The 111,025-nt window shown below is 68.8% G+C and carries 108 protein-coding genes and 1 pseudogene (1 of these 109 only partly in view); 59 read left to right on the plus strand and 50 right to left on the minus strand.

Annotated features, from left to right (window positions below):
• On the plus strand, nt 1-1,396 hold the 3' portion of the coding sequence (locus QSJ59_RS12890; protein ID WP_285759744.1) for an aldehyde dehydrogenase (NADP(+)). 137 nt of this gene lie to the left of the window's left edge; the window shows 1,396 of its 1,533 coding nt (coding positions 138-1,533); its start codon lies beyond the left edge, outside the window; the stop codon is at nt 1,394-1,396.
• Between the two features lie 305 nt (nt 1,397-1,701).
• Here the strand turns inward: QSJ59_RS12890 and QSJ59_RS12895 are convergent, their stop codons facing one another.
• The gene (locus QSJ59_RS12895; protein ID WP_285759746.1) at nt 1,702-2,703 is read right to left on the minus strand and encodes an SIP domain-containing protein; all 1,002 of its coding nucleotides are present in this window, start codon (nt 2,701-2,703) and stop codon (nt 1,702-1,704) included.
• 69 nt (nt 2,704-2,772) lie between these two features.
• Here QSJ59_RS12895 and QSJ59_RS12900 point away from each other — a divergent pair, with 69 nt between their 5' ends.
• The 6 genes from QSJ59_RS12900 to QSJ59_RS12925 all read left to right on the plus strand — a co-directional run bounded on the left by QSJ59_RS12900 (nt 2,773) and on the right by QSJ59_RS12925 (nt 7,437).
• Nucleotides 2,773-3,423: a TetR/AcrR family transcriptional regulator gene (locus QSJ59_RS12900; RefSeq protein ID WP_285759748.1), complete on the plus strand. Its 651-nt coding sequence runs from the start codon at nt 2,773-2,775 to the stop codon at nt 3,421-3,423.
• Nucleotides 3,424-3,832: 409 nt separating this feature from the next.
• Entirely contained in the window at nt 3,833-4,315 is a 483-nt protein-coding gene (locus QSJ59_RS12905; RefSeq protein ID WP_285759751.1) for an RNA polymerase sigma factor, read from the plus strand.
• Nucleotides 4,312-4,914 (plus strand): methylated-DNA--[protein]-cysteine S-methyltransferase, encoded by a 603-nt coding sequence (locus QSJ59_RS12910; RefSeq protein WP_285759752.1) that lies wholly within the window; start codon nt 4,312-4,314, stop codon nt 4,912-4,914. Before QSJ59_RS12905 ends, QSJ59_RS12910 begins: the two co-directional genes overlap by 4 nt.
• Nucleotides 4,915-4,953: 39 nt before the next feature.
• Complete coding sequence (locus QSJ59_RS12915; RefSeq protein WP_285759754.1) at nt 4,954-5,610, plus strand: alpha-ketoglutarate-dependent dioxygenase AlkB family protein; 657 nt, start codon at nt 4,954-4,956, stop codon at nt 5,608-5,610.
• Between the two features lie 47 nt (nt 5,611-5,657).
• Nucleotides 5,658-6,314, plus strand: a complete 657-nt coding sequence (locus QSJ59_RS12920; protein WP_285759755.1) for a DNA-3-methyladenine glycosylase I — start codon at nt 5,658-5,660, stop codon at nt 6,312-6,314.
• A gap of 805 nt (nt 6,315-7,119) precedes the next feature.
• Nucleotides 7,120-7,437, plus strand: a complete 318-nt coding sequence (locus QSJ59_RS12925; RefSeq protein WP_285759757.1) for a hypothetical protein — start codon at nt 7,120-7,122, stop codon at nt 7,435-7,437.
• A 192-nt stretch (nt 7,438-7,629) separates the two neighbouring features.
• Here QSJ59_RS12925 and QSJ59_RS12930 read toward each other — a convergent pair whose 3' ends face one another.
• A complete protein-coding gene (locus QSJ59_RS12930; RefSeq protein WP_285759758.1) occupies nt 7,630-8,973 on the minus strand; it encodes a Gfo/Idh/MocA family oxidoreductase in 1,344 nt (447 codons plus the stop codon).
• A 506-nt stretch (nt 8,974-9,479) separates the two neighbouring features.
• On the opposite strand from QSJ59_RS12930, the gene QSJ59_RS12935 reads away from it, so the two are divergent.
• The 6 genes from QSJ59_RS12935 (at nt 9,480) to crcB (ending at nt 14,409) form a co-directional block, all read left to right on the plus strand.
• Nucleotides 9,480-10,448 (plus strand): carbohydrate ABC transporter permease, encoded by a 969-nt coding sequence (locus QSJ59_RS12935; protein WP_285759760.1) that lies wholly within the window; start codon nt 9,480-9,482, stop codon nt 10,446-10,448.
• On the plus strand, nt 10,438-11,328 hold the full coding sequence (locus tag QSJ59_RS12940; protein WP_285759762.1) for a carbohydrate ABC transporter permease: 891 nt from the start codon (nt 10,438-10,440) through the stop codon (nt 11,326-11,328). The genes QSJ59_RS12935 and QSJ59_RS12940 overlap by 11 nt, the downstream gene beginning before the upstream one ends.
• Before the next feature lie 24 nt (nt 11,329-11,352).
• Nucleotides 11,353-12,660, plus strand: coding sequence for an ABC transporter substrate-binding protein (locus QSJ59_RS12945; RefSeq protein ID WP_285759764.1), 1,308 nt, complete (start codon nt 11,353-11,355; stop codon nt 12,658-12,660).
• A 119-nt stretch (nt 12,661-12,779) separates the two neighbouring features.
• Nucleotides 12,780-13,259, plus strand: coding sequence for a ribonuclease HI (gene rnhA / locus QSJ59_RS12950; protein WP_285759765.1), 480 nt, complete (start codon nt 12,780-12,782; stop codon nt 13,257-13,259).
• A gap of 246 nt (nt 13,260-13,505) precedes the next feature.
• The gene (locus tag QSJ59_RS12955; RefSeq protein WP_285759768.1) at nt 13,506-13,991 is read left to right on the plus strand and encodes a fluoride efflux transporter FluC; all 486 of its coding nucleotides are present in this window, start codon (nt 13,506-13,508) and stop codon (nt 13,989-13,991) included.
• A 55-nt stretch (nt 13,992-14,046) separates the two neighbouring features.
• Nucleotides 14,047-14,409 carry a fluoride efflux transporter CrcB gene (crcB, locus tag QSJ59_RS12960; RefSeq protein WP_285760151.1) on the plus strand — a complete coding sequence of 121 codons (363 nt, stop codon included), beginning with the start codon at nt 14,047-14,049 and terminating at the stop codon, nt 14,407-14,409.
• A gap of 51 nt (nt 14,410-14,460) precedes the next feature.
• On the opposite strand, the gene QSJ59_RS12965 is transcribed toward crcB, so the two are convergent.
• Nucleotides 14,461-14,886 (minus strand): DNA-binding protein, encoded by a 426-nt coding sequence (locus QSJ59_RS12965; RefSeq protein WP_285759770.1) that lies wholly within the window; start codon nt 14,884-14,886, stop codon nt 14,461-14,463.
• 483 nt (nt 14,887-15,369) lie between these two features.
• On the opposite strand from QSJ59_RS12965, the gene QSJ59_RS12970 reads away from it, so the two are divergent.
• From QSJ59_RS12970 to QSJ59_RS13005, 8 genes are all read left to right on the plus strand, one after another.
• Nucleotides 15,370-15,807 carry a helix-turn-helix domain-containing protein gene (locus QSJ59_RS12970; protein WP_285759772.1) on the plus strand — a complete coding sequence of 146 codons (438 nt, stop codon included), beginning with the start codon at nt 15,370-15,372 and terminating at the stop codon, nt 15,805-15,807.
• A gap of 187 nt (nt 15,808-15,994) precedes the next feature.
• On the plus strand, nt 15,995-16,366 hold the full coding sequence (locus QSJ59_RS12975; protein ID WP_285759773.1) for a DUF4180 domain-containing protein: 372 nt from the start codon (nt 15,995-15,997) through the stop codon (nt 16,364-16,366).
• A gap of 79 nt (nt 16,367-16,445) precedes the next feature.
• Nucleotides 16,446-17,252, plus strand: a complete 807-nt coding sequence (aac(3), locus tag QSJ59_RS12980; protein ID WP_285759775.1) for an aminoglycoside 3-N-acetyltransferase — start codon at nt 16,446-16,448, stop codon at nt 17,250-17,252.
• A 363-nt stretch (nt 17,253-17,615) separates the two neighbouring features.
• Entirely contained in the window at nt 17,616-19,286 is a 1,671-nt protein-coding gene (locus QSJ59_RS12985) for an ABC-F family ATP-binding cassette domain-containing protein (protein ID WP_285759776.1), read from the plus strand.
• A 368-nt stretch (nt 19,287-19,654) separates the two neighbouring features.
• Complete coding sequence (locus QSJ59_RS12990) at nt 19,655-20,248, plus strand: helix-turn-helix domain-containing protein (RefSeq protein ID WP_285759777.1); 594 nt, start codon at nt 19,655-19,657, stop codon at nt 20,246-20,248.
• 59 nt (nt 20,249-20,307) lie between these two features.
• A complete protein-coding gene (locus QSJ59_RS12995) occupies nt 20,308-20,826 on the plus strand; it encodes a GNAT family N-acetyltransferase (protein WP_285759779.1) in 519 nt (172 codons plus the stop codon).
• Nucleotides 20,827-20,952: 126 nt separating this feature from the next.
• Nucleotides 20,953-21,879 carry an SDR family oxidoreductase gene (locus QSJ59_RS13000; RefSeq protein WP_285759781.1) on the plus strand — a complete coding sequence of 309 codons (927 nt, stop codon included), beginning with the start codon at nt 20,953-20,955 and terminating at the stop codon, nt 21,877-21,879.
• Between the two features lie 194 nt (nt 21,880-22,073).
• The gene (locus tag QSJ59_RS13005) at nt 22,074-22,922 is read left to right on the plus strand and encodes a pentapeptide repeat-containing protein (protein WP_285759783.1); all 849 of its coding nucleotides are present in this window, start codon (nt 22,074-22,076) and stop codon (nt 22,920-22,922) included.
• A gap of 15 nt (nt 22,923-22,937) precedes the next feature.
• Here QSJ59_RS13005 and QSJ59_RS13010 read toward each other — a convergent pair whose 3' ends face one another.
• Together QSJ59_RS13010 and QSJ59_RS13015 are read right to left on the minus strand one after the other, a co-directional pair.
• Nucleotides 22,938-25,187: an APC family permease gene (locus QSJ59_RS13010; RefSeq protein ID WP_285759785.1), complete on the minus strand. Its 2,250-nt coding sequence runs from the start codon at nt 25,185-25,187 to the stop codon at nt 22,938-22,940.
• Between the two features lie 128 nt (nt 25,188-25,315).
• A complete protein-coding gene (locus QSJ59_RS13015; RefSeq protein WP_285759786.1) occupies nt 25,316-25,891 on the minus strand; it encodes a TetR/AcrR family transcriptional regulator in 576 nt (191 codons plus the stop codon).
• 91 nt (nt 25,892-25,982) lie between these two features.
• Here QSJ59_RS13015 and QSJ59_RS13020 point away from each other — a divergent pair, with 91 nt between their 5' ends.
• Nucleotides 25,983-26,816: an alpha/beta fold hydrolase gene (locus tag QSJ59_RS13020; protein ID WP_285759787.1), complete on the plus strand. Its 834-nt coding sequence runs from the start codon at nt 25,983-25,985 to the stop codon at nt 26,814-26,816.
• A gap of 164 nt (nt 26,817-26,980) precedes the next feature.
• Here the strand turns inward: QSJ59_RS13020 and QSJ59_RS13025 are convergent, their stop codons facing one another.
• Entirely contained in the window at nt 26,981-27,781 is an 801-nt protein-coding gene (locus QSJ59_RS13025) for an SDR family oxidoreductase (RefSeq protein WP_285759788.1), read from the minus strand.
• 138 nt (nt 27,782-27,919) lie between these two features.
• Nucleotides 27,920-28,534: a TetR/AcrR family transcriptional regulator gene (locus tag QSJ59_RS13030; RefSeq protein ID WP_285759789.1), complete on the minus strand. Its 615-nt coding sequence runs from the start codon at nt 28,532-28,534 to the stop codon at nt 27,920-27,922.
• A 132-nt stretch (nt 28,535-28,666) separates the two neighbouring features.
• Here QSJ59_RS13030 and QSJ59_RS13035 point away from each other — a divergent pair, with 132 nt between their 5' ends.
• On the plus strand, nt 28,667-29,299 hold the full coding sequence (locus tag QSJ59_RS13035) for an FMN-dependent NADH-azoreductase (RefSeq protein ID WP_285759790.1): 633 nt from the start codon (nt 28,667-28,669) through the stop codon (nt 29,297-29,299).
• A gap of 95 nt (nt 29,300-29,394) precedes the next feature.
• Here QSJ59_RS13035 and QSJ59_RS13040 read toward each other — a convergent pair whose 3' ends face one another.
• From QSJ59_RS13040 to QSJ59_RS13050, 3 genes are all read right to left on the minus strand, one after another.
• A complete protein-coding gene (locus tag QSJ59_RS13040; protein ID WP_285759791.1) occupies nt 29,395-29,967 on the minus strand; it encodes a DUF4240 domain-containing protein in 573 nt (190 codons plus the stop codon).
• Nucleotides 29,968-30,051: 84 nt separating this feature from the next.
• Nucleotides 30,052-31,020 carry a phosphotransferase gene (locus QSJ59_RS13045; RefSeq protein ID WP_285759792.1) on the minus strand — a complete coding sequence of 323 codons (969 nt, stop codon included), beginning with the start codon at nt 31,018-31,020 and terminating at the stop codon, nt 30,052-30,054.
• A gap of 251 nt (nt 31,021-31,271) precedes the next feature.
• Nucleotides 31,272-32,720 (minus strand): glycosyltransferase family protein, encoded by a 1,449-nt coding sequence (locus QSJ59_RS13050; protein WP_285759793.1) that lies wholly within the window; start codon nt 32,718-32,720, stop codon nt 31,272-31,274.
• Between the two features lie 526 nt (nt 32,721-33,246).
• On the opposite strand from QSJ59_RS13050, the gene QSJ59_RS13055 reads away from it, so the two are divergent.
• Together QSJ59_RS13055 and QSJ59_RS13060 are read left to right on the plus strand one after the other, a co-directional pair.
• Nucleotides 33,247-33,654 carry a YciI family protein gene (locus tag QSJ59_RS13055; protein WP_285760152.1) on the plus strand — a complete coding sequence of 136 codons (408 nt, stop codon included), beginning with the start codon at nt 33,247-33,249 and terminating at the stop codon, nt 33,652-33,654.
• Nucleotides 33,651-33,902 carry a hypothetical protein gene (locus QSJ59_RS13060; RefSeq protein WP_285759794.1) on the plus strand — a complete coding sequence of 84 codons (252 nt, stop codon included), beginning with the start codon at nt 33,651-33,653 and terminating at the stop codon, nt 33,900-33,902. The genes QSJ59_RS13055 and QSJ59_RS13060 overlap by 4 nt, the downstream gene beginning before the upstream one ends.
• A 232-nt stretch (nt 33,903-34,134) precedes the next feature.
• Here the strand turns inward: QSJ59_RS13060 and QSJ59_RS13065 are convergent, their stop codons facing one another.
• Nucleotides 34,135-34,812, minus strand: a complete 678-nt coding sequence (locus QSJ59_RS13065) for a flavin reductase family protein (protein ID WP_285759795.1) — start codon at nt 34,810-34,812, stop codon at nt 34,135-34,137.
• 64 nt (nt 34,813-34,876) lie between these two features.
• Here QSJ59_RS13065 and QSJ59_RS13070 point away from each other — a divergent pair, with 64 nt between their 5' ends.
• Nucleotides 34,877-35,587 carry an ArsR/SmtB family transcription factor gene (locus QSJ59_RS13070; protein ID WP_285759796.1) on the plus strand — a complete coding sequence of 237 codons (711 nt, stop codon included), beginning with the start codon at nt 34,877-34,879 and terminating at the stop codon, nt 35,585-35,587.
• Between the two features lie 155 nt (nt 35,588-35,742).
• On the opposite strand, the gene QSJ59_RS13075 is transcribed toward QSJ59_RS13070, so the two are convergent.
• Together QSJ59_RS13075 and QSJ59_RS13080 are read right to left on the minus strand one after the other, a co-directional pair.
• Nucleotides 35,743-38,121, minus strand: coding sequence for an ATP-binding cassette domain-containing protein (locus QSJ59_RS13075; RefSeq protein ID WP_285759797.1), 2,379 nt, complete (start codon nt 38,119-38,121; stop codon nt 35,743-35,745).
• Nucleotides 38,122-39,297: 1,176 nt separating this feature from the next.
• Nucleotides 39,298-40,056, minus strand: a complete 759-nt coding sequence (locus QSJ59_RS13080; protein ID WP_285759798.1) for an SDR family NAD(P)-dependent oxidoreductase — start codon at nt 40,054-40,056, stop codon at nt 39,298-39,300.
• Between the two features lie 148 nt (nt 40,057-40,204).
• Here QSJ59_RS13080 and QSJ59_RS13085 point away from each other — a divergent pair, with 148 nt between their 5' ends.
• Nucleotides 40,205-40,840: a TetR/AcrR family transcriptional regulator gene (locus QSJ59_RS13085; protein ID WP_285759799.1), complete on the plus strand. Its 636-nt coding sequence runs from the start codon at nt 40,205-40,207 to the stop codon at nt 40,838-40,840.
• 103 nt (nt 40,841-40,943) lie between these two features.
• On the opposite strand, the gene rox is transcribed toward QSJ59_RS13085, so the two are convergent.
• The gene (gene rox / locus QSJ59_RS13090; RefSeq protein ID WP_285759800.1) at nt 40,944-42,380 is read right to left on the minus strand and encodes a rifampin monooxygenase; all 1,437 of its coding nucleotides are present in this window, start codon (nt 42,378-42,380) and stop codon (nt 40,944-40,946) included.
• A 547-nt stretch (nt 42,381-42,927) separates the two neighbouring features.
• On the opposite strand from rox, the pseudogene QSJ59_RS13095 reads away from it, so the two are divergent.
• Both QSJ59_RS13095 and QSJ59_RS13100 read left to right on the plus strand, forming a co-directional pair.
• A pseudogene (locus tag QSJ59_RS13095) lies at nt 42,928-43,561 on the plus strand (CatB-related O-acetyltransferase).
• Between the two features lie 215 nt (nt 43,562-43,776).
• A complete protein-coding gene (locus QSJ59_RS13100) occupies nt 43,777-45,042 on the plus strand; it encodes an APC family permease (RefSeq protein WP_285759802.1) in 1,266 nt (421 codons plus the stop codon).
• Nucleotides 45,043-45,049: 7 nt separating this feature from the next.
• Here QSJ59_RS13100 and QSJ59_RS13105 read toward each other — a convergent pair whose 3' ends face one another.
• Nucleotides 45,050-45,343, minus strand: coding sequence for a DUF4287 domain-containing protein (locus QSJ59_RS13105; protein ID WP_285759803.1), 294 nt, complete (start codon nt 45,341-45,343; stop codon nt 45,050-45,052).
• A gap of 268 nt (nt 45,344-45,611) precedes the next feature.
• Here QSJ59_RS13105 and QSJ59_RS13110 point away from each other — a divergent pair, with 268 nt between their 5' ends.
• From QSJ59_RS13110 to pip, 4 genes are all read left to right on the plus strand, one after another.
• A complete protein-coding gene (locus tag QSJ59_RS13110; protein ID WP_285759804.1) occupies nt 45,612-46,265 on the plus strand; it encodes a helix-turn-helix domain-containing protein in 654 nt (217 codons plus the stop codon).
• 125 nt (nt 46,266-46,390) lie between these two features.
• Nucleotides 46,391-47,599: a PLP-dependent cysteine synthase family protein gene (locus QSJ59_RS13115; RefSeq protein ID WP_285759805.1), complete on the plus strand. Its 1,209-nt coding sequence runs from the start codon at nt 46,391-46,393 to the stop codon at nt 47,597-47,599.
• A gap of 422 nt (nt 47,600-48,021) precedes the next feature.
• Complete coding sequence (locus tag QSJ59_RS13120; RefSeq protein ID WP_285759806.1) at nt 48,022-48,633, plus strand: TetR/AcrR family transcriptional regulator; 612 nt, start codon at nt 48,022-48,024, stop codon at nt 48,631-48,633.
• Nucleotides 48,634-48,958: 325 nt separating this feature from the next.
• On the plus strand, nt 48,959-49,930 hold the full coding sequence (pip, locus tag QSJ59_RS13125; protein WP_285759807.1) for a prolyl aminopeptidase: 972 nt from the start codon (nt 48,959-48,961) through the stop codon (nt 49,928-49,930).
• 116 nt (nt 49,931-50,046) lie between these two features.
• On the opposite strand, the gene QSJ59_RS13130 is transcribed toward pip, so the two are convergent.
• On the minus strand, nt 50,047-50,652 hold the full coding sequence (locus QSJ59_RS13130; RefSeq protein ID WP_285759808.1) for a TetR/AcrR family transcriptional regulator: 606 nt from the start codon (nt 50,650-50,652) through the stop codon (nt 50,047-50,049).
• A gap of 125 nt (nt 50,653-50,777) precedes the next feature.
• Between QSJ59_RS13130 and QSJ59_RS13135 the strand changes: the two genes are divergently transcribed.
• Both QSJ59_RS13135 and QSJ59_RS13140 read left to right on the plus strand, forming a co-directional pair.
• Entirely contained in the window at nt 50,778-51,659 is an 882-nt protein-coding gene (locus tag QSJ59_RS13135) for an SDR family oxidoreductase (RefSeq protein ID WP_285759809.1), read from the plus strand.
• An 81-nt stretch (nt 51,660-51,740) separates the two neighbouring features.
• Nucleotides 51,741-52,691 carry a helix-turn-helix transcriptional regulator gene (locus QSJ59_RS13140; RefSeq protein ID WP_285759810.1) on the plus strand — a complete coding sequence of 317 codons (951 nt, stop codon included), beginning with the start codon at nt 51,741-51,743 and terminating at the stop codon, nt 52,689-52,691.
• Nucleotides 52,692-53,006: 315 nt separating this feature from the next.
• Here QSJ59_RS13140 and QSJ59_RS13145 read toward each other — a convergent pair whose 3' ends face one another.
• From QSJ59_RS13145 to QSJ59_RS13155, 3 genes are all read right to left on the minus strand, one after another.
• Nucleotides 53,007-53,774 (minus strand): S1 family peptidase, encoded by a 768-nt coding sequence (locus QSJ59_RS13145; RefSeq protein WP_285759811.1) that lies wholly within the window; start codon nt 53,772-53,774, stop codon nt 53,007-53,009.
• 424 nt (nt 53,775-54,198) lie between these two features.
• Entirely contained in the window at nt 54,199-54,687 is a 489-nt protein-coding gene (locus tag QSJ59_RS13150) for a GNAT family N-acetyltransferase (RefSeq protein ID WP_285759812.1), read from the minus strand.
• Between the two features lie 550 nt (nt 54,688-55,237).
• Nucleotides 55,238-55,747: a winged helix-turn-helix transcriptional regulator gene (locus tag QSJ59_RS13155; RefSeq protein ID WP_285759813.1), complete on the minus strand. Its 510-nt coding sequence runs from the start codon at nt 55,745-55,747 to the stop codon at nt 55,238-55,240.
• Between the two features lie 183 nt (nt 55,748-55,930).
• On the opposite strand from QSJ59_RS13155, the gene QSJ59_RS13160 reads away from it, so the two are divergent.
• Nucleotides 55,931-56,938, plus strand: coding sequence for an NADP-dependent oxidoreductase (locus QSJ59_RS13160; RefSeq protein WP_285759814.1), 1,008 nt, complete (start codon nt 55,931-55,933; stop codon nt 56,936-56,938).
• 371 nt (nt 56,939-57,309) lie between these two features.
• Here QSJ59_RS13160 and QSJ59_RS13165 read toward each other — a convergent pair whose 3' ends face one another.
• The gene (locus QSJ59_RS13165) at nt 57,310-57,927 is read right to left on the minus strand and encodes a TetR/AcrR family transcriptional regulator (protein ID WP_285760153.1); all 618 of its coding nucleotides are present in this window, start codon (nt 57,925-57,927) and stop codon (nt 57,310-57,312) included.
• 83 nt (nt 57,928-58,010) lie between these two features.
• On the opposite strand from QSJ59_RS13165, the gene QSJ59_RS13170 reads away from it, so the two are divergent.
• Entirely contained in the window at nt 58,011-58,760 is a 750-nt protein-coding gene (locus QSJ59_RS13170) for an SDR family NAD(P)-dependent oxidoreductase (RefSeq protein WP_285759815.1), read from the plus strand.
• Nucleotides 58,761-59,025: 265 nt separating this feature from the next.
• Here QSJ59_RS13170 and QSJ59_RS13175 read toward each other — a convergent pair whose 3' ends face one another.
• The 3 genes from QSJ59_RS13175 to dhaK form a co-directional block, all read right to left on the minus strand.
• The gene (locus tag QSJ59_RS13175) at nt 59,026-60,138 is read right to left on the minus strand and encodes a N5-glutamine methyltransferase family protein (RefSeq protein WP_285759816.1); all 1,113 of its coding nucleotides are present in this window, start codon (nt 60,136-60,138) and stop codon (nt 59,026-59,028) included.
• 240 nt (nt 60,139-60,378) lie between these two features.
• The gene (gene dhaL, locus QSJ59_RS13180) at nt 60,379-61,029 is read right to left on the minus strand and encodes a dihydroxyacetone kinase subunit DhaL (protein WP_285759817.1); all 651 of its coding nucleotides are present in this window, start codon (nt 61,027-61,029) and stop codon (nt 60,379-60,381) included.
• Nucleotides 61,030-61,038: 9 nt separating this feature from the next.
• On the minus strand, nt 61,039-62,040 hold the full coding sequence (dhaK, locus tag QSJ59_RS13185) for a dihydroxyacetone kinase subunit DhaK (RefSeq protein WP_285759818.1): 1,002 nt from the start codon (nt 62,038-62,040) through the stop codon (nt 61,039-61,041).
• Between the two features lie 130 nt (nt 62,041-62,170).
• Between dhaK and dhaM the strand changes: the two genes are divergently transcribed.
• Nucleotides 62,171-62,563 (plus strand): dihydroxyacetone kinase phosphoryl donor subunit DhaM, encoded by a 393-nt coding sequence (gene dhaM / locus QSJ59_RS13190; protein ID WP_285759819.1) that lies wholly within the window; start codon nt 62,171-62,173, stop codon nt 62,561-62,563.
• A 391-nt stretch (nt 62,564-62,954) separates the two neighbouring features.
• On the opposite strand, the gene QSJ59_RS13195 is transcribed toward dhaM, so the two are convergent.
• Complete coding sequence (locus QSJ59_RS13195; protein ID WP_285759820.1) at nt 62,955-63,419, minus strand: PACE efflux transporter; 465 nt, start codon at nt 63,417-63,419, stop codon at nt 62,955-62,957.
• Between the two features lie 97 nt (nt 63,420-63,516).
• Between QSJ59_RS13195 and QSJ59_RS13200 the strand changes: the two genes are divergently transcribed.
• Nucleotides 63,517-64,404, plus strand: a complete 888-nt coding sequence (locus QSJ59_RS13200) for a LysR family transcriptional regulator (RefSeq protein WP_285759821.1) — start codon at nt 63,517-63,519, stop codon at nt 64,402-64,404.
• Between the two features lie 140 nt (nt 64,405-64,544).
• Here QSJ59_RS13200 and QSJ59_RS13205 read toward each other — a convergent pair whose 3' ends face one another.
• The 4 genes from QSJ59_RS13205 to QSJ59_RS13220 all read right to left on the minus strand — a co-directional run bounded on the left by QSJ59_RS13205 (nt 64,545) and on the right by QSJ59_RS13220 (nt 67,232).
• A complete protein-coding gene (locus tag QSJ59_RS13205; RefSeq protein ID WP_285759822.1) occupies nt 64,545-64,727 on the minus strand; it encodes a hypothetical protein in 183 nt (60 codons plus the stop codon).
• A gap of 255 nt (nt 64,728-64,982) precedes the next feature.
• Complete coding sequence (locus QSJ59_RS13210; RefSeq protein ID WP_285759823.1) at nt 64,983-66,026, minus strand: alpha/beta fold hydrolase; 1,044 nt, start codon at nt 66,024-66,026, stop codon at nt 64,983-64,985.
• Between the two features lie 25 nt (nt 66,027-66,051).
• Complete coding sequence (locus tag QSJ59_RS13215) at nt 66,052-66,552, minus strand: DinB family protein (protein ID WP_285759824.1); 501 nt, start codon at nt 66,550-66,552, stop codon at nt 66,052-66,054.
• A 38-nt stretch (nt 66,553-66,590) separates the two neighbouring features.
• The gene (locus tag QSJ59_RS13220; protein ID WP_432707477.1) at nt 66,591-67,232 is read right to left on the minus strand and encodes a class I SAM-dependent methyltransferase; all 642 of its coding nucleotides are present in this window, start codon (nt 67,230-67,232) and stop codon (nt 66,591-66,593) included.
• Between the two features lie 87 nt (nt 67,233-67,319).
• On the opposite strand from QSJ59_RS13220, the gene QSJ59_RS13225 reads away from it, so the two are divergent.
• From QSJ59_RS13225 to QSJ59_RS13235, 3 genes are all read left to right on the plus strand, one after another.
• Complete coding sequence (locus tag QSJ59_RS13225) at nt 67,320-67,928, plus strand: helix-turn-helix domain-containing protein (protein WP_285759825.1); 609 nt, start codon at nt 67,320-67,322, stop codon at nt 67,926-67,928.
• 338 nt (nt 67,929-68,266) lie between these two features.
• A complete protein-coding gene (locus QSJ59_RS13230; protein WP_285759826.1) occupies nt 68,267-68,590 on the plus strand; it encodes a hypothetical protein in 324 nt (107 codons plus the stop codon).
• Complete coding sequence (locus QSJ59_RS13235) at nt 68,583-68,840, plus strand: hypothetical protein (protein ID WP_285759827.1); 258 nt, start codon at nt 68,583-68,585, stop codon at nt 68,838-68,840. The genes QSJ59_RS13230 and QSJ59_RS13235 overlap by 8 nt, the downstream gene beginning before the upstream one ends.
• 66 nt (nt 68,841-68,906) lie before the next feature.
• Here the strand turns inward: QSJ59_RS13235 and QSJ59_RS13240 are convergent, their stop codons facing one another.
• From QSJ59_RS13240 to QSJ59_RS13250, 3 genes are read right to left on the minus strand one after another with little or no spacing between them, the layout of a single operon-like run.
• On the minus strand, nt 68,907-69,368 hold the full coding sequence (locus tag QSJ59_RS13240; RefSeq protein ID WP_285759828.1) for a nuclear transport factor 2 family protein: 462 nt from the start codon (nt 69,366-69,368) through the stop codon (nt 68,907-68,909).
• Complete coding sequence (locus QSJ59_RS13245) at nt 69,365-70,294, minus strand: SDR family NAD(P)-dependent oxidoreductase (protein WP_285759829.1); 930 nt, start codon at nt 70,292-70,294, stop codon at nt 69,365-69,367. Before QSJ59_RS13245 ends, QSJ59_RS13240 begins: the two co-directional genes overlap by 4 nt.
• 14 nt (nt 70,295-70,308) lie before the next feature.
• Nucleotides 70,309-71,214 (minus strand): oxidoreductase, encoded by a 906-nt coding sequence (locus QSJ59_RS13250; protein WP_285759830.1) that lies wholly within the window; start codon nt 71,212-71,214, stop codon nt 70,309-70,311.
• Between the two features lie 65 nt (nt 71,215-71,279).
• Between QSJ59_RS13250 and QSJ59_RS13255 the strand changes: the two genes are divergently transcribed.
• Nucleotides 71,280-71,897: a TetR/AcrR family transcriptional regulator gene (locus QSJ59_RS13255; RefSeq protein ID WP_285759831.1), complete on the plus strand. Its 618-nt coding sequence runs from the start codon at nt 71,280-71,282 to the stop codon at nt 71,895-71,897.
• Between the two features lie 264 nt (nt 71,898-72,161).
• On the plus strand, nt 72,162-72,443 hold the full coding sequence (locus QSJ59_RS13260; protein ID WP_285759832.1) for a hypothetical protein: 282 nt from the start codon (nt 72,162-72,164) through the stop codon (nt 72,441-72,443).
• A 133-nt stretch (nt 72,444-72,576) separates the two neighbouring features.
• On the opposite strand, the gene QSJ59_RS13265 is transcribed toward QSJ59_RS13260, so the two are convergent.
• Entirely contained in the window at nt 72,577-73,554 is a 978-nt protein-coding gene (locus QSJ59_RS13265) for an aldo/keto reductase (RefSeq protein WP_285759833.1), read from the minus strand.
• Nucleotides 73,555-73,893: 339 nt separating this feature from the next.
• On the opposite strand from QSJ59_RS13265, the gene QSJ59_RS13270 reads away from it, so the two are divergent.
• The gene (locus QSJ59_RS13270) at nt 73,894-74,133 is read left to right on the plus strand and encodes a YiaA/YiaB family inner membrane protein (protein WP_432707482.1); all 240 of its coding nucleotides are present in this window, start codon (nt 73,894-73,896) and stop codon (nt 74,131-74,133) included.
• A 280-nt stretch (nt 74,134-74,413) separates the two neighbouring features.
• On the plus strand, nt 74,414-74,893 hold the full coding sequence (locus tag QSJ59_RS13275; protein ID WP_285759834.1) for a DUF3592 domain-containing protein: 480 nt from the start codon (nt 74,414-74,416) through the stop codon (nt 74,891-74,893).
• Nucleotides 74,894-75,029: 136 nt separating this feature from the next.
• On the opposite strand, the gene QSJ59_RS13280 is transcribed toward QSJ59_RS13275, so the two are convergent.
• Nucleotides 75,030-75,572, minus strand: coding sequence for a dihydrofolate reductase family protein (locus tag QSJ59_RS13280; protein ID WP_285759835.1), 543 nt, complete (start codon nt 75,570-75,572; stop codon nt 75,030-75,032).
• A gap of 141 nt (nt 75,573-75,713) precedes the next feature.
• Nucleotides 75,714-76,925 (minus strand): pyridoxal phosphate-dependent aminotransferase, encoded by a 1,212-nt coding sequence (locus tag QSJ59_RS13285; RefSeq protein ID WP_285759836.1) that lies wholly within the window; start codon nt 76,923-76,925, stop codon nt 75,714-75,716.
• A 118-nt stretch (nt 76,926-77,043) separates the two neighbouring features.
• On the opposite strand from QSJ59_RS13285, the gene QSJ59_RS13290 reads away from it, so the two are divergent.
• The gene (locus tag QSJ59_RS13290; protein WP_285759837.1) at nt 77,044-77,739 is read left to right on the plus strand and encodes a winged helix-turn-helix transcriptional regulator; all 696 of its coding nucleotides are present in this window, start codon (nt 77,044-77,046) and stop codon (nt 77,737-77,739) included.
• Between the two features lie 472 nt (nt 77,740-78,211).
• Here QSJ59_RS13290 and QSJ59_RS13295 read toward each other — a convergent pair whose 3' ends face one another.
• Nucleotides 78,212-79,084, minus strand: a complete 873-nt coding sequence (locus tag QSJ59_RS13295; protein WP_285759838.1) for a ketopantoate reductase family protein — start codon at nt 79,082-79,084, stop codon at nt 78,212-78,214.
• Between the two features lie 71 nt (nt 79,085-79,155).
• On the opposite strand from QSJ59_RS13295, the gene QSJ59_RS13300 reads away from it, so the two are divergent.
• The 5 genes from QSJ59_RS13300 to QSJ59_RS13320 all read left to right on the plus strand — a co-directional run bounded on the left by QSJ59_RS13300 (nt 79,156) and on the right by QSJ59_RS13320 (nt 89,488).
• Nucleotides 79,156-79,785, plus strand: coding sequence for a TetR/AcrR family transcriptional regulator (locus QSJ59_RS13300; RefSeq protein ID WP_285759839.1), 630 nt, complete (start codon nt 79,156-79,158; stop codon nt 79,783-79,785).
• Nucleotides 79,786-80,147: 362 nt separating this feature from the next.
• Entirely contained in the window at nt 80,148-81,152 is a 1,005-nt protein-coding gene (locus tag QSJ59_RS13305) for a MerR family transcriptional regulator (RefSeq protein ID WP_285759840.1), read from the plus strand.
• A 396-nt stretch (nt 81,153-81,548) separates the two neighbouring features.
• Nucleotides 81,549-87,026, plus strand: a complete 5,478-nt coding sequence (locus tag QSJ59_RS13310) for an ATP-binding protein (protein ID WP_285759841.1) — start codon at nt 81,549-81,551, stop codon at nt 87,024-87,026.
• Nucleotides 87,027-87,651: 625 nt separating this feature from the next.
• The gene (locus tag QSJ59_RS13315) at nt 87,652-87,786 is read left to right on the plus strand and encodes a hypothetical protein (protein ID WP_285759842.1); all 135 of its coding nucleotides are present in this window, start codon (nt 87,652-87,654) and stop codon (nt 87,784-87,786) included.
• A gap of 220 nt (nt 87,787-88,006) precedes the next feature.
• A complete protein-coding gene (locus QSJ59_RS13320; protein ID WP_285759843.1) occupies nt 88,007-89,488 on the plus strand; it encodes a DEAD/DEAH box helicase in 1,482 nt (493 codons plus the stop codon).
• A gap of 213 nt (nt 89,489-89,701) precedes the next feature.
• Here QSJ59_RS13320 and QSJ59_RS13325 read toward each other — a convergent pair whose 3' ends face one another.
• Entirely contained in the window at nt 89,702-90,112 is a 411-nt protein-coding gene (locus QSJ59_RS13325) for a VOC family protein (RefSeq protein WP_285759844.1), read from the minus strand.
• Between the two features lie 14 nt (nt 90,113-90,126).
• Nucleotides 90,127-90,567 (minus strand): helix-turn-helix transcriptional regulator, encoded by a 441-nt coding sequence (locus QSJ59_RS13330; RefSeq protein WP_285760155.1) that lies wholly within the window; start codon nt 90,565-90,567, stop codon nt 90,127-90,129.
• A gap of 177 nt (nt 90,568-90,744) precedes the next feature.
• On the opposite strand from QSJ59_RS13330, the gene QSJ59_RS13335 reads away from it, so the two are divergent.
• Nucleotides 90,745-91,200 (plus strand): DUF1801 domain-containing protein, encoded by a 456-nt coding sequence (locus QSJ59_RS13335; protein WP_285759845.1) that lies wholly within the window; start codon nt 90,745-90,747, stop codon nt 91,198-91,200.
• 68 nt (nt 91,201-91,268) lie between these two features.
• Here the strand turns inward: QSJ59_RS13335 and QSJ59_RS13340 are convergent, their stop codons facing one another.
• Complete coding sequence (locus QSJ59_RS13340) at nt 91,269-91,655, minus strand: hypothetical protein (protein ID WP_285759846.1); 387 nt, start codon at nt 91,653-91,655, stop codon at nt 91,269-91,271.
• Nucleotides 91,656-91,690: 35 nt separating this feature from the next.
• A complete protein-coding gene (locus QSJ59_RS13345) occupies nt 91,691-92,665 on the minus strand; it encodes a GntR family transcriptional regulator (RefSeq protein WP_285759847.1) in 975 nt (324 codons plus the stop codon).
• A 270-nt stretch (nt 92,666-92,935) separates the two neighbouring features.
• Between QSJ59_RS13345 and QSJ59_RS13350 the strand changes: the two genes are divergently transcribed.
• On the plus strand, nt 92,936-94,120 hold the full coding sequence (locus QSJ59_RS13350; protein ID WP_285759848.1) for a DUF418 domain-containing protein: 1,185 nt from the start codon (nt 92,936-92,938) through the stop codon (nt 94,118-94,120).
• 203 nt (nt 94,121-94,323) lie between these two features.
• On the opposite strand, the gene QSJ59_RS13355 is transcribed toward QSJ59_RS13350, so the two are convergent.
• Nucleotides 94,324-95,781 carry an alpha/beta fold hydrolase gene (locus tag QSJ59_RS13355; RefSeq protein WP_285759849.1) on the minus strand — a complete coding sequence of 486 codons (1,458 nt, stop codon included), beginning with the start codon at nt 95,779-95,781 and terminating at the stop codon, nt 94,324-94,326.
• A 362-nt stretch (nt 95,782-96,143) separates the two neighbouring features.
• On the minus strand, nt 96,144-96,713 hold the full coding sequence (locus QSJ59_RS13360) for a TetR/AcrR family transcriptional regulator (protein WP_285759850.1): 570 nt from the start codon (nt 96,711-96,713) through the stop codon (nt 96,144-96,146).
• Between the two features lie 100 nt (nt 96,714-96,813).
• Between QSJ59_RS13360 and QSJ59_RS13365 the strand changes: the two genes are divergently transcribed.
• The gene (locus QSJ59_RS13365) at nt 96,814-97,719 is read left to right on the plus strand and encodes an alpha/beta hydrolase family protein (RefSeq protein ID WP_285759851.1); all 906 of its coding nucleotides are present in this window, start codon (nt 96,814-96,816) and stop codon (nt 97,717-97,719) included.
• Between the two features lie 343 nt (nt 97,720-98,062).
• On the opposite strand, the gene QSJ59_RS13370 is transcribed toward QSJ59_RS13365, so the two are convergent.
• The 5 genes from QSJ59_RS13370 to QSJ59_RS13390 form a co-directional block, all read right to left on the minus strand.
• Entirely contained in the window at nt 98,063-98,821 is a 759-nt protein-coding gene (locus tag QSJ59_RS13370; protein ID WP_285759852.1) for a MerR family transcriptional regulator, read from the minus strand.
• Between the two features lie 65 nt (nt 98,822-98,886).
• The gene (locus tag QSJ59_RS13375) at nt 98,887-99,774 is read right to left on the minus strand and encodes a DUF2268 domain-containing putative Zn-dependent protease (RefSeq protein WP_285759853.1); all 888 of its coding nucleotides are present in this window, start codon (nt 99,772-99,774) and stop codon (nt 98,887-98,889) included.
• A 103-nt stretch (nt 99,775-99,877) separates the two neighbouring features.
• Entirely contained in the window at nt 99,878-102,463 is a 2,586-nt protein-coding gene (locus tag QSJ59_RS13380; protein ID WP_285759854.1) for an ABC transporter permease, read from the minus strand.
• A 3-nt stretch (nt 102,464-102,466) separates the two neighbouring features.
• Nucleotides 102,467-103,246 (minus strand): ABC transporter ATP-binding protein, encoded by a 780-nt coding sequence (locus QSJ59_RS13385; protein ID WP_285759855.1) that lies wholly within the window; start codon nt 103,244-103,246, stop codon nt 102,467-102,469.
• Between the two features lie 348 nt (nt 103,247-103,594).
• Entirely contained in the window at nt 103,595-104,161 is a 567-nt protein-coding gene (locus QSJ59_RS13390; protein WP_285759856.1) for a TetR/AcrR family transcriptional regulator, read from the minus strand.
• Nucleotides 104,162-104,263: 102 nt separating this feature from the next.
• On the opposite strand from QSJ59_RS13390, the gene QSJ59_RS13395 reads away from it, so the two are divergent.
• Nucleotides 104,264-105,187, plus strand: a complete 924-nt coding sequence (locus tag QSJ59_RS13395; RefSeq protein WP_285759857.1) for an NmrA family NAD(P)-binding protein — start codon at nt 104,264-104,266, stop codon at nt 105,185-105,187.
• Between the two features lie 221 nt (nt 105,188-105,408).
• On the opposite strand, the gene QSJ59_RS13400 is transcribed toward QSJ59_RS13395, so the two are convergent.
• Entirely contained in the window at nt 105,409-105,897 is a 489-nt protein-coding gene (locus QSJ59_RS13400; RefSeq protein WP_285759858.1) for a hypothetical protein, read from the minus strand.
• 163 nt (nt 105,898-106,060) lie between these two features.
• Complete coding sequence (locus QSJ59_RS13405; protein WP_285759859.1) at nt 106,061-106,489, minus strand: DoxX family protein; 429 nt, start codon at nt 106,487-106,489, stop codon at nt 106,061-106,063.
• A gap of 151 nt (nt 106,490-106,640) precedes the next feature.
• Here QSJ59_RS13405 and QSJ59_RS13410 point away from each other — a divergent pair, with 151 nt between their 5' ends.
• Nucleotides 106,641-107,222 (plus strand): TetR/AcrR family transcriptional regulator, encoded by a 582-nt coding sequence (locus QSJ59_RS13410; protein ID WP_285759860.1) that lies wholly within the window; start codon nt 106,641-106,643, stop codon nt 107,220-107,222.
• Between the two features lie 318 nt (nt 107,223-107,540).
• Here QSJ59_RS13410 and QSJ59_RS13415 read toward each other — a convergent pair whose 3' ends face one another.
• Entirely contained in the window at nt 107,541-108,065 is a 525-nt protein-coding gene (locus QSJ59_RS13415) for a DinB family protein (RefSeq protein ID WP_285759861.1), read from the minus strand.
• Nucleotides 108,046-108,510, minus strand: coding sequence for a hypothetical protein (locus QSJ59_RS13420; protein ID WP_285759862.1), 465 nt, complete (start codon nt 108,508-108,510; stop codon nt 108,046-108,048). The genes QSJ59_RS13415 and QSJ59_RS13420 overlap by 20 nt, the downstream gene beginning before the upstream one ends.
• 91 nt (nt 108,511-108,601) lie before the next feature.
• Between QSJ59_RS13420 and QSJ59_RS13425 the strand changes: the two genes are divergently transcribed.
• Complete coding sequence (locus tag QSJ59_RS13425) at nt 108,602-109,711, plus strand: NAD(P)/FAD-dependent oxidoreductase (RefSeq protein ID WP_285759863.1); 1,110 nt, start codon at nt 108,602-108,604, stop codon at nt 109,709-109,711.
• Nucleotides 109,712-110,419: 708 nt separating this feature from the next.
• A complete protein-coding gene (locus QSJ59_RS13430) occupies nt 110,420-110,845 on the plus strand; it encodes an Hsp20/alpha crystallin family protein (RefSeq protein WP_285759864.1) in 426 nt (141 codons plus the stop codon).
• Nucleotides 110,846-111,025: the final 180 nt, after the last annotated feature.

The following is a 111,025-nucleotide window of genomic DNA, read 5'->3' on the forward strand; positions in this document are numbered from 1 at the left end:
GGACGCCGCCGGCCGCGCGGGGCGTGCCGCATGGCTGCGCGCGATCGCCGAGGGCCTGGAGGCCCAGCGCGCCGCCATCGTCGCAGTGGCCGACCGCGAGACCGCCCTGGGCGAGCCGCGCCTCAACGGTGAGCTCACCCGGACCTGCTACCAGTTCCAGCAGTTCGCCGACATGCTCGACGAGGGCTCCTATCTGGAAGCCGTCATCGACCACGCCGGCGACACCCCCATGGGTCCGCGCCCGGACCTGCGCCGCGTCCTCACTCCCATCGGCCCCGTCGCGGTCTTCGGCGCCAGCAACTTCCCGCTCGCCTTCTCCGTCCCCGGCGGCGACACCGCCTCCGCGCTGGCCGCGGGATGCCCCGTTGTGGTCAAGGCGCATTCCTCCCACCCGGCCACCTCCAGACTGTGCCACGACGTGATGGTCGCGGCCTTGGCCGCAACAGGGGCGCCCGAGGGAACGCTCGGCATCGTCTACGGCCAGACAGCCGGCTCGGCGCTGGTCCGCCACCCGGCCGTCCAGGCCGTCGGCTTCACCGGCTCCACCGGTGGCGGACGCATCCTCTTCGACATCGCCTCCTCCCGCCCCGACCCCATCCCCTTCTACGGGGAACTCGGCAGTGTCAACCCGCTGGTGGTGACCCCGGGGGCGGCCAAGGCCCGCACCGAGGAGGTCGCCGAAGGCGTCACCGGGTCCTTCACCCTGGGGGCCGGGCAGTTCTGCACCAAGCCCGGCCTGGTCTTCCTGCCCGCCGACGAGGCGGGGGAACGGCTGGCCGACGCCATCGAGGGGGCCGTGGCCCAGCGTGGCCCCGCCGTTCTGCTCAACCGGGCCATCAAGCGCGACTATCAGGAGCGCTGGGAGCGCAGCGCCGACACCGTCGGCATCGAACAGCGCGCCGAGGGCACCGCCCCCGAAGGCGAGGGCTGGGGTGTTCCGGTGCGACTGCTGTCCACCACCGCAGCCGAGTTCACCACCGAGGCCGCCGAGGAGTGCTTCGGGCCGGTCACCGTCCTGGTCGCCTACCGCGACACCGCGGAGCTGACCGCCGCCCTGGGGCGGGTGCCCAGCTCGTTGACCGCCACGCTGATCGCCGAGGACGACGAGACCGAACTGGCCGCCGAGATCGGCCCGGTGTTGCGCGACAAGGCCGGGCGCGTGGTCTACAACGGCTACCCCACCGGGGTGGCCGTCGCCTGGGCGATGCAGCACGGCGGCGCCTGGCCGGCCTCCACCAACGCCCTGCACACCTCGGTGGGCATGACGTCGGCCCGCCGATTCCTTCGTCCGGTGACCTGGCAGAACACCCCCCAGGCCCTGCTCCCCGACGAGCTGCGCGACACACCGGCCAACCCGGTTCCGCGCCGGGTGGACGGCCGTCTGGAAACCCTCTGACCGGTTCCCGACACTTCTTCCTCCCGGTCGTGGGGCGGTGCCATCCGGTCACCGTCCCACGACCCCCATCCGCCAGCCCCGGTGTGTCGGCAAGAGCGCCGTCACCAGCCGCGAACGGTGGCGTTCTCGCGGGGGCCGGGACCCCCGTACGGGTGTGCCCCGAGCAATACCGTCGAGTATCACCGTGTGCGGCTCCGGGGTGTCCCGGCTTCCTTGGGCGGTCCTCGTGGAGTTTCGCGCATCTCGGGCGTGGGGTGTTCATCGACGCAACGGGGAGTAAGGCTCAGAACCCGCGCCGTTGCGCACTAGAGTCCCTGCCTGCCGGTGGCCCAGTAGGGCTTCGTGGTGATGGCGCGGCGCGGCAGGTTCTGGGCGTCGACGAGCGCGTGCCGTTGGCGTTGGATGGACTGGGCGTGACCGAGCAGTACGGCGCCGTCGAGGTCCGTGAACTCGTCGTCGGCAATGGCGCGTTCGAGCCAGGACTGCAGCGTGTCGCCCGGCGCTTCCACCGCGGGCAGGAAGTGGTAGCGGGGCCAGCGGGCGGCCAGGGCAGTAACGGCGTCCGCCGGCACCTCGACGGCCACGACCGCGCCGTTGCCGCTCCGGGCGTGGACGTCGAGGGTGCCGAGTGCGCAGCCGTCACCGAGGTAGAGGCACCGCGGCCCGTGTTCACGCAGCGGGCGGTGCCGACCGGCCAGCACCGTCGTTTCGGCGCCGGCCTTCAGGCCGCGGAGCCAGGCGGTGCCGGGGCCCTCGGCACCGGTGGCGGCGATGATGCCGATGTGCTCGGATTCCGGGCCGCCCACTGTCCGCACGGTGTAGCGACGGCCCAGGGTCGGAGCGACGCGGAACTGGACTTCGTGGCCGGGGTGCCAGCCGCCGGAAGGCGCCGTGGCGTGTAGTTCGAGTTCGAGGAAGCCGGGGGCGGGCTCGTGGAGGTGGAGCACACGGGCGCGACGTCCGAGAGCGGAAGCGGCGAGGTCGCCGATGAGGGCGGGTGCTTGCGGCACGATCGGTTCCTTTTTCAGGAGGGGTTGGGCACCGGCGGCGGGCTTACTCGCCAGGACGAGGAAGGCGGCCCCGGCGAACGTCCAGGCGTTGTGCGCGTCGAACCGTTCGGGGAGCCACCCACCCACCGGGATCACCGACACGACGGCCGGCAGGGACCGGTGAGTGTGGGTGCGGTTGCGCGACCGGGGTGTCGGATACCGCCCGCGGTCGATCGCGGGTAGATGGTGGCGATCGTCGCGCCCGGGCGGCTGATGAGGTTCGGTCGTCGGCGTCGCGGCCTGCACTGCCGGGATCATAAGAATTACACTACACCGTGCAGTGCAATCTCGTGTACTGCACGGTGTAGGGTGGCACCGGAGGTGCAGATGAGCACTGTTGGCACGGAGAAGACGGTGCGCGAGGGGTCCGCGGAGAAACGGACGGCGATCCTCGTCGCCGCACGCGAGCTGTTCGTCCACCAAGGGGTGGACCGCGTCAGCATGGACGCCGTAGCGGCAAGGGCGCAGGTGTCGAAACGCACCGTGTACGACTACTTCGGCGACAAACGGAAGCTCTTCCTCGCCATTCTCGCGGCCTCGTCGGAGTCACTGACGGTCACCACGCGCCGAGCGCTCGACGAGCACCTTCCCAAGGACGCGCGGATCACCACGGTGCCGCAACTGGAGCAAGCGCTCACGGCGGTGGCGATCGAGCTCGGCACGTCCGTCGTCCGCTCCGCGGACTACGCCGCCGCGTTCGCCCTCGTCGCCCAAGAACGCTTGCGGACACCGACGACCGAGGACGACCTCGCCACGGAAGCGGTGTCGGAGGACTTGGCGAAACGTATCGCCCACTTCGCCGACATCGGCCTCCTGGACACGGACGATCCCCGCCTAGCCGCCGATCACCTCAGTGCCCTGACCCTCCTGCTGGCCTACGAACGTCAACCGGTCCCGGCCAACGCCGACCCGGAGAAGGTCCGCCAGATCATGATCGACGGAGTCCACGCCTTCATCCGCGCGTACGCCACACGCTAGAACACACCCGCGCCGAAGGAGCCGAGCACGTCAGTCCTGCCCATGGCTCGACACCTTCCCGACCACACCGTGCAAGCGCCAACAGCTCGCGGACGGGCCCCACCCCCTGCGGAGAGGTGTTCACGAGGAGCATGTCACCGGGGCGTATACAGGCCAGGGCGGCCCTCGGCGCGGGCCGGTCGTTGACCTTGAGCGGGCCGCTGGTCTTCTCCTCGAACACCTTCACGCAGATCGGGCCAGGTCCTCGTGCCGGCCTCGGGGCTAGCGCTTGCTCGCGCCGACCCGAACGGGTCTCGATCCTTGAGCCCCCTCCGCCAGGGCGGCCCCATGCGTGTGGCCGCACGGCATCCGTCCCAAATTCTTCGCCCGTCCGGACTCACGTTCGCCGGATCGGGCACGTTTACCCGACGTGAGCCTGAAACCGTTCGAAGAGATCGTGGCCGAGCACGGACCGACCGTGCTGCGGGTCTGTCGGGCCGTCCTCGGTCCGGTCGAGGCCGAGGACGCGTGGTCGGAGACCTTCCTGGCCGCGCTGCGCGCCTATCCCGACCTGCGCCCCAACAGCAACGTCGAGGCATGGCTCGTCACGATCGCCCACCGCAAGGCCATCGACCAGCACCGCATCCGCGTCCGCGTGCCCGTTCCCACCGGTACTCTCCCCGAGCAGCCCACCGACTGCGCCGAGCCCCGGATGCGCGACACCGACCTCTGGAACGCGCTGCGCGCGCTCCCGCTGAAACAGCGCCAGGCCGTGGCCTACCACCACATCGCCGGTATGCCCTACGCCGAGGTCGCACGCATCGTGGGCAACAGTGAGGACGCCTCCCGGAGGGCCGCGGCCGACGGCATCAAGACCCTGCGCAGGATCTATGGGGAAGGAGCATCCCGATGAGCACGGACAACCTGTTCACCGCACTGTCCGAGGACGACCAGGAAGCCAACGACCGTCTGCACGCCCGCCTGGTCGCGACCGCCGTGGCCGAAGGGCTGCTGGACGTCGCCTACCGCACCCTGGACACACCGGTCGGCTCGCTGCTCCTGGCAGCCACCGACCGCGGACTGGTGCGGGTGGCCTTCGCGCGCCAGGACCACGAGGAGGTGCTGGCCCGATTGTCCGCCGAGGTCAGTCCGCGCGTCCTCGCTGCCCCCGACCGCCTGGACACCGTCGCCCGGCAGATCGAGGAGTACTTCGACGGCAGTCGCACCATTTTCGACCTGCCGCTGGACTTCCGGCTCTCCCGAGGGTTCCGGCGCGAGGTCCTGGCCAGACTGCCCGACATCGGCTACGGCCGCACCGCCAGCTACGCCGCCGTCGCCAAGGCCGCAGGAAGCCCCAAGGCGGTGCGCGCAGTGGGGACCGCCTGCGCCACCAACCCGCTGCCCCTCGTCGTCCCCTGTCACCGTGTGGTGCGCAGCGACGGCAGCCTCGGCGCCTACGTCGGGGGAGCCGAAGCGAAAGAGGTCCTCCTGGGCCTGGAGACCGCGGCCTGAGCAATCCGGCCCCGACCAGCAGGGGAGGAACGAGCAGACATGGAGCCATTGATCCCCCGTGACCGTGCGCAGATCGCCCCAGGGGCGGTGCACGTGCCCGACTGGCTGAGCCCCGCCGAGCAGCACGCGATCGTCATCGCCTGCCGTGACTGGGCCACCGGACCGGTGCCGATGCGCGCCGCCCGGTTGCCCGGCGGGCAGCGGATGTCGGTGCGGACCGTATGTGTGGGCTGGCACTGGCAGCCCTACCGCTACACTCGCACCGCCGACGACGCAGGAGGCGCACGAGTCGTGCCCTTCCCCGACTGGCTGGTACGGCTGGGCCGCCGGGCCCTGACCGCCGCCTACGACGACCCGGTCGCCGCATCCCGCTACACACCCGACACCGCGCTGATCAACCACTACGACGACCAGGCGCGCATGGGGATGCACCAGGACAAGGACGAGAAGGTGCGCGAACCGGTGGTGTCCTTGAGCATCGGTGACGCTTGCGTGTTCCGGTTCGGCAACACCGAGACCCGCACCAAGCCCTACACCGACGTCGAACTGCACTCGGGCGACCTGTTCGTCTTCGGTGGGCCGTCCCGGCTCGCCTACCACGGTGTCCCCAAGACCTTTCCGGGGACCGCCGACCCCGCCACCGGCCTGAAATCGGGGCGCCTCAACATCACCATGCGCGTCACCGGCCTCGACTGAGTAGCGTCGTTCCCGAGCGCACCCGACCACCCGAGGAGACCAGCACCATGCCCGAGGTCAGCAGCGACACCACCGCCGAGGCACCCGGACCAGTGGGCAGGGAGGCGGTGACGGGCGAGGACGGACTGGCACGCTGCCCCTGGGCGACCACCCATCCCTTGAACCGGGACTACCACGACACCGAATGGGGGATGCCGGTCCGCGGCGAGCAGGCACTGTTCGAGCGCATCAGTCTGGAGGCGTTCCAAGCAGGGCTGAGCTGGCTGACGATCCTCGCCAAACGCCCGGCCTTCCGCTCAGCCTTCGACAACTTCGACCCCGACACCGTCGCGACCTATACCGACACCGACCTCGAACGCCTGATGGGTGACGCGGCGATCGTCCGCAACCGGGCCAAGATCGTGGCGGCGCGCACCAATGCCCAGGCCGTCCAACGGTTGCGCGTCCACGGCGGTCTCGACGCCTTGATCTGGTCGCACGCCCCCGAGGAGACGCCCGCCCCGCGCACGGACTCCGAAGTACCCACCAGCACGCCCGGCTCACTGGCCCTGGCCAAGGACCTGCGGTCCAGGGGCTTTCGCTTCGTCGGCCCCACCACCGCCTACGCGCTGATGGAGGCGATCGGGATGGTGGACACCCATCTGCTGGACTGCCACCGCCGCGGCCTCTCCGGTGTGCACTCCGCAGCGGCCGCTCCGCGCTGACGAAGGAGACCGGAGCCGCGTCCCCTCCTGCGGCGGCTCGGGTTCGTCTCCTCGGCCACCATCCCCGTCCGCCCCTCGTGCCAACACGCCCGACCGGCAATCCGGATGGGCCAGGACTCCAACGACGGGGAGTCGGGGGGCACCGGCGAGCGTGGCTGCTGTTCGTGCCCTGTCCGCTTTTCAGCTGAATTCACCGTGTCGCGCCACGCCGTACCGTCCGCGGTCGAGCTTTTGCCGGGCGGGTCCGGCAACCCTCCGAAACCCCAGGAAGCACACCACTCCCTGTTTGCCAGGGCACCTTGCCGTTTTCCTCGCGTACGGTGGGAGTGGCCCGTAGCATCACCAATGAAGAAGCCCAACCGTGACGAGGCCACGCAAAATCACCGGGGATCACCAGTTCTCGTGGATGCGCCTAGGTCACTGGCCAGGCCATCGCAGAGATCGGGAATCCCGGCCAGGGCGACCCACGACGGGCCACTGCCGCGTTGATCTTTCGGGAACGAGCGTCTCAGGAGATCGGCGACTATCGGGTGGCGTCGGCCGTCAGGGCACCGCTGTCCCACTGGGGAGGGAAACCCGAATCACCCTCCTTGCCGACCACCGCACGTTGCCCTCGCTCGACGTGCGGTCTTCCGGTCGACCATCCGAAGTCGACGGATGACTACCGGCTGCGGCCAGCGACCCACCACGTCTCACTAACCGAATGAGAGGCAAGCCCCGTGACCCTGTTCCTCCCCGCCCGCCAACCCGCCGAGCGGCGATGCGCCATTCCCGCCCGCCACATCGGGCAGGCGAGGTGAGCGCGATGCACCGTCCGGCTCCCAGTCGCACCACGCAGCATGTCAAGTCACTGAACGCCGCCTGCTTCCGCAAGGGGTTGCGCCTCAGGGCGTCGCAGGGAACCCTCATCGTGACCCGGTTCGGCCATTCGGTGACGGTGTCCCTGGAAACCGATGAGGAGGGCGAGCTGTACTGGGGCGTCATCGGCGCTGAGGGAGCGGGAGGCACCGCCGAAGTCGAGCTGATCGCGCCGGTCGGTGCGGAGATCGCCGCAGCGGCCCGTATCGCCGAGCACCTGGACAGCGCCGCCGACTTCGCCCGCCGGCCACCGGCCCAGTCCTGACCTGAGAGCCCGGTCCTGGCCCGTGCCCCGGCCACGACCGGCGACCATGTGCCGGACGCGGGCCGGCGATCTGTGCGCCTGCCTTGCTGTAGCGCGCGAAGCGCTGGCCGCGAATGCTTCGCGGCCAGCGCTGTTTGTCCCGGGCGGGGCGTCAACAGGACGCGTGGAACGCACCAGTGTGCACGACCCCGATCAGCCGTCCTTGAGCAGTTCGGCCACGACCACCGGAGTCCCCGAAGCGATCGAGGCGTTGGCTGCCAGGCCGGTCAGCAGAGCGTGCGCGCCGTCGGCGTGGTCGGGACGGATTCCGTCGTCACCGCCGCCGAACAACGAGTCCAGCATCCGTACGTCGCCCCCGCCGTGCGTGCCCTCGCCCACCGCGACCGGGATCTCCTCGGGCGGTGCCCAGTGCCGACGCAGGCGCAGCACGGCGGTGGTGTCCTCCTTGGGGGCTGGCATCCCGCGCACGGGCGTCTTCTCGTCGCGGGCGGGGGACGTGTGGTCGAACTCGGTGACGTCGAGTTCCAGACGTCCCTTGCTCCCGGTGATGGACACCCGGTAGCCCTCCCAAGGGGAGTAGGCGGCCAGGTGGTAGCTGAGCTTGGCGCCGGAGGCGTAGCGCACCAGCACCGACATGTCGTCCTCGATGGTGATTCCGGGACCGAACACGTTGAGGTCGCGGCGGTAGCCGTCCTCGTGCTCGGCGTCCAGGTAGAGCGCGCTCAGGTCCGCGCTGTCGCTCAGGTGCAGGGCGAAGGGGTCGTCCTGGGCAGCGGCTTCGCCGTGTCCGCGCTCGTAGTCGGCCGCCACCTCGTGGCGCCGACCGTTGGCGTCGCCGTAGAAGAACAGATCGCCCCAGGCGAAGACCTCTTCGGGATGCGACCCGATCCACCAGTTGACGAGGTCGAAGTGGTGACTGGCCTTGTGCACCAGCAGACCGCCGGAGTTGGCCTTGTCGCGGTGCCAGCGCCGGAAGTAGTCCGCGCCGTGGCGCAGATCCAGCAGCCACTCGAAGTGGACCGAGCCGACCTCGCCGATCACGCCGGAACGGACGAGCTCGCGCAACTGGTGGTGGACAGGGTTGTAACGGTAGTTGAAGCCCACCGTCACCCGGCCTCCGGTCCGCTCCTGGGCGGCGTTGATGCGCCGGCAGCCGTCGAGGTCGGCGGTCATGGGTTTCTCGGTGATCACGTCGCGACCGGCTTCCAGCGCGGCCACGATGTAGTCGGCGTGCGTGCGGTCCACGGTGCACACGATCACCTCGTCCACCGACTCCGCGTCGAGCATCCGGGAGAAGTCGTCGGGGGAGTAGGTGGGGACCGGTGCGTGTCCGGCATCGGCGACGATGCCGTTGTGGACGCGCATCCGGGTCGCGTTGGAATCGCACAAGGCGACAAGCTCACCCCGATCGGCGTGCGTGGTGACCAGTGCCGTCGTGTACATCCGGGCCCGGGAGCCGGTGCCCACGACGGCGAACCGGCGCCGGGGCCGGTCCGCGGCGCTTGACTGTCCTGGGAGTGGAGTGGTCTCGTTCACACCGATTATGGTAAACGCTTTCCAATGATCTGTGCAGGGGTGGGGCGCAGGAGAGTTTTTTGCCGCCCCCGGCTTCCGGGCCGCTCGGGCGACCGGATTGTGCTGGTAGGCGGCTTCGTTCGCCAGTAGAAAGCCGCAACAATCCGGAAACATCGATCGAGGCGGATCGGCGGACGAATCTGTGTCCGTACAGATGCCTTCGACTGAACCGGTTTCATCTGCGCTGATCAAGGGCGATGCCGAGCGCGAGATGGGAGCGAAGGGGTGAGTCCCAGGTCACAGGAGTCGTTGACACCCCTGTAACACGGTGCTAGAAACTGAACATCATATTTCTTGGATAGCGCTTACCAAGCCTTTTGGGCCTTGTTCGGAGCGTGGTCTGCCGCACTTTTTCGGGGGCGGGCGCTCCCGATCCAACGAGATTGGCGGTCACAAGTCATGAATGCAGGCTCGGTCGTGAGACCCGTCGCCGTTTCGGTGCGGGCCTCACACGGTGGTGGTGCACCGTGAGCACAGTGCTCCAGCACCGCCAGCCCGCTGGCTCCGCCGCTACCGCGGCGGCCCCCGCCAAGAAACCCTCCACCAAACAGGGCGATTCCAGGCAGCGGCGCGAGTCCCTCGTCGCCTATGGCTTCCTGGCCCCCTGGTTCATCGGCCTGGGCTTCATCACCATCGGTCCGATTCTCGCCTCCCTGTACTTCTCCTTCACCGACTACAGCCTGATCGGTGACCCCGAATGGGTGGGTCTGGAGAACTACCAGCGGATGCTCACCGACGAGCGTCTGCACAACTCGCTCGCGGTGACCTTCCAGTACGTCTTCGTCTCGGTGCCGCTCCAACTGGCCCTGGCCCTGGCGTTGGCCATGGTCCTGGACCGGGGAGTACGCGGGCTGGCCCTCTACCGCTCGATCTACTACCTCCCCTCCCTGCTGGGCGGCAGCGTCGCGATCGCGATCCTGTGGCGCCAGGTGTTCGGAGCAAACGGCCTGATCAACCAGGTGCTCGCCTTCTTCGGGATCCAGGGGGAGGGCTGGGTCTCCAACCCCGACTACGCCCTGGGCACCCTGATCATCCTCAACGTGTGGACGTTCGGCGCTCCGATGGTGATCTTCCTCGCCGGGCTGCGCCAGATCCCGCGCATGTACTACGAGGCCGCCTCGGTGGACGGGGCGAGCCCGGCGCGCAGGTTCTTCTCGATCACGGTCCCCCTGCTGACCCCGATCATCTTCTTCAACCTCGTGTTGCAGATGATCAACGCCTTCCAGACGTTCACCCAGGCGTTCATCGTCAGCGGCGGAACCGGCGGCCCCACGGACTCGACCCTGTTCTACACGCTGTACCTCTACCAGCGCGGGTTCGGTTCCTTCGACATGGGCTACGCATCAGCGATGGCGTGGCTGCTCCTGATGATCATCGGCGGGTTCACCGTGGTGAACTTCCTCGCTTCCAAGTACTGGGTCTTCTATGGTGACTAAGACGTCCGCTGCGCCGGACCCCACGACCACGAACGCTCCCGAGCGTCGCCTGCCCGAGCACCTCAGGCGGTCACTCACCCACATCGGGTTGATCCTCTTCGGCCTGATCATGCTCTACCCACTGCTGTGGATGCTCGCCAGTTCCTTCAAGCCGACGGCCGAGATCTTTCGTGATCCCAGCCTCTTCACGGGGAACTTCACCCCGGGCAACTACGCCGAGGGCTGGACCGCACTACAGCACCCCTTCCAGCACTACATGCTGAACTCCGCGATCGTGGTGGCCGGCTCGATCATCGGCAACCTGATCGGCTGCTCGATGGCGGCCTACGCCTTCGCCCGACTGGAGTTTCGCGGCCGCAAGCTGTTCTTCGCCATCATGTTGATGACGATCATGCTGCCGATCCACGTCGTGATCGTGCCGCAGTACATCCTGTTCGCCAACATCGGCTGGATCAACACCTTCTATCCGTTGATCGTGCCCAAGCTGCTGGCCACCGACGGGTTCTTCATCTTCCTGATGGTCCAGTTCATCCGGGGACTCCCCAAGGACCTGGACGAGGCGGCCCGGATCGACGGATGCGGCCATGTGCGGATCTTCCTGCGCATCATCCTGCCGCTGTCGGCCCCGGCCCTGGCCACCACGGCCATCTTCACCTTCATCTGGACCTGGAACGACTTCTTCACCCAGCTGATCTTCCTCACCTCACCGGACATGTACACGGTGCCCGTCGCCCTGCGCACGTTCGTGGACTCCTCCAGCCAGACCTCCTGGGGACCGCTGTTCGCGATGTCGGTCGTCGCGCTCGGACCGGTCTTCGGATTCTTCCTCGCCGGACAGCGGTACCTGGTCAAGGGCATCGCCACCACCGGCATCAAATAGTCCAACAGTCGAAGGGAACCGGACATGAGAGCAGAACCCGGCAGCGGGCGCCCCCTGCGCAACTCCAGCGTGCTCAAGCTGTCGGCCGCGATCGCCGCGGTGACCATGGCCGCCACCGCGTGCGGTAGCGGTGGCGGAGACGACGGCAACGTCGAACTGCGGTTCTCCTGGTGGGGCGCCGACGATCGCCACTCCACGACTCAACAGGTCATCGACCGCTTCGAGGCCCAGAACCCGGGCATCACCATCACCCCGGACTACACCGACTGGGGCTCCTACTGGGACAAGCTGGCCACCGGCACGGCGGCCAACGACGCCCCCGACATCATCACCCAGGAAGAGCGCTACCTGCGCGAGTACGCCGACCGGGGTGCACTGCTCGACCTCAACGAGCTCGACATCGACATGTCCTCCATCGACGAACTGGTCGTCGACTCCGGCGATCTGGACGGCAACCGCTACGGCATCGCCACCGGCGTCAACGCCTACGCGATCCTGGCCGACCCCCAGGCGTTCGAGGAAGCCGGCGTGGAGATGCCCGACGACTCCACCTGGACCTGGGACGACTACATCCAGATCGCCAACGAGATCTCTGAGAAGAGCGACAACGAGATCTTCGGTACGCAGAGCATGGGCTACAACGAGTCCGGGTTCGCGATCTTCGCCCGCCAGAACGGCGAGTCCCTCTACAACGAGGACGGCAGCCTCGGCTTCAGCGAGGCCACGCTGGAGAAATGGTTCGACTACTCGGTGCAGCTCCAGGACGGCGGGGGGCAGCCCAGCGCCGCGGAGAACGTCGAGATCGAGGCCGGCGGCCCCGACCAGTCGGTGATCTCCACCAACAAGGGCGCCATGGCGCACTTCTGGTCCAACCAGCTGGGCGTCATCAGTGCCACCTCCGGTCGCGACGTGCAGCTGCTGCGCTACCCGGGCGAGACCGAGTTCGAGCGCACCGGAATGTACTTCAAGCCCGCCATGTACTACTCGGTCTCCGCAGGGACCGACCACCCGGAGGAAGCCGCGAAGTTCGTGGACTTCCTGCTCAACGACAACGAGGCGGCCGAGCTGATCCTGGCCGACCGCGGACTGCCCGCCAACGTCAACGTCCGTGCCGCTGTCCTGGACGCGCTTCCCGAGGCCGACGCGCGCACCGCGGTCTTCCTCGCCGACATCGAGGGCGGCATCGTGGACGGCAACCCGCCGCCGCCCATCGGCGCCGGTGAGGTCGTGGAGATCATCAAGCGGATCACCGACGACGTGCACTTCGGCAACATCACCCCCGCCGAGGCGGCCAAGCGTTTCATGAGCGAGGTCGAGCAGGCCACCGGCTGATCACCTTCGTCTCACCCGGCCCGGTCGGTCCCCTCCCAGAAGGGGGCCGACCGGGCTTTCGCGTGGGGGACGTCCCGATCGCGGCATCGACGGCTTCGTCTTTCCGCTAGATTCCCCCCATGCAAGCCAACGAGCCGGAGGCCGGCGAAACCGTGCACATCCACACTGACGGCGCCTGCCGCGGCAACCCGGGGCCCGGAGGGTGGGGCGTGCTGCTGCGGTTCGGCGCCCACGAGAAAGAGCTCTACGGTGGCGAGCCCCAGACGACCAACAACCGGATGGAGCTCATGGCCGCGATCATGGCGTTGGAGAGTCTCACCCGTCAGGTACCGGTGGTTCTGCACACCGACAGCACCTACGTGCGCGACGGGATCACCAAGTGGGTGCACGGTTGGAAGCGCAAGGGCTGGAAGACCGCCGACAAGAAGCCGGTGAAGAACGAGGAGCTGTGGAAGCGTCTCGACACCGCGGCAGCCCGCTTCGAGGTGGAATGGAAGTGGGTCAAGGGCCACAGCGGTGACCCGGGCAACGACCGCGCGGACGCGCTGGCCTGCCGGGGCCGCGACGAGGCCGGCGCCGGGGCGCCCACGCCGGCGTGAACCGGGAACTCCAGCGCCCGACCGTGCCCTCCAGGAACGGATCGGGGTCCCCGATGATCGGGGGAACGGCCCTCAGCGGTCGTGCCCCGGTTTCCCCCGACCATGGGGGAGAGCATCTAGGATGAGGATGGCCTCCGGGCCGTGGCGGTGGGGCCCGCCACCTCCGCCGAGGCGGGGCAACCGCCGTCATCGACGCGCCAACGGTCCCTATCAGCCCCGCTTTTCGTGCCGCTGGTAGGAGAACCCGTGCCCGATCCGTTCCGCCGTTTTGTGGACCCCGATGTCGACCTCCACGTCCCCCGACAACGCAGGGAGATGCGCGAGGCGCCCTGGCGCATCCTGGGAGTGATTGCTGGGGGAGGTGCACTGGGTGCGCTGGCCCGCCACGGCCTTGCAGAGGCATGGTCACCCGAGCCTGGCGCAGTGGCATGGGTGATCGTGCTGGTCAATGTCAGCGGATGTGCGTTGATCGGTGTACTGATGGAACTACTGCCCCGGTTGTGGCCGTCCAGCAGGTTGATCCGCCCGTTCTGGGGAGTGGGCGTCCTGGGCGGTTACACCACTTTTTCCACCTCTGTGCTGGACGTGGTCACCACTGTCCGGGCCGGGGTACCGCATCTCGCCTTGGGCTACCTGGGAGCCACTCTCGTCGGAGCACTGGTCGCGGTGTGGGTGTCCGCGACGTTGACCGGTCGGGCCCTTGATTCTGCAAGGAAGCGGTGCCGCGGGTGAGCGCCTCGGTCCCCCACCCGACGCTGCTGGTCCTGGCCACCGGGGAGCCGCCGTGCTGACCACCCTGATGGTCGTCCTGGGGGCCGCGGTGGGTGCACCGGCCCGTTACCTCATCGACCGTGCGGTCCAATCCCGGCACGAATCACTGTTTCCCTGGGGCACGTTCTGCGCCAACACCGTTGGTTGCCTCCTCCTGGGGGTACTCACGGTCCTGCCGTTGTCCGGTGAGGTCATGGCGTTGGCGGCCACCGGGTTCTGCGGGGCGCTGACCACCTATTCCACCTTCGCCTACGAAACGGTTCGGCTGGTCCGCGAAGGTGCGCGGACACTTGCCGTACTCAATGCGGTCGCAAGTATCACGGTGGGGCTGGCAGCGGCATCGGTGGCTGTGTTCCTCGCCGGAGCTCTCTTCGGCTGAGCTCGATGGCGTCCCGGCCCGTGCTCGGATTCCGGGGGAAGTGTTTCCGCCCTACTTCTCCTGGTTGGTGCGCCGGCTCAGCCGGTCATGACGTTGTTTGGCGGCCTGGGCGGTCCCCAGGCCGAGGCCGAACCCGATCTCCTGCCAGGTCATCCCACGTCCCCGGGACATCTCCAGCAACCCCACCTCCAGCTGGTCGAACTCGGCACGGGCCCAGGGAACAAGTGTCAGCGCCGCGGTGAGGTCGGCTGCGTCCACTGCGGGCTCGTCCTCGCCGGGCAGTGCGCTGCCGGCCGCGAGGTCGGAGACGCGGCGTACTGCGTCGAAGGGCTGCATGGGCATCCGGCGCTCGCTCCACCGGGCGCGGTCCTCGCCTGCGGCGTGCCGCTCGGTGAGGCGCATGAGTGCCGCGTACACCCGGTTGCGCCGGGCCTCTTCCGGGTCGGGTCGGGTGAATTCCGCGTCGTCCTGAGTCATGCGTAAACAATGTGTTGAAAACATTCTGTTGTCAACTTAATAAACACAATGGTGATGCTCCGGTCGGTCGCACACCATTCGGTGCGGCCGAGTATCGGCAGGACTCAGCGCCCGTCCCGCACCTCTTCCCCGGCTGGCACTTCGTACGGCACGGGCCGCCGTCACGTGCCAGGTCGATCACGTCGATGCCGGAAGCGGTTCGAGCAGGGGGCGATCCCGTCCCGCACGATCGCCTGTGATCGCCGGCGACTATCGCGGCGATGGCCACGGGCCGCAACCTAACGACGGCGTGACCTGGGGGAACGGGAACGAGAAGGGGAGGCTCGGCAAAGGCGCGGACGAGGTCCGGTCGCGGGGCGTGTGCTCATGGTGATCCTGGAGCTGAACCGTAAATCTTTACTCCCTATTGTTACGCATAAAGCTTTTTGAAAAGTAGTTTGAGGAAGATAAGATGCTGATGCGGAACTGGTCGGAACAGAACGGATGCACGTGGCGCAGCAGCTCTACTACTCACCGGACCAGGTAGCGGACCTGTTGGGGCTGCATGTCAGGACTGTGCGGGCCTACGTACGGGACGGACGGTTGAAGGCGACCAGGGTCGGCAAGCAGTACCGGATCAGCCACGAGGACCTGGAGGTGTTCGTCGGGGGCCGTGCACCGACATCCGCGCGGAAAGCGCGCCATGTCGAGGTGTCCAGCATCGTGCAGGTCGAGGCGATCGGCCCCGAGGAGACGATGCGCCTGACCAATACGGTCATGGCCGTCGTCGGTGGCCGGCAGGGCACTACCGGTGATCATCTTCGGGTCGAGACCGTCTACGACGAGGAACGCGCCTCTCTCAAGATCATCGTTCTGGGCAGCCCGGAGACCACAGCGGACCTGTTGAAGGTCATCAGCACCCTGACGGAGCAACCGGAGTGAAGGGACGTCCGTCCAACCGCCGCAGGGGCGGGCCATAACGGTGAACCATCCCGCCGTGTCCCGGTGCCCCCACGATGCCTCCCGCCGCACCTGCCGTCCGCTCCGTCGCGGTACACCCGCCCGAAAGACCGGTTCCAGCCGGGTTCCGGCTTCTTCTCCTTCTCCGCGTCGAAAGGAACAGCACCCCATGTCCGACGACACACTCCAGTACTTCGGCGACGAGCCCGTCCTCGTATGCAGCTCGGAGGGGCCTCCCCTGCGGGACGAACGCGCCGCAACCGATGTGCTCGGCGACGGTTTCGGGCGCGGCGCAACCTGGGTCGCCGTCCCGGTCGCCCGACTCACCGATGCCTTCTTCCAGTTGCGCACCCGCGTCGCGGGGGAGATCGTCCAGAAGTTCGCCAACTACCGGATGGGGCTCGCCATCGTCGGGGACATCTCCCGGTACGTCGACTCCAGCACCGCGCTGCGGGACTTCGTCGGCGAGAGCAATCGGGGCGGCCAGCTCTGTTTCGTGCCCGATATCGATGCCCTGCGGACCCGGCTGGCACGGGACTGAGCGGGCGACGGCTCCTTCTCCACGGAGCTCCGGGGGCGGATCCGGGCTCGTCGGCGGTTCTGTGGTCTAGCGTGGATCCATGACTGTCGGACCACCGCATACGCGAAAGAGTCTGGCCCGTGATCTGGCGGAACTCGGCCTCGCCCCTGGAGACACCGTCATGGTGCACACCGCGTTCAGGAAGGTCGGTCCGGTCCTGGGCGGCCCCGACGCACTGATCGACGGGTTGCTCGACGTCGTCGGTGCCACCGGTTCGGTGGTGTCCTATCAGGATTGGGAACTCGGCGCCGACGTGTGGGACGACAAGGGGCGCGTTCTCGACTCGTTGCGACCACACGTGCCGCCGTTTCACCCGCAGACGGCTCGGCCCGCGCGCGATCACGGGATCGTCGCCCTGATGATCGGCACACGCCGGGGTGTCAGGCGCAGTGCGAATCCCGGGGCGTCGATCGCCGTTCTGGGCGCGCGAGCCGACGAACTGACGCGCGCCCATTCGCTCGAAGACGGGTACGGTCCGGGTTCGCCGTTGTCGCGTCTGGTCGATGCCGGCGGCCGGGTGCTCATGGTCGGCGCACCGCTGGACACCATGACGCTGCTGCATCACGCCGAAGCCCTCGCGGACCTGCCCGGCAAACGGCGCGTGCGGATCGAGTATCCGCTGCTGGCCGACGGCGGCGGGACGGACTGGCGGTGGGCCGAGGAGTTCGATACCTCGCGTCCGGTCGTCGATGGCCTCGACGATCTTTATTTCGCCACCGTCGTGCGCGATTACCTTGCGACCGGTTCCGGCGCCCAAGGCCGTGTGGGCTCGGCCGACAGTGTGCTTGTCGACGCCGCGGACATCATCGCCCACGCCGTTGAATGGCTCGAGAAACGGCCCCGCTGACGAGCACCGACACGGTGGCAGCGTCTTCGGGCGAGGGCGACCGGACATCCTGCGGTATTCCTTTCCGCGCCCATGGGCCGGATGACGCCGCCTTCCCGTTCCCAAGGACCATCGAATCATCTTGCTCCGAGGCACCGATCCGACCAAAATCCGATCTCGTGTGTTTCCCCTGATCAATCTGTTACCGTGACTCCGTGCACCTTCCTCTCTACCTCTGATCCGAGCCTGAGCGCCCGCCCCGCCAACTAGGTGGCCGCGGGTGCCTGACGTATGCATTGGCCCGCTCCGGGTCTTTCGTCGGCTCGATGAGCTCTTGCACGCCCCGCTGCGATCGCGCCGGGCGGAGCTCTGTTCGGAGGAACATTGGTCACCCCCAATCCCAAACTTGTGCTGCCCGCTGGGGGGCGGGCGCAATTGACCGCGAATGGCATCCACATCGACCGTGGAGGTCGCACGGTTCTTTCCGGCGTCGATATGACCGTCACGCCGCGATCCCGATGGGGAGTCGTGGGCGAGAACGGCCGCGGAAAGTCCACGCTGCTCCACATCCTCGCCGGTGTACTGGAACCTGATGCCGGAACCGTGCAGCGGATCGGCACCCTCGGCGTCGCTGAGCAGGAGATGCCGGCAACCGACGGTCGCACCGTCGCAGACCTGGTCGACATCGAGCTCGCCGACGTCCGCGCGGCCCTGGCCGCGCTCGACGCCGGCGCCGAGGACCTCGCGGACGGGAGTTCCCGGGCCGCCGAGAGATACGCGGCCGCCCTGAGCACCGCCGAGGTTCTGAACGCATGGGACGCGGACCGACGCGTCGACCTTGCGCTTGAGAACCTGGGTGCTGTCACCGACCGGTCGCGTCCGTTGGCGGAGCTGTCCGTCGGGCAGCGCTACCGTGTCCGACTGGCCTGTCTGCTGGGTGCCTCGCACGACTTCCTGCTACTGGACGAGCCGACGAACCACCTCGACTCGGCCGGACTCGACTTTCTGACCGATCAGCTGCGCGGGCACGAGAACGGCGTGGTGCTCGTCAGCCACGACCGCGCCCTGCTGTCGGATGTGGCCACGACAATGCTCGACCTCGACCCGAGCCGCGACGGCCGGCCCCGTGTCTACGGCGGAGGGTTCGCCGGCTACCAGGAGGGCCGACGCACCGAGCGCGAACGATGGGCGGCCGAGTACGAACAGCAGCAGGCCGAACACGTGCGCCTCGCCCAGGATCTCTCCGCGGCACAGAACCGTCTGGTCGGCGGATGGCGGCCGGACAAGGGCACCGGCAAACACCAACGGGCGACCCGCGCCCCCGGCCTCGTCCGTTCGGTCCACCGTCGGCGTGACGATCTGGAGGCGCACGCGGTCACCATGCCGCCGCCCCCACTACGGTTCCGGATGCCGGAACTGGCCGCGCGGCCCGGAGCGGTCCTGTTGAGGGCCGACGAGGTCACCGTCGAGGGGCGTCTGGAGCAGCCGGTCACGGTTGCCCTCGGCTCAGGGGCACGGCTGGTGGTCACCGGAGCTAACGGAGCGGGCAAATCGACGCTCCTGTCGGTCCTCGCCGGCCGAATCGAGCCGACCGGCGGAGGTGTGCGCAGCGCACGTAGCGCCAGGGTGCGGTTGCTGACGCAGGAGTCGCCGCAGGCGGGTTCGCGCCGCGCCCGCGACGTGTTCTCGGTCCACATGAACCGGCTCGTCGACAAGGGCGTCCTCGGGGAGGGCGAAGCGGTCTCCCTGAGCTCTCTGGGGCTGCTCTCGTCCGGGGACGTCGACAAACCGTTGCGTGAGCTGTCAATGGGGCAGCAGCGCAGGTTCGACCTTGCTTTGGCGCTGGCGTCTCGTCCGCATGTCCTGTTGCTCGACGAGCCGACGAACCACCTCTCGATCGCCCTCGTCGACGAGCTCACCGAGGGGCTCGGCTCCACCGGGGCGGCGGTGGTGCTCGCCACCCACGACCGGCAACTGCAACGCGACGTCGGTTCCTGGGATCGGCTCACACTGAGGCCGCCCCCCGACAAGGCGACCGGCCGGTCGGGTGCGTGACGGAGGGGAGCAGGCATCGCGGTGTTCACAGCGGTCGGGGCTTATTCGTCCAAGGCGAGAACGCACCCCCTTGGACGAGTAAGCCCGAGCAAGCAAGAAGAGGAGGCTGCTGCTCGCCCCGTGGCCGCCGGGGGAGAGAGAACACGGCGGCCGATCCCGTCGGTCCTCGGTGCGAAGTCCTGCACCGATGTTCTTCGGTCCCCGTGACGACGCAACCGCCGAGGACTGCCCGGGGTCGGTGGACCCACAGGTGGCGGCAGGTCTGCTCACCACCTGTGGGGCCGGCGCGCCGATCCTGCGCGAGAGTGATGTGTGGTTGTCGAGATCACAAGAGCCGCTTCTCTCATATTTGAGATAAATTCTCGAATATGAGAGAGATCGATGCGGCCCTCCCGGCCTCCGCCCCCGACAAGGTGGAGGCCGGACTCGCGTCCAGGCTCGCCGACCTCAGGGAACAGCACGCCTGGTCGCTGGAGGAGTTGGCTCGACGTACCGGGGTGAGCCGATCGACCCTGTCCCGAATGGAACGCGCGCAGATCAGCCCCACCGCAACAATGCTGGGCAAATTGTGTGCGGTCTACGGGCGGACGATGTCGCAGCTCCTGGCCGAGGTGGAATCGGAGCAGCCCCAGTTGGTGCGTGCCGACGTCCAGCAGATATGGCGCGACGAGGCGTCCGGCTTCACCCGCCGGTCGGTGTCGCCTCCACAGTCGGGGTTTCGCGGCGAGGTCGTCGAGGGCATCCTGCGCCCGGGCTCGGACATCGCCTACGACCAACCGCCGATACCAGGGCTGGAACAGCACATCTGGGTGTTGGAAGGCACGGTGCGGATCACCACGGGTGACCACGTGTACGACCTCGCGACGGGAGACTGCCTGCGGTTCCGGCTCCGGGGCCGCTCGCGCTTCTACTGCCCGGGGCCCGCAGCCGTCCGGTACGTCCTGCTGATCGTCCTGCCGTGAACCGCGTGGGTCCTCCCGCCCTCCCTTCACCGCCTGCCACCGAGTAGAAGGACCGTGCGATGCCCACCATCACCCGCCTGACGGCCGACGACTTCCCCGATCACGTCGAGGACCTTGCCTCCCTCCTCACCGATGCCGTGACCAGCGGCGCTTCCGTCGGTTTCCTCACGCCCTGCCACCGGTCCGCCGTGGACTGGTGGCGCGCGCGGGCACGAGCGGTGGCCGAGGGGAAACTGATCGTCTGGGTCTGCCGTACCGCCGAGGGAATCGACGGCACGGTCAGCCTCGCGCCTGCCGACCTCCCCAACGGGCGCCACCGTGCCGAGGTCAGCAAGCTTCTGGTCCACCGCCGGGCTCGCGGAGGAGGGCTGGGGCGCGCGCTTCTCACCGCGGCCGAACAGGCCGCCGTCCGCGCCGGGACCACTCTCCTCCTGCTGGACACCCAGACCGACAGCCCCGCCGAGTACCTCTACCGGAGCGCAGGCTGGACCAGGTACGGCCTTGTCCCCGACTACGCGCGCGACCCGGCCGGCGTCCTCCGGGACTGCAGCTTCTACTACAAGCGATTCGCCCCCTGAGCTGCTCGCCGTGGCACGCGCGTGCCCGAGACCGCTTCCGGGTGACCGACAGGAGATGTCAGGTACCGGGTGCCACCATTTCTCCGGCCGGTAGCCGGTACCGGTTCGCGGAGAGGACGGACAGCCATGAAGGAAACGGTTTCAGCGAGGCTTGAGGGCAGGGTCGCCCTTGTCGCGGGGGCCACGCGGGGCGCAGGACGGGGGATCGCGGTCGAACTCGGAGCGGCCGGGGCCACCGTCTACGTGACCGGCCGCAGTACCCGCGGCCTGCGCTCGGAGTACGACCGCCCCGAGACGATCGAGGACACCGCCGAGCTCGTAACCGCCGCGGGAGGCACAGGAATCGCCGTTCCCACCGACCACCTGGTGGCCGACCAGGTCCGCGCCCTGGTGGAGCGTATCGATACCGAACAGGGGCGCCTCGACGTACTGGTCAACGACATCTGGGGAGGTGAATCACTCTTCGAATGGGACAGTGCCGTGTGGGAGCACGACCTCGACAACGGCTTACGACTGTTGCGCCTCGCGGTGGAGACGCACGCCATCACCAACCACCACGCACTGCCCTTGCTGTTGCGTACCCCCGGTGGCCTCGTGGTGGAGATGACCGACGGCACAGCGGAGTACAACGCCTCCACGTACCGGGTCTCGTTCTTCTACGACATCGCCAAGGCGGCGGTGCTGCGCATGGCCTTCGCCCTTGGGCACGAGGTGGGACCGCGCGGTGCCACGGCGGTCGCGCTGACCCCGGGATGGATGCGGTCGGAGATGATGCTGGAGCACTTCACGGTCACCGAGGACACCTGGCGCGACGCCCTCGAACGCGAACCGCACTTCTGCATCTCCGAGACACCGCGCTATGTCGGGCGCGCGGTGGCAGCGCTCGCGGCCGATCCGCAGCGCTCGCGCTGGAACGGGGAATCGCTGTCCAGCGGCCGGCTCGCGCAGGTGTACGGCTTCACCGACCTCGACGGAAGCCGCCCCGACGCCTGGCGCTACATCGTGGAGGTGCAGGACGCCGGACGGACCGCCGACGCGACCGGATACCGTTAAACGGTTTGCGCCCCGAGACGCTCATCCTCGACACTTGCCAGGTCAGCGCCTCCCGTCACCATCGAACCGCTCGGTTCGGTGGTGGCTTCCGGCATGTTCGCAGGACATGCGACCATGCGCGGAGCGTCCCAGGGTGCATTGGGAAAACGGCTGTGCACAGCCCCGGCCATCGGTTGCGAGGAGCCCCGCACACAGTGTCCGAGAACCGTGAACACGCAGAACCCGTTCCCGTGGAAGACCGGCACGCGTTGCAGGCCGACTGCGCGAACTGCTTCGCGTTGTGCTGCGTGGCCCCGGCCTTCTCCGCTTCGGTCGACTTTGCGATCAGCAAGGACGCCGGTCAGGCGTGCCCCAACCTGCAGCCCGATTTCCGCTGCGGCGTTCACACCCGCCTTCGCCCGAAGGGTTTTCGGGGGTGCACCGTTTACGACTGCTTCGGGGCGGGACAACAGGTCTCCCAGGGCACCTTCGGCGGACAGGACTGGCGACGGGTTCCACAGGCCGCGAAACAGATGTTCACGGTCTTTCCGGTCATGCGCGACCTGCACGAATTGCTGTGGTACCTGACCGAGGCGAGGTCGCTGTGCCCCACCCTCCCACTCCGTGAGGAGCTCACCGCACAGATCGAGGTGACCCGGAACCTGACCCGCAGCGGCCCCGATGAACTGCTGGAACTCGATGTGACGGCCCATCGGAGGAACGTCAACCCCCTGCTCCTGCGCACGAGCGAACGCGTCCGCGCCGGCTTCCTGAGCGAGAAGAAGGACCACCGGGGTGCCGACCTCATCGGGGCGAAGCTCAAAGGGCGCGATCTCACGGGCGCCAATCTGCGTGGTGCCTGTCTTATCGGCTCCGATCTCCGAGGAGCCGACTTGGCGATGGCCGACCTGACCGGCGCCGACCTCAGGGATGCCGACATCAGAGGTGCCCACCTCGCCGAGAGCATCTTCTTGATCCAGTCCCAGGTGGATGCGGCCAAAGGCGACACCTCCACGATGCTTCCGCCGTCACTCGCCCGCCCGGGACACTGGTTCACAGGCTGACCGTGCTCGGAGCGTTCAGACGTGGAAGGGCACGGTGGTCACGACGATCTTCGGCAGTGGGCGAAGCGCACGCCGAAGCCGAGCGGCGAGCCTGCTGTGCAGGAGGCGGTGCCACCAGTGGACGGCCACGATCTCGGGAAGGATCACGGTCACGGTGAGACCCGGACGCTGTTCGTGGAGCGCCTCGATGTAGTTGACCAGTGGGGCGACCACCGCCCGATACGGGGAGACCACGACCTCCAGCGGGAGATGGTCGCCCCACAGCACCCAGTAGTCCCGAAAACGTGCGGCCTCGTCTTCGCTGGTGCTCACGTGGAGTGCGAGGACGGGTTGCTGTAGCGATGCCGCATACGCCAGTGCGCGCATACTGGCCAGATCCATTGTGCCGATCGGGACGACCGACAGGTGGTGGATCTCTTCCGGGGTCTCCTCGTTCTCGCGGGCCGCCCACTGCGCGGGCGACTCGGGTGCGCCACGCCGGACGGAGGACGCGGGCTCGCAGCTTCCGTAGTGTGCGGGAATCGTGTGCATGGGCAGTTCGATTGCGTGGGAGTGCAGCCGAAGGGCCCGGCCAACGGTGTCGTAGTGGCGGCGAATTCGCAGCGTCACCAGGACGAACACCCCGACGATGAGGATGGCCACCCATGCGCCGGAGGTGAACTTGGTGATCCCCGCGGTGACGAAGACGATCCCCGACAACAGGGCGCCGGTGGCGTTGAAGGCCAGGCGCTTGCGCCAGTCACGGTTGCGCAGGCGCCACCAGTGGACCACCATGCCGGTCTGGGAAAGCGTGAAGGCGAGGAAGACCCCGACCGCGTACAAGGGGATCAGGGAATCGGTCTTTCCGTCGAACGCCACGTAGACCAGGGCCGCGGACACGGACAGCAGGATGATCCCATTGCTGAAGGCGAGCCGGTCGCCCAGCCGGAGGAAGCTGCGCGGGGCGTGGTCGTCCCGCGCGAGCAGGGAGAGGACCCGGGGGAAGTCGTTGTAGGCGGTGTTGGCAGCCAGGAGCAGCACGGCCGCCGTGGCCGCCTGCACGAAGACGTACATCCACCCCGAACCGAAACTGCGGTGGGCCAGTTGCGACAGGAGGGTCTCCTGAGTGCTGGGGACCACTCCGCTGAGGTGGATGACGGCGACCATTCCTGCGAACAACGCGACGAGGATGGCGATCATCCAGGTCAGGGTCGTTCGGGCGTTGCGCCACTCCACGGGTCTGAACGCCGGCACCGCGTTGGAGATCGCCTCGATCCCGGTCATGGCTGTCGCCCCGGACGAGAAGGCGCGCATCAGCAGCAGCACCGTGACACCCTCGACGAGGGTCACTGGAGGGGCGGGGACCGGTTGGAAGCCGCGTCCCGCCGCATCGACGAGACCGGCCGCGATCAGCGCGAACATCGCGATGACGAAGAAGTAGGTCGGGGCCGCGAACAGCACGCCGGCCTGCCGGATACCGCGGAGGTTCCCGGCGAGCAGGACCGCGATCACCCCGACCCCGATCGGCACGGTGGCCCCGGTCAGGGCGGGGACCGCCGAGGTGATCGCCGCGACCCCGGCGGAAATGGACACGGCAACCGTCAAGATGTAGTCGGTCATCAGGCCGGCTGCGGCGATCAGACCCGGGACGCGCCCCAGGTTGGCGCTGGCGACGATGTAGGAGCCTCCGCCGTGCGGATAGGCGCGGATCGTCTGGCGGTAGGACAGTCCCACGACCAGCATCAGGAACACGATCGCCACGGCGATCGGCAGCGAATAACCCAGTCCGACGACACCGGCCAGGACGAGGACGGTGAGCATGGCTTCTGGCCCATAGGCGACGGAGGAGAGCGCGTCGGCGGACAGTACCGGCAGCGCCACCAGTTTGCGCATCCGCTCGTAGGCGATCGCGGTGCTCTTCAACGCCGCACCGAGGATCACTCGGCGCACACGGTATCCGACGCGTCCCAGCCGGGTCGGTGGCACTTCCGTGCCCTCGGTGATCTCCATCGGAGGCTGACCGCTCAGGGCGGAGACACGCACCAGCCGCTCGAACCGGCTGGGCAGGATTTCGGCGGGGGCGGGGAACCTGCCCAGGTCCGGGTTGACGGGCAGTGCCCGGCGCCATACCGCCGGGTCGCCCGCCACCCGCCCCCATTCCCGTCCGACGAGGCGCAGTACCTGGAGCTGTTCCTGGTCGAGTCCGGGCAGCAACGGGGGAGTGCTCGGGGGTTCGGGAGCCCGGGTGTGGCCGCTTCCACGGGAGTGTCGGTGCGCGTCCGCCATGGGGCTCAGTGTTGCCCGCGATCGAGCGGCGGGAGGGTACCCACGCGGTAGCCGGCAGGTATTTTCCCTGGTGGTTACCTGCGGCTCCCTTGAGTCGGCGCCGGGCCGGTCGAATACGGCGGGCTTCGTCAGACCGTCACGGTGGTGCGGTCGCCGAGTTCCGCGGAGATGAGTGTCTGCGCGGCTCTGCGTGCCTGGCGGGCCGGGTCGGGGCTGCCCGCGATCGCAGCGGTCGTCTGGGCTCCTTCGGCCAGGAGAGCCAGGTACCCGGCGAGCTCTGCCGATCCGCCCGCCTGTGCGACCAGGCCGACCATGAAACGCTGGAACGATTCCTTGTGCTCCCTGACAGCGGCGGCGATGCTCGGCGCGGTGCCGATCTCCCCGAAGGCGTTGATGAACCCGCACCCGCGGAACGTGTCGTCGGTGAACCAGCCGGCCAGGTAGTCGTAGACGGCGAGCACCCTGTCCTGGGGAGCCCCGACCTGGGAGACCTGCGCCTCGAGCCCTTGTGTCCACAGCTGGTGCCGGTGGCTCAGGACCCCGAGCACGATCTCCTCCTTGGAGGAGAACAGTGAGTACAGGCGCTTGAGCGAGACTCCGGACTCGGTGCGGAGCCGGTCCATGCCGACGGCCTGGATGCCGTTGCCGTAGTACAGCCGGTCGGCCGCCTCGATCACCCGACGCCGGGCTTCCACATCGTCCATACCGCGAGTCTAACTTGCGCGGAGAACGATCGCTCTCTAGGGTGAGAAGCGTAAGAGAACGATCGTTCTCCACAAAAGGGAGGCCACCACCATGGGGTACATCACCGCCGGCAGTGAGAACAGCACGCCCATCGAGCTGTACTACGAGGACCACGGCACCGGCCAGCCGGTCGTACTCATCCACGGCTACCCGCTCAGCGGTACTTCATGGGAGAAGCAGACCGCCGCGCTGCTGCGTGCCGGCTACCGGGTCATCACCTACGACCGGCGCGGCTTCGGGCAGTCGAGCAAGCCGACCGTCGGCTACGACTACGACACCTTCGCAGCCGACCTGAACGAGGTGCTGACGGCCCTTGACCTCGGGGACGTCGTCCTCGTCGGTTTCTCCATGGGGACGGGCGAGGTCGCGCGTTACCTCGGCACCTACGGATCGGCCCGGGTCGCCAAGGCCGTCTTCCTCGGGTCGCTGGAGCCGTACCTGCTCAGGACCGACGACAACCCCACCGGTGTTCCCCAGGACGTCTTCGACGGACTGCTGGCAGCGGTGACAAAAGATCGCTACGCGTTCTTCACCCAGTTCTTCGCGGACTTCTTCAACACCGACACCTTCCTGGGCAATCGGCTCAGCGAGGAGGCGCTGCGCGCCAACGTCGCAGTCGCCGCAGGAGCCTCGCCGTACGCCTCGGTCGCCGCGCAGCCGACGTGGCTCACCGACTTCCGCTCCGACATCCCCACGATCGACGTTCCCGCGCTGATCGTGCACGGCACCGCCGACAACATCCTGCCGATCGACTCCACGGGCCGCCAGTTCACCAAGGCGCTGCCCGCTGCCACCTATGTCGAGATCGAGGGGGCACCGCACGGACTGCTGTGGACGCACGCGGAGGAGGTCAACTCCGCGCTGCTGCGGTTCCTGAGGGAGTAGCCGGCCCCACCGCTGCGATCGGGCCCGGCCGTTCGCCGGACCTGATCGCAGCGGACGTCCGATGCCCGGCCTCCGACGTCCGCCCTGCGGGGGCGGTGACGGCGAATCCTCCGGCGGTTCCCGGGAGAAGCCGCGCACGCGAACCGCCGTTTCCCGCGGGAGAGTCAGCCGAAACCACCGTTGCTCATCAGCAACTGGCCATTGATCCACTGCCCCTGCGGCGAGCAGAGGAAATCCACCAGGTGGGCGGTGTCCTGAGGTGTGCCGAGGCGGGCGAGCGGGGTGTGGTCGACGCAGTCCGTCCTCGTCCGATCGGACATCCAGCCGGTGTCCACGGGGCCGGGGTTGACGACGTTGGCACTGACGCCGAGATGGGCGAGTTCGTGCGCGGCGGCCAGGGTGATGCGGTCCATGGCCCCCTTGCTCGCCCCGTAGGGCAGGTTCTGCACGGTGTGGTCGCTGGTGAGGCCGATGATCCGTCCGCTGCCGGGAGCGCCGCGAAAACGCCTTCCATACTCGCGGATCAACAGCCAGGTGGCGCGCGCGTTGACGGCGAAGTGCCGGTCGAAGCTCTCCACTGTGGTGTCGAGCAGGCCGGAGTCGACCGACTCGCAGTGGCACATCACCAGGGCGGTGACATCGGTCGACCGGCTTTCGGCATCGTCGAAGATCCGGGCGGGGGAGTCGACGTCGGTGAGATCGGCCTCGATCGCGACGACGGCGGCACCGTGTGCGGCGATGGCCGCCCCGATCGTGTCGGCGGCACCCTCTTGCGCTCCCCATGCCATGCGCGCGTCGTAGGGGGTCCAGTAGGTGAAGGCGATGTCCCATCCCGACGCCGCCAGCTGCGTGGCGATGGCAGCGCCGATACCGGCGCTGCGGCCCACACCGGTGACCAGCGCCAGCGGTCGGGAGTCCCTGGTGGAGTCCTGGAGGAAAACGGGCCGGCACTGATCAGGGGTCATGACACAGGATCGTCGGGCACCCGGATCGGGACGGCAACTGTTTTTCGGGGGCGTGCCCTCAGGGGCCTCGCGAGAAGACTCCGATCGGCGAGACCACGCTTGCCGTGCACCGGGGAAAGAGACAGGGGCGGGGGCCGGTCAGCCGCGCATGACGCGTTCGACGAGGACCTGCCAGCTTTCGGACAGGAGGTGGGCCGATCCCGACGGGCCGGGGGCTTCGTCCATCGACAGGTACAGCAGCAGAGGAGCTTCCAGGGCCGCGGTGAGCTGGACGGCGAGACTGTCCAACAGGGGCAGGGGGACGAGCAGTCCGGCCTGGCCGAGCAGCATACGGATGTGGGGCTGGGTCATGCCGACCCCGTCCTCCGAGGCCGGCTGGGTGTGGTCCATGGCCGCTCTGGCAATCGCGTGGTGGTCCAGGAGGAAAGGGATCCGGGCGCGACCGTAGGCGATCAGGCGTTGCTCGGCGTCGGCACCCGGGCCCAAGGGCGGCGGCCCGGACAGCACCTGTTCCTGGAACCGACGCTCGTCGTCGTCGAGCAGGGCCCGGAAGATTCCTGCGCGGCTGCCGAAACGGCGGAAGACGGTCCCTTTTCCCAGCTCGGCGCGCTCGGCAAGGCCGTCCATGGTGACCTTCCCCGGTCCGTGCTCCGTGATCATCGCGCGGGCCGTCTCCAGCAGGCGCTCACGATTGCGCACCGCGTCCGCACGCTCACCACGCGGCTTCCCGAAGGGCACTACAGGCGTATTCACAGGGACAACCTACCCCCGGAGATGCTAAGCGGGGTAAAGTCCGTTTATGCTGGGGTGTGGCACCGGTCAATCGTCCGGCCCGTAGTCATGCCGCATGCCGCAGAGCTGCACATCCTTGGAGAAGTGAGACCTATGAACCTGTTCCGACTGGACACCAGCATTTTCCCGACCGCCTCCGCCAGCGCCGAGATCGCCGACCGCGCCGAGGCCGAATGGACGTCCGCGCACCCCGAGGGCAGCGTGATCCGTCGCAACCTGGGGGCCGACCCGCTGCCCTCCGACGCCTGGGCACTCGCCACCACGGCCGGTTCCACCCCCGAGGACGACCGCACCCAGGTCCAGCGCGATGCACTCGCCCTGGTGGCCGACCTGGCCGCCGAACTGCAGGACGCCGACGCCGCGATCCTGGCTGTGCCGCTGTACAACTACGGCGTCTCCCAGCACTTCAAGGCATGGGTCGACCTGGTGATCGCGGGCGGAGGACCCACCAACCCGCTGCTGAAGGGCACGCCCACCGTGCTGGTCACCACTCTCGGCGGCGGTTACGGCCCCGGAACCCCGCGCGAGGGCTGGGACCACTCCACCCCCTACCTCGAGCGCGTCGTCGGCGACATCTGGCAGGCCGACCTCACGGTCATCAAGCGCGAACTCACCCTGGCCGCGACCACACCGGGCATGGAGGGCCTGAAGGACCTCGCCGAGCAGCAGCACTCCCACGCCCTGGCCGCCGCACGCGACGCCGGCCGGGTCCTCGCCGGAAACTGAACCCCTGGTGGGGGCGGCACACCCGCCCGCGGCGTCGCCCCCACCGGTCGCTCTCCAGACCGCCCGTGCCGGCCACTTCCCCCAGCCTGCCGATCTCAGTCCAGGAAAAGGGCTGCGAGCCGGGGAAGACGACGCGACGTCTCCGCGTCGTCCTCGGGGTCCCAGTTCACCCCGGTCGGCCGTTGCGGCCGCGTCATTTCCCGCACCGCTCTCTCGGTCACCGTGGTGAGGGACTCGGTCACCCCTTTCCCCTTCGCATACGTCTTCCCGACGAGACTGCTCAGGGACTCGTATCCGATCCACGCGCTTTCGCCACGGCTCATCCGGATGACCACGGGAAGGTCGGCCAGAGTGTCGGGGTCGGCGACAGCCTTGGTGAAGGTGTCGCGTCCGAGAAGGATCAACCCGTCGCGGAAATCCATGAAACCGTCGTCCCCGCAGCCGCCCTCAATCAGATAAGCAGCGTTTTGCAGCGGATACCGAAGCGCGGAGTCGCTCACCTCGATCCTCGTGAGGGAGAAGTCGATGATCTCCGCCGGCGTCAGCGCGGCCAGCACGTCGGCCAGCGCCGCCGGCAGCGGGTCGTCCGGCAGATTACGGTCGTCCGCCCGGTCGCCGACGCCGGCACGCGCGGTCTCGATGAGATCCCACCACATGTCGATGTGCATGCCGGCAATCCTAGGGAGGGCCGGTCCGCCTGCCGTCCACAGGTTGCCCGTCCTCACCAACGGGTCGATGAGCCGATCGTTGGTCTACCCGTCGAATGTCTCGTCGATGCGCAGGCCGCCTGCGAAGGGCATCGTCTGCCACTGGTCGACGGCTGGCCTGAGGTACTCCATCAGCTCGGGCAGCTGCGGGACAAGCGTGAGGGTGGCGACGACCCGCAGCATACCCAGGGCGTTGACGAAACCCAGGGCCTCCTCGTCGAGCGGTCTCGTGCCGTTGCGCCGCGCGCCGCGGTTGTAGGCGGATTCGTGCTCGGATCCGAGAGCGGCGAGGTCCCATTCGACGGGCCCCAGCGTGACCAGTTCGAAGTCGGCGTAGAGGTCCCCGTCCACCCCGGAGAAGATGTTGGCGGGCGGGGAGTCGCCGTGGACGGGCTGGAGCCCCACACCCGGGAACCGGGCCTCGAAGGCCGCGCGCGAGCGCACGAGTGGTTCCAGGATCTGCCACTCGCGGCGGGCGCGGTCCAGCTCGGCCGTTCCGATCAGGGCACGGTGTCGGTCGAGCCGGGCAAGGCTTTCCGCGATGAACTGTGGATCGGCCGCAGACAGAAACTCCAGGGGGCCGGGGTAGGCGCGCATTGCCGCGTGCAGATCGGCGACGCTCTCGGCGTTCGCCACGTAATCGGGTTTCCTGTCCCGGTCCTCCTGGACGAACGGCCAGAACGTCATCGAGAAACCGTCGCGTTGCACGGGTTTTTGCGGCACGAGCGGACTGGGCGCGATCACGGGAACCCCCTGACCGGCGAGCCAACGTGTCACGTCCAGCTCGTCCTGTTGGCGGCGTGCGAGGGCGACCAGGTCCTCCGGGTGCGGCAAGACGGTGGGAATCCGGGCCACGACCGGAGAGGGCGCCAGGTGGACGACGACGGAGAAGACGTCGTGCAGCACCGTGGGATCGGTAACGGTCAGGCCGAGCTCGCGCCCTGCCGCGACGGCCGCGCCGACCGCGGCGGAGGTCCGGTCGGCGAGCTGTTGTGGTGTCAGGAACGTGGTCATGGCTCCATCATTTCAGCGGGATCGGGCTGCCAGGAGTCGTTCGGCCCCCAATCCTGTTCCGATGTTCCTCACCCCGCCTTCCTCCTCGACGACGACGCCGGACCCGCGTATCCACTGGGGAGGCGGGGAACCCCGCACCCGGTGTGGCCGGGCCACACGGATCTGCTGGACGTGGCGGAGGAAACCGCCCGAACAGGGGGTAATGACCCGTTGCCGTTGTACGGCCCCGCCCGGTTCGGGCGGGGCCGTACTCATTTCCGGGGCTGGTCCTTTGATGCCGGGTCCATCGTGTCCGTCCCGACCGTCACGGCGGTCAGCTCATCCCAGAGCCTTCGCCACGGTTCGACGGGGAAATGGGAATCGAGCCGGCCGAGGTTCTTCCGCATGGCCTCGGCGAACCACCGTTCGTCGTCGGCCCGGGCACGCATGAGTTCGAGCATCTTCTCGGCCGTCCCCCTCAGGTCGCCCTCCCCGTGGAGACGGGCGCACAGGAACGCGTCACCGTAGATATCGCAGAAGGCGTTGAAGTCACCGACCGCACTGGGGATACCCGCGACGGTCGCGAGCGCGGGCCCCAGCCCGACACTCTCCACGTCCGGGCGGTTCGGTGTGAAGAGCACCCCGCCACCGGTGGCGGCACCCACCCGCAGAAGGTCGACCTCGTCGAGGTGCCAGAGGCGGTCCGCTCCCCGGTAGCTCTGGAGCGGCACCCCGTCCAAGAACCTCACGTGGTCCAGAACGTCCTCGTGCAGGGCCTCGTCGAGCACCTCCTTCGTGTAGTCCGGGTCCTCACCGAGATCACCGAAGACCAGCAGGAGAGGCTCCGATCGCCCTTGCTCCCTGCTCACCTCCCGTATGCGGGAGAAGAGCCGTATCGAGATCTCCACCCCTTTGACCCTGAAGACACGGACGGGGACCAGGAGCAGCGGCTGTCCCGGTACGGCGCCGATCTGCTCCAGGAACTCCTCGTGCCGGTCCTCCAACACCTCGGAGGGAGCTGCGGGCAGCACGTTGGGGACCGTGACGGGTTCCAGCGGGGTGGGATATCCGGAAGCCTCGACCCGCAGTGCCTCCGACACCACCGCCCAACGGTGTGCGTCGTGTCGGCCGGGCAACGGGGTGAATTCGTTGGGGGCCGGGGGATAGACCCGTTCGTCGCCCTCGTGCACGGCGTAGCTGCCGAACAGGTCGTGGTCCCAGAAGAGGACTCCACCGGGCCGTCCGCCGCCCCAGCGCCGCGCCGCGGCCCGGTGAAGGGCAAGGGTCACCGGAACCGCGTCGGTCAGGGTCATGTTGACGGCCACCACCCAGTCCGTGTCGTGTTCGTCGAGCCACTCGGAGAAGTACGTCTCGTAGGGAGCAGCCAGAGCCTCGATGCGCTGACGGAGCCGTGCTTTCTCGCCGGGGTCCAGATCGTCCGCCCGGGCGACCAGGCGTCGTACGTCGAGGAGTTCATCGGCCAGTTCCGGTCCCGCGCAGGGAAGGGTCGTGCTGACGTCGAGCCAAGGAGGGTAGCAGTCCGGTTCGGTGCCGTTGGGAAAGAACGCGGGCTTGTCGGGACGCCACGAGTAGCCGAGGTCGGCCGGGATGGGTTCTGCCGGGGACGGTTTCCCGTGAAAACGGGCCACGACATTGCGAAAGACGGTGAGCAGACCACTGACGGGGAGCCCGTCCCCGCACACCAGCGCGAGCTTGACCAACGTTTCACCTTTCTCACCGGGCCCACCACGATTGCGGCCCTTCGAACGGTCACGAACACCACGGGTCGGGTCGATGGGCCGAGCGCCGTGACCGCGGTCGCCGGGGTCAGGCGACGGCCAGCAGCGCACATGTCCGCCGACGACGCGCAGCGCCGGCCGAAGGGGGCGTGGGCGGACATGGTCCGATCCTTTCGGAGGCGGTCGGCGCAGGAGCTGGTTTTGCCTAAAAGGCGTTTACGAAACCAGGAAAGCTCTCAACGTCCCCCGTGCCGCTGGTCCGTGGACTCGTTGCGCGTCGACTCCGAGTTCAGGTCGGCGCGGAGAGCCACCACGCCCGTGCGCCGGAGCAGGCGGAGGCCCTGCCGCGCGGGGTCGCCCTGCCGGGCGGTGTGGTCCGGCAACAGTTGAGTGCGGTCTTTGAAGTCCGTCAAAAAATTTCGCGATGGGATGTCGAGAACCCGCGCGCGGCTCCGTCCCCAGGAGAGAACACGGCCACAATGGGCCGTATCTCACCGAGGAGGACATGATGGCCAAGTACCTGCTGCTCAAGCACTACCGGGGCGCGCCGGCACCGGTCAACGACGTGCCGATGGACCAGTGGGAGCCGGAGGAGGTCTCGGCCCACATCCAGTACATGCGCGACTTCGCCGCTCGACTGGAGGGCACCGGCGAGTTCGTCGACAGCCAGGCGCTCTCGCCGGAGGGCACGTTTGTCCGCTACGACGGTGAGGGCCGGCCGCCGGTCACCGACGGCCCGTTCGCGGAGACCAAGGACCTGATCGCCGGCTGGATGGTGATCGACGTCGACACCTACGAGCGCGCACTCGAACTGGCCGGCGAGCTGTCCGCGGCCCCGGGCGCGGGTGGGAAGCCGATCCACGAGTGGCTCGAGGTGCGACCGTTCTACTCCGAGCGGCCCACGGCCACCGAGTGAACGAGTCGCTGCTCCGGGAGCTGGTGCCCACGGTGATCGGTGTTCTCGTCCGTCGCGGGGCCGAGGTCTCCGAGATCACGACGAGACCTGGCGACGAGGTGGGGCGGGAACTGCTCGGTACCCTTTCGAGGGCCGCCAAGCCCGAGGACGAAGATGCGTTCCTGGAACAGATGGTTGCCGAGCGCCGTGTGGTCATCCGGTTGACGGTGGACCGGCTGTACGGAACAGCGTTCGATATCGAGGGCTAGAACATTTCGGACCCGTGCTGGTCGAAGCCGCTCGGTGAGGGCTGCGACCAGCACCGCAGCACACAGCGATCCTGGCGTACCTCGTGGCCACGGCGCCCTGGCGCCGAGAATGTCGTAAGAGAACGTGCCAAGGGGCTCGAAACCTTCAGGATCGACAGGAAAAGGCCGGTCACGAAGCCGACTTCGTCGGCAGAGGGTTCACCCAGCTGCCCAGCACGCGGGAGCGCTCGGGTTACCTGGCCGGGTTCGTGTTCGAGCTGGTGGGCCTCCGCGGGGTCTGCGTCCGATAGGACCGCCCCAGTTCCGCGCCGAGCCCGAAGTAATGACGGAAGTTGTAGATGAGCGGACTCCACTCGGCTGGATCGACATGCTGGGTCCCGGGGACGACGATGCGTGAATCGGCGTGTACTTTTCGGGTGACCGACTCGACGATGACGAACGCCCCGGAGATGTCCGGACGTATTCGCTGGGCGCGGGCCTCCAGTTGGAGGGGGCATTCGGCGACACGGGGCGGCCCGACCACATGCGAGGGCTCGGCGCGGAGACCGGCCGCGGTGAATTTGTCCTGTTCGAAACGGCAGCCGTGCGGTTTGGTCGGGGGCACCGGATGGCGGCCGGTCAGCGATGCCAGTCGCTCCACCTGCGGCCACAGCTCGGGGGACGGCAGATTGATGACCAGTTCGGGACGGTCACGGAGGTTGTCCGCAGTCTGCCCGTCGCCTCCCAGCCCCAGCACGATCACCTTCCCCAGGGCCCAGGCCGAGGAGATCGGGGCGAGGTTGAACGACCCGTCCGGGTTCTCCGTCGAGAGGAGCACGACCGGCGTTCCGAAGTACAGGATGCTCGGCTCGATGGCACGGTGGGTGTCGACCTGTTCCGCGGACGGCACACAGCCGGGTTCGTTGTCCATGCTCGCAGCCTAGAAACGGGATGCTTCGGCAGCGGCCGAAGCATCCCTGGTGATAATCGAGTCCATGAACGTCCAAGCGACTGGTCCCGATCTGGCGGCCGTTGCCAGGCTGCTGGCCGACGGTACGCGTGCCGGCTTCTGCCTGGCCTTGCTCGACGGCCGGGCATGGACCGCCGTCGAATTGGCCCGTCACGCAGGGGTGGCCGCTTCGACGGCAACCGGGCACCTCAACATGCTCGTCCGTGGGGGACTGCTCACCGAGGAGCGGCAGGGACGCCACCGTTATGTTCGCCTTGCCGATCCCCACGTCGCCGAGTTGATCGAGAATCTCACCGTGATGGCTCCGCACAGCGCTCCCGCACCCCGTTCCCTGTCGGCGGTGCGTCGCAGCCGAGCCCTCGCCTACGCCCGGACCTGCTACGACCACCTGGCCGGAACCGTCGGGGTCGCGATCACCGAGGCAATGACCGAGCGGGAACTACTGGACTGGCGACACGGGCTGAGCCTGACCCGTGACGGAGTGATCTGGCTCGTGGAACTCGGCATCACCGTCCCGACCGCCACGCGTCGCCCCTCCGTACGATCGTGTCTGGACTGGACGGAGCGTCGGCCGCATCTGGCGGGTGCGGTCGGTGCAGCAATATGCCGCCACGCCTTGGACTCCGGTTGGATCGCCCGAATCGGCACGACCCGCGCCGTGTGCGTCACGGCCGACGGCCGAAATGCTCTGCGCGTCCATCTCGGCCTGTCCGACGATTCCCTTTCGGGCCGGTGACCCGTTCCCACGGCAGGATCACGGGTGGCAGGAACCTTCTCGCCCCGATTCTCCGGACCATCCCTGACCCGTCGTCGTGCCCGAACGACATCCGGCCCCGCGGAAGTCGTGTCACCATTTCGTACCGGGCCCGGTGGGGACTTCCCGGGTGTCGGTCAAGGGCCGACGTAAGTCGCGAGGTGCTCGCCGGTGAGAGTGGAGCGGGCGGCGACGAGGTCGGCCGGTGCGCCTTCGAACACGATTCGGCCGCCGTCGTGCCCGGCACCTGGGCCGAGGTCGACGATCCAGTCGGCGTGTGCCATGACCGCCTGGTGGTGCTCGATGACGATCACCGACTTGCCCGAGTCGACGAGCCGGTCGAGCAGGCCGAGTAGCTGTTCGACATCGGCGAGGTGGAGGCCGGTGGTCGGCTCGTCCAAGACGTAGACGTCGCCCTTCTCAGCCATTCGAGTGGCCAGCTTGAGCCGCTGCCGCTCGCCGCCGGACAGCGTGGTGAGCGGCTGACCGAGCGTGAGGTAACCGAGCCCGACGTCGACGAGCCGGTCGAGGATGGTGGACGCGGCCCGAATGGGTGCCTTGCCGGCACCGAAGAACTCCTTGGCCCCGTCCACCGACATCGCGAGCACTTCGCTGATGTCGCAACCGCCGAGGTGGTAGTCCAGCACCGATGCCTGGAATCGTTTCCCCTCGCACTCCTCGCAAGTGGTGGCGACGCCGGCCATCATCGCGAGGTCGGTGTAGATGACGCCGGCACCGTTGCAGCCGGGGCAGGCGCCCTCGGAGTTGGCGCTGAACAGGGCCGGTTTCACCCCATTGGCCTTGGCGAACGCCTTGCGGATCGGGTCGAGGAGTCCGGTGTAGGTCGCCGGATTGCTCCGCCGCGAGCCACGGATTGCGCCCTGGTCGATCGAGACCACGTCCGTGCCGGTGGGGATCGACCCGTGTATCAGTGAACTCTTGCCCGAACCGGCGACACCGGTGACGACGACCAGTACCCCGAGCGGGATATCGACATCGACGTCACACAGGTTGTTCGTCGCCGCGCCGCGGATCTCCAGGGTGCCCTTCGGTGTTCGCACCGTGCTCTTGAGGGCGGAGCGGTCGTCGAAATGACGACCGGTGACGGTGCTGCCGGACCGCAGCCCCTCTACGGTTCCTTCGTAGCAGACGGTGCCCCCTGCCGTGCCGGCGCCTGGGCCGAGGTCGACGACGTGGTCGGCGATCGCGATCGCCTCCGGTTTGTGCTCCACGACGAGTACGGTGTTGCCCTTGTCGCGCAACCGCAGCAGCAGTCCGTTCAACCGCTGGATGTCGTAAGGGTGCAGGCCGGTGGTGGGCTCGTCGAAAATGTAGGTGACATCGGTGAGCGACGAGCCGAGGTGGCGGATCATCCTGGTGCGTTGCGCCTCGCCGCCCGACAGCGTGCCGGCCGGCCGGTCGAGCGAGAGGTAGCCCAGCCCGATCTCCATGAACGAGTCGAGGGTCTGCAGCAGCGCGGCCAGCAACGGCGCCACCGACGGTTCGTCGAGGCCTCGGACCCATTCGGCGAGGTCGCTGATCTGCATCGAGCAAGCGTCGGCGATGTTGATCCCGTCGATCAGTGAGGAGCGGGCAGCCTTGCTGATCCGGGTGCCATCGCATTCGGGACAGGCCGTGAAGGTGACCGCCCGGTCTACGAACGCCCGGATGTGCGGTTGCAGCGAATCGGGATCCTTGGAGAGGAACGACTTCCGTACTTTGGGGACCAATCCCTCGTAGGTGAGGTTGACTCCGTCGATCTTCACCTTGACTGCCTCCTTGTGGAGGAAGTCGTCGCGCTCCTGCTCGGTGTACGCGCGGATCGGCTTGTTCGGGTCGACGAAGCCCGACTCGGTGAAGATCCGTACCGTCCAGAAGCTGTCCGCCTTGTAACCGGGAACGGTGATGGCGCCTTCAGCAATCGACTTGGACGCGTCGTAGAGCTGGGTGAGGTCGATGTCGGAGACCGTTCCTCGGCCTTCGCAGCGAGTACACATGCCACCGGTACGGGTGAACGTCTGTTTCACGCTTTTGCGGGCGCCGCGTTCGATCGTGATCGCGCCGCTTGCCCGAACCGAGGGGACGTTGAAGGAGAACGCGTTTGGCGAGCCGATGTGCGGCTGGCCGAGCCGGCTGAAGAGGATGCGCAGCATTGCGTTGGCATCGGTGGCGGTGCCGACCGTCGAACGGGCATCGGCACCCATGCGCTGCTGGTCGACGATGATCGCGCTCGTCAGTCCTTCGAGTACGTCGACCTCGGGCCGCGCCAATGCGGGCAGAAAGCCTTGCGCGAAAGCACTGTAGGTCTCGTTGATCATCCGCTGCGACTCGGCGGCGATCGTTCCGAAAACCAGCGAGCTCTTGCCCGAGCCGGAGACACCGGTGAACACCGTCAGACGACGCTTCGGGATCTCGACGCTGACGTCCTTGAGGTTGTTCACGCGTGCCCCGTGCACGCGGATCAGGTCATGGCTGTCGGCAACATGCGGCTCGGATGGCTGTGTTGTCGTCCCCATCGTGTCTCCATCTGTCGGGCGGGACCACTTCGGCGTCTTCGCCGGTGTCATCTGACTCAAGCCGACCATCTTCGAGTATGTCGCGTGTCCCCGTCAGGCGCGATTATCGCCCGCGTTGCGACACTTTTCCGACCGTCGGCTCAACCGGCCTGCACCGGACCACCACTGTTTCGCAAGCTGCCTCGTGAAGCCTCCCGGGGGCCAGTCCGCGTTATCAATCCGTGTTGAGTTGGTTTCGTTTGCTAAAACGTTAATAAGCAAACGAAAAACGTTTCAAGCAAACTTAATTAGACCCCAAGGGGCGGGATTTCTGACCCCTGATAAGTGAACCTTATCGAGGGTCAGGCTGTCAGGGAGTGAAAAGTGGGCCCCGGCGGCCCCGGGAAGCGTTGCAACGTTATTCAGAGAGTCTCCGAGAGGGTCAAAACGCGATCGAAGCTCTGAGGTGGCCGTAGGCGCATTCGACGCATGGGGGCACCGAATGCCACGGGGATGATCATGAAAGCCCGGCAGCGTCGATTCTGTGGCGTCGTTTTTTGGGCAAGAGCTTGAAAAAACTTCACAAAACGGGCAGGAGGTCGTTGGGAGGCGACACAGCGATGAGCACGGACCATCCTGAACTGGGGCTTAGCCAGGGCCACGTCCCGCGCGCAGCGGGACGGGAGCAGCGTGAGCATCCGAGGCCGGGAGCCAGGATGACGTCACCACCCGGCTTTCCCGTGGCGATCGCAGCCAACGGCATGGCATGGAGGACGTGCACGATCCCACTGGGAAGAACCAGATGGTCGGACGCGACGCGCGAGCGCCAACCGGCAAAGGGGACAAGAACACACGGGGCGATTGGACGGTTGTGATCGAAGAAGGGCGGCGCAGAGAACCACCCGGTTTGTGACCGTGGCTCCGCTCGCCGAAACGCGCGTGCTCATGTAGTCGGAGATCCGGAACGCTGTCCTGTTCCATGGATACGACCCGGGAGAAAGCCGTTGGCGCAAAGGAACGATCCTCGCCCTCATCCACTACCGTCCACGGCACTTTGAGTGCTTTTCGGCCCATGAAGCGCCGGCATGGTGGGCAGCAGTACCGCGGCAAACGTGAAGCTGATCGAGGCCCGAACCCAGGTGCCCATCGTGCGGTTCTGGGGCAACGGACTACTCGCCGCAGGAGGCGCCCGATCGCTCAGAGGAAGGCGCCTCCGGAGACCTCGATGCGCTGGGCGGTGACCCAGCGCAGACCCTCGGATGCCAGCGTGGCGATGGCGTCGGCGATCTCCTCAGGTTCGCCGACGCGGCCGAGTGCGGTCTGTCCGGCCAGAGCCTGACGCATCTCGGCGTCGTCCCGCATCGCCCCACCGTTGAAATCGGTGGCGGTCGGTCCCGGAGCGATGGAGTTGACCCGGATTCCGCGCGGGCCGAGTTCTGCGGCGAGGGTGCGGCTCAAGACTTCGACGGCGGCCTTCGAGGCGGAGTAGACCGAGGTGGCGGGGCTGGTGTGGCGGGTCAGTGACGTCGAGACGTTGATGACGCGGCCGCCTCGGGGCAGCAACGGCACAAGTGACTGGATGAGGAAGAACGTGCCCCGGACGTTGGTGTCCATCACCGTGTCGAAGTCGTCGATCGTGACGTCCTCCAGCGGTCCGAAGATCCCCACTCCCGCGTTGTTGACCAAGATGTCGAGCCGCGAAGTACCCCAGCGCTCCAGCTGCTCGCTCAATTCGGAGGTGAAGGACGCGAAAGAGGAGACGTCGCTGATGTCGAGCCGGAGAACAGCGGCGGTCCCGCCCACCGCCTGCACCTGTTCCACCGTCATCTCAGCCCCGGCCTCATCACCGCGGTGGGTGACCAATACCCGCACCCCGCGCGTGGCCAGAGCGATGGCCGCGCCACGTCCGAGGCCGCGATTCGCACCGGTCACCAAAGCGGTCTTAACGATCGTCATGAACTGTTCCTCCACCGCGCGGCTACCGGAATTCACCCAGTGCCGTAGATACGATACGAGTCACTCGACTCGCCTTTCCCTCGCACCATAAGCGGGGCCACCGAGGCGAGTCAAGTGACTCGCCTCGGTTCTGCGGCATACTGTCCGTATGGCCGCAGACCTCTCCGAACACCACCGCAGAGTCGCTCAGCAGAAACGCGAGGCGATCACCACCGCAGCCGCAGAACTGTTTTTGGACCGCGGCTACGACGGCACCTCACTGGCCCGGATCGCCGAAGCAGCCGGGGTCTCGAAGTCCACCCTGTTCAAGCGGTTCCCCACCAAGGCGGCCCTCTTCGAGGCCATCGTCACCGAGTCCTGGCAGCGCGACGCCGGCGACGCTGCCGCACGGCCACAGACCGGAGATCTGCGCTCCGGCCTGACCACCATCGGCCACCGCTATGCCGATCTGGTCGGCCAGCCCGGCATGACGGCCCTGTTCCGGATCGTCATCGCCGAACTGCCTCGTTTCCCCGAACTGGGACGGATGCAGTTCCAGCTCGGCAAACTGCCCTACTTCACCTCCGTTCAGCACTACTTGGAATCCGAGCACGAGGCGGGCAACGCTGATGTCCCGGACGCGGAGAGCGCCGCGAACCAGTTCCTGGGCATGATCGCCAACTACGTCCTGTGGCCCCGCATGCTGCTGACCGACTGGAACCCCGCAGCCTCCGACATCGACGACGCCGTCGAACAGGCCGTCCAGACCATGCTCGCCAGATACACCCCGAAGCCGGAACGCTGACACTGGCGCGCAATGCTCGGCCCCTGTGCGGGCGGGGGCGCGGGGGATCGAAAGACGCAGATGGCCGGGGGAGGGACCGTCTTTCCGAACGGCAACCGCGCGCTCAGCCGACAGCTACGCCGAACCACTTGGGCAGCTGACTGAGCAGATCCTGCTGGTCGTTCCCGACCCACGCCACGTGCCCATCCGGTCGCAGCAGCATCGCGGGCTCCTCCAGTTCCTCACTGACGTCGACAATGTGGTCGACTCGATCTTCCCAACCCGCCACCGAAAGCCGACCGGTCTGGTCGAGCAGCAGCCCGCGGCCGCCGTGCATCAGCTCGTAGAGGCGCCGCTGTTTCAGCTTCACGTCCCGCATTCGTCGGCCGAGCAGTTCGTGGCCCTCCCCGAAGTCGTAGCGGACTTCGACCGCGGTGATCATCCCGGTCACGTACCGGTTCACCTCATCGAAGTCCATCAGTTTCGAGAACAGTTCCCTCAGTGCGACCGCCCCCGGATCGGTTCCCAACAACGTGATCTGCGCACGGGTGTTGTCCAAAACGCGGGCGCCCACCGGGTGCCGTTCGGTGTGGTAACTGTCCAGCAGTCCCTCCGGTGCCCAGCCGTTGACCTCTGCGGCCAGTTTCCAGCCGAGGTTGAACGCGTCCTGCACGCCGAGGTTGAGCCCTTGACCGCCGGTCGGCGGGTGGATGTGCGCCGCGTCGCCAGCCAACAGCACCCGACCGACCCGGTAGCGCTCGGCCTGTCGGGTGGCGTCGCCGAACCGGGACAGCCAGCGTGGCGAGTGCACGCCGAAGTCGGTGCCCGCGAAAGCAAGCAGTTGCTGCTTGAACTCTTCAAGGGTCGGCGCGACCGTACGATCCTCGGCGACCTTTTCGGCGGGCACGACGATGCGGTACACCCCCTCGTTTCCGTCACCGGCGGGGGCGACGCCGAACCGTAGTTGGGTCTTGCGGACCTCCGTGACGATGGCGGCGATCGTCGCCGGTTCCTCGGTCACCTCCATGTCCCCCAGCAGCGTCTCGACCGTGGCGGGTTCCCCGGGGAAACCGACGCCGATCCGCTTGCGCACCGTGCTGCGGGCACCGTCGCACCCGACGAGGTAACGCGAGCGCAGCCGTGCGCCGTCCGCCAACTCGACGGTCACCCCGTCCTCGTCCTGGGCCAACCCGACCATTTCGCAACCGCGCCGGATCTCGACACCGAGTTCGAGGGCACGCTCGTTGAGCAGTCGTTCGGTGGCCGGCTGCGGGGTGGCGAGGCCGTACGGATGGGCCGTGTCCAACCGGTCCGGCCACGGTTTGATGATCCCCCCGAAGAGACCTCCGACCTGGAATTTCTCACTGATCGCGAGGAAGCGGTCCAACAGGCCGCGCTGGTCCATCACCTCGACGCTGCGCGCATGCAGGCCGCGCCCGCGGGACTGCTCGGTCGGCCTGGGCAACTTCTCCAGTACGAGGGTGTGCACGCCGTGCAGCCGCAATTCGCCGGCCACCATCAAACCGGTCGGTCCGCCGCCGACCACGATCACGTCAATCATCGAACACCCATTCACCGAGATCGGATTTCGGCCAGTTGCTTCGCAGCGGCACGGCGGCACGTACACCCCTGCACCGTGCCGAGCTCCCGCAACCGCAACGCGCGTCCCACGGCGTTTCGACTCCCGCGCAACCCGTACGTCGACGACAACGAACGCAGTCCGTTCGTCCGTCGTTTCCGCAGTTTCTGGCCTCGGCCGACCATTCTGCGGCACGCCCCGGGTCTTGCCGCAAGGCCCCCGGTGCGCTATAAGTTGAGAGTGGAAAGGGGAATCTTTCCACTCTCCGTCCACTGTCGACGGACGACCTCCTTCGTGATCAGCGACATCCCCGAAGCGGAGTCGAGGTGCCTCTTCTCCCAGCTCATGGGTTTCGCGCGTCGTATCCGCAGGTGTCCTTCCCAGCGGTCGTCAAAGAATTGTGAGACCGCGAGCGGTGTCGGCCGCGATGACGCCGAACGGTCCGTGCTCTCCCCGTGCAGGGCCTTCCCCTTTCCAGCTGCGATGATGGTGGTTTCGTGCCTGCAGACCACGTCGAAACGACATCGCCATGACTCCTGTCCCCGCTGACCCGACAGTGCTGCACCCGATGCCCGGACAGCCGCGCGTGGTCCTGTTGAAGCCCCTGGTCGAGTCGCCGCTGATCGAGGTGGGGGAGTATTCCTACTACGACGACCCCGATGACCCGACCGCGTTCGAGACGCGCAACGTGCTCTATCACTACGGGCCGGAGAAGCTGGTCATCGGGAAGTTCTGCGCGCTGGGCACGGGCGTGCGGTTCATCATGAACGGTGCGAACCACCGTATGGACGGTCCGTCCACTTTTCCGTTCCCCACGATGGGCGGTTCCTGGGCAGAGCACTTCGACCTGATCACCGATCTGCCCGGTCGGGGCGACACCGTGGTCGGCAACGACGTCTGGCTGGGGTACGGCTCCACGGTGATGCCCGGGGTGCGCATCGGGAGCGGGGCGATCATCGGCGCCGGGTCGGTTGTCGTCGGTGACGTTCCCGACTACGGCGTCGTGGGCGGCAACCCGGCCCGGCTCATCCGTACCCGCTACGCCGCCGACGACGTCGCCCGCCTCATGGATCTGGCCTGCCCAGCACATCACCGAGCATGTGCGCACGATCATGTCCGGGACGATCGACGACCTGGCGGCGGCTGCCCCACCGCATCGGTGAACCAGGCACGCCAAGAGCGACGGGCAGTTGTTTTCCGGTGCATGGCCGGCAGCACAACAGTCGTTCATGCTCAGGTCGCCCGTCCCTCAACGAACAGTGAGATCCTCGCGGTCGTCAAAAGGCAGTGTTCTTCGGTGCCCTTCTCGGGAGAACCTGGTCGGCTTTTCGCAACCGGGCCCCGTTGCCGACGTCGTGCCGTCGTCGAGGAGTGAGTGATGAGCACGTCGGCAACGTCCGCGGGCGGGAACGGGTTGCAGCGTCGACTCGGTCTGTCCGACGCGGTGATGATCGGTCTCGGATCGATGATCGGCGCCGGGATCTTTGCCGCGCTTGCGCCAGCCGCCGGGGCCGCGGGCTCCGGTCTGCTTCTCGGTTTGGCCGTGGCCGCAGTGGTGGCCTACTGCAATGCGACATCCTCGGCCCGCCTGGCCGCACGCTATCCGGCCTCCGGAGGTACCTACGTCTACGGCCGTGAACGGCTCGGCGACTTCTGGGGCTACCTTGCGGGCTGGGGGTTCGTGGTCGGCAAGACCGCCTCGTGCGCGGCCATGGCGCTGACCGTTGGTGTCTATGCGTGGCCCGAGCAGGCGCACACGGTTGCGGTCACGTCCGTGGTGGCGTTGACGGCGCTCAACTACACGGGTGTGCAGAAGGCGGCCTGGCTGACACGGGTGATCGTCGGCGTTGTCCTGGCAGTACTCGCTGCGGTGGCCGTCGTCTGTCTCACCGGCCCTGCGGTCGGGGCAGCCCACCTGGACATCGGCTCGGACGCAACGGTATCCGGAGTGCTCCAGGCGGCCGGCCTGCTGTTCTTCGCCTTCGCGGGGTACGCGCGCATCGCCACTCTCGGCGAGGAGGTCCGAGATCCCGCGCGGACCATCGTCCGCGCGGTTCTGCTGGCGCTGGGGATCACCCTCGTGGTCTACGCCGTCGTCGCCGTGGCGGTTCTGGGCGTTCTCGGCCCCGACCGGCTCGCCCAGGCCGCAGCTCCTCTGGACGAGGCGGTGCGTGCGGCCGGGGCACCGGAGCTGGTGCCGGTCGTACGGGTGGGTGCGGCCGTGGCGGCGCTGGGTTCTTTGCTCGCCCTCATCCTCGGTGTCTCGCGCACCACGCTGGCGATGGCCCGCGACGGCCACCTTCCCCGTGCCCTGGCTGCCGTCCATCCGCGGTTCGGGGTCCCGCACCGCGCGGAGTTGACGGTCGGCGCCGTGGTGGTGGTGCTCGTCGCAACGGTGGACGTGCGGGAGGTGATCGGGTTTTCTTCCTTCGGGGTGCTTGTCTACTACGCGGTGGCCAACGCGGCGGCCCTCACCCTCAGTGCAGCCGAGCGACGGCCACCCCGTCCCGTGGCGTGGCTGGGGGTGGCCGGCTGTGGGGTCCTGGCTTTCGCCTTGCCGCTGGGCTCGATCCTCTCGGGGGCGGCGGTGCTGGCTGCCGGGGCCACCGTCTACGGCCTGCGCAGGATGGCGAAACGATCGTGAGTTGTCCTCACTGCGCGGGTTTGGTGGCCTTGCCGTCGAGCCAGAGCGTGTCGGAAGCGTCGCGGTGTGCGCCCGTGGTGCCCACATGTTTGCTGCTGATCTGCGGTCCCTTCTTGATCACGTGGACGAGTGCCTGGGCATGGCCTCGGCCCAGACCGTAGTCGTCGGCGAGCCACTGCACGATGACCCCGGCCTTGACGGCAGGGTCGTCGAATCCTTTCTCCTTGGCGCGATCGACGAGCGTACGCGGGGTGAGGCCGGTCTTGTCCTCGATCGCGTCGAGATACGCCTGGAACGACACGGGTTCTCCTTGTTTGGCCCGCTGGACGGATCTCCCGATCGTCGCACGGGCCGGTGACATTTCCGGCGAACGTCGCCACCGCCGCAGTAGGGATCCCGTGCCCTCTACCCCCTCGGGAACAGCAATGTCCACAACCGAACCCGCGGCCCCGTCCACCCTCGCCGGGGCGACCGATCACCGCGTGCACCTGTCCGAACCGGCCGCCGGCGCAACGCACCCTACGAGAGAAAACTTGACAAATCCCTTTGCCGTAACAGCAAATAGGGATATGGCAGACGATGAAATTCCCGGGGTGTTGACTGCCGTCGGCCCACGGTTGCGGGCACTGCGTCAGGCACGCGGCATCACTCTGGCGGAGCTGAGCGAGACGACGGACATCTCCCTGAGTACCCTTTCCCGGCTGGAGTCGGGCAAGCGCAAACCGACCCTGGAGCTCCTGCTCCCGCTGGCCAAGGCGTACAACGTGCAACTGGACGAACTGGTCGGCGCACCGGAGACCGGCGACCCCCGGATTCACGCGCGCCCCTTCACCAGGCACGGCCAGACCTTCGTCCCACTGACCCGCTACCTGGGGGGCCTGCACGCCTACAAGCAGATCCTTCCTCCCGGCACGATCACGGACGCGCGCCCCGAACAGGGGACTCACGAGGGCTACGAATGGCTCTACGTGCTGTCCGGCCGCCTGCGCCTGGCCCTGGGCGACAACGATCTGGTCCTCACCGCGGGCGAGGCCGCCGAATTCGACACCCGCATCCCGCACGGGTTCGCCAACGCCGGCAAGCAACCCGTGGAGTTCCTCAGCCTGTTCGGAGCGCAGGGCGAACGGATGCACGTCCGTGCCCGCCCCGCCGCCGGTCGGTCCGCGCACCGGGCCGGTGACAGCGACGTGCGCCCTGGGCCGGATGCCCCTGATCACCAGTAGCGGAGGGCCCGAAACCCCCCGAACCCATCGGGAGCAAAGCCCCAGGAAAGGACGAGGTCAGGAGCCTGCGGTTCGATTTTTCATCGCCGTGATCCCTGTCCGGGGGGCCGGGTAATCACGACTGCATGACCACGACAGAGAACGAACAGGACACGGACACCGTCACAACGCGGATCGTCGACCATTTCGACAGTCGCAAACGAGGGTGGGTCAAAGAGGCGATCCGCGTGCTGAACGCCGATGCCACTCGCTCGGCGGACACCCATGTCTTCCAGTTCCCGCTTCCCGCGCAATGGGGCATCGACCTCTACATCAAGGACGAGTCCATCCACCCGTCGGGGAGCCTGAAGCACCGGATGGCGCGTGCGCTGTTCCTGCACGCGCTGTGCACCGGATGGATCGACTCCACCACCCACGTGTTCGAGGCGTCCAGTGGTTCGACAGCGGTCTCCGAGGCGTACTTCGCCCGACTCCTGGGCCTGCCTTTCACCGCGGTCGTCCCCACGAGCACCAGTCAGGAGAAGGTGGACCTGATCAAGTCCTACGGGGGCGAGGTGAGAAACCCGGGCCCCGACGGCGACATCGAGAAGGAGGCCGCCCGCCTCGCCAAGGAGTCCGCCAATGGCCATTTCATGGACCAGTTCACCTACGCCGAGCGCGCCTACGACTATCGCGACGACCACAACGTAGCGGCAACGATCTTCCGGCAGATCTCCGAGGAGCGCCATCCCGACCCCAAGTGGATCGTTGCGGGAGCCGGCACCGGGGGGACCGGGACGACCATCGGACGGCACATCCGATTCAGTCGGCGGGACACCCGGGTCTGCATCGTGGACCCGCAGAACTCGGCGTTCTTCCCCAACTGGGTGGCCAATGAGGGCCGTCCGAAGAGCCAGTGGCCGCCGGACCCCTCGACCTGGATCAAGGGGAGCCCCTCCCACATCGAGGGAATCGGGCGTCCAACCGTCGAACCGTCGTTTCTGCCCGCTGTCGTCGACCGGATGATCTCGGTGCCCGACGCCGCCTCCATCGCAGCCATGCGCCTGCTGCTGGACCGGTTGCGACACCGGGCCGGTCCCTCCACCGGCACCAACCTGTGGGGAGCGCTGCGGATCGTCGCCGAGATGCTGTCCGACGGCGAACAGGGGAGTGTCGTGATGCTCATGTGCGACCAGGGTGAGCGCTACATGCACAACTACTACGACGACACCTGGGTGCAACAGACGCTCGAACTCGACCTGACCCCGTACACCAAGACGTTGGAGGACTTCCTGGCGACCGGCCGTTGGAACGAACCTCCGGCCACCGCGGTCCCCAGGGCCCGGGAAGCCTGACCGCAGCCCGGGGAGACGGGCACCACAGTCCGCCACTGTGGACCCCCGGTTCTCCGCCACCCCCGCCGAGGGCGAATCGTGCGTGGTTCCACCGGGAACCGCAAGCGCCAAGCGGTCCTTCCCCACCCGGGGATGGCCGGCTTGGCGCCGGGTGGGACGGCGGTGGCCAGGCCCCGGGGCTTCCCTGTGGACCGGGCGAAGGACATGGTTCCGCGCTCCGGCACAGCGCCGGACCGGCTCGTGCCCACCCCGCGCGACGGTACCGACCGGTCTGTTCGGGCGGCCGGCCCCCTCTTCGCGTCGGCGCGTGGCAGAACAGCGGAGAACTCGCCGCGAGACGGTTCCGGCGGTCCGTACCGGACATGGGGTCGTCGTCCCGGTCCGGACACCAGCCGACAAACGACCAGCGATGGAGAGAATCCATGACCACCGCCCCTCTCAAACGGGACAGCCGGAACCTGCGCCAGGCCCTGATGGACGCCGCCTCGGTGATGCTGTTGGAAGCCAGCCCGGCTCCTGCTCCTTCACTGCGTGCGGTCGCCCGCGCCTGCAACGTCTCGGCGACCGCCGTCTACCTGCACTTCGATTCGTGGGCCGCCCTCATCGACGCGGTGCTCGACCAGCACTTCACCGATGTCCGCACCCGGATCGACTCCGCGGGGCGCACATCCGCACATCCGCGTGAACGACTCGACGCGACCGCCCTGGCCTACGTGCTGTGGGGCCTTGAGTACCCGGGCCCCTACCAACTGCTCTTCGAGAGCACCGAGCGCCTCAAGGATCCAGGCGTCGTCGACTCCTGGTCGAAGGAGCTGATCGGGTCGATGGCCCGGGACCTGCTGGCCACCGGTTTCGTCGGCGACATGGCCAAGGCCGTCGAGGCGGTCGACCGGCTTTCGATCGCCCTGCACGGCATCATCTCGATCCGCCGGCACAAGCCCGGTCGTGCGTGGTCCCGAAACGTCCCGGAAGAGGTCGTCGGCATGGTCGAGGTTTTCGCGGGGCCGCCTCGCGGCCTGGCCGGGGAGCGCTGACGGTGGCCGTGGAGCGGCAACCGCGCGTTCCGGCCCGGTGCGTACGCCGCGCTGGAGTGGGGAATCGTCAGGCGCGGCACCAGGTGTGCGCCTCCCGTCCGGCGCCGGAACGTCCGTTCCGAGCGGTAGAGGGGGCGACGGCGCCTTCCGTTCGTGGTCCGGGCGACTGCGGGTATTCGTGTGTTCGCATCGGCCGAGCATGTCCGTCTCGGCCCGGTCGGGGCGCAGTCATGTGCACACCCGTGTTGCCCGTGGTCGGGATGTGTGGTCGGACATCCCGTGTTGCAATGGTGCGGTAGCGCCCGCACTCCGAGGAGCCCCTGCCATGGCCCAGCAGCACCCGCCGATCGAGCCCTACGACTACGGGATGCTCGACACCGGTGACGGCAACCTCGTCTACTGGGAGGTCTGTGGCAACCCGGAGGGCAAACCCGCGCTCGTGGTCCACGGAGGCCCCGGGTCGGGGTGCTCGGCAGGCAGCCGTCGGACGTTCGATCCCGAACGCTACCGGATCGTCCTGTTCGACCAGCGTGGCTGCGGACGCAGCACCCCGCACGCGAGCGAGCCCGCCACGGACATGAGCCGCAACACCACCTGGCACCTGATCGAGGACATGGAACGCCTCCGCGAGCACCTGGGCATCGACAGCTGGCTGCTCTTCGGCGGATCCTGGGGATCGACGCTGTCCCTGGCCTACGCCCAGCAGCACCCGGACCGCGTCTCCGAGGTCGTCCTCATCGCCGTCACCACCACCCGGCGGTCGGAGATCGACTGGCTCTACCGGGGAGCCGGACTGCTCTTCCCCGAGGAGTGGGAGCGGTTTCGGGCCGGGCTGCCCGAGCAGGACCGTGGCGGCAACCTCGTGGCGGCCTACGCACGCCTCATGGAACACCCCGACGCCGCAGTCCGGGCCAAGGCGGCCGACGACTGGTGCGCGTGGGAGGACGCGGTGGTCTCGATGGAGCCCAACGGCCGCCCGGCGCCTTATGGCAACCGGCCCGCCAGGGATCGGCTGGCACTGGTCAGGATCGTCACGCACTACTTCGCCAACGGCGCCTGGCTGGAAGAGGGCGCCCTGCTCCGCGACGCAGGACGCCTGTCCGGGATCCCGGGGGTCCTGATCCACGGCCGGCTGGACCTCAGCTGTCCGCTGGACACCGCCTGGCAGCTCGCCCGGGCCTGGCCCGACGCCCGGCTGCTCGTCATCGACGACTCCGGGCACCGGGGGAGCGACACCATGCGTGACCGGCTTCTCGACGCCGTGGACGGTTTCGCCGACCGGTCGGCCGCACGCTGAACAAAATCCCACCGACGCCGGTGGGACGACACCCGGTGCGGGGATACGAAGAGCCGGTCTTCTCCCTGTTCGACGCCTGCCTGTCACCGGGGTTTCTCGCGGGGGAGGCGAAACGGTCAGCGGGCGCGTAGCCCGTTGAGAGCGGTCTCGATCACGGTGTCGGCGAACTGTGTGGTGAGCGGGCCCTCGTTGTGCAGCCAGCGATTGCGCAGTGGCCCCCAGAGCAGTTCGATGGCCACGTCGAGGTCTACATCGGCGGCGAGTTGTCCGGCCTCCTGTGCGCTGCGCAGCCGCCGGCGTTTGAGCTCTTTGATCGGGTTTTCGAGGCGTTCGGTGTAGTCGGCGGCCAGGGCCGGGTCGAGGAGGATCTCCACGGTCAGGGCGCGCATCGGCTCGCTGAGACGGGGGTCGTTGAACTCCTCGACGGTGGCATGCAGCACCGTCGTGAGGTCGGCTTCGAGGTTGCCGGTGTCGGGGAGTTCGCTGGGCCGGTCTCCCTGCCCTTCGCCGAGCATCAGCAGGGCGTCGAACAGTACCGCGCCCTTGGAAGGCCACCATCGGTAGATCGTCTGCTTGCCCGCCCCGGCCCTGGCTGCGATTCCCTCAACGCTCAAGCGCGCGTATCCGACCTCTGCCACGAGATCGAGCGCGGCGGTGAGGATGGCGCGGCGAGTGCTCTGGTTGCGCCTGGCCACGTTGGGCGCGTTGCGCTGCGAGGTCATGCGGGGGAGCATACCGGAACAATGAGACGAGACGCACCGTCTTGCTTTTGTGGAACAGGGGCGTACAGTGTGCATTGACAAGCCGAGACGGTTCGTCTCGGAATTGATGCAAAGGAGCCCCGTCCATGACCTCTACCGATTCGTCGACCGACGCGAGCGCCGATCGCGTCTGGTTCATCACCGGTGCGAGCCGAGGCTTGGGCCGGGCCTTCACCGAAGCCGCTCTGCAAGCGGGCGACCGTGCGGTCGCCGTGGCCCGCACCACCGAGGACCTGGCACCGCTGTCCGCCGAGTACGGTGCCCGCCTTCTCGTCCTCGGAACGGACGTCACCGACCGGGCCGCGGTCCGCCAGACCGTCGACACCGCGGCGCGTCACTTCGGCCGCCTCGACATCGTCGTGAACAATGCCGGCTTCCTGGCGATGGGGATGCTGGAGGAGTTCGGCGAGGAGCAGGCCCGCGCCCAGATGGAGACCAACTTCTTCGGTGCCCTGTGGGTCAGCCAGGCGGTTCTGCCCTGGTTGCGCGCCCAGGGGTCGGGGCACATCGTGCAGGTCTCCAGTATCGCCGCGCTGGGCGGCTTCGCGTCGACCGGAATGTACAGCGCCAGCAAGTTCGCGCTGGAGGGGATGAGCGAGGCTCTGGCCGCTGAGGCCGCACCGTTCGGCGTCAAGGTCACCATTGTCCAACCGGGCGGATACTGGACCGGCCTCTACACCGCCGGGCTGACCGCGACCGAACCACTGGACGCCTATGCGCCGCTGCGCGCCGAGTTGGAGAAGCGGTTCGCCGAGGAGTCGGTGGACAGCATGCCGGCTCTGGCCGCCGAAGCTCTCATGAAGCTCGTGGACAGCGACGATCCACCGCTGCGATTGCTCCTGGGCAGCAGGGTCTACGACCTGGCCTTCGACGTCTCGCGCGAACGCATGACGACCTGGGCGGCATGGGAGGAGACCAGCCGGGCCGCCGAGCAGGCCGTTCCCGCTCCGGAAGGCCACGGTCTCTGAGTCCGACGCCGTTCTTCACAGCGGTGGGCTCGAAGGACATCGCGGAAGAAACGGTTCCGCGACAACGGGCACAATGAGGCCATGTTGGGAACCTCCGCGCGGCTGTTGCGTCTTTTGTCCCTGCTCCAGACGTCCCGGGACTGGTCCGGTCCGCAGTTGGCCGAACGGCTCGGGGTGTCCACCAGGACCATCCGGCACGACGTCGGAAAACTCCGTGAACTGGGTTACCCGGTGGACGCCACTCCCGGCGCGGCCGGGGGATACCGGCTCGGAGCAGGTGCGCAGATGCCCCCGCTGCTGCTCGACGACGAGGAGGCGGTGGCGGTCGCGGTGGGACTGCGTACCGCCGCGGGCGGGACGGTGGTTGGTATCGAGGAGACATCACTGCGGGCGCTGGCAAAACTGGAGCAGGTGCTGCCCGCCCGGTTGCGCAGCCGGGTCAACGCCCTGCACTCCGCCACGGTGGCGGTGGCCGCCGAGACCCCGGCCGTGTCCGCCGACGTCCTCGGCACGGTTGCCGCAGCCTGCCGCGACAACGAACGTCTGCGGTTCGACTATCTCGATCACGACGGTGCTGCCAGCACCCGCGAAGTGGAACCCCATCGGCTGGTCCACGCCCATCGCCGCTGGTACCTCGCCGCCTGGGACACCGCGCGGCAGGACTGGCGGTCCTTCCGGGTGGACCGGATGCTGCTGCGCAGGCCCAACGGGGCCCGGTTCGTCCCGCGTGAGGCACCGGGCGGCGATGTCGCCACCTATGTGGTCGCCGGCGTGGTCGGCGCGGCGATCCGCTACCGGGCCGTCGTACGGCTGCACGCGTCGGCGGAATCGCTGACCGGGTGGGACCCCGATTGGGGAACCCTGGAAGCAGTCGACGAGCACTGCTGCCTGCTGCACACGGGCAACGACTCTCCGGAGAGACTGGCCCTCTACCTGGGGATGATCGGGGTCGACTTCGACATCGTCGACGCTCCGGGCCTCGCCGACCACCTGCGCGAACTCGGAGCCCGCTATACCCGCGCCGCCGGCTAGTACTGCGAAGGGTCGTGCTCGTCGCCCACCACCAGGAGCAGCCATCACGTGGGGCCGTCCGCCCTGACGGGAAAGCACGGCGGGAACGCTTGTCGGGGAACACGGGGCGGACATGACGCCGCTCCCGGGGACACTCCTATGGAGGTCAGTCGTTCTGCCCGTCCGAGGTTTTCCCGACAGGAGGACGGCTCCCCGCAACCCAGGGTTGCGGGGAGCCGTCGCGATCTCGGCCCTCAGTCGCCGGACTGCGATCCTGGGCCCCGGTTCCCCAACGGCACCTGCGCGCCGCAACGTTGCCGGGGCCCCAAGCGCGGGCTACTTCCCGACCGTGTCGGCGGCCCAGTCGCCGTACTTGGCCGCTTCGGTGAAGACCCACGGGCCCACGCAGGCCACGTTCTCGTCGTAGTCGCCGTCACGGCTGGTCAAGCCGACCAGCTCCCAGTCGCCCTCGCTGCCGCGGATCATGGGGCTGCCCGAGTCGGTCGAGCAGACCTGCGCCTCATCGGTGGGGTGTTCGGAGCACAGCTCGCCGTCGAGCTCGGCGCATCGGTCGTCGGGCACGATCTCGGTGTCGAGCTGCTGCAGGATCTCGGGCTTGGGCTCCCAGCCCAGCTCGTCGACCACGCCCCAGCCCAGGGCGCGTACTTCCGTACCCGGTTGCGGCCGGTCCTCGGCGATGCGGATGGGGGTCTGCTCGACCGGGGAGTCCAGCTTCAGCAGTGAGATGTCCTTGCGCACCAGGATGTTGGAGTTGGGGTAGTCGGGATCGTCGCTGACGTTCTCCATCTCGTAGTCCGGGTGCTGGACGACCTCGGCGACCGTGCGTTCGCTGCCGCCCTCCCCCAGGTCGTTGCTGCCCACCCGCACGGAGATGCTCTCCGTGTTGAGCAGGTCGAAGTCGGAGCAGTGGGCGGCGGTGAGCACCCACTGCTCATCGATCAACGAACCTCCGCAGTAGTGCAGGCCCTGGTCGTCGAACAGGGCGGTCACGAACGGGTACTCCTCGGTGGCGTCGACCCCGCCGATGACGGCTGAGGCGGGCGCGGCCAGCACCATCGTGCCGAGCAGTGAGGTGACTCCCACCGCCCCTGCGACCGCTACCGTTCGGCCTCGCCCGTTCCGGTTCCCGTGGATGCCGACCATGTCCGTCTCAATCCCTTCGATTGTGCGTGTGACCGCATCGTTGCTTGCCGTCACATACGACCCTAGGGAGCCGGCACCGTGGGGACATCGTCCGCGAGAGCCAATCCACCCCCTACAAAAGTCGGCCCCCGCCGGGGTTCCCGAGTTCCCAAGGTCGGTACCGGTGGGTCCGGGTGCCACGGTGTCGTGGTGTCAGCGCCCCACAACGGCTGGCGGAGGTCCCTGGCCACGGTGGCCACCTCACCAGGTGCGGGAGCAAAAGACGGCAGCGAAACGGCGACGAGGGGGCCGGTTCCAGCACCGGCCGGTCCTCGACGACGGCGACCGTCAGGACTCCCGTCTCCGACCGAAGCGGTACGTGCGGTCAGAGACACCGGTGCATGATGTGCAGCCCCACGTATCCGTGGACAGGATGGTCGAAGCCTTCGGGCAGCGTGCCCAGCACTTCGAAGCCCAGCGAACGCCACAGGTGAACGGCCCGGGTGTTGGTCGCCACCACAGCGTTGAACTGCATCGCCCGATAACCCTCGATGCGGGCCTGTTCCAGGACGTACTCGCCCAGGGCCCTCCCCACACCGTTCCCTGCATGCGCGGGATCGACCATGAAACTCGCGTTGGCGATGTGGGCGGCCGGCCCCATGTGATTGGGGTTCGTCTTGGCGCTCCCGGCGATCGCGCCGTCGTCCGTCACCGCCACGATCGTCCGTGCGGGCGGCTGCTGGAACCACATCTCCCGGGCCCGCTCCTCACTGGTGTCACGATCCCAGGTGAAGGTCTCGCCAGCGGCCACGATGGCGCGCAGGAAGGGCCAGATCGAATCCCAGTCGGCAGCGGTCGCCTCTCTGATCAGCATGGTGTCCAGCCTGGCGCACCGGAACGGCTCGGGGCGAGCGGTTTTCCCGCTCTCCTCGGCGTGGCAGAAAACAGGGTGGCGAGAATTCGGGGTTATTTGGCGTTCTGGCCACTGCCCATGATCATCGGGTGTGACTAGCGTCGGATCGCCGGCTACACGGCCTGTACTCGGCCCGCTTCTCCCGAAGCTCCCGCCGGGCGCAGAGCACCCCGCGAGTAGCTGCGTGGCCAGAAGTTCTTCCCCCGGCCCCATTACGCGCCCGGTCGGGCACTGGCAGGAGGCCCCGGCCAAGGCCGAGGACTGGCGGCACGCGGCCGGCCCCTGTCACGGACGCGCGGGAACAGGCACATGCCGCACGGGTCAAAGAGCCGCCAATACGGGGTTCCATCAACAACCGTGTCATCAGCCGTGAGACAGAGGTGGTCGCCCTCGTCAGCCGCCTCGCCGCTCGTCCACCGGCGCGTTTGGCAGATCGGCGGCGCCCGGCGCGGCTCGTAGCGGTCGACGCGGACGCGTCTGCCCTCTCTCCACGGAAGAGGGAACACCGCTGTCACTGCGCAGGCTTGGGGAGACAGGCCGGGCCAGGGACGCTCTCCATGTCATGGGCCTGCACATGATGGCCGTGGTCACAGCGTGTCTGGGCCTCGACGCGCGCACCGCATCCACGGTGTCGCACCAGGACGGTCGGACCCTCCGGGGCCGCGCGGTAGCGGTCGCCCCACTGAAGGAGCCCCATCACAGCCGGCACCAGGTCCATGCCCTTGGGGGTGATCACGTACTTCGGTCGGCTGCGCGAACCTGGCTCCTTGTAGGCCTCGGTTACCAGGATCCCCTGCTCGACGAGCATTCGGAGCCGCGCGGCGAGGAGGTTGCGAGGACAGCCGAGGACTCGTTCGAAGTCGCTGAAGCGGAACGAGCCGTACCAGACCTCGCGCAGGATCAGGATCGTCCACTTCTCGCCGACGATCTCCAGAGTCCGCGCGATCGAACAGTTCGACGCGTCCCGGTCGAGCCGAGGGGCCACCGCACTTTCCATGCCGGATTCCATCCACGCGTCCATGGGGAGAGACTCTACCCGAGGCTGAGTTTATTTTTATATACTCAGCTAGTGTCGTCGGCGTCGGACGCGTGGCCTGAGCACGACCCTCGGGGCCGCGCTCGTTCCCTGCCGACACGACTCGCATGCGCGTGCATGAGAGGCATCGACCCATGCTCCGGACATGGACTGAAGAGACGGGGCGTCATGCAGGGTTATGTGCTGACCGGGTACGGGAACGCCGATGTGATGCAGATGCGGGAGGTCCCGGAACCAACCGTGGGTCCGGGAGAACTGCTTATCGACGTGCGCGCCGCAGGCCTGAACCCCCTCGACTCCAAGCTGCGCCGGGGCGGCCTGAAACCACTGCTGGGACTCAAGCTGCCCCGAGTGGCCGGGAACGAACTGGCCGGAGTCGTGCGGGAGACCGGAGCGGGTGTTACCGGCTTCACCGCTGGGGACCGGGTGTTCGCCAGGGTGACCAAGCTGAGCCTGGGGGCCTTCGCGCCCCGCGTGGTCGTCCCCGCCGACCTGGCCGCGAAGATGCCCTCCTCCCTCGATTTCACCGACGCCGCGGGGCTGCCGCTGGCGGGTCTCACCGCGCTCCAGGCACTGCGCGACGAACTCGACGTGCAGCCGGGACAGCGGGTATTCGTCTCCGGTGGTGCCGGGGGCGTCGGAACGCTCGCCATCCAGCTCGCCACCTGGATGGGGGCTGAGGTCGCGACGACCGCCTCTGCCCAGGGCGCGGATCTGGTGCGCTCACTGGGCGCGAAGACGATCATCGACTACAAGGAGCAGAAGTTCGCCGAACACCTACGCGACTACGATGGCGCCCTGGACCTGATCGGTGGTCGGGATCTGACCGACATCTTCACCATCCTCAAGCCGGGGGCCAAGGTGGTCACCATCGCCGGGACACCCGAGCCCGTCACTGCCCGCAAGGATCTGGGCCGAGGATTCGGGCTTTCCGCGCTGCTGTGGCTTGCGAGCGCGAAGCTTCGACGCCAGGCTCGGGCCCACCGCGTCGTCTACCGGTTCCTTTTCATGCATCCCAGCGGACCCGACCTCGCCCTGCTGGCCCGCCTTGTCGACGAGGGTCGCCTGAAGGCCGTCACCGACCGTGTCTTCCCCTTCGAGGAGATCGCTGACGCCTTCGTCCACCTGGACCGGGGCCGGGCCAAAGGCAAGGTCGTCGTTCGCATGACCACCTGATCCCCCTGGAAATCCGGGCGTCACATGGCGCAGAGCGACGGCCCCGAAGCTCCCCACGGGTTGCTTTGCCCCTGGCCGTGACTTCGGAGAAGTTCCGATCAGCCGTTGAGGACGACGACGGACTCGGCCAGGGGGTGGTGGGGCGTCTGATGGGGGAAGCCGTTCCGCGATGACCTCTTCATGGACCTGAACATGGAGGACCTGCGCGCCCTGGAACAGGGACGCCGCGCCGTGAGCGCGCGGATCGCCCGACCGGACCCGTCGGCCTGATCCTCACCAAGAACAAACGCAAGGCACCCCGCTACGACGCCGACAAGACCCTCAATGCCATCGGCAAGCCCGGAAGGCCCGGGGTAGGCCGAAGAACAAGCTCAGGCGGCTGGCCAGTTGCAAAGGGCTGCGTCCGCGACCCGTTGGAGTTCGTCGCGGGTGGCGCCCGCGGCCGCCTGGACTGCGATTCCGTTCGCCATGGTCATGAGGTAGCGGGCGAGGGTGTCCGGGTCGGTGCCCGCGGGCAGGTCGTCTTCGTCGATGGCGCGTTGGAAGCGGTCACGAAGATGTGCCCGGTTGCCGTCGCGCCACGCAGCGAGCATGTCGCAAGCGTTCTGTCCGAGGTGGCCTGCGGCCAGGATGCCCTGGACGCCGAGGCATCCGGCCGGACGGCTGTCCTGGGTCGAGGCACGGACGGAGCCGGTGAGATAGACGGTGGCCACCTCCCGGGCGGTGGGCTCCTGTAGTGCTCGGATGCTGTAGGAGGCAGTGTCCTCGGCGTAACGTTCCACGGCCTTTCGGAAGAGGTCCTCCTTGTTGCCGAAGGCCGCGTACATGCTGGTCTTGGTGATTCCCATCGCGCGGGTCAGGTCGGTGAGGCTCACGCCGTCGTAGCCGTGTTCCCAGAAGACGACCATGGCCCGCTGTAGGGCCTCATCGGTGTCGAACCCTCGCGGCCGGCCGATCGGCGCCCTGTGTATATCTTCCACGCTCCGCATCATACCCCTTCTGTACCGAGTGGACCGGAAGTGCTACAGTCCATTTCTGTACCGATCGGAACATAAATAGGGAGAGGTCACTCATGGGAACACTCGAAGGCAAGACGGCTGTCGTCACAGGCGGCGGAACGCGGGGAATCGGCCGGGCCACCGTTGCGCGGCTGGTGGCCGAGGGGGCGCACGTGTTCATCACCGGTCGACGTGAGGCCGAGCTGAAGGAGGCGGTCGAGTCCATCGGCTCCGCGGTCGTCGCGGTGCCTGGCGACATCACCGACACGGCCGACCTGGACCGGCTGTACGACGCGGTACGCGAGCGGGGCCGGGGCCTGGACGTGCTGTTCGCCAATGCGGCCACCGCCTCGTTCGCGACGCTGGAGCAGACCACCGGCGAGGACTTCGACCGCGTCTTCGAGGTCAACGTCAAGGGCACGCTCCTGACCGTGCAGAAGGCGCTGCCACTCCTCAACGACGGCGCCTCGGTCATTCTGAACGCCTCCACGGCCGCCGACCGCGGCACACCGGCGTTCGGCGCATACGCGGCGTCCAAGGCCGCTGTCCGGTCTTTCGCGCGGACCTGGGCCAACGAACTCAACAGCCGGGGCATTCGCGTCAATGCGGTCTCGCCCGGGCCGATCGACACCTCCGGCATAACCGAACTCGTCGGCGAGGAGGACTCAGCCGCTTTCAAGGCGAAGCTCGGTGCCGAGGTCGCGATGGGCCGGATCGGGCGCCCGGAGGAGGTCGCCACCGCGGTGGCTTTCCTCGCCTCTGCGGACAGCAGCTACATGATGGGCGCCAACCTCTACGTCGACGGTGGCGCGAACCAGATCTGATGCGGCCGCGCGGCTCGCCTGCCGCTCCGCCCGGGGGATCGATCCCCAGAAGGCGTTCAGGTACTTCCTGGAGACACCGGGCACAGGAGGATTCGAGCCTTGGTCGCGGAGGCCACGCGGGATGCGGCGGGAGGGCATGTGCCCGGTGGCACGGAGGTACCGGGCACCGACGAGCGGCGGACGCTCGGGGCACCCCGCCAACCGGTTCTTCAGAGGGAAACCCGTGTTGTTCCCTGCCGCCGCGATGCGTCGGCAGGGAACCCGGTTACGGCCGCAACCGCCACAGTGACGTCGTCTCGGCGGCCCGGGCCCGATGCAGTGCGTCGTCCGCGTCAAAGGCGCGCGGGTGCCGGGGTTTGGTGTCGATGCGGTCCACGACGCGGAGACCGGCCTGCTCGAATGCGGAAAGCAGTTCCCCGTGCGGCCGCAGCCCAAGGTGCTCGGCGAAGTCGGACAGGACCAGCCAGCCCTCGCCCCCGGGTTCGAGGTGGTCGGCGAGTCCGTCGAGGAAACCGCGCAGCATCCGGCTCCGCGGGTCGTAGACCCCTTTCTCGATGGGGGTGCTCGGCCTGGCGGGGACCCAGGGCGGATTGCACACGACGAGCGCGGCACGACCGGCGGGAAAGAGATCCGTGCACCGCGCCTCGATCCGGTCGTCAAGGCCCAGGGCGCCGATGTTCTCCCGGGCGCAGGCCACCGCACGCGGGTCGATGTCGGTGGCGATCACCCGGCCCGCGCCGCGTTCGGCGAGGACCGCGGCGAGCACTCCGGTTCCCGTCCCGATGTCGAACGCCGTGAACCCGGCTCCCGCCGGCAGCGGCGCTGTGGCCACCAGATCCACGTATTCACCTCTGACCGGGGAGAACACTCCGTAATGAGGGTGGATCGGCTTGCCGAGTGCGGGAATCTCCACTCCTTTGCGGCGCCACTCGTAGGCGCTGATCACGCCGAGCAGTTCCCGCAGGGAGACCACCACTGTTGCGTCGAGCGGGCCGTAGACCTGTGCGCACGCCTTTCGCGCGTCGGGGGCCCTGCGCAGCGGGACCCGGTGGTCGGGGTCCAGTTCCACGAGCACCATGCCGAGGGTGCGGGCTCGCTGGCCGCGGGAGTGGCGGTGCAGGTGGAAGGTCTCCGCAGGGGTCGCGCCCTGCCGGGGCGGTTTGCGGTCGTGGCGCCGGGTCATCACCTGAAGCAGTTGGCGTGCCCCGGGGAAGGTGCCGCGCCACAACAATGCGGTGCCTTCGCACACCAGACGGTAGGCGGTCTCGGCGCGCATGCGGTCGTCGGCGATGACGACCTTTCTGGGTGCGGGCTGGCTCTCGGAGCGCCATTCGGCGTCGTGCTGCTCGTCGGCTTCGCTCCAGTGGACTCGCGGCATGGGGGCTCCTAGGGGATCGAACGTGGTTGAGACACGAAGATCACGCCTACGCCGAGAGCGTGTGCCGGCGCTGGAAGGTGGTGGACCTCAGATGATGGCCGGCCCCCGTGACGGCGTGTGAGCCGGACGGCCGCCGAGGGCCATCGTCCGCCTTCGTCCGGGATTCATCCCGCCCGGACACGACAGCGCCTCCGGGGCATCCACTGGATGATAGACCACCCGAGGATGACCGGGGACGGGCTAATCGGCCGCGGCATCGGCGAGCGCGCGAAACACCAGTGCGGTGGAGACCGCGCCCGGGTCCTCGTGGCCTTGGCTGCGTTCACCCAGGTAGGAGGCACGACCCTTGCGCGCGGTGAGGGGGATGGTGGACCGGGCTCCCTTTTCTGCCGCGTCTGCTGCCGCGGCGCTGGCGGCGGGAAGCCCGCTACCGGCTCGCAGCGCCGCGGCGAACGCCTCGACCGCCGGCGTGAACGCGTCCACCATGGTCTTGTCCCCGGGCACGGCACCGCCGAGTTTGCGCACCGCCTCCAGTCCTGCGGTGAGCGCCTGGAGCAGCTCGCCCGGCATCGGCTCGACCCCGTCGAGCGTTTTACCGGCCGCACGCAGCGCCGACCCGTAGAGGGGACCGGACGCACCGCCCACCGTGGAGATGAGCGTGCGTCCCGCAAGCGTCAGCGCCTCACCCGGAGCGCTCGGAGACGATCGGGTGAGCGCCGCGGTGACGGCCACGAAGCCACGGTGCAGGTTGCTGCCGTGGTCGCCGTCGCCGATGGCGGAGTCGAGCCGGGTCAGCTCGTCGGCGTGCTCGCGCACACGCTCGTCCACTGTCCTGAGCCAGGACAGGACGAGGTCGGTGGTCACGGTGTCCATCGCGTCTTCTCCTCGCATGTGGATCCTTCACCCTCCCCAGGTCAGGCCGGGCGTGTGCACGGGAGCGTCCCAGAGTTCGATCAGCCGTTCGTCGGCACGGCAGATGGTGAGGGACGCGCCTGCCATGTCCAGACTGGTCACGTAGTTGCCCACCAGGCTGCGGGTGATGACGACTCCGCGCTCTTCCAGCAGTGCCGCGATCTCGCCGAAGAGCAGGTAGAGCTCCAGCAGGGGAGTGGCTCCCATCCCGTTGAGCAGGACGATCGTGGGGTCGGCCGAGGACAGGGGCAGGTCTTTTAGGACGCTGTCCACGAATCGGGCGGCCAGGTCGCGGGCCGGCCTGATCGTCTCGCGGCTGCGCCCGGGCTCGCCGTGGATCCCGACACCGACCTCGATCTCGTCGTCGGCGAGGTCGAATCCGGGCCGGCCCGCCGCGGGGGTGGTGCCGGCTTCCAGCGCGATCGCGAAGGAGCGGGAGCGCTCGTTGACGAGCCGGGCGACATCGGCGACCGCCGCCAGGTCGGCTCCCTGCTCGGCCAGGGCACCGGCGATCTTCTCCACGAACAGCGTCGCGCCCGTGCCGCGACGCCCCGCGGTGAAGGTGGAGTCGCGCACCGCGACGTCATCGTCCACCAGGACGGTGGCGATCTCGATCCCGTCCTCGGCGGCCAGTTCCGCCGCCATCTCGAAGTTCATGACGTCGCCGGTGTAGTTCTTGACCACGAAAAGCACCCCGGCTCCACCGGAAACGGTGGCCACGGCGGCGAGCATCTGGTCGGGCACCGGGGAGGTGAAGACCTCACCGGGACACGCCGCGTCCAGCATCCCCGGCCCCACGAACCCCCCGTGGAGGGGCTCATGGCCGGAGCCGCCTCCCGAAACCAGGGCGACCTTGCCGGCCCGGGGACGCTCGGCACGGGTGATCACCCCCCGTTCCACGTCCACGCAGAGCCGGTCCGGGTGGGCCGCGGCGAATCCGAAGAGTGCGTCGCGCACCACGGTGTCGGGGCTGTTGATGAACTTCTTCATTGATCCTCCTGGCGGAAGTCGCCTGGTGAGCGCGGTGGACGCTGGCGCGGCGACGGCTTTGACCTACCCGGCCGACCACCGCGGAACGCCTCCGCGAAGAAAGGAAAGTCCGCGAGTAGGGTCAGCTGACATGACAGCCACAGTCGGAGTCGTCCTGGTCTCGCACAGCGCCGAACTCGCCCGGGGGCTCGCCGCCCTCCTGGGCGCCTTGGGGACGGGGGCGGTCACCGTCGAGGTCGCGGGAGGCACCGACGACGGCGGGCTCGGTTCTTCCTATGCGCTGATCGAGCAGGCCGTGGAGCGGGCGAATGGCGGCGCCGGCGTGGTCGTGCTCGCCGACCTGGGAAGTTCCGTCCTGACCGCTCGCATGGTCCTGGAGGATTGCGCGGACCACTCGGTCGTCCTGGTGGACGCTCCGTTCGTCGAGGGTGCGGTGTCGGCCAAAGCCACCGCGGAAGCCGGGGCGGACCTGGCGACGGTGGTCGCCGCGGCGGAGGAGGCCCGTGGATTTCACAAGCTCTGAATCCGCCATCGACAGTTCCGATGCCGTCGAGGCCGTCGCCGTCCGGGGCGCAGTAGGACAATAGTCCGTTGAGCCGTCCACACCGGTGCGGATACCGGCCGGGATTTTCCGGCCGGAGAAGTCCGCGCGCGCGATCACCACGCCCCTGCCCGCCTGGGTGCGCCGAGTCGAAGCTTCGCCGTGGCGCGTGGGGCTGGGCTGTCCCTTGTCCGTGGATCCCCCGGTTCCGGTGCACGGGGGCGGAGCGAACCCCTCGGCCCTCTCCTGCGCGGTCGGCCCTGATGTTGCCGCGCCCTTGCCGGGCCCGCCGCCGACCGGTGGGCAGTCCACGCACCCTCAGTGCGGATATGTGTTTTGAAGCCTTCCGAGCGCGCGTTCGCTGCCGCCCGCCTCAGGCGGAACGCTGGGGCTCCGCTCGCTCCGGTTCCCGGACCTCGTTCAGCGCCGAGCTGGGAACACCGAAGAGCCGGTCGAACGCCCAGTTGTAGGCGAAGGTGAAGAACGGGATGTAGACGATGAACACCAGGTCCAGCACAAACGCCTGCGTCAGCGTGATCTCCAGCCACCACGCGATGAGCGGGACCAGGAAGCACACCAGGGTCATCTGGAAGCCCACGGCGTGCAGGACGCGCCGGCGCACGGTGCGCGTGCGGTCGCGCTGGTGCCGCTCCCATGCCTCGAACAGGTAGTTGAAGGCCAGGTTCCACACCGTGGCCACACCCGTGAGCATGAGCGCCAACGGCCCAGTGGTGGCCGGTGACTCGCCCGTCAGCAGTGTCATCACCACGGTGCCCACCGCGAGTCCCAGGATCTCGTAGCCGCCTACGTAGACCAGCTTGCGCTTTACACCTTGCACAGCGCACACTCCCGTTCCGTTGGTCAAGGAAGGCAGACGCTATATTCAGGTGTGTTGACTAGAAAAGTCAGTTCCTTTCAGAAAAGTTGACAGGTGCATGTCCCTCTCCAGTGATGGCATCGAGTTGTTCCTGGCCGTGGTCGACCACGGCTCCTTCTCCGGCGCGGCCCGCGCGCTGCGCCGGGTGCCGTCCGCGGTGAGCATGGGTATCGCCAACATCGAGGCCGAACTCGGCTACCCCCTGTTCGACCGGTCGCGCCGCGAGGCGGTGCCCACCCCGCAGGCGCTGGCCCTGGTGCCCCACGCACGCTCCGTCGTCAGCAGGCTGCGGCTGTTGCAGGTCCACGCCGTGGAGTTGTCGCAGGACTTGGAGAGCACGCTCACCGTCGCCGTGGCCTCCGGCGTTCCGGACCAGGACCTGCTGGAGGCTCTGGCCCGGGTCGGCTGCCGCTACCCCCTGCTGCGGGTGAACCTGCTCCGAATGCCCCAAGACCAGGTCCGGGAAATGCTGCACCAGGAACGGGCCGATCTGGTGCTGCTGGCCGTATCCCCGGACGTGGACCGTGAGGAGGCCTTCACCAACGTGACCGACGTGCTTTTCGTAGCGGTGGCTTCGGCCACCGCGGACACACACGGTCTCCCCGCCGACCTGCGGCGTTTGGAAGACCTCGGCGCCAGCCGCCAGATCGTGGTCGCCGGCCCCGACGACGCGGTCGCCGAGCGTCGACTCCTGGTCTCCGACGCCCGATGGCACGTGGACTCGGTGGAGGCCGCGTTGGGGCTCGTGGAGCGCGGAGCGGGGTGGGCCAACTTGCCCTTGGGAGCGGTTCAGGTCGCGGTCTCGGCCGGAAGGGTGAGGGTGTTGGAGTTCGACAACCTCAGGAACGGGGTGGCGATGCCGGTGTACCTGGTGTGGCTGCGCAGAAAGCCGGTGCGCCGGGCCGCAGGGGAGGTCATCGGGCTGATGTGTCGCGACCACCGCTGACCGGACGCCGAAACGTCCCGGGGGCAGGTGCCGGGTCGGGCATCGCGTTGTCCTCGGTCCAGGTCTGGCGCCTGGTCACGGCCGGGTAGTCCTAGCTCGGACACCGGGGAGCAAGTAACCCACCGGTAGGTTCCGGAGGCTCACCCTTTGCGGCGGGCGGCCGGGGCTCGGCGGACGGGTCCGGTCGGCGCCGGTTCGCCGGTGAGCATCCATCCCCACGTCGTCAGCGAGATCCGGTAGATCCGCGTGGAGGACTTCGCGATGCCTGCGCCGGTGCGGTAGCGCTCGACCGCCGCGGTGCACGACGCGGGCGGGGCGGTCACCGGTTCGATCCTCATGCCCGCCCCGCCCTTCCGGCACCGCCGCAGTAAATGCGCACACCTCGCCCCGGCGGCCGGCTTGACCCGCCGCAGGTCGCGGTGATCACCGTAGGGCTCCGCAGCAGTAAATCCGGCATTTACCGCCGCAGTTACGTCCGGTCCGCCGGTCTCGCGGGCTTCTGCTCGAAACCGGTTCTACTGTGCGGTTCGGCGGGAGGGGATGTCAGTGCCCGTTGCGATGCCGTCTTGGTGGCGTGGTCATCCGTCGAGGAAACGCAATAGCTCGGCGGTGACGAACTGAGGGTTCTCCTGGACGAGCCAGTGCCCGGCGTTCGGCACGTCCACCGCCTGCACGATGTTGGTCATGCGCGGGCCGGCTGTGCTCTGGATCGCTTCGAGTTGCCCTTGGGCGGCCATGAGCAGGGTCGGCGCATCTACCGGTGCTGCTGCCACAGTGTCGCGGACGTCTTCGTCGAGGGCCCGGTAGAGGTCGAAGCCGCCCGACAGGGCCTTGGGCCGACTGTAAGTTCGTGCGTACTCGTCGATCTCGGCGTCGGTGAACGGGGACTGGTCGGAGGTGCCGCCGAACGCCGTGCCACCGAAGGAGACCTGAGGATAGAACAGTGCCAGGTACTCGCGGACATCATCATCCACGACCGCCTCGGGGACTCGTTGCTGGGAGTGAAAGGCGATGTGCCAGCTCAGCGAGCGGTAGGTGCTTGCATCGATCGCGGGCCCGGGCAGCGGCAGGTCGAGGTAGCCCAGGCGTGCGGTGTCGTCGGGGAATTGGCTGGCGTACTGGAATGCCACTGCGGCGCCGAGATCGTGCCCGATGACACGGGCGTCACGCACCCCGAGCTGATCGGAGACCAGCTTGTGCACGTACCGTGCCAGCGTGGCTTTGTCGTAGCCGGTCGGTGAGCCGGTGCTGTCGCCCAGTCCGGGAAGGTCGATGGCGTAGACGGTGTGGTGCTCGGCGAGTTCCGGCATGATCGGCCACCAGCCGTACCAGGTCTGTGGCCAGCCGTGTATCAGCACGACCGGTGTGCCGCTGCCGCCGGTCACGTAGTGCATACGGACGCCGTCGACGTCGGCGAACTCGTGTCGGAAGGTGTCTTTGAACCGGGGATCGTCCTGGGTGGCGGCGGAGTGGGCGGGAACATCGCCGCCGGCTGTCGGCGTGGAGGCGGGAGTGGAACAGGCTGTGGTGGCGATAGTGAGCAGGAGAGCGAGCATCACGGTTGCCGCCGTGTGCGCGGAACGGGGGGAGCGGCGTGGCAATGGCCGTGGTTCTGTGATCATGTGTTTCAGTCCTGGAGAGGGTGGGTCAGCGGCCGGTCGTGCCGTCGATGAGTTCGCGGAGGATGTCGGCGTGGCCCGCGTGCCGGCCGGTCTCCTCGATCAGGTGGGTGAGTGCCCAGCGGATGCTGGGAGCGGGGCGGTCCGGCCGGGGGCGGGGGACGGGTGCGCCGAGATCCGCGCACCCGTCGAGAACGTCGTTCGCGCGCTCGACCGCGTCTCGGTAGCGGGCGACGACATCGGCCACGCTGTCCGCCGGCGCGGCGCGGAACGTCGCCTGCCAGTCGGTGACGTCGTCCCCGAGGAACATCGACCGCTCGACGTACGTCAGGTGGTTGAGCAGGCCGAGCAGGTTCGTGCCCGACGGCACCGCGGCTGTTCGCACCTGCGGCTCGGGGGCGCCGTCGACCTTCATGGCGATCGAGGTCCGGAGGTAGTCGAGAAAGCCGCGCAGGACCTCGGTCTCACTGCTTCCGGTCCGGGGCGGCGGGGTGTCGCCACGGCCGTTGCGGCGTGTGGTGCTGGGCAACAGTGGTCGCCTTTCTTTATTGGGGGCCTGCCGCCGTGTCAGGCGGTGCGGCGGATGAGGAGGACGTGGTCGATGACCTCGGCGGTGTGCCCGCCTGGTCCGGTCGCGATCCGGCGGGGGGCGTCGGACCGCTCGACCGTCCATGTCTCCGGGGCCAGATCGATACCGGCGGCGACCTCCCGTGGGCTCGGGAACCGGGTGCCGGCGTCCTGATTCCACGACCACGGCGCGACCGAGCCGTGGTCGACCACCAGCAGCCGCCCGCCCGGGCGCAGTGCGTGCGCGGCCGAGCGCAGGACGGTTACCCGGTCCAGGTCGCCGGGGGTGTGCAGGTAGTGGGCGCAGATCAGGTCGAACCCGCCGGGCGGGAAGGACCCGTGCAGGTCGTGTTGCACGGTGGTGACGCGGTCGCCCAGGCCGTGTGAGCGGGCGAGGGCGGCGAGCCGCTCGACCGCCACGGCCGAGATGTCGGCGGCGGTGACCTGCCACCCCTGGCCGGCGAGCCACAGCGCGTCGCCGCCGTCGCCGCATCCGAGGTCCAACGCGTCACCGGGCGGCAGGCCCGTCACCGTCTCGGTGAGGCGAGCGTTCGGCTGCGGGTCGCCGGCTGCCGGTCGGGCCGCGTAGATGCCGTCCCAGAAGGCGACCGCATCGGTGGTGCTCATATCGGTGGTGCTCATCAAGACTCCTTGTGTCAGCAGGAGCTCAGTCTTGCCGGGCGCACCACAAACTGGCACACAATCTTGCGGTAATGGCAAGATGCCCCTATGGATCCCAAGACGGATGAAGACGTGCTCGACACGGTGGGGCCGCGGCTGCGTGCGTTGCGTCGTGACCGCGGCATCACCCTCGCCGACCTCGCGGTGACGACCGGCGTGTCGGAGAGCACCCTGTCCCGGCTGGAGAGCGGGCAGCGCCGGGCGAGCCTGGAACTGCTGCTGCCGCTGGCCCGTACCTATGACGTTCCGTTGGACGATCTCGTCGGTGCCCCGCGCACTGGCGACCCCCGGATCCACCTCAAGCCGATCAGGCGGTTCGGGATGACGTTCGTGCCCCTGTCCCGGCGACCGGGCGGTGTGCACGCGTTCAAGATGATCATTCCCGCCCAGCAGGAACCACTCGAACCGACCCCGCAGACCCACGAAGGCTTTGAATGGCTCTACGTGCTCAGCGGACGCCTGCGGCTCGTGACCGGCGAGCGCGACCTGACACTGCCGCCCGGTGAGGCGGCCGAGTTCGACACCTCTTTGCCGCACTGGCTGGGCAGCGCCGACGGCGGCGTGGTTGAGCTTCTCATCCTGTTCGCCCTGCAGGGAGTGCGCGCGCATGTACGCACCGACCCTCATCGGTCGTCTCAGGCCGGGAGCCGACGGTGAACTCAGCGAAGGATTCTGTATTCCCGCCGGCAGCGAGCCTCACCGCGCAAACGCCGCAGTCGACAATGTCGCACCCGCAGAGATCGACCGGGTCGAACGCCAGTGGACACGAACCGCGTCAGCGACCATCGGCCAGTGACCAGGCCCCGGGCCCTTCGCCGGGCCCTACACCCGCTGCGGCCGTCCTGATTCACCCGCTGAACTGGGCCGCAGTTACTTAGCGTTGTTTTTCCGTGAGAACTACCTCCGGCAGCGGCGGGATCAGCGGGTCATCGCCATCCACCAGCGTCCAGCAAGCCACCACGTCTTCCGAAGGCCACTTGCCACATACCCGCCCCTTGCCGTCGGTCTTTCGGGCGTTCCCCGATCAGCTCAACGAGGTTCCCCAGCGCCAGGAAACGGCCCCCGAACCTACCGGCGGGTTACTTGCTCCCCGGTGTCCGAGCCAGGACGACTGGACCGTCACCCAGAGCCCCGAGCGGCTCTCCCTGCCGTTCCCGACCGCGCTCTGCGACATCTTCGAGTGCACCCCGACCGACCTCATCGCGTCCCGGGCCAATGCCGTTCCGCGGCGTACCGCCCCCGGCGAAACGGCGGGGGCGGCTGAGGGGATCGTTCCGCTGCGTCCCAAGCGCACCCGGATCGATCCGAACGGTGGGTAGCCCCTGGCCCCTGGCCGAGAGGGTGGACGCGCTCTTGGATGACGGCACCGGGCGACCGAATCCGCAGTTGGAGCCGCTGAAGGAAGCGATCCTGGCCACGCCCAGGCACCGGAGCGTCTCATCCTGGATCCGCGGCCCCAAAGCCCGCCTGCCCCTGCGCGAGCCGGCGGAAGGCAGCCTGCCGCTCACCCATCGGGCTTTCCACGAACACCCCGAGTGGCGAGCCGCCGCGCTCCGGGCAGCTGCCTGATCACCTACCGACGACTCCGCTCATTGTGTTAGCCGTGCAAGTGGTGCCAGGAGGCGGCTGGCGTGCTCATACGCCTGGGACAGCCCCTGACAAGTGGGGGTTCTCCTGGTGCGTGGCGGTGAGCCTGACGCTGCTGAGGCGCCAGCCGTGCGGTGTCCGGACGGCCTCGTTGTCGTAGAAGCCGACGACCAGCCATCGGTCCGGCCCGTCGCCTGCCCGTTCCCTTGGCGCCCAGTGTTCGGCGCGGACGTGCGCGTGGAGGGTCGCGCGGTCGCCGTCGATGTCGACGACGTGGCCCGTGATGGTGTGGTGGGTGGCGGAGAAGGGGGCGAAAGCTTGGCCCAGCACTTGGACGTACTCGTCGAGCGGGACGGTCATGGGTGGCAGGCCGATGACCGAGGAGAAGTCGAGGGTCACCGAGTCCGTGTAGACGAGGGAGGGGCGGCGGGTGAAGTCCTTGAGGTCGGCGATGTCGGCGTAGCGGCCCATCAGTTCGATCAGTTCGATGCGGTCGGCGAGCGTGGTCATGAAGGGCTCCCTGCGGACTCGGATGCGGGCGCGGGTAGTGGTTTCGAGGTTCGGGACCGGTGGCTCATCGCGAGGATGCCGTCCATCAGCCGGGCCGGCAGGAAGCGGGCGAGGGGGATGATGAAGGCGGCGTCCGTGCCGAGGGTGTACCGGGCGCGCGGGCGGGGCGTGGTCGCCACTCGGGCGATCGTGGCCCCCGCCTTCGCCGCCGGTACGGCGCGTTCCAGGAAGGCTGTGTTCGACGACACCGTCGCGTTGATGAGGCCGCCGTAGAGACGCTGGTGCTCGGCGCTCATCTCGGCGGCGAGTCCGAGGGAGATGTCACCGCTGCGGGCGGCCATCTCGGTCCGGACGCCGCCGGGCTGGACGACGACCACCTGCACGCCGTGCGCCGAGACCTCGCGGCGCAGGGAGTCGCTGGCCGCTTCGAGGGCGAACTTGGTTCCCGCGTACGCCCCGAAGACGGGCAGCGCGGCCACCCCGCCCACGGAACTGATGTTGACGACCCTGCCTCGGCTCCGCCGCAGGAAGGGCAGGAGTTCCTGGATGACGGCGATGTGCCCGAAGAGGTTCACCTCGAACTGCTCGCGCCACAGGGAAAGGGGCAGCACCTCGACGGGGGCGTTGATCTCGATCCCTGCGTTGTTGACCAGGACCCGCAGGACCCGCCGCTCGGGGTCGTCGGCGATCCGCCTGGCCAGAGCCTCGATGTGTTCCGAGACGGTGATGTCCAGGGTTACCGGTTCGATGCCGTCGCCTCGGACGGCATCGGCCTCACTGTCGGTGCGTACTCCGGCGAGGACGTGGTAGCCCATTGCGGCGAGGGCTCGCGCCGTCGCGGCTCCGATGCCTGACGAGGCGCCGGAGACGACGGCGAGTTCGTTCTTCTGAGGGTTCTTCCGCGGGTCTTTCCCTGGACGGGTCACAGCGGCGTTTCCTTTCACGAGGCAGAGGGCTCGGGCGCATCGAGGGGGAAGCGCGTGCCGGTCAGTTCCTCCGACACCTCCCACAGCCGCCGTGCCGCCGAGCCGTCACGCGCTCGGGCGGCCCGCCCTACCAGCGTCGGCGCACCGCGCATGCCCCACAGCCGGTCGGGGCCGACATAGCTGTCGCCGGGAAGGTCCGCGGTGGCGGCGTAGAGCGTGGGCAGGGCACCGTCCTCGGCGCTGTGGGCGACGAGCCCGACGAGGAACTTCTCGACGCGGAAACCGAGGGAGGGGTTCTTCTCCGCTCGCATCAGGTTCGTCGAGGAGATTCCGGGATGCGCGGCCGTCGAGATGACGCGTGATCCCGCGCGGGTGAGTCTGCGCTGGAGTTCGGCGGCGAACAGGAGGTTGGCCAGCTTGGACTGCGTATAGGCGGCGTTCGGCCGGTACGGCCTGCGCTCCCACTGGAGGTCGGAGAAGTCCAGGGAGCCGATCCGGTGCCCGAGCGAGGCCACCGTGACGACCCGCTCCCTGATGCGCGGGAGGAGCAGATTCGTCAAGGCGAAGTGGCCCAGGTGGTTGGTCCCGAACTGCAACTCGAATCCGTCCGCGGTCCGTGAGAGCGGCCCCAGGGAGAGACCGGCGTTGTTGACCAGCAGATCGACGGGGCCCGCGAGGCCGTTGGCGAACGCCCGGACCGAGGAGAGGTCGGCGAGATCGAGGGCACGGACCTGGACCGGGCCCGTCATGGCCGCAGCTGCGGCTTCTCCCTTCTCCGGATTGCGTACGGCCAGAACCACCTGCGCACCGTGCTCGGCGAGAACGCGGGCGGTGACGAGTCCGATACCGCTGGTGGCGCCGGTGACGACGGCGGTGCGGCCGGTCAGGTCGGGAAGGTCTGCGGGAGAGAATCTGGACATACCGCGAGAGTAGTCATTGACAACATTGTTGTCAATGAAAACATTGTGCTGAGTAGGCTGACCCCATGTCTGACACCACCGAGCAGCGGCCCTACCACCACGGGAATCTCCGCATGGAGCTCCTCGACGCGGCGGAGCGCAGCCTGAGGACGCACGGGGTCGAGCAGCTCTCCCTGCGGGACCTCGCACGAGATATCGGCGTGAGTCACGCGGCGCCCCGTCGGCACTTCGCGGACCGCCGCGCGCTGCTCGACGCCCTCGCAGAATCGGGGTTCGTCCGCCTGGGCGCGAAGCTGCGGACCGCGGTTGACGAGATCGACGACGAGGACGACCTGCCCGCCCGCCTGCACGCGTTCGCGTCGGCCTACGTTCGGTTCGCCACCGAGAACGCCGCGCTGACCGGGCTGATGAACTCCAGCAAGCACCGCCCAGGGGCGACCGCGGTCGCAGAGGCTGCCGCAGCCGCCTTCGGGCAGATCAGCGACCTGATCGAAGAGGGCCAGGAGCGAGGCGAGCTGGAGGAGGGCGACCCGGAGGGCATCGGGCTCATCGTCTACGCCACCGTCCTGGGGATCACGTCCATGGTCAACAGCGGCATGATCGAGCCGGAACGGCTCGAAGGACTCGTGGACACCGCGGTGACACAGTTCCTGCGAGGCGCCCGCCCGGCGCAGCAGCGCTGACCAAACCGCAAGATCGCACCCCCGGCCGACAGCGAAACCCCCGCAGCTCGGACAGCGCCGAACTGCAACCGAACACGGCCGCCACGACCAATCCACCTCATTGTGTCGGGTGCTCTCAGAACGGTGCGGTCTCTTCCAGGAAAGGTCATGGAGCCCATCGTGCGGGCCGGGGCGGCAGCAGGCATGAGTACGGGCGCTCAGCCCTCCGGGAGGGTGATCGGGGCTCTGTGCTGTTCGGCCGAGGTGGTGGGTCAGGATGGCGGCATGGCGAACTGGTTCCGCACCTGCTACGACGACGAAGATCTGTGGTTGTGTTTCGAGGCCGACGGCGAGGGCTGGGCGGTGCGTCAGGTCGAGTTCCGGGGACAGGACTGGCAGCCGGTGACGGCCGCGTCCTTGGCGGAGGTCGCGCACGTGCGTGATCATGCCGATCGCGCAGTGATGGGCCGCTACGAACGGCAGTACGGCGTTCTCGCCGACGGCCACCGACGGGTGGCAGGAGCAGCCCCAGGCAGCCGAGATCTGTGCGGAGGAGTTCTGGTCTGAGGCAAGGCAGGATCTGGGCGGCTCAGTCTGCCCCCGAGCGGTACCCGCGCCTGCCGAGCGCACGGGACCGCGCTCCAGGCGATCATCGACGGTGGAAAGAGGTGCCCCGCCCGCTGGGGCAGGGCACCTCCGCCTACCAGCGGCCGTGCACCTGCGGACGGATCAACTCGTCGTAGACCTCGCGGACCGCGGCGTGCACCGACTCGGAGAGCGGGGCAGAGTCCGCGGCCGCAGCGTTCGCGCGGGCCTGCTCGGCGTTGCGCGCCCCCGGGATCACCGTGCTCACCCCCTGCTGGTCCAGAATCCAGCGCAGTGCGAACTGCGCCATGGTCATGCCTTCGGGGACCAGGGGGCGGATGCGCTCCACCGCGGCCAGACCGGTTTCGTAGTCCACCCCGGAGAACGTCTCGCCCACGTCGAACGCCGCGCCCGAGCGGTTGAAGTTGCGGTGGTCGTCCTCGCCGAAGGAGGTCTGGGCGGTGTATTTGCCCGAGAGCAGTCCGCTGGCCAGCGGAACCCGTGCGATCACGCCCACCCCGGCCGCACGCGCCTCGGGCAGCACCTGCTCCAGGGGCTTGTGGCGAAAGGCGTTCAGGATGATCTGCACGGTGGCCACACCGGGCCGGGCGATCGCGGTCCGGGCCTCGGCGCAGGTCTCCACGCTCACTCCGTAGGCACGGATGCGCCCTTCCTCGACCATGGCGTCCAGGTCGTCGAACACCGCGTCGGTGGCGTACACGTCGGTGGGCGGACAGTGAAGTTGCACCAGGTCGATGGTGTCCACTCCGAGGTTCGCGCGGGAGCGGTCGTTCCAGGCCCGGAAGTTGTCCGGGTTGTAGGCGGCGGGCTCCTGCTCGACACGGCGCCCCATCTTCGTGGCGACGGTGAGCTGCGGGTATTCCTTCAGCAGCTGCCCGACGAGACGCTCGCTGCGGCCGTCGCCGTAGACGTCGGCGGTGTCGATGAAGGTGATCCCCGATTCCACCGCCGCGCGCAGTGCCTCAAGTGCGTCGTCCTCACTGACCTCACCCCATGCCGCACCGATCTGCCAGGCGCCGAATCCGACCGCGCTGACGTCCAGGCCGGTCCTACCGAGTCTGCGTGTGTCCATGGGCGCCGATCCTACGCCCGAGGCGTCTGCCCTGCGCAACGGGACGGCCACCCTGCCGGTGGGCGAACAGGACAGACCCTGGATCCGAGGTGGCGGTATGGGCAATGGCCGGTGGCTCCTGCTGGGAAAGGTGGTGGTGTCGCCGCGTCGGTCGCTTCCCCACAGGTGAGGGGCGGGCGCCCCGAGAGGCTCGAACACACCGCGACCACTGCTTCTTTCCGACGTGGCGGGTCCGTCCCTACTCACTCCGCACCGGAGGAGACAGCCCCCGACACCTAGGCACTCCTGCTCATGCGCCCGCGCCCGCGGGGCAACGACGATGGGGAAATGAACCATCCCATGCCTCCCCGTCCGCCATTGCCGCCCCGGACGACGTCCGCCTACTTCCTCCAGTCGGCGATCTCCTTCGGCGCCTCGTTCATCGGACTCGGAGTGGGGGTGGCCTACCTGCCCGTCGATCCGTGGATGCGGGCGTTTCTGGCCATAGGACTGCTCTTCGTCATCACCTCCTCGTTCACCCTTGCCAAGTGCGTGCGCGACAAGCAGGAGGAGGCGGCGTTTCGCCAGTGGAGCGGCTGAACGCGCGCCTGGCGACAGGGGTCCGGCGCATGGGGAGTTCGGCCGCCCTCGTCGGTCACAACCGGGAGGCGAGAAGGCGAATCGTTCGGCATGGATCTCCTGTTTCGTCGATCGACGCACCGAGGGGCGAGTGACCGGGGACGGCCGCTCTGTCCAGATTGCGCACCGTGCTCGCCAAATGGCGCAAACCCTTACGGAGAAGGCTTTTCAGGAGAACCGCGGAGCCGTCTGCCGCGTCGCACTCATCAGACCGGTTCCGACGGGGGAAGGCGGATCAGGAGTGGACGCTGACAACGGAGTGGAGAAGCCGGCCCGTTCCCGGAGGGGGATCGGCTCTCTGGTGGCGGGACTCCTCGTTGCGGTCCTGGGCGGCCTGCTGATGTGGGTGGGCTCGGCCGAGTCCTCCGACCACACCGGTCGGGCACCGGCCAGGGTCGTCCTGGTCGAGCAGGATCAGCCGACCGACGACGCGACGGTCTACGTCTCCTACAGCGCCGAGGGCTCCGAGCACTCCGAAGTCGAGCTGAACGGATCGGTTTCCGCCGAACTCCCTCCTGGCGCTCGGACCACCGTGGCCTATAGCCCCGACGACCCCGGCCACCCCGTGGCACTCACCGATGCCGAACAGGGCTGGAGCCGTGCGTCCTGGGCCGGGGGCCTGCTCCTGGGCTGTACCGCGTTGGTGCTGTTGGCGCGCGCGACCCGGTTGCGCCGCCCGCCGGGCTGCCAGGGGCCGCCCGACCACAGCTCGATCTTCTAACGGCCGGACAGTCGCAGCCCCGGGGAGTGGAACGGCCCGTGCGCCACGGCGAACAGGACACACGTTTGGGCCCGCTCCCCACCGTTCCCGGAGCGGAGGAAACTCGTTCAGGCAGCCCCTGCCACCGCTTCGATCCTCATCGAAGCACGCGCAACCGCAGGTTCGTCGTCTGCGACGTGTGGGTCAGGTCGAGGCGTTCGAGCCTGACATTGGTTCCGCCCGGGTGGTCGAACAGCCGGACGCCGTCACCGAGCAGGACGGGAACGATGAACACGATGATCTCGTCGAGCACTCCCGCGTCGAGGCACTGCCGGGCGATGCTGGCACCGAGGATGTTGACGTACTTGTCGCCGGCAGCGGCCTTTGCCAGGGCGACACCGGAGTCGAGGTCGCCGACGAAGGTGACACCCGGAACGGGTGTGGCCGGGGCCCGGCGGGTGAGCACGAACTCCGGCCCCTCCCATCCTCCGCCGAACGCCTTGCCCTCTTTTTCGGTGCCTCGATGGGGGTCGTCCCCGCCGAACGTGCGGTTGCCGACGAGGAGCGCACCGACCCTGTCGATGAGCGCGTCCACCGTCGGGTCGGGGCCGGAGTACTCGGCCAGCCAGGACATGTCCCCTCCCGGACCGGCGATGAATCCGTCCAGCGACATCGTGACCGAGTACAGCGTCGTTGCCATGGTCCACCTTCACCGAGATCGTGCGGTCGTCGACTGTTGAGACTGCGGACCACGCAGAAAGTCACCGGCGCAGGAGGGGTGAGGCGCCTGGGCCGCACCTGCTGTTGCAGACGGCACGGGAGGGCCGCCCCGGTCCAATGGTTACTGACGGTACCCCGACAGGAAGCGGCCGATCCGGCTGATGGCGGTCTCCAGGTCGTCCGCGTGGGGCAGGGTGAGGATACGGAAGTGGTCGGGGGACGGCCAGTTGAAACCGGTTCCCTGCACGATCTGGATCTTCTCCTGCAGCAACAGGTCCAGTACCAGCTTCTCGTCGTCGTGGATCTTGTGCACCTTGGGGTCCAGACGAGCGAACGCGTACAGCGCTCCCTGGGGTTTGACGCATGAGACGCCCGGGATCGCGTTGAGGGCCTCCCAGGCGCGGTCGCGCTGCTCGTGCAGCCTTCCTCCAGGAAGGACGAGGTCCGTGATGCTCTGCCGCCCGCCCAGCGCTGCCTGGATCGCGTACTGGGCCGGGACGTTGGGGCACAGCCTCATCGCGGCCAGCATGGTCAACCCCTCCAGGTAGCCGCGGGCCTCGTGCTTGGGGCCGGTGACCGCGAGCCAGCCCGAACGAAACCCCGCGACCCGGTACGCCTTGGACAGGCCGCTGAAGGTCAGGCACAGGACGTCGGGAGCCAGCACGGCGCAGTTGTGGTGGATGCGACCGTCGTAGAGGATGCGGTCGTAGATCTCGTCGGCGAACACCAGCAGGTCGTGGCGTCGGGCGATGTCGAGCAACTGCTCCAGCAGGGCGCGCGGGTAGACCGCCCCGGTGGGGTTGTTGGGATTGATGATCACGATCGCCTTGGTTCGGTCGGTGATCTTGGCTTCGACGTCAGCGGGGTCGGGGCACCAGTCGGCGGACTCGTCACAGATGTAGTGCACGGCCTTGCCGCCGGCGAGCCTGGTCACGGCGGTCCACAACGGGAAATCGGGGGCGGGGATGAGCACCTCGTCGCCGTCGTCGACGAGGGCCTGCACCGCCATCGACACCAGTTCGGACACGCCGTTGCCGAGGAAGACGTCGTCGACGTCCAGCCCCGTCACGCCCTGGGTCTCGTAATGCTGGGCAACAGCACGCCGACCGGCCAGAATGCCCTTTGAGTCGCTGTAGCCGTGCGCCTCGGGCAGGCTGCGGATCATGTCCTGCAGGATTTCCTCGGGAGCCTCGAACCCGAACTGCGCGGGGTTTCCGGTGTTGAGCCGCATCACCGTGTGCCCGGCCTCTTCCAGGGCGTTGGCGTGCTCGATGACCGGACCGCGGATCTCGTAACAGACCCCTGACAGTTTGCTCGACGGCGTGAACCGCATCCGACACCCTCCCGTTGGCGTTCCGGGCTCCGCGGGACTGCTGATCCCGAAACGTTTGCATACTTGGTTCTACCAAGTATGCACTTGGAAAGTCCAACTTGATGGCTAGACTGCTCGCATGCCGCGACGAAGTTACGACCAGTACTGCACCGCAGCCCGCGCCCTCGACGCCATCGGCGAGCGCTGGACCCTTTTGGTGGTCCGGGAACTGCTGGCCGGCCCCCGCCGCTACACCGACCTGCACACCGACCTGCCCGGCGTGAGCACCGATGTGCTCGCCGGGCGCCTCAAGGACATGGAACGCGACGGACTGGTCCACAAGCGCCGCCTCCCCAAACCCGCCAATGCCCAGGTCTACGAGCTGACCGAGCGCGGGCGCTCCCTCCTCCCGGTGATCACGGCGCTGGCGGCGTGGGGCGGACCGGACCTGGTCGAGCGACGCTCCACCGACGCGGTGCGCGCCCACTGGTTCGCGCCCGTCCTGCTCGCCTTGTTCGCCGGGATGGCTCCGGACGCGGACGCAACGGTTGAAGTCGTCCTCGACGAGGGGGTGTTCCGCCTCCGCCTGGGCCAAGACCCCGGTTACACCCATGGGCCGGCCCAGGGCACAGCCGAGGCCAGGGTGGAGACCGACCTTTCCACCCTGGGCGCCCTTGCTTCAGGGGCGATGACCTGGACCGGCGCGCTTACCGCCAACCGGGTCAGGGTGATCGGCGACGGTCCGGTGGCCGATGCTCTGCGCACCCCGGTCGACGACCGCGCCCCGACCGGACCTCCCGTGGCCAGAAGCTCGACCGCTGGCTCGACGCGTTGAAGGTCGCCAGGTCCCGCCCGATCCTCGCCGCCGGCCAGAAGTCCGGACCGCACGGGAGGCCGACCGCATCACTACCGTGTCCGGGGCCCGACCGTGGTGTCGATCCAGTCGGCATAGGCTGTGGCATCACTCCACGCCCCAGGGCCGACGCAGCTCGGGGCGCTCGTGAAGTCCCCGCCCCGGGCCGTTGGGCCATCGGAGTCGGGGGCGCGCTTCCGGGCCTCCTCGGTGGGGTGCTCGGAGCAGAGTGCGCTCGCGGCGTCGATCCCCGTACGCCGGTCGCCGGAAGGTTGTCGAAGTCGTCGGCATGCCCCAGGCAAAGCTGGAAGGGGACCGGCATTGGACGCGAGCCAAGATCCCCGTCCCGGGCGATCTGACGCCCGACCGACTTTCGACGACGGCTGCCCGGCGCAGATCCTACTCCGTTGCCCCGGCCACCATCCCGGGACGGGGGAAGTGGGGGCGGTGCCGCCTACCGGATCTTCATATGGACACGCATCTGCTCGGCAAGCCGATCGAGTTCGGCCGCCTCGGCGGGCGAGGTGTTGTTGAGTCCGCTGTATAGGGCCATCGGGCTGCGCAAGAAGCGCCGGAGCACGGCCACGAGCAGCCCTTCCGGCAGCGTCCGCAACGCGACGAACCCCCGGGGTACCGGGGGCGTCGGCATGGCGGCCAGATTCTGCCGCATGAGGTGGAGCATCCGGCGGAGCGCGTCCGCGTCGTCGGCCAGCGCTATTGGACCGCCCGCCGCCCTGACCGCTTGCCCGAGCGGTACGGAGAACGCGGCGTGCGTCCTGAGCCGGGCCTCCATCCGCGGCTCGTGCCTGGCGCTGATCCCGGCCACACGGAACTCGTCCACGATCCGCTCCGGGCGCGGGGTGGCCCGACCGTCGGGTTCGCCGATCGGTACGGCCACCCGGCGGGTCACGAAGTTGGCCGCGCGGTAACGGACCACGTCGCCGTCCATCGTGCCGGCTTCCGTGGGGGAGCCGAGCAGTACCCGTTCGTGGCCGATGACCGCGCCCAGCGGCTCCGCGCCCGCCGCCCAGCCGAGCATGAACAGCACGTCGCCTTCCAGGCCGACGAGCGACTCCAGCACCGCACCCACCTGATGCGCGCGGACGAAGACGGCGGTCAGGTCGTACCCGCCGGCCGGCTGCTCGACCACCGGCACCGGTACCCGTCTGACGGCCGAACTGTCCTCCTCGGCGAGCTGCACGCCGTGTCGGCGCAGGGCGGCCAGGCGCTCGCCCCGGGCCAGGAGCGAGACGTCGTGTCCCGCCTCATACATGCGAACGGCGAACAGGCTGCCGGTGACCCCGGCACCGTACACGAGCAGTTTCATTGCACTCCTTTTTCGCACGATCGTTTAATTCATACGTTTGTTTGATCCAAACGTATGTACAGTACACTCCCATGGCGCCACCCGACACCCGCACCCAGATCCTCGACGCGGCCGAACGCCTCTTCGGCGAGCGCGGATACCGTGGCACATCGGTCCGCGCGGTCACCGACCTCGCGGGAGCGAACCTGGCCGCCGTCGGGTACCACTTCGGCTCGAAGGCGGAACTCCTGGCCGCGGTCGTCCGCCGCGTGGTCGATCCCATCAACGCCGCGCAGCGCGCCGCGCTCGATCGGCTGCTCGACCGGACACCGGACCCGTCGGTCGCCGAACTGGTGGAAGCGTTCGCGGGGCCGCTGTTCGACGAGACGCCGGCCGACGACGAGGGGGGCGCCCGGACGTCCCGGCTGATCACGACGATTCTCAGCGACCCGGCCGAGGAGGCGCGCAGCTGGACCGGTCCGGAGCAGGACACGGTCGGTGAGCACTACCTGGCTGCCTTCGCGCGCGCGTTGCCCGGCCTTGCCCCGGAGGAACTGCGGTTCCGGATGCGGGGGATCCTCGCCGTGGCGGCCGTGGACCGTATCGAGGTCGACACCCCGGACTCCACGGCCTGCCCGGCCCCGGTGGTGGGCAAGGCGACCCGGCACTGGACGATCACGTTCCTGACGGCAGCGATGAGCGCACCACCGACCAGACTCTGACGACTCGCGTCGGCCACGGCCGCCCGACGGCGTCGGACACGACCAGCTGAAACCGATCCCCTCGCACGCGCGCGGCAGGGACGGCTCCCGCCCTTGGCGAACGGCGTCCTCTGCTCCGGGCAGTCCCGGAGAAGGCGCCAAAGCCCCCCGGACTGGCCGGCAGGAAGAACCGTGGCGCCGAGCCAACGGCAGAGGACGGCCTCACGCAGACGAGGCCCCTCATCCTTCTGCTCCGACCAGCGCGTTTGCGCACCGTTGGCATCGGGATAGGCGAACCTGCCGGCCGCGGCCCCCGATACGGCCGACCGCTGACGAACAACAGCGGTTGAGTCTCAAGCGGCTTGAGACCCGATAGTGGCGCTATGCACGACAACGACCTGTACCCCATCGGGGACGCCGCGCGCCGATCCGGCCTGAGCGTCAGTACCGTCCGCTTCTACTCCGACGCCGGGATCGTCGCCCCCACACGCCTGACCGAGGCCGGCTACCGGCTCTACGACGTTCACGCCATCGCCCGCCTTGAGTTCGTCGCGACCCTGCGCGAACTCGACGCCGGTCTGGAAGAGATCCGCCGGGTACTCCACGGCGAGTCGACCCTGCACGACCTCCTCACCGCCCATTTGCGCATCGTCGAACGCCAAGAACGCGCCCTGCGCGCCAAGACAGCCGTTCTGAGAACCCTGGTCCAGCAGGAGGGAACCGCCGCCCAGACGGTGCTCCTGGGCAAACTCGTCTCGATGCCCGACCGGGAGCGCGAACAGCTCGTCGACGACTTCTGGAACGAAGTCGGCGCGAACCTCGACGTGCCCGCCGAGTTCGTCGAGCGACTGCGGCAGCTGCGGCCACGACTGCCGCAGGACCCCACCGCCGCTCAACTGGAGGCCTGGATCGAACTGGCCGACCTGGTCGGGGACCGGGAGTTTCGCGAAGCGGTCCGCGCCTATCTCCGGTTCACCTACACGACCGAGCCGGGCAAGCTCATGGCCGCCGCACCGGTGCAGGAGTTCATCTACGAAACGGGGGTGCCGGTCATGGAGGACATCGCCGCCCTCCAGCGTTCAGGGGTGCCGGTGGAGTCCCCACGCGCCCAGGAGGCGATCACCCGCCTGGTCCAGGCCACCACCGCCCTCGACGAGGAGCCGGACAGCGCCGGGAAACGGGAGGGGATGGCCGCGTACTTCACCGAGATCATCACGCTCATGGACGAGGAGGGAGCGGTGGAGGACCCCTGGTTCGACAGCACGCACGGCAGGTACATCGGCCTGGTCGCGGTGATCAACGGGACCCCGCCCGACGGTGAGGAGGACGAAAGGATGCTCTTGGCGTGGCTGGCGGCGGCCCTGCGCGCGTCAGTCCCCACAGACTGAACCGCTGGACGACGCCACCGTCGCGGTGGGGACGGCCCACCGCCAAATCCTGGAAGGATCCTTCTCGACCCCTTGAAACAACTGCGCTGCCAAAGAGTCGGGGGTGGTCGAAGCGGAGCGCCGATCCCGGCCACGTTTGCGTCCTTCGGAGTGTCCCTCGTCACTGATGACGTAGAGGCAACCGCGTTTTGTGGCAGATCTGGCGTGAATCGGCAACCGAACGGTGTACTTCGGGGGCTTTTTTGTGGGGTTCCCACAAGTTAGCGGCTCCAGCATTTGCCGTAGGGAACATTGCTGTACCCGGCGGTAATCGAGGAGGGTAGGGAGTCAGGTGCAGGCGACGCTCCGGAAACCGGACGTCGCCTTCTGCGTGTAGGTACTTGGGAGGCTCAGCCGGTGTTCAGTCGTGTCGCCATCGTCAACCGCGGAGAGGCCGCGATGCGGCTCATCCACGCTGTCCGGGATCTTTCTGCTGAAACCGGAACACGAATCGAGACGGTCGCCCTCTACACCGACGCCGACCGCAACGCGACCTTCGTTCGTGAAGCCGACGTCGCCTACTCGCTGGGCCCCGCCTCGGCCCGTCCCTACCTCGACCACGCCGTCCTGGAGCGGGCGCTGGTGGAGACCGGGGCCGACGCCGCCTGGGTCGGTTGGGGCTTCGTCGCCGAGGACCCGGCGTTCGCCGAGCTGTGCGAGAAGATCGGTGTCACCTTCGTCGGGCCGAGCGCGGAAGCGATGCGCAAACTCGGCGACAAGATCGGCGCGAAGCTGATCGCCGAAGAGGTCGGTGTCCCGGTGGCACCGTGGAGCCGCGGCGAGGTCGCCACCCTTGACGACGCACTGCGTGCCGGTACCGAGATCGGCTACCCGCTGATGCTCAAGGCCACCGCGGGCGGAGGCGGACGCGGCATCCGAATGGTCGCCTCGAACGAGGACCTGGCCGACGCCTACGAGCGCACCAGCCAGGAGGCGCTGCGCGCCTTCGGCTCCGGTGTGGTCTTCCTGGAGCGTCTGGTCACCGGTGCCCGGCACGTCGAGGTCCAGGTCATCGCCGACGGGCAGGGCACCGCGTGGGCCCTGGGCGTGCGCGACTGTTCGGTGCAGCGCCGCAACCAGAAGATCATCGAGGAATCCGCCTCCCCGGTCCTGGAACCGGAGCAGACCGCGGAGCTGAAGGCATCGGCCGAGCGGCTCGCCGTGGCCGTCGGCTATCGCGGCGCCTGCACCGTCGAGTTCCTCTACCACCCCGGGGAGAAGCTGTTCGCTTTCCTCGAGGTCAACACCCGGCTTCAGGTCGAGCACCCGATCACCGAGATCACCACCAGCACCGACCTCGTCCGGCTGCAGCTGCACGTGGCGGGCGGCGGGAAGCTGGAGGGGGACCAGCCGAGCGAGGCCGGCCACGCCGTGGAGGCCCGGCTGAACGCCGAGGACCCCGACCGCGACTTCGCCCCTTCCCCCGGCCGTATCGCGCGACTGGTGCTGCCCGCCGGCCCCGGCATCCGCGTCGACACCGGCGTCAGCGAGGGCGACAGCATCCCGGCCGACTTCGACTCGATGATCGCGAAGATCATCGCCTACGGCCGCGACCGCAACGAGGCCCTGGGCAGACTGCGTCGTGCGATGGCCGAGACCACCGTGATCATCGAAGGCGGCGCGACCAACAAGAGCTTCGTGCTCGACCTGCTCGACCAGCCCGAGGTGATCGACGCGAGCGCTGACACCGGCTGGATCGACCGGGTACGCGCCCAAGGCCGCCTGGTCAACCACCGGCACTCCGCGATCGCCCTGGCCGCAGCCGCGATCGAGGCCTACCAGGACGAGGAGGAGGTCAGCCGCCAACGGCTGCTGTCCACCGCCAACGGCGGACGGCCCCAGGTCCAGCACGAGAGCGGCCGTCCCCTGGACCTCAAACTCCGCGGCGCCGGCTACCGGGTGGGCGTCGTCCGTGTCGGTCAGAAGCGTTTCCGCGTCGGCATCTCCGGCGGGGGTGACGTGCACCCGGCGAACGTCGAGGTCGAGCGGTTCGACGCCCACAGCGGCCAGATCGTGGTCAACGGACACCGCTTCCGGCTCGTGTCGGCCACGCACGGCCCGATCCACCTGGTCGAGATCGACGGCGTCACGCACCGCATCAGCCGCGACGAGGGCGGCGTCGTCCGTTCCCCCGCGCCCGCGCTGGTCGTGGCGACGCCTTTGTCGGTGGGCGAAGAGGTCGATTCGGGGGCGCCGATCCTGGTGCTGGAGAGCATGAAGATGGAGACGGTGCTGCGCGCACCGTTTCGCGCCCGGGTCCGCGAGTGCCCCGTGTCGGTGGGCAGTCAGGTCGAGACCGGTACACCGCTGATGCGGCTGGAGCCCCTGGCCGACGAAGGAGCCGAGGAGGAAGCCGCCGGCGTCAGCGAGGTCGACCTGCCGGCCGAGCCGTTGGACGTGTCCGCGGCCGATCGGGTCGAGGGCGACCTCAAGGACCTGCGCAGCCTGCTGCTGGGCTTCGACGTCGACCCGCAGGACCGCAAACGTCTGCTGTCGGGATACCTGGCCGCCCGGGCCGAGCTCGGCGACCGTCCGCTTCCGGGCGAGGTCGACCTGCTGACGGTGTTCGCCGACCTGTCGGAGCTGAGCCGCAACAAGCCGGGCGGCGAGCTGGAGGTCGAACCGGGAAGCCCGGTGCACAGCCCGCGCGAGTACTTCCACGGCTATCTGCAGAGCCTCGACGTCGAACGCGCCGGTGTCACCGAGGGGTTCCAGGCCAAGCTCAAGAAGATGCTCGGGCACTACGGCATCGCCGAACTGGACCGCACCCCGGAGCTGGAGGCGGCGGTCTTCCGGATCTTCCTCGCGCTCCAGCGGATGTCGACCGACGTCGCTGTCGTCTCGGAGGTGCTGCGGCAGTGGCTGGCCGGGGCGCCTCCGATCGAGTCGCTGAGCGAGCGCGCCGGCCTCGCCCTGGAGCACCTGGTCGAGGCAACGCAGGTGCGTTTCCCCGCGGTGTCGGACCTGGCGCGCGGTGTGGTGTTCCGCTGGTTCGCGCAGCCGTTGCTGCGCCGCAACCGCGCCAAGGTGTACGCCGAGGTGCGCAACGAGCTGCGCCACCTGGACCGCAACCCGGACGCCCCGGACCGCGCGGAGCGGATCCAGGCCATGGTGGCCAGCGCCGAGCCGCTCGTCCGGCTGATCGGGCAGCGGATCGGGCGTCCCGGCCGGGACCACGACCCGCTGCTGGAGGTGTTGACCCGCCGCTACTACGGCAACCGCAGACTGTCCGAGGTCACCGCGCGGGAGACCGCGGGCTGCCGGTTCATCACGGCCGAGCACACCGGTCCCGTCGGAGTGACCCGGCTGGTCACGACCACCGTCGACATCTCCGCCCTGCCCGACGCCATCGGCGCGGTCGGCGCGTTCGCTGCCGACGTCGCCGAGCGCGGGCTCGCCGCCGACCTCTACGTCACGTGGGAAAGCCAGCCCGACGCCGACACCATGGCGGTGCGGCTCGGCCAGCTCCTCGCCGAACACCCCTTGTCAACGGGCGTCCGCCGGATCACCATCACCGTCGCCGGGACCAGCGGCGCGGTGATGCACCACCACTTCACCTTCCGGTTCGACGGTGCGGGCTTCACCGAGGACCGGTTGATCCGTGGTCTGCACCCGCAGATCGCACAGCGCCTGCAACTGGAGCGGCTGCGCGAGTTCGACCTCACCCGGCTTCCCTCAGCCGACGAGGAGATCTACCTGTTCAAGGGGGTCGCGAAGAGCAACCCGACCGACGAGCGGCTCTTCGCGATGGGCCAGGTCCGCGACCTGACGCCTCTGCGTGAGGCCGACGGCCGGCTGGTCGCGCTGCCCGCGGTGGAGGACACGATCACCGGGTGCCTGGACGCGATCCGCAACATCCAGGCGCAGCGGCCGCAGAACAGGCGGTTCGACACCAACCGGATCATGATGTACGTGTGGCCGTCGACCGAACTGTCCGCCGACGAGCTCAACACCCTGGTCCAGCGCATCCTGCCGACCACGGCGGGCGCCGGACTGGAAGAGGTCCAGTTCCTGGCCCGCCAGCGCACCGCGTCGGGTGAACTCACCGAGGTCGCCGTACGGATCGTCCTCGACCAGGACAACGGTGCGCGGGTCCACGTCGGAGAGCCGTCGACGGAACCGGTGCAGCCGCTGGACGACTACCGCCAGAAGGTGCTGCGCGCTTCCCGACGCGGAAACGTCTACCCCTACGAGCTCACCGGCCTGTTGGCCGGGAGCGACGGCGGTTTCACCGAATACGACCTCGACGGGAACGGCGCACTGGTACCGGTCGAGCGCCCCGCGGGAAAGAACTCCGCGGCGATCGTGGCGGGCGTCGTGACGACGCCGACCGAACGGTACCCCGAAGGCGTCACCCGTGTGGTGCTGCTCGGTGACCCGACGAAGGCGCTGGGCGCGCTGTCGGAACCGGAGTGCTCACGCGTGATCGCGGCACTCGACCTGGCCGAGCAGATGCGGGTCCCGCTGGAGTGGTTCGCGCTGTCGGCCGGGGCGCGGATCTCCATGACCTCGGGCACCGAGAACATGGACTGGGTCGCGGCCGCGCTGAAGCGGATCGTCACGTTCACCCAGGCCGGCGGCGAGATCAACATCGTGGTCGCGGGAATCAACGTCGGCGCCCAGCCGTACTGGAACGCCGAGGCGACGATGCTCATGCACACCAAGGGCATCCTCGTGATGACGCCCGACTCCGCGATGGTGCTCACCGGGAAGCAGTCGCTGGACTTCTCCGGCGGCGTGTCGGCGGAGGACAACTTCGGCATCGGCGGCTACGACCGCGTGATGGGTCCGAACGGTCAGGCGCAGTACTGGGCTCCCAGCCTGGCGGCCGCCAGCGACGTGCTGATGGCGCACTACGACCACACCTACGTCGTGCCCGGCGAAACGGCACCGCGCAAGGCGGGGACGAACGACCCGGTCGACCGCAGCGTCTCCGAGTTCCCGCACACGATCGCCGGCAGCGACTTCACCACCGTCGGCCAGATCTTCTCCCCGGAGCACAACCCGGACCGCAAGAAGCCGTTCGACATCCGCACGGTCATGCGTGCGCTGTCCGACCAGGACCACCCGGTGCTGGAGCGCTGGGCGGGCATGGCCGACGCCGACACCTCGGCGGTACAGGACGTGCACATCGGCGGCTGGCCGGTCTGCCTGATCGGGATCGAGTCGCGGTCGGTACCGCGGCGCGGCTTCCCGCCCGCCGACGGGCCCGACACCTACACCGCGGGCACGCTGTTCCCGCGGTCCTCGAAGAAGACCGCGCGAGCGATCAACGCGGCGTCCGGCAACCGGCCGCTGGTCGTGCTGGCGAACCTGTCCGGATTCGACGGTTCCCCGGAGTCGATGCGCAAGCTCCAGTTGGAGTACGGCGCCGAGATCGGCCGGGCGATCGTCAACTTCGACGGCCCGATCGTGTTCTGCGTGATCTCCCGCTACCACGGTGGCGCGTTCGTGGTGTTCTCCAAGGCACTCAACCCGAACATGACCGTGCTGGCGCTGGAGGGCTCGTTCGCCTCGGTGCTCGGCGGCGCCCCTGCGGCGGCGGTGGTGTTCTCCGGCGACGTCAACACCCGCACCGCGACCGACCCCAGGGTGACCAAGCTGCAGGAACAGGTCTCGGCAGCCAGCGGAGCCACACGGGCGACGCTCAACGCCCAGCTCGCCGAGGTGCAGTCCGCGGTCCGGGCGGAGAAGCTCGGCGAGGTCGCCACGGAGTTCGACCGGATGCACAGCATCCAGCGCGCGGTCGAGGTCGGATCGGTGGATTCGATCATCAGCGCCGCCGAGCTACGGCCGCGGATCATCGAGGCCATCGAGCAGGGCATGCGGCGCTGACTGTCCGTGGAACCGGCCGCACCCCCTGTCCGGCCGGTTCCACGGTTTCCCGGGGAGGGGACACGCCCTCGGCGCCCTGTTCCCGGACAGCGGTAGGACCGTCTGCCCTGCGGGTACCGTACGCGTCCGGCCCGGTCGGTCCCGTCCGCGGCAGCGGGGGAGTGGCTTCGCGTGTCGATCCTCCCGACTTCCGGTTTCCTACCGCCCTGAGCAGTTCCCGGGGGAGCATCGAATTGTTCGGCCGAGGACGATCCCGGGTCCAACGGCGGCGGCAGCGGTGCTCACGTGCACCGCTGCCGCCATCTCGCCCGTGCGGGACCTCGGGACACAGCAGTCCCATCCCGTACGGGGACGCACCCGGCGCACCCGCTTCCGTCCTGTGGGCGACCGGCATGTGAGCGTGGTAACGGACCTGCTCCGACCCGTGGCGGCCTCAGGCGTGCTACCTTCGGTAACGGTTGCAGTTGTGGTTCCCAAGGACTTTCTCGTGCGCCTCCTGGTTCAGACCTCTAGGCGCATCTTCTTTTTTCGGTCCTCACGTCTTTTGTCTCGGGTGATCATCACGGCGACACGGCACTGCCCGCATCGTGCGGGCCCGCCGGTACAGCCCCCGAAGGAGACTGACATGACCAACGGCACCGTCACGTGGTTCACCGGTGCGGACGGCTCCCGCCGTATCGCCCACCGCTTCGCCGTCGACGCGCAGGGCTTCCGCGCGCCGGCGAAGGGCATCAAGGCCGAGACCATCGGACTCGGCTGAGCCACCACGTCACCGCCGCCCCGATCATGGGACCGCGCTCAACCACGGCCCGGCACCCGACCGCCTCCGGCGGCGGACGTCGGCCATCCCGAAGCCCGCAGCACGGTCGTCCCGTCCGCGCTTCGCATCCGTTTCTTCGGTTCGTTCTTGTGATTCCCCGTGCGGCTTCAGCGCCGCCAGGGCTTCCTCGACCGCGCCGTATCGAGGAAGGCATCACCGTATGAATCGTCCCACCCGCTCCACCGAGCGCTCCTCCCGCCAGGGACAGGGCCGCGGCGGCCGACAGCGCCCCCGCCCCCAGTCCTCGGGTCGCGGCCCCGCCGCCCCGCACGGCGAGTTCGCGCTCCCCGTCAGCACCACTCCGCCGCTTCCCGCGGTGGAGACCTTCGAAGAGCTGGACATGCCGGCTCCGCTGATGGCCACCCTCACCCGCAACGGTGTGAGCGCCCCGTTCCCGATCCAGGCCGCGACGCTGCCCGACTCCCTGGCCGGACGCGACGTCCTGGGCCGCGGCCGCACCGGCTCCGGCAAAACCCTCGCCTTCGGTCTGGCCATGCTGGCGCGCACCACCGGGCAGCGCGCCCAGGCCCACCGGCCGCTGGCGCTGGTGCTCGTCCCCACCCGTGAGCTCGCACAGCAGGTCACCGACGCCCTGACCCCCTACGCCCAGTCGGTGCGCCTGCGGCTGGCCACGGTCGTCGGCGGCATGTCCATCTCGCGTCAGGCCAACGCGCTGCGCAACGGTGCCGAGGTCGTCGTCGCCACCCCCGGCCGCCTCAAGGACCTCATCGAGCGCGGCGACTGCCGACTCGACGAGGTCGGCACGACCGTTCTGGACGAGGCCGACCAGATGGCCGACATGGGCTTCATGCCCCAGGTGACGGCCCTGCTGCAGCAGGTGCGTCCCGAGGGACAGCGCATGCTGTTCTCGGCCACCCTGGACCGCAACGTGGACAAGCTGGTGCGCCGGTTCCTGTCCGACCCGGTGGTCCACTCCGTCGACCCCTCCGCCGGTGCCGTGACGACGCTGGAGCACCACGTGCTGCACGTCTCCGACGCCGACAAGCGCACCGCCGCCACCCACATCGCCGCCCGTGAGGGCCGGGTGATCATGTTCATGGACACCAAGCACGCCGTGGACCGTATGACCCGCCACCTGCTGACCAGCGGGGTGCGCGCGGCCGCGCTGCACGGCGGCAAGTCCCAGCCCCAGCGCAACCGCACCCTGGAGCAGTTCAAGAACGGTCACGTGACCGCACTGGTCGCCACGAACGTCGCCGCACGCGGCATCCACGTCGACAACCTCGACCTGGTCGTGAACATCGACCCGCCCACCGACCACAAGGACTACCTCCACCGTGGTGGACGCACCGCCCGCGCCGGCGAGTCCGGCAGCGTCGTCACCCTGGTGCTGCCCAACCAGCGCCGCGAGATGGCCCGCCTGATGGCCACCGCCCGGATCAACGCGCGCACCGCCCAGGTGCGCTCCGGAGACTCCGAGCTCACCGAGATCACCGGTGCCCGCGAGCCCTCAGGCGTCCCGGTGGTCGTGGCCGCCCCCGCCCCCGAGCGCACCCAGCGTGCGGGGGGAGGCGCTTCGCGTGGACGGCGCAGCCGTTCGGCGCAGAGCCGCCGCGGTTCCGGTGCCCCGCGCGTCGGCGCCGGCAGCTCCGAGCGTCCGGCTCGGCGCAGCGCGGTCTAGCCGCTGAATCACGTTCCCGCGGGGGCGCTCCATGGTCGCGACAGCGACCGCGGGGCGCCCCCGTTCTTCGTTTCGGGGTTCGGCGGAGCAACCGCAGACCTCCCTCCGGGGCAGAAAGGCGAGGGACATCGGGGCGGAATACGAAGCCACGCATTTTCTCTGGTCAGAGGCGTCCAGGAAGGAGTCGGGGTGTCCCGGTGGGGGCCAGTTCGCTCAAGTGAGCTGGTTGACGCGGATGAGGTTGCCGGACGGATCGCGGAAAGCGCAGTCGCGGATTCCGTAGCCCTGGTCCATGGGTTCTTGGACGACATCGGCACCTGCGGTCTGGAGACGGTCGAAGAGCCCGTCGAGGTCGTCGGTGGCCAGCGTGACGGCGGTGTAGGCGCCCTTGGTGATGAGTTCCAGGATGGTGCGGCGCTCCTCGTCGGTGACGCCCGGATCGGCGGCCGGCGGGTGCAGCACGATGGAAGTACCGGGTTGGCCGACCGGACCGACGGTGATCCAGCGCATGTCCTCGTAGCCGACGTCGTTGCGGACCTCGAAGCCCAGGAGGTCGCGGTAGAAGCCCAAAGCGGCTTCGGGGTCGGTGTGCGGGAGGAAGGCGTGGTGAATGGTGATGGTCATGGTCATCACGTTAATCAGGGCTGCCGGGTGCGGGCTTCTTGATTCCTGACCGGTCTGGTCACCTGCTTGGCCAGACACGGCGGGATCCCCGCCCCGGCCTGGGAGTGGTCGCGACGGTAGACGCTCGGCGACACGCCGACCAGCTCGGTGAACCTCGTGCTGAACGTGCCCAGCGAGGAGGAGCCCACCGCGAAGCAGACCTCGGTGACGCTGAGATCGCCGCGGCGCAGCAGCGTCATCGCGCGTTCGATCCGCCGGGTCATCAGGTACGAGTACGGGGACTCGCCGTAGACGCGGCGGAACTCTCGGCTCAAGTGCCCGGCCGACATGTGCGCTCCACGGGCCAGTGCCTCGACGTTCAACGGTTCGGCGTACTCACGGTCGATCCGGTCGCGGACACGACGGATCACCGCGATGTCGCGCAGACGTTGCGCCTCTGCGCACTCCGGGTCCATACGCACCATCGTTCCACGTCGCACCTGCCACCTCGGCAGGGCAGGCGCGTCGTCGGCCGACCGCTCGGACCCGTGCGGTGGGACGGGCATCGGTCAGGAATCGAGAAGCACCGGGCCTCCGCGCACGGATAGCGTCAAAAGCACGTCACACCGATCACGACCGGGAGGGCCACAGCAATGAGCGCGGACACCGACACGAAGAGCACGAACGGCTTCTCCGAGGAGGAACGCGCCGCCATGAAGGAACGCGCGGCGGAACTGAAGAAGGAGGCGACCCGTGGTCGTGGCACCAAGGCGGCCGCCGCGGAACTCGACGTGCTGTCGAAGATCGCGGAGATGGAGGAATCGGACCGGGCGGTGGCCGAACGCATTCACGCCATCGTCACCGCCACCGCCCCGGAGCTGTCGCCGAAGCTGTGGTACGGCCAGCCGGCCTACGCCAGGAAGGGGAAGGTGGTGTGCTTCTTCCGGAGCGGGCACGTCGACAAGGAGCGCTACTCGACCTTCGGCTTCACCCCCGAGGCCAACCTCGATGACGACAGCGGCCTGTGGCCCACGTCCTACGCCGTGACCGAGCTGAGCGGCAAGGCCGAGAAGGCGATCACCGCCCTCGTCGAGAAGGCCGTGAGCTGACGTCACACCGGCGACGACGCGGATGGCCCGCTGTCGGGGCACGGTGGAAACGATCGCCACGATGCCGCCTACCGGTTTTTCGCATGGGCGCGGATTTGTCCGGCCAGCCCTTCGAGTTCGGCCGCCTCGGCGGGCGAGGTGTTGTTGAGTCCGCTGTATAGGGCCATCGGGCTGCGCAAGAAGCGCCGGAGCACGGCCACGAGCAGCCCTTCCGGCAGCGTCCGCAACGCGACGAACCCCCGGGGTACCGGGGGCGTCGGCATGGCGGCCAGGTTCTGCCGCATGAGGTGGAGCATCCGGCGGAGCGCGTCCGCGTCGTCGGCCAGCGCTATTGGACCGCCCGCCGCCCTGACCGCTTGCCCGAGTGGCACGGAGAACGCGGCGTGCGTCCTGAGCCGGGCTCCCGGCTGGACCGGCGCAGCGGCCCGCTTCTCACCCGGCTGCCCGTGGACCACCCGTCCACTTCCACGACTTTTTCGTCCTCGGCCTCTCAGCCCGGGCCGGTCTGCCCCTGGATCAGGGGCGCGAGTCCGTCGAGCAGGAGTTTCATACCGAGGTCGAAGATTTCGGGCACGTCGGGCGGCCCTGAGACGCTGAACGTGAGCGGGTACCGACCCTGTTCCGCGATCCGGAGGAATTCCGGGCCCCTGGACCTCCACCAGTCCTCGGTGTCCATTCCGAACTCGTGCTCCTCCACCACCGCCGGTGTGGCCTGGAGGGCCATGCCGGCGGTGTAGGCGGACACGAAGATGAGGATCTTCATGGCCTCGTCGGGGGAGCGCCCCTGGGCGGTGATCACTCGCATCATCCACTCGGCGTTCTCCAGGAGCCGGGGGGACTGGACCGCTCCGGCGAGCATGGTCAGTCGAACGACCCAGGGGTGCCTTCGATAGATGCCCCACTCCGTCCGGAGGGCCAGTTCGAGGGCCGGCCGCCAGTCCCCGGGCGGCGGATCGGGCAGTGCGTGCTCCGTGTAGACCTGGTCGATCATCGCCGTCACCAGCGCGTCCTTGCTCGCGACGTGGCGGTACAGGGCCATGGTGCTCACCCCCAGCTGGGTGGCGACCTTGCGCATGGACAAACCCTCGATGCCCGCGGCGTCGGCGATGGTGATCGCGACCCCGACGATGGCCTCCCGGGTGAGCGCCGGTTCGGAGGCGGAGCGGCGCCCCTCGCCCTCGGCCGGTCGTGGGCGCTGTCCGCCCTGCCCTCGCGGTTCCGGAGCGGGAGCGGGTGCGCCCCGCACGACGGTTCCCACCCCGCGTACCGCTTCGACCAGCCCTTCCTGGCGCAGGGCCGCGAGCGCCTTGGTGGCGGTGGCCATGGCCACCCCCCGCTCCCGGATGATCTCCCTGGTCGAGGGGACCCGGTCGCCCGGGCGCAGTTCCCCGGCGGCGATACGCGCTCGGATATCGGCGACCACCCGCGCGTAGGGCGGCAGTTCCCGTTCCCCAGCCGTGGACATCTACGGCACCTCCTTCGATCTTTCTCCGCTTCTCCAAGTGTACTAGTGCACTTGAGGTACAAAGTACCCATGGAGAGCGCCAGGGCGATCTGAAAAGCCCTTATCGAAGCCTAGTGCACTAGGTCTAATTAGCACAGAAGCCGAAAAGGGAGAGAGTTTGCTGCAATCTCGATTTGATGCGTACTATGTACGCATCGCGCACTACCCCCGAGTGGTGCGCATCGGCGTATACACCGTTCCTCAAACTCCGCAGCTCTTCTGGAGGCCCCCATGACGCACACGTCCACCCCCGGACCCCGTTCCCACGCTCCGCCCGGACCGCTCCCGGCCGACCGCCGCTCGCTGACCCCGGACCTGGCTCGCGGCGTCATGCTCCTGCTCATCGCGCTCGCCCACACGCACCTGTTCACCGAGTTCATCGGAGGGCCCGGAAACACCTCCGCCATCGCTGACCAGATCACCACGGCGGGCACGGTCATGTTCGTCGACCTGCGCGCCTACCCCTTGTTCGCGACCCTGTTCGGCTACGGCGTGGCCCAGATCTACCGCCGCCGCAGCGAGCAGGGATACGCGTGGCCCCGGACCCGCGACCTGTTGCGCCGGCGCGGCCTGTGGCTGATCGTCTTCGGCCTGGTGCACACGGCACTGCTCTTCCCCGCAGACATCCTGGCCGTCTACGGCCTGGTGACGCTGCTCCTGATGGGTGTACTGCGCCTGCGCGACCGGACACTGATGATCCTGGCGGCGGCCTTGCTGCCCCTGGCCGTGGCCTTCCACTCCCTGGTCGCCGTCACGACCGGCCGGAACATGCCGCTGCTGCCCGACGGGTTCGTGAACGAACTCTTCTTCCGCCTGACCCTGTTCTCGGTCCTGTCCGTGATCATGGTCGTCAGCACCCTCGTCCCGTTCCTGATCGGCGTCCTGGCGGCACGGCACCGAATCCTGGAGCAGCCCCACGAGCACCTGCGGCTGTTGCGCTGGACCGCGTCCATCGGCATCCCCCTGGCCGCTCTGGGCGGCCTCCCCCTGGCCTTGGACAAGGCGGGTGTGTGGACCGACGTCGCCCCCGGGGACATCATGATCACCAGTGCCCTGCACCAGGTGAGCGGCTACGCGGGCGGACTGGGCTACGCGGCGCTCATCGCCCTGGTCGCGGTCCGCCTCACGGGCCGGCCCGGACCGGTGACCAACGCCCTGGCCGCGCTCGGGCAGCGCTCCATGACCTTCTACCTGGCCCAGTCCGTGGCGTGGGCGGTTCTGTTCTCCTCCTACACACTCAACCTGCACCAGACATCACCGGCCGTGGGCGTGGGCATCGCGGTGGCCGTGTGGCTGACCACGGTGGTGCTCGCCGACCTCATGCGCCGTCGAGGCGTGCGAGGGCCGGCCGAGGTGGCGCTGCGCCGCCTCACCTACCGAGGCGGACCGAACACCACCGGCAACGGTCGCGAGTAGGCGAAGGCCCTGAGAGCCGCGCACACCGGCCGGAACTCCCAGGGCAGGACAGGACGCGGGCAGGACCCAAAACCTCTCCGTAGCGACCGTCATCGATGTCTCGGGGCCCTCCCACCACTGTGGGAGGGCCCCGACGGTGTGTGCGGTCCTCGCGCCCACGTCCGCGCCGAGGACGGTGCGCCGGTCCCGACGAGGGCCGGGCCTCAGCCCTCGGGAGTCGGCATGGGCGGGCCGGGGCAGGTGTCCGTGGTGGTCCGGCCGGTGGCGAAGAAGTCGACGGCCGCCGTGGCGCAATCGAGGTCGGACAGGGTGCCGTGACCGTCGTCGTCGACGGTCATGACCTCTCCGCCGATCACGTCGCGCATGTCCTCTGCCCAGGCGTGCGGAGTGACCATCTCCTTGGAGTGGCCCACCAGCTGAAGGGGGCTCTGCCCCTGGCGCAGGTCGGGGCCCTCGCCCTCCTCGGGCCATCCCACGCAGAGGTGCTCGTAGAAGCCCATGGCGCCCACGGCGGGGTAGCGCTCGGCCCGCTCGGTGCGGTTGCGCCACACCTCGTCGAAGTCACGGGGGCTGTCGGAGTCGTTGCAGAACAGCGCGACCTGGGCGAAGGCGGTGAACCCGTAGGTCTCGGCGTCCCACCCGGTGTCCGGCGCCTGTCTCTGGGAGAACCCCCATTCGGGCACGCCGCCATCCAGGAGCATGCCTAGCGCACGCGCGTTGGCGGGCCACTCGCGTTCGGGTGTCGCCAGAAGCATGGTCACGGTGTTTCCGTCGGCGACCGTCCCGTCGGGCCCGGTTCGGGGGTGCTCGGTCAACGCGTCCCGGAGCGCGAGGACGTCCTCGCGCAGCCGGGCGGCGTCCGAGCCGTGTCCGTAGACGTCGTGGTGGTGGGCCATCCACGCGGTGAACCGGTGGAAGACGGCCTCACCGGCCTCGACTTGTCCCGCCTCCAGGTGGGTGAGAGAGCTGTCCGGCGAGACCACCGAGTCCAGGAGCATGGCCTCGATCCGGTCGTCGTGGAGCGAACGGTAGGTGGCACCGAGCAGGGTTCCCCAGGACACCCCGTAATAGCCGATGGTCTCCTCACCCAGGGCCTCGCGGATCAGCTCCATGTCCCGGGCCGCGTTCTCCACGGTCAGGGAGGCGACCAACTCGGGGTCGTTGGCGTGGCAGGCGGTGTTCATCCGGCTCTGCTCCTCCGCCACGTGGCGGTCCCTGCCTTCGGCGTCCAGGCCGGGATCGGGTTCGGTCATCTCGTAGTCGCACTCCAGGGCGCTGCTGTAGCCCACGCCGCGGGTGTCGAAACCGATGAGGTCGTGGCGCAGGCCCAGGTCCGCGGCGGAACTCCCCAGGATGCGCTGCGGCATGGTCACCCCCTGCATGCCCGGGCCTCCGGGGTTGAACAGGACGGGGTAGGCGTTCTCCTCGGCGGCGGGCACCCGGGCTACCGCGATCTCGATGGTGCGCCCGTCGGGATCTTCGTGATCCAGTGGCACCGGTACCGAGGCGCACAGGGTGCGGTCGTCGTCCTCGTCCCAGCCTCGGGCGGTGTCGGAACACAACCGCCACTCCAGGTCCGGGGCGGCCGAGGCCGGGACGGCGGCGGCGGTCAGCAACAGGCCGGAGACCGCGGTCAGTGCGGCGCTGCGGGCAAAGAGCACGGGGGTTCTCCGCTCAAATGGGGTCAGGGGTCGCAAACAGGCTATTTTCGCCTGCCCCACCCGCACCTCCGACCGGAGGACGAACCCGCGAGCGACTAAAGGAGGGGGCCCGGGACCGCGCGCGTCCTCCCCGACAGGACGGCGGGTGCGCACCGTCACGGGTGTCGGCTCCTGTGACGCGAGGGCGGCCCCGCGGCGACCGGCCGCCCTGGGTACGCCGGTGACCGCTCCGAAGCTCCATCGCTTCCCTAGGAGGAACGGCTCCGGCGTTCGGACGAACACCGGGCAACAGAGCTGTTCGGGGCCGGCTCCTGGCCGGCCACGGGCAACGGTGACGACGCTTGCCGCCCCCGGGCCAGCCGTCACACCTTGTTGCGGCATCCGGCGAGGAGGAGGGCGACCATGTCCTTGGCGTCGGCCTGGCCGTAGTCGGGGCCGGTGATGCAGAGGTTCCCGATGGCGCGCAGGAGCGTGTACGCGGCGACACCGGGGCGGAGCTCCTCGGTGGCGGCACAGGCGTCCAGCAATGACGCGCAGGCCGGAACCAGGGTGTCGAGCATGAGGGCGTGGAGGTTCTCCAGTCCTGGGTCGCCCGACCCCAGCGCCGCGCCGAGGCCGTGCTTGGTCACCAGAAAGTCCACGAACGCGTCTGTCCACAGGGCCAGAGCGGTGAACGGCGAGGCGGATTCCTCAAGAAGCCGGGGTGCGAGAGCGGTACAGGCGTCGATCTGGTGCCGGTAGACGGCCGTGACGAGATCCGCACGGGTCGGGAAGTTCCGGTAGACCGTGCCGACACCGACCCCGGCGCGTTCGGCGATGTCGCGGACGGGCGCCTGGATCCCCCTGTCCACGAAGACTGCCGCAGCGGCCTCCAGCACACCACTGCGGGTGCGCTGGGCCTGTGCTTGGCGTACCCCGACCGACTCCGGCACGGATGCCCCCTTGTTCGCGGAACAATGTTCCGCTAATTTGGCGGAACGACGCTCCGCCAAATTATGGCATCCCGGTACTCATGGAAAGTGTGGCTCCCTCATGCCCTCGTCCCACTCGCTCAGCCAACAGATCGTCTCGGTCAAGCCCATCGTCGTCCCCTCGCCCGGGCGCGGCATCGACCTTCAGGTGAAGGTCACCGCACCCCGCTCGGGCCACAACCTGCCCGTGATCGTCTTCTCCCACGGGAACGCGTGGTCACTGGACGGGTACGAGCCCCTCGTCGACCGGTGGGCCGCCGCCGGATTCGTCGTGGTACAGCCCACCCACCTGGACTCCCGGCGCAACGCCATCGCCTGGGGCGACCCGCGTTTCGCCACCATCTGGCGCGTGCGGATCACCGACCTGCACGCAGTCCTCGACCACCTCGCGGACGTTCTGGCCCAGGCCGGTCTGGAGACCCGCGCCGACCCTGAGCGCACTGCCGTGGTCGGCCACTCCTGGGGCGCCCAGACCGCGGGCGCCCTCCTCGGTGCGCGCGTGCTGGACGCCGAGGGTGGTGCGGGAGAGGACTTCTCCCACTCCGCGGTTTCGGCCGGCGCGCTGATCGGGGCGACGGGAACCGGCGACACCCTCACCCCGTTCGCCGCCGAGAACCTTCCGTTCATGAAGCCGGACTTCTCCACCATGACCGCACCGGCCCTGATCGTCGCGGGGGGCAAGGACGACTCGCAGCTCTCCACCCGCGGGCCGGAGTGGTTCACCGACGCCTACCACCTCGGCCCGGCGCCCAAGAGCCTGCTCACCATCACCGAGGCCGAGCACACCATGGGCGGAATCGCCGGCGAGAAGGTCGCCGAGACCACCGACGAGGACCCCGCCCGTGTCGCCCTCACAGCCGACACGATCTCCGCCTACCTCCGCTCGGTCCTCGGCCTCGACGACTCCGGGTGGGCCGCCTTGAACGGCACCGCCGGCGACGGTGGGTGGAGCCTCGCCAGCAAATGACCTCGGTCCGACCACCGTCGTGTACTGGGTGGTCGGCAATGCGGGGCGGGGCTCGGCACCGGAGTGCGCCCCGACCCCGCCGGGCCCGTCGGCGCTTATCCGGAGGGGGTCCGGCTCGGGGTGGGCCGGTTCCTCGGTGGACTTCCCGTACGCCACAACCTGCTCATCAGTGGGTACCCCACCGGCGCGAAGCGGACGTGGCACCGACACCCGTCCGACGGTCTTTTCCGCGAACCGCGGTGGAGCCCTCGCCGCTGGACTTCGCCTTCGTCGTCATCGTCACCGGGGACCGCTCGTCTCTTCGTGCGGCATGACCGGCCTTCCACGCGCTCGCGATGGGCGACTACATCCGTGTCCGTGCATACGCGTGCAGCGCGTCGCGGACGAACGCTGCTCCCTCTGCACCGTGGTATTTGGCGGCGAAGCGCGGATCGTCGACGTAGGTGTGGCCCAAGCCTTCCACCATCTGGATCGAACGGTCCCGGTCGCCCTCGGCGGTAGGGGTGCCGGGGATCTCGCGCAGCCATTGGACGTGCCGGGCCGCCAGTGACTGCGCGCGCCCCGACGTCGGGGAAACCCCGGTCTTCCACACGTCGCCCCATGCGGCTACGAGATCCTCGCTGGCCTGCTTCCAGGCCAGCTGCTCTTCGAGGCTCTTGGAGTGCCACCAGTCGTTGCTCGCCCGGAAGGCGCGCTCGCCCCAGCGCGAGGTCACCTCTTCCTCGTAGCGGTCGTTGAACCCGTCGAGCATCACGTCCATGCACGGTTCGGCCCCGGCCAGGGCGGCTTCGAGGGTGTGCCGCACCGCATGGATCCGCTGCTCGATCCGGTCCCGTTCGCCTTCCAGCTCCGCGATGTGCGCCCTGAGCCCGTCGTGCTCGTCGACCTCCTCCGCCAGGACGTCGGCGATGGCCGACAGGCCCATCCCCAACGTGCGCATCAAGAGGATCCGTTGCAGACGGGCGACCGCACCGGGGCCGTAGTAGCGGTACCCGTTCGCGCCCACGCGGGAGGGTGCCAGGAGTCCGATGCGGTCGTAGTGGCGCAGGGCGCGGCTCGTGATGCCGGCCCTCGTCGCGAGTTCGTTGATCGTCCACTCCATCGCCTGCTCCTGATTGTCGCGACCTGTCGGTCGGCCCCCGACCTCCCGAGCAGGCTGCCAGGTGACTAGCCCTCGTGGCGAAGCGCCGTAGCGATGATCTCCGACTTCCCGGCGTGCAGGGCCTGTGCAGCGGTCTGCCCCGTCGCTGCCAGGTAGGCGTCGACCAGCCTGTTGCCGACGGCGTACCCCGCCCCGGTCGGCAGACCGACCGGGGCAGCGCCGAAGCGCTCCGCGGTGGCGTCGCCGTGCACCCAGGCCGTGAAGTTGTGCATCCCGGTCACGTCGAGTCCGGACACCACTTTGGCGAAGACCGCCTCGTTATGCAGGTGGGGCACCCCGATGCGGGTGCGGCCGAGTCCGTCGCCATAGAGCTGGCGGGCGAACGCGTCGGCCAGGCCCTCCGAGACCACGTGCTCGCCGACCGTGACGGTCATGGGGTTCCACTCGACCCCGCCGGGGCCGTAGCGCAGGTTGTGGTTGAGCTCGTGCACAGCGGTGGCCTCCACCCGTTCCACGTTCTCGGGGAAGGGCCACAGCGTGATCACGATGTAGCCCGATATTCCGCCGTTCCCGGTCACTCCGAGGCTCGGGCCCATGAAGTGGGCGTCGCCGGGGTCGCCGAGCACGACCAGCACGGTGATGTCCGGGGCCTCCAGCCCCGGTGTCGCCGCCGTCTGCACGGCGAGAGCGTCGTCGAGGGCACGCTGCATCCGTTCCCAAGCCCCGGCCGCCGCCAGCGTCTCCAGTGCGTCGAGGCAGCGCTTCTCGTCACGGTCGACGGGAAATCCGGACGCCTGCCGGTGCATGTCCACCAGATCGACGTCTCCGGGGAAGTAGCGGTACATGCCGCTGAGGGGGTGGAGCATCGAGCGCAGCAGGGCGACACGGTCCGCGGCGGGAGCCCGCAGGATGCGCGTCATGGCGGAGTAGGTGTCGAGAACGGTGATCGTCATGTCCCCCGACACTAGAGATTGACGCAGCGTCAAGGTCAACCGGAAAAGCGCCGAGACCGGATCGGGCCCGCCCCTGGTGAGGGGCGGGCCACGGACGCGGGGTCTACTCGCTGGCCAGCGCCCCGGTGATCGAGGTGGCCGCGGCGCGGCGGGCGGGCAGCAGGGAGGCCAGCAGTCCGGCCAGGACGGCCACCCCGATGAACACCGCGATCTGGCCGAGGGGGAGCCCCAACAGGACGTTGGGAAGGAGTGCGGCGGTCGCCGCCCAGCCGAACACGATGCCCAGCACGATGCCGATTCCGGCGCCGATCAGGCAGAGCATGACGGCCTCCGTCCCGAGCATGCGTCGCAGTTGGCCTTTCTCCAGTCCCAGGGCGCGAAGCAGGGCGGACTCGCGGGTGCGCTCCAGGACCGACAGGGCCATGGTGTTGGAGATGCCGAACACCGCGATGACGATGGCCAGGCCGAGCATCGCCGCGATGGCGTAGAACGCGGTCTCCAGTACCTGGGTGAACTCCTCCCTGATCTCGCTGGTGGAGAAGACCTCCAGCGTGGGGTAGGGGTCGACCGCCGAGTAGACGGCATCACGGAGTTCCACGGCGGAGGCTTCTTCCGTTCCGCGCACGACGACCATGGAGTCGCCGGCCTGTTCGGGGGCCAGCGCGGCGAAGTCGTGCGGGTGGACGGTCAGCCCGTACCAAAGGGAGGAGCTCTCCACCACGGCCGCGACCTCAAGCGTCAGGTCCCCGGCCGGGGCCTCCAACGTGACCGTGTCCCCCAGCCCCAAGGTATCGGCGTGGGTCTCGGCGACCGCGACCGTGCCCGGCCCGAGGTCGGCGAGGTCGCCCTCGACCACCCCGCCCGGGATCTGGGAGCCGGCCTCGGCGCCTACGAAGGCCGACACCGGGACCGTTCCGTCCACCCCGGCGATCTCCTTCTCGCCGGTGCCCACAGAGGTGGTCTGCTGGGCGAAGACCGTTTCCACCTCCGGGGAGGACACCAGTTGGGCGCGCACCTCGTCGGGGACGGTGGAGAGGCCGTCCGGCACCCCGTCCGGCCCGGACGCGACGTCCTCCACGCCCAGCATGGGCCTGATCTCGTAGTCGGAGGGGAACCGGGAGTCGAGTTCCTGGGTCATCGTGCGTTCGATCGAGGAACTGAGCACGGAGTAGCCGGTAATGAGGGTCGCGCCCACGGTGAGGGCGATCATGGCGGTGGCCGCGCGGCGCGGGCTGCGGATGGAGTTGTCCACAGCGAGCATGCTCGGCACGCCCACCCTGCGCAGGGGGACCCCGGCCAGGCGCACGATGCCGCGCACCAGCAGCGGTCCCAGGACCACCACGCCGACGAAGGCGATCATGCCGGCTCCCGCGACGGCGAACAGGCCGGCGGTGTCGGGTCCGACGGCCAGGGCGAGGGCGACCGCTCCGGCCGAAGCCGCGAAGCACAGCAGGCCGAACGCCACACGGATCCAGCCGGTCCCCTTCTCCAGTCCGGTGGCGGTGGCGCTGGTGCGCAGCGCCGCCAACGGGGGGACCCGGGTGGCACGGACCGCGGGGACCATCGCCGAGAAGGTGGACGTCGCTGTTCCCACCAGCAGACCGGTCAGGATGGCGAGGGGCGTGATCACGACCGAAGTGCCCGCGTCGGCACCCATGAGCGGGCCGCCGACACGGAACGCGAGCAGACCGACGCCCATCCCGGCGAGCACGCCGATCGCGGAGGAGAGCAGACCCACGACGAAGGACTCGGCCAGCACCGAGCGGAAGACCTGGCCGCGTGCGGCACCCACACAGCGCAGCAGGGCCAGTTCGCGTTGGCGCTGGGCGATGAGGATGGCGAAGGTGTTGTAGATGACGATCCCGGCCACGAAGACCGCGATGAGCGCGAACAGCAGTAGCGCGGCACGCATCACGTCGGCGCTCGCGCCGGCGTCGTCGGCCAACCGCTCACCGAAAGCGGTTCCCGTCGCGACCTCGGCATCCTCTCCGAGCACGGTCTCCACGGCAGCCGCTGCCTGCGCCTCGGACACCCCGTCGGCGGCCAGGGCGTCGATCTCGAAGTAGCCTTCGGCGCCGGTCACGGCTTTGAAGGACTCCGGGGTAAGGACCAGTGCGCCCCGGTAGCCGAAACCGGGTTCCAGCCCGAGGTCGAGCAATCCGGTGACGGTGAACGCGTGCTCGTTCTGTTCCTGGTCCAGGAGGGTGACCGTGTCACCGATGCCGAAACCGGTCTGGTCGGCGATCGAGGCGGCCAGGGCGATCTCGCCGTCGGAGGACGGCAGTTCACCTTCGGAGGCGGAGAAGCGTACGACCTCGTCGACGGTGATCGCCGCCGGTGGGAAGGTGCCGAAGGAACGGCCGGAATCGTCCAGCAGCACCGCCCCGCTCTGGCGCATGCCGCCGGCGTCGCTGATCTGGGGCAGGGCGCGGATCTGTTCGAGCTGCTGTTGGGTGAAGGGGACGGGCTCCTGGGACTCCTCTTCCGGGCCGGGAACGGGCAGACCGGGAGTGGCGATGGCGTCGACGCTGGTGGCGGCGCCCATGACGGAGCGTTCGTAGTCGGCCTTGAGGGTGTCGGCGAAGACCATGGTTCCGGTGACGAACACTACGCCGAGCACGATGGCCAGCACGGTGGTGACGTAGCGGGACTTGTGCAGTCGCAGGCCCGCCAGGGTGGTGCGCAGCATGGCTCAGACCTCCAGATTGAGCAGGCGGGCCGAGACGAGTTCGGCGGTGGGGTCGGTGACCTCGTCGACCAGGCGGCCGTCGCGCAGGAAGACGACGCGGTCGGCGTAGGAGGCGGCGACGGGGTCGTGGGTGACCATGACGATGGTCTGGTGCAGTTCGCGGGTGGAGTTCTGCAGGAAGGCGAGGATCTCGGCGCCCGAGCGCGAGTCGAGGTTGCCGGTGGGCTCGTCGGCGTAGACGACCTCGGGGGCGTTGAGCAGGGCGCGGGCCACGGCAACGCGTTGCTGCTGGCCGCCGGAGAGTTTGGCGGGCAGGTGGTCCAGGCGCTCGCTCAGGCCCACGACGTCGACGATGTGGTCGAGGCGTGCCCGGTCGACGGTGCGTTTGGCGATCTGGGAGGGCAGGAGGATGTTCTGTCGGGCGGTGAGCATGGGCAGGAGGTTGAAGGACTGGAAGATGAAGCCGATCCGGTCGCGGCGCAGGCGGGTGAGTTCGGCGTCGCGCATACCGGTGATCTGGGTGCGACCGAGGTGGACGGTGCCGGACGTGGAGGTGTCGAGTCCGGCAAGGCAGTGCATGAGGGTGGATTTCCCCGAGCCCGAGGGGCCCATGATGGCGGTGAAGGCACCACGGTGGAATTCGATGTCGACGCCGTCCAGGGCGTGGATTTGGCTGGCTCCGGTGTCATAGGTCTTGGTCAGTCCGCGAGCCACGACCACGGGTGGAGCGGTAACCGCGGGGTCGGACTGTGCGAAGGGGTGGTTCACGGCGGACGTGCCCATGACGAACTGCTCCAAGGTGTCGGGGTGATTGCGGTGCCGGCGGCCGGGGCGTCCCGAGCCTTCCGGCGTGCTTCTCACGCTAGGTTCGGGCCCCCTGGCCGGACATCCCCCTTATGGACGACCCCTTCGTGTGCTTATGGACGATGCGGGGCCGGGTCCACGACGCTTTCGTCGGTGCGCCCCCGACGAAAGTCGGGGGCCGAGGAGCGGCGGGGCCTGTAGAGGGCCGCTCCGACTCTGAGCTGCGCGGGAACCCGCCGCAAGAACGGGAGACTGGCGATACTCCGCGCCAATGTCCCCGGGGCCCTGGCCTGCGGCCTCCCGGCGCTGTCGGCCGCGTGCCCGGGGTCAGCTCCGCGGGCTCAGCCCCGCCACGGCCAGCCGGAACAACCGATCCGCCTCCACTGCGGGATCCGGTCGGTGTTCCGTTGCGAGGACGATGCCGACGACCAGCGTGATCAGGTCGGGGACGGTGATTCCCGCCGTCACAGCGCCGTCCTGCACGGCGGCGCGCAGCAGAGGGGCCCCTGCCTCTTCCATCATCGCGGCGCAGGTGTTCTCGTGCAGCGGGTCGGGCACGGCCCCGTCGTAGACCAGGGCGGCCGCCAGCCCGCGGGCGGAGACGCAGTAGGCGACGACGTCGCCCAGCCATTCCAGCAGCACGGCCCGGCTGTCGCCCGTGCCGGTCAGTTCGCGGGCGCGGACGCACAGGGCCTCGATCCGCTGATGGGAGACGGCCTCCAACAGCGCGCGACGGGTGGGGAAGTGTCGGCGCACGGTCGCCGAGCCGACCCCGGCGATGCGGGCGATCTGTTCCAGGGAGGCGCCGGCGCCCTGCGCGGCGACCTCCTCCTCGGCCACGGCGAGGATCCGCGCGTAGTTGCGCCGGGCGTCCGCACGCTGGCGGTCGGGCATGGCGTCATCTCCAGGCTTGCTAAGTGGCGGGGCCCGCCGTATCGTACCGCAAAGTAAACGGCGGGCCCCGCCGTTTACTGTCCGAAGCATTCGAGGAGCACCATGTCCGCAGACTCCGCACCCGTCCTGGTCACCGGCGCCACCGGCCGGCAGGGCGGGGCCACCGCCCGCACCCTGCTCGCGGCCGGCGTTCCCGTCCGCGCCCTGGTGCGCGATCCCTCCACCGACCGGGCGAGAGCCGTCGAGGCGCTCGGTGCCGAACTGGTCACCGGCGATCTCCACGACCGCGGTTCCGTGGTCCGGGCCGCCGAGGGCGCCCGCGCCGTCTTCTCCGTGCAGATGCCCGAGATCACCGAGGAGGGCTTCGACTTCGAGGGGGAGGTGGCCCAGGGGATCAACCTCATCGAAGGCGCGAAGGCGGCCGGGGTGCGACAGTTCGTGCACACGTCCGTCAGCGGCGCGGGGCAGCACACCGAGACCCCCGGCTGGGCCGAAGGCCGCTGGGCTTCGATGGAGCCCACCATGAAAGCCAAGAGCGCGATCCAGGACCGGCTCCGTACGGCCGGCTTCCCGCACTGGACACTGCTCAAGCCGGGCTTCTTCATGGTGAACTTCCTGCCCTCCATGGCGTTCATGTTTCCGCGTGGCGTCGAGGGCGGCCTGGTGAGCGTCCTGAAGCCCGGGACCCGCCTGTCCCTGGTCGCGGTCGAGGACATCGGCAAGGCCGCTGCCGCGGCCATCGCCGCACCGGAGCGATTCGACGGGATCGAACTGGAACTGGCGAGCGACTACCTGTCGATGACGGAGATCGCCGAAGTCCTCTCCCAGGCCCTGGGCACCCCGCTGTCCGCGCCGGACATGACCGAGGAGGAGGCCCTCGCGGCCGGAATGCCGGCGATGGGGATCGGGCACGAGTGGCTGAACGTGGCGGGCCAGCCGGGCCGTCCGGAGCACGCGCGGGACCTCGGCATCCCGCTCACCGGCTTCACGGCATGGGCGCGGGAACACATGCCGACCGTGGCCTGACCCGCCCATGGGCGGAGAGGGGCGAGCGCTGCGGCCCGGGTTCGTCGCGGCGCGTGCGGTGCTGTCGCACGGAGGACGCCGCTCACCCGATCGACAGCCCGCGCCGGCCCCGGCACCGTTCGGGCCACGGTCGGCCGAGGCCGATGATGAACGCGGCGGGTGGATCGCGCCGTGGCCGTCCTTCTCGCCCCGTGGGCGGGGCGAGAAGCCGGGCCTCGTTCTCAGCCGCCGATGACCACGCGGGCGGTTGCGGTCGGTCCTTCCCACTCGGGTCCGGTCGCGGCGTTGCGGGGTGGACGGGAGACCCGGTTGGCCGTCGTGGTGACGACGGCGTGCGGGCCGTTGAGCACACCCGGATCACCACCGGTAGCGGACTCGGGGGAGTGGACGGGATGCCAGTCCAGGGCCAGGTAGCCCCCGGCCGCGTCCACCGTCAGCACCCCTGAGGAGCCGGGACCGGCCAGAGCGGCCAATACCCGCTCGGGTGCCGAAGCCAGCCAGGCGGGGAAGTCGGTGTGCCCGGCCACCGTCACCAGCAGCCCGCGCTCGGCGGCAGCGGGCACCAGTACCTCCAGGCCCCATCCGGTACTGGGACGGTAGGCGGCCCACAGGCCGGCGACCTGGCGGGGGCGCACCAGCAGCCCGCGCACCGGATCCTCTCCACCGCCCGCTACCCGAAGCCACACCCCGCGTATCGCGTGTTCACTCATGACTCCCAGCATCGCCTTATCGAGGCAGCGGTGTGGGGTGAACCGGCTGACTCGCCTCACGGGGGAGGCGCGGGACGCCGTCCAGGAGGCGGCCCGGTCAAGCGTTACCGCGCCGCGCGGGAAACCCCCGTTCCGGTCCCGGGTCGCCCCCCGGGGCCGAGTCTCACGTACGGGGCATCACGGGAGCCCCGGCTCGACGGCCCCAGACGACGAAGGCGGAGAGCAGGGCGAGCACCACGTTGAAGGCCACGTCCGTCTCGCCTCTAAAGAGATGGAAGGCGATGGCGCAGACCTGGAGTGCCGAGCATCCGAGAGCGGCCAGCGCCGTCAACTGCGGCTTCACGCGGGTGAGGGCGGGCAGGAGAACGCCGAGGCCACCGAGGATATCGAGCCCGGACGTGACGTAGAGCAAGGCCAGGGGAGTCTCCCCGACCCACGGGAAGACCTCGGCGAGCTGCGCCACGGGCGTGATCAGTTTCCAGGCACCTCCGCCGACGAACACCGACGCCAGTATCCACTGGATGCCCCAGAGGGTGATGTCGAGCCACCTGGAGGCAGGCGATCTGCGGTCGAGTCGACCCTTGGTCGTCATGATGTCTCTCGTTTCGCGTGTTGTCGGAGACCGGAATCGGTGACCACACCTATTGGCCACTGGACAAAGAAAGTAGACGAGTTGAACGATAATGTACAACTCGTTCAGAAGTTTGCCGAGTGGAGAGAACCCGTGGATAGGATCGGTGGCTATGGGAGCGAGGAAACCGGCCGCTGAGGACCCCAGAGTCCTGCGGACGCGCAGAGACGTGGTCGACGCAGCCGTGCGGATCTTCGCGACCGAAGGATGGGCCGCCGTCACCCACGCCGAGGTGGCGCGCAGGGCGGGGTACTCCAAGGCGACCGTCTACGCGCATTGGCCGACGCGTCTGGATCTGATGCGGGCGTCCGTCGGCAAGATCTGCGACGAGACCGACCACCCCGCACCCACTGGGGATCTGCGTACGGATCTGGTCCACGGGCTGGTCGATTTCGCCGAAGACCTTGAGAGCGGCCACCTCGACCGTGTACTGGGCGGACTGTTGGAGCGAAGCGGGAGCGACCCGGAGGTGGACGGGTTGCGTCGGCAGCTCTACGAGGCGGGGACCCGGTCACTGGAGTCGGTGCTGCGTACCCACCTGCCCTCGGAGGACGTCGAACCGTCCCTCGCGCTCCTGGTCGGCGGTGTGCTCTCCAGGAGCGCGTTCCAGGTGAAACCCTCCACCAAAGCGTTCGTGGAAGACCTCGTCGACCGGGTTCTCGCCTCTTCAGGGCGTCACGGGACCACTCGGTGACGGTTTCGGCGCTGCACACGCCCTGGCCGGCCCGGTCGGCGCCGGCGGAGTACCACATGACGCCGCCGGGGAGGCGAAAGCGGCGGGTGCGCTGATCCGCACCCACGGCGGCCGGGCCCTGTTCGCCCGGGGTGCGAAGACGGTGGTGATCGAACCGGGGCCGGCTCGCCCATGCCGCCCCCACCTTCGGCACCGGTCTTGAGGGGCGGCCCCCACGATCCCGACCGACGAGGCCGACAGGCCCCGCGCCGTGGAAGTCCCCGGCATCGGCCGGTGAGCACGTGGGGGACCACCGTCAAATCCTGCGGCGATCCGCCCCTACGCGCCTGCCGCGCGCAGCAGGCGGAGCTGGCCGATCTCGGCGGCGTTCTTCATCAGCTCGGCGTTGACCCAGGCGAGCATGTGGGCGACGGTCATGTCGGAATCGTCCTGCCACGGGAACGGCGCGGCGGTGTCCAGATCCGCGTCGGTGAGCCGGTCCAGGACCCTCAGCCACTCCGCGCGCAGGTCGCGCAACCACTCGACGGCCGGCTCCCCGGGACCGGGCCAGGCGATCTCGACCCGCTCGCGCGGGGTGCGTCCCTGCGCGTGGTCGATGGTCACGCTCCACCACCAGCCGATGTGCCAACTGATCCAGCCGATCGTGGGGACCGGGATCGGGTCGGGTTCGGTCTCGTCCCAGTCCGGCACCCACCCGCCCTCAGGCCCCTGGCGCACCGTCCAGAAGTGCGGCGCGGGCTCCCACAGGAAGTCCTGCGGCTCCAGCCGGTCCAGATGGAATGCGAACAGCGACCAGTTCAACTCGAACTGCCACCGCAACAGGTCACGACGGGAAACAGACATCCGCCGACCCTGCCACACCGGCCGGCCGCGCCGAAAGCGGTTTTCCGGGGGTTCGCCCGCACGTGGGGCAGCTCGGCGGCTCCTCCCCGGGCACGGAGAAGGCAATGGTCATCCCGGAGGTCCGCTCCCACCCGGCCAGCATCTCCTCGGCGTCGGATGCCGTCGAGGCGTACACGGAGAAGAGGTGGCCGCCGCGCCCGTCCTCCATCATGAGCAGGAACGGGGGGACACGGCCGGTGTCGCTGCTGAACGCCCGGATTCCGGCGGCCCCGGCGTCGGTGGAGCGCCCGGCGCCGGTCCACGGGACATAGCCCAACGCGCGCAGGGCGGTGTCCAGAGCCGCATCGGAACCGTCCCAGACAGCTAAGAGGTGGTCCTCGACGAGGGCCCAGGCGCCTTTGGTAACCAGGGACGCCGTGGGGAGCGGCCCGGCTGTTGTCGTCATGGTCCAGACGATAGGCCCCAGGGGCGACATCGCCGGGGCCGCGCGGTCCGAAACCCCCCGACCGGGCCGTACCGCACCCCACACTGGTCCCATGCACGTGATCGTGGTCGGTGGGGGAATCGTCGGGGCCGGTGCGGCCTATGAGCTGACCAGGCGCGGTGTCCGCACCACGCTGGTGGACCGGGGGGCACGCGGAGCCGCGACCCAGGCGGGGGCGGGGGTCGTGTTCCCCTGGCCCTTCCCGGGCACGGCTCCGGCCGAGCGCGCGTTCCGGCTGGGCGCCGCCGCACACTACCCCCGGCTGATGGCCGACCTCGCCGCCGACGACTGCGGCCCCACCGGGTACGCAGTCGTCGGCGGCCTGTCCGTCGGGGCCGACCTCGACTCCCTGCGCGCGGAGTCCGCGGCGGTGACGGCCATGGCGGCGCAAGCCGGCTTCCACGCCATGGGGAAGGTCGATCTCCTGGACGCGGGGGAGCCCGCGCGCCGTTTCCCGCTCGTGCGGGCCGACCTCGCGGGGGTGTCGGTGCCGGGCACGGCCCGGGTCAACGGCGCGGCTGCCTGCGCGGCCCTGCTGACCGCCGCCGAGGAACGCGCGCTGCGCCGACGCGGGGGAGAGGCCCGACTGCTCACCGACGGGACCCGGGTGACCGGTGTCCGGGTGGGCGCCGACGACCTGGCCGCCGATGCCGTGGTGCTCGCCGCAGGTGCCTGGTCGGCGCAGGCGCTGCGTCCGCTGGGGATCGAACTCGGTGTGCGGCCGGTGCGCGGCCAGGTGCTGCACCTGCGGCTGGCCGAGGCCGGCGCCGGGCGTTGGCCGGTGGTGCGCGCCGGTGACACCCGGTACCTGGTGCCCGTCGGCCCGGACCGGGTCGTCGTCGGCTCCACCCATGATCCTGGAGCGGGTTTCGACGCCCGGACGACCGCCGGCGCCACCCACCGGCTGCTCGCCGACGCGTTGGCGCTGGCACCCGGACTGACCGACGCGTCCCCGGTGGAGGCCAGGGTGGGCCTGCGCCCCGTGGGGGCGGACGGTGCTCAACTGCTCGGCGGGGTCGAAGGGCTGCCCGGTCTGGTGGTGGCCACCGGTCTGGGCGGCGACGGGCTGACCCTGGGGCCCTACCAGGGGGCGGTGGCCGCGTCCCTCGCTCTGGACGAGGCCCCTGAACTGGACCTTGAGCCCTTCCGACCGGACCGTTGACCGAGGCCGCCCCCTTTTCGGTCCTTTGGGGCTGCCGGAACCGGTCGCGAAGTGCCAGCTGTTGCCGTCGACGTCCTTGAGGACCAGGAACCGTGACGAAGGCCGTCCGGCCGCGTTGACCGTGGCCAGGTTCATGATGTGCGGCTCGGGGACTCCCGCCGCGATGGCCTTCTCCAGCCACGACACGAACAGGGCGCCCGGCTCGGGGGGCCTGCTCCGTGCGGAAACCGGGGAGTTCGGTGTCGAACATCCCGATCGTGCGCAGCAGCGCACGCACCGTTGCCGACGAAGTGGGGGTGGGACGTCGCAGGTGCCGTTCTTCTTGTCGTCGACCACTACAGGGCGGCGTCCTCCCCGGCAAAGACCGACCCCACGCTATCGGGCGGCCCTCGATCCCCCGGTGCTACGAGCATGCCCGAAGCCGAGCGGGCGTGGCGGGGGAGCCGTCCCGGTGAGAGAGCGGGGCGACCCGCCGGACGGGGGCCGCTGAACGGTGCCCGGCCGCGTCACGCTTGGGGAGCCGGGGCTGTCCGCGTCCCGCGTACGGCAGCCGGTCCTGACCCCTTGCGGGGATTGTCGCGACCGGCCACTTTTCTTCCCTCTCAACAACAGAATTTCTTCCTCTGGGATGACAGTCATACTCTTTCGAGTGTGCTATAAAAGTTGCGTCGGTACGCATCAAGTTACTTCACACAGGAGGTGGTCACAATGTTGATGCGCACGGACCCGTTCCGCGACTTCGACCGCATCACGCAGAGGCTTCTCGGGGAGTCCGCACGTCCCACGGCCATGCCGCTGGACGCTTACCGTGAAGGCGATTCCTTCGTCATCCACTTCGACCTCCCCGGCGTACGGGCCGACTCCATCGACCTGGAGATCGAGCGCAACGTGCTCACCGTCCGGGCCGAGCGGGTCGGAACCACTGCCGAAGGGCGGGAGATGGTCCTGGCGGAGCGTCCCTCGGGAACGTTCTCGCGCCAACTGTTCCTGGGGGAGACCCTCGACGCGGACAACATCGCCGCAGACTATGCCGACGGGGTCCTCACTCTGCGCGTCCCCGTCGCCGAGCAGGCCAAGCCGCGCAAGATCAGCGTCAGTGAGAACAACGGCCGCGCACACCAGATCAGGGCCTGAGCGCTCCGGCCGGCAGACGCGCCGGATCGACTGCCTTCCGTAAGGGCCGCAAGCCGCGAAGACAGTTCTGCGGCCGCGCCGCGACCGGTCCGGCGACGCGGTGCTCGTGCGTCGGACCGGTCTTCCGGTCCGACGCCGGGTCTTCCTCGCGCCGCAACGGCCCAGCACCGGTGTTGGCTC

Origin of the sequence: Nocardiopsis ansamitocini (genome assembly GCF_030268225.1) — a bacterium.
GTDB lineage: Bacteria > Actinomycetota > Actinomycetes > Streptosporangiales > Streptosporangiaceae > Nocardiopsis_D > Nocardiopsis_D ansamitocini.

Excerpts from the sequence above, each read along its gene's own strand:
- QSJ59_RS12970 (WP_285759772.1), top strand. The coding sequence starts at position 15,370 with ATGCACGTGGCGCAGCAGCTCTACTACTCACCGGACCAGGTAGCGGAC.
- QSJ59_RS12995 (WP_285759779.1), top strand. The coding sequence starts at position 20,308 with ATGCCCACCATCACCCGCCTGACGGCCGACGACTTCCCCGATCACGTC.
- QSJ59_RS12990 (WP_285759777.1), top strand. The coding sequence starts at position 19,655 with ATGAGAGAGATCGATGCGGCCCTCCCGGCCTCCGCCCCCGACAAGGTG.
- QSJ59_RS13035 (WP_285759790.1), top strand. The coding sequence starts at position 28,667 with ATGAACCTGTTCCGACTGGACACCAGCATTTTCCCGACCGCCTCCGCC.
- QSJ59_RS13085 (WP_285759799.1), top strand. The coding sequence starts at position 40,205 with ATGGCCGCAGACCTCTCCGAACACCACCGCAGAGTCGCTCAGCAGAAA.
- QSJ59_RS13110 (WP_285759804.1), top strand. The coding sequence starts at position 45,612 with ATGGCAGACGATGAAATTCCCGGGGTGTTGACTGCCGTCGGCCCACGG.
- QSJ59_RS13425 (WP_285759863.1), top strand. The coding sequence starts at position 108,602 with ATGCACGTGATCGTGGTCGGTGGGGGAATCGTCGGGGCCGGTGCGGCC.
- QSJ59_RS13395 (WP_285759857.1), top strand. The coding sequence starts at position 104,264 with ATGTCCGCAGACTCCGCACCCGTCCTGGTCACCGGCGCCACCGGCCGG.
- QSJ59_RS13070 (WP_285759796.1), top strand. The coding sequence starts at position 34,877 with ATGAACGTCCAAGCGACTGGTCCCGATCTGGCGGCCGTTGCCAGGCTG.
- QSJ59_RS13350 (WP_285759848.1), top strand. The coding sequence starts at position 92,936 with ATGACGCACACGTCCACCCCCGGACCCCGTTCCCACGCTCCGCCCGGA.
- QSJ59_RS13100 (WP_285759802.1), top strand. The coding sequence starts at position 43,777 with ATGAGCACGTCGGCAACGTCCGCGGGCGGGAACGGGTTGCAGCGTCGA.
- QSJ59_RS13045 (WP_285759792.1), bottom strand. The coding sequence starts at position 31,020 with ATGACCACGTTCCTGACACCACAACAGCTCGCCGACCGGACCTCCGCC.
- QSJ59_RS13390 (WP_285759856.1), bottom strand. The coding sequence starts at position 104,161 with ATGCCCGACCGCCAGCGTGCGGACGCCCGGCGCAACTACGCGCGGATC.
- QSJ59_RS12895 (WP_285759746.1), bottom strand. The coding sequence starts at position 2,703 with ATGATCCCGGCAGTGCAGGCCGCGACGCCGACGACCGAACCTCATCAG.
- dhaK (WP_285759818.1), bottom strand. The coding sequence starts at position 62,040 with ATGAAGAAGTTCATCAACAGCCCCGACACCGTGGTGCGCGACGCACTC.
- QSJ59_RS13280 (WP_285759835.1), bottom strand. The coding sequence starts at position 75,572 with ATGGCAACGACGCTGTACTCGGTCACGATGTCGCTGGACGGATTCATC.
- QSJ59_RS13405 (WP_285759859.1), bottom strand. The coding sequence starts at position 106,489 with ATGACGACCAAGGGTCGACTCGACCGCAGATCGCCTGCCTCCAGGTGG.
- QSJ59_RS13150 (WP_285759812.1), bottom strand. The coding sequence starts at position 54,687 with ATGCTGATCAGAGAGGCGACCGCTGCCGACTGGGATTCGATCTGGCCC.
- QSJ59_RS13325 (WP_285759844.1), bottom strand. The coding sequence starts at position 90,112 with ATGACCATCACCATTCACCACGCCTTCCTCCCGCACACCGACCCCGAA.
- QSJ59_RS13130 (WP_285759808.1), bottom strand. The coding sequence starts at position 50,652 with ATGACCTCGCAGCGCAACGCGCCCAACGTGGCCAGGCGCAACCAGAGC.
- QSJ59_RS13345 (WP_285759847.1), bottom strand. The coding sequence starts at position 92,665 with ATGTCCACGGCTGGGGAACGGGAACTGCCGCCCTACGCGCGGGTGGTC.
- QSJ59_RS13415 (WP_285759861.1), bottom strand. The coding sequence starts at position 108,065 with ATGTCTGTTTCCCGTCGTGACCTGTTGCGGTGGCAGTTCGAGTTGAAC.
- QSJ59_RS12920 (WP_285759755.1), top strand. The coding sequence starts at position 5,658 with ATGCCCGAGGTCAGCAGCGACACCACCGCCGAGGCACCCGGACCAGTG.
- QSJ59_RS13220 (WP_432707477.1), bottom strand. The coding sequence starts at position 67,232 with ATGAGCACCACCGATATGAGCACCACCGATGCGGTCGCCTTCTGGGAC.
- QSJ59_RS13285 (WP_285759836.1), bottom strand. The coding sequence starts at position 76,925 with ATGCGGTTCACGCCGTCGAGCAAACTGTCAGGGGTCTGTTACGAGATC.
- QSJ59_RS13140 (WP_285759810.1), top strand. The coding sequence starts at position 51,741 with ATGTTGGGAACCTCCGCGCGGCTGTTGCGTCTTTTGTCCCTGCTCCAG.
- QSJ59_RS13225 (WP_285759825.1), top strand. The coding sequence starts at position 67,320 with ATGGATCCCAAGACGGATGAAGACGTGCTCGACACGGTGGGGCCGCGG.
- QSJ59_RS13265 (WP_285759833.1), bottom strand. The coding sequence starts at position 73,554 with ATGGACACACGCAGACTCGGTAGGACCGGCCTGGACGTCAGCGCGGTC.
- QSJ59_RS13260 (WP_285759832.1), top strand. The coding sequence starts at position 72,162 with ATGGCGAACTGGTTCCGCACCTGCTACGACGACGAAGATCTGTGGTTG.
- QSJ59_RS13370 (WP_285759852.1), bottom strand. The coding sequence starts at position 98,821 with ATGGAGTGGACGATCAACGAACTCGCGACGAGGGCCGGCATCACGAGC.
- QSJ59_RS12945 (WP_285759764.1), top strand. The coding sequence starts at position 11,353 with ATGAGAGCAGAACCCGGCAGCGGGCGCCCCCTGCGCAACTCCAGCGTG.
- pip (WP_285759807.1), top strand. The coding sequence starts at position 48,959 with ATGGCCCAGCAGCACCCGCCGATCGAGCCCTACGACTACGGGATGCTC.
- QSJ59_RS12915 (WP_285759754.1), top strand. The coding sequence starts at position 4,954 with ATGGAGCCATTGATCCCCCGTGACCGTGCGCAGATCGCCCCAGGGGCG.
- QSJ59_RS12965 (WP_285759770.1), bottom strand. The coding sequence starts at position 14,886 with ATGACTCAGGACGACGCGGAATTCACCCGACCCGACCCGGAAGAGGCC.
- QSJ59_RS12910 (WP_285759752.1), top strand. The coding sequence starts at position 4,312 with ATGAGCACGGACAACCTGTTCACCGCACTGTCCGAGGACGACCAGGAA.
- QSJ59_RS13315 (WP_285759842.1), top strand. The coding sequence starts at position 87,652 with ATGACCAACGGCACCGTCACGTGGTTCACCGGTGCGGACGGCTCCCGC.
- QSJ59_RS13165 (WP_285760153.1), bottom strand. The coding sequence starts at position 57,927 with ATGCGGAGCGTGGAAGATATACACAGGGCGCCGATCGGCCGGCCGCGA.
- QSJ59_RS13330 (WP_285760155.1), bottom strand. The coding sequence starts at position 90,567 with ATGGACCCGGAGTGCGCAGAGGCGCAACGTCTGCGCGACATCGCGGTG.
- QSJ59_RS13430 (WP_285759864.1), top strand. The coding sequence starts at position 110,420 with ATGTTGATGCGCACGGACCCGTTCCGCGACTTCGACCGCATCACGCAG.
- QSJ59_RS13300 (WP_285759839.1), top strand. The coding sequence starts at position 79,156 with ATGGCGCCACCCGACACCCGCACCCAGATCCTCGACGCGGCCGAACGC.
- QSJ59_RS13365 (WP_285759851.1), top strand. The coding sequence starts at position 96,814 with ATGCCCTCGTCCCACTCGCTCAGCCAACAGATCGTCTCGGTCAAGCCC.
- QSJ59_RS13155 (WP_285759813.1), bottom strand. The coding sequence starts at position 55,747 with ATGGACGCGTGGATGGAATCCGGCATGGAAAGTGCGGTGGCCCCTCGG.
- QSJ59_RS13040 (WP_285759791.1), bottom strand. The coding sequence starts at position 29,967 with ATGCACATCGACATGTGGTGGGATCTCATCGAGACCGCGCGTGCCGGC.
- QSJ59_RS13175 (WP_285759816.1), bottom strand. The coding sequence starts at position 60,138 with ATGCCGCGAGTCCACTGGAGCGAAGCCGACGAGCAGCACGACGCCGAA.
- QSJ59_RS13055 (WP_285760152.1), top strand. The coding sequence starts at position 33,247 with ATGGCCAAGTACCTGCTGCTCAAGCACTACCGGGGCGCGCCGGCACCG.
- QSJ59_RS12940 (WP_285759762.1), top strand. The coding sequence starts at position 10,438 with ATGGTGACTAAGACGTCCGCTGCGCCGGACCCCACGACCACGAACGCT.
- QSJ59_RS13065 (WP_285759795.1), bottom strand. The coding sequence starts at position 34,812 with ATGGACAACGAACCCGGCTGTGTGCCGTCCGCGGAACAGGTCGACACC.
- QSJ59_RS13410 (WP_285759860.1), top strand. The coding sequence starts at position 106,641 with ATGGGAGCGAGGAAACCGGCCGCTGAGGACCCCAGAGTCCTGCGGACG.
- QSJ59_RS13375 (WP_285759853.1), bottom strand. The coding sequence starts at position 99,774 with ATGACGATCACCGTTCTCGACACCTACTCCGCCATGACGCGCATCCTG.
- QSJ59_RS13025 (WP_285759788.1), bottom strand. The coding sequence starts at position 27,781 with ATGACCCCTGATCAGTGCCGGCCCGTTTTCCTCCAGGACTCCACCAGG.
- dhaM (WP_285759819.1), top strand. The coding sequence starts at position 62,171 with ATGACAGCCACAGTCGGAGTCGTCCTGGTCTCGCACAGCGCCGAACTC.
- QSJ59_RS13200 (WP_285759821.1), top strand. The coding sequence starts at position 63,517 with ATGTCCCTCTCCAGTGATGGCATCGAGTTGTTCCTGGCCGTGGTCGAC.
- QSJ59_RS13420 (WP_285759862.1), bottom strand. The coding sequence starts at position 108,510 with ATGACGACAACAGCCGGGCCGCTCCCCACGGCGTCCCTGGTTACCAAA.
- rnhA (WP_285759765.1), top strand. The coding sequence starts at position 12,780 with ATGCAAGCCAACGAGCCGGAGGCCGGCGAAACCGTGCACATCCACACT.
- QSJ59_RS13270 (WP_432707482.1), top strand. The coding sequence starts at position 73,894 with ATGCCTCCCCGTCCGCCATTGCCGCCCCGGACGACGTCCGCCTACTTC.
- QSJ59_RS12975 (WP_285759773.1), top strand. The coding sequence starts at position 15,995 with ATGTCCGACGACACACTCCAGTACTTCGGCGACGAGCCCGTCCTCGTA.
- QSJ59_RS13305 (WP_285759840.1), top strand. The coding sequence starts at position 80,148 with ATGCACGACAACGACCTGTACCCCATCGGGGACGCCGCGCGCCGATCC.
- QSJ59_RS13400 (WP_285759858.1), bottom strand. The coding sequence starts at position 105,897 with ATGAGTGAACACGCGATACGCGGGGTGTGGCTTCGGGTAGCGGGCGGT.
- QSJ59_RS13250 (WP_285759830.1), bottom strand. The coding sequence starts at position 71,214 with ATGTCCAGATTCTCTCCCGCAGACCTTCCCGACCTGACCGGCCGCACC.
- QSJ59_RS13170 (WP_285759815.1), top strand. The coding sequence starts at position 58,011 with ATGGGAACACTCGAAGGCAAGACGGCTGTCGTCACAGGCGGCGGAACG.
- QSJ59_RS13075 (WP_285759797.1), bottom strand. The coding sequence starts at position 38,121 with ATGGGGACGACAACACAGCCATCCGAGCCGCATGTTGCCGACAGCCAT.
- QSJ59_RS12925 (WP_285759757.1), top strand. The coding sequence starts at position 7,120 with ATGCACCGTCCGGCTCCCAGTCGCACCACGCAGCATGTCAAGTCACTG.
- QSJ59_RS13240 (WP_285759828.1), bottom strand. The coding sequence starts at position 69,368 with ATGACCACGCTCGCCGACCGCATCGAACTGATCGAACTGATGGGCCGC.
- QSJ59_RS13010 (WP_285759785.1), bottom strand. The coding sequence starts at position 25,187 with ATGGCGGACGCGCACCGACACTCCCGTGGAAGCGGCCACACCCGGGCT.
- rox (WP_285759800.1), bottom strand. The coding sequence starts at position 42,380 with ATGATTGACGTGATCGTGGTCGGCGGCGGACCGACCGGTTTGATGGTG.
- QSJ59_RS13160 (WP_285759814.1), top strand. The coding sequence starts at position 55,931 with ATGCAGGGTTATGTGCTGACCGGGTACGGGAACGCCGATGTGATGCAG.
- QSJ59_RS13020 (WP_285759787.1), top strand. The coding sequence starts at position 25,983 with ATGGGGTACATCACCGCCGGCAGTGAGAACAGCACGCCCATCGAGCTG.
- QSJ59_RS13120 (WP_285759806.1), top strand. The coding sequence starts at position 48,022 with ATGACCACCGCCCCTCTCAAACGGGACAGCCGGAACCTGCGCCAGGCC.
- QSJ59_RS13290 (WP_285759837.1), top strand. The coding sequence starts at position 77,044 with ATGCCGCGACGAAGTTACGACCAGTACTGCACCGCAGCCCGCGCCCTC.
- QSJ59_RS13385 (WP_285759855.1), bottom strand. The coding sequence starts at position 103,246 with ATGGGCACGTCCGCCGTGAACCACCCCTTCGCACAGTCCGACCCCGCG.
- QSJ59_RS13080 (WP_285759798.1), bottom strand. The coding sequence starts at position 40,056 with ATGACGATCGTTAAGACCGCTTTGGTGACCGGTGCGAATCGCGGCCTC.
- QSJ59_RS13255 (WP_285759831.1), top strand. The coding sequence starts at position 71,280 with ATGTCTGACACCACCGAGCAGCGGCCCTACCACCACGGGAATCTCCGC.
- QSJ59_RS13135 (WP_285759809.1), top strand. The coding sequence starts at position 50,778 with ATGACCTCTACCGATTCGTCGACCGACGCGAGCGCCGATCGCGTCTGG.
- QSJ59_RS13000 (WP_285759781.1), top strand. The coding sequence starts at position 20,953 with ATGAAGGAAACGGTTTCAGCGAGGCTTGAGGGCAGGGTCGCCCTTGTC.
- QSJ59_RS13380 (WP_285759854.1), bottom strand. The coding sequence starts at position 102,463 with ATGCTGCGCACCACCCTGGCGGGCCTGCGACTGCACAAGTCCCGCTAC.
- QSJ59_RS13320 (WP_285759843.1), top strand. The coding sequence starts at position 88,007 with ATGAATCGTCCCACCCGCTCCACCGAGCGCTCCTCCCGCCAGGGACAG.
- QSJ59_RS13015 (WP_285759786.1), bottom strand. The coding sequence starts at position 25,891 with ATGGACGATGTGGAAGCCCGGCGTCGGGTGATCGAGGCGGCCGACCGG.
- QSJ59_RS13210 (WP_285759823.1), bottom strand. The coding sequence starts at position 66,026 with ATGATCACAGAACCACGGCCATTGCCACGCCGCTCCCCCCGTTCCGCG.
- QSJ59_RS13335 (WP_285759845.1), top strand. The coding sequence starts at position 90,745 with ATGAGCGCGGACACCGACACGAAGAGCACGAACGGCTTCTCCGAGGAG.
- QSJ59_RS13115 (WP_285759805.1), top strand. The coding sequence starts at position 46,391 with ATGACCACGACAGAGAACGAACAGGACACGGACACCGTCACAACGCGG.
- dhaL (WP_285759817.1), bottom strand. The coding sequence starts at position 61,029 with ATGCGAGGAGAAGACGCGATGGACACCGTGACCACCGACCTCGTCCTG.
- QSJ59_RS13295 (WP_285759838.1), bottom strand. The coding sequence starts at position 79,084 with ATGAAACTGCTCGTGTACGGTGCCGGGGTCACCGGCAGCCTGTTCGCC.
- QSJ59_RS12900 (WP_285759748.1), top strand. The coding sequence starts at position 2,773 with ATGAGCACTGTTGGCACGGAGAAGACGGTGCGCGAGGGGTCCGCGGAG.